Consider the following 110,512-nt stretch of genomic DNA (forward strand, 5'->3'; position numbering starts at 1 on the left):
CCCTGAGCCCGGAGCAGCAGGCGCGCTACCGTGATCCCACAGCTCGCGAATACCAAACCCTTTGCGCGTCGGCCGACCCGGGCGATGATGGGTTCTGCGCAGGGGTCATGTTCTCACAGTTTCAAGCTGACGGTCTGTGTCTGCCAGCAGATCTGGACCGTGGGTCCGAGAGCGTGCGGCGCGCCGCGCTGGGTGCCCTGGTCGCCCGCGGCAAGGCCGAGATAGCCCGCGCCTCAATCCGGCCCGACGACAGGCCCAGGGACGTAGCGCGCTCGGCCCTCGCGCGAGCCTATCCCTGCGATGCAGCCGACGCGACGCCGGTCAGCCAGCTCGGGGCCCTCGATTCAGGAACCCGGGCCGCACCGGCTGAAGCGGCGGAACCACGTGAAAGCGAATTCCTCGCCGAACGCCGAGCTGAGCGGGCGGCGACGCGTGAGGCTTGGCCAAACGAGCGCGGGCTGAGGCTTCCAGGTTGGCCTCGGGCCGACCATCCTGCCCGCCGAGCGCCATTCGCCAACGAGCGGCGGGCGGCCGACCCCCAAAACAGGGGTGTGCCGCGCACCTAAACCCTCAGCGCCCCGTAAACACCGGTTTCCGCTTCTCGACAAAGGCGGCCATGCCTTCCTTCTGGTCCTCGAAGGCGAACAGGCTGTGGAACAGGCGGCGTTCGAACTGGACGCCCTGGGTCAGGGTGGTCTCCAGCGCGGCGTTGACCATTTCCTTGTTGGCCATGACGGCGAGCGGGCTTTGCGAGGCGATCCTGGCGGCGATCTTGCGGACCTCGTCCGCCAACGTGTCGTGGGGGAAGACGCGGCTGGCCAGGCCGGCGCGTTCGGCCTCGGCGGCATCCATCATGCGGGCGGTCAGGACCATGTCCATGGCCTTGGACTTGCCGACCAGGCGGGTCAGTCGCTGGGAGCCGCCGATGCCGGGGGCGACGCCGAGGTTGATCTCGGGCTGGCCGAACTTCGCCTTGTCACTGGCGACGATGAAGTCGCACAGCATGGCCAGTTCGCAGCCGCCGCCCAAGGCAAAGCCGTTGACTGCCGCGATGATCGGCTTGCGGAAGCGGGTGATGCGGTCGTGGCCCAGGGCGAAATAGTTGCCGGTGTACATCTGGGCATAGGACTGATCCGCCATCTCCTTGATGTCGGCACCGGCGGCGAAGGCCTTTTCCCCGCTGCCGGTCAGGATCAGGCAGCGGACGCTGTCGTCATGCTCGACGGCATCCAGAAAGTCCGCCAGATCCTTGAACAGGGCCGAGTTGAGGGCATTCAGCGCCTCGGGCCGGTTCAGGGTGACCACCGCATAGCCGTCGGCGTGGCGTTCGATCAGAAGGTTGGCATAGGTGTCGGTCGTGGGGGTGTCGGTCATCGGGGTGTCGGTCATGGGGGGGCAGGCTCCGCGTTTGGCCCGGTTTAGCGCGACCTCGGTCCGGGCCGAAACCCCCGGCGTCGGAACTCTTGCCTCAGCTTGGCCATTAGGGTGGGCATGGGGGCAAGCGCGATGGACCAGCCGGATGTGATCGTGGTCGGGGCGGGGCCAGCGGGCCTGACGGCCGCGCTGTATCTGGCGCGGTATCATCGGCGCGTGCTGGTGCTGCACGACGCGACCAGCCGGGCGCTGCGCGGGCCGATGGCGCACAATGTGCCGGGCTTTCCCGACGGGATTGCAGGCAAGGCGCTGGTGCAGATCATGGAACGCCAGGCGATGGAGTATGGCGCGGTCGTCGCCGAGGCACGGGTCGAGGATATCCAGCGATCGAACGACGGGTTCTTGCTGAGCGGCGCGGGTCAGTCCTGGCGGACGCGGGCCCTGATCATGGCGACGGGGGTGTCGATGAACGAGGTCGATCTGCCCGATGCGGTGCACGAGAAGGCCATCGCCGACGGGGTGCTGCGCTACTGTCCGATCTGCGACGGCTATGAGGGGACGGACCGCAAGATGGGCGTGATCGGGGCCGACACCAATGGCGCGGCCGAGGCGCTGTTCCTGCGTCAGTATACGAACGATGTGACGCTGATGCCGCTGGCCCACTCCGAGCTGACGGCGGACGAGACGGCGCAGCTGGATCAGGCGGGGGTGACGGTGCTGCACGGGGCGCTGGACCGGCTGGAGCCCACACCGGATGCCATGACCGTGCATCTGACCACGGGCCGGACGGTCACCGTGGACATTCTCTACCCGGCGCTGGGCCTGCGCCCCCGCAGCGAACTGGCGCTCAGTCTGGGGGCACGCCGGGGCGAGGGCGACTGCCTGGCCGAGGACAGTCCGTTCGGCGCAGGCGTCGAGGGGCTGTGGGCCGCCGGTGACGTGGTTCAGGGTCTGGATCAGATCACGGTCGCCATGGGTCATGGCGCGATCGCGGCGACCAAGGCCCACAACTGGCTGCGCGAACAGGACGGCCACGCCCTGCGAAAATAGGGCGTCAGCGGCGCGGGATGAGGGCCAGGGTCAGGGCCGCGCGGGACAGTTCGGCCACCACCACCATAGCCAGCAGGGCATTGGCGGCCAGAACCTGGGTGCGCGCAGCGGACAGGTCGATGGTCCAGCCGAACAGACTGGCTGCGGCGAGGCCGGCCGCCGCGATCAGGACCAGGGCGACCAGGATCATCAGGGCCACATGGCTGGCCTTGAGCGCGGCTTGAAGCGTGGGTCCTTCGTCCAGAACCCGTGCCCGCCTGCGGAACAGCCAGGCGATCAGTCCGGTGGCGACCGTCTCGGCCAGAATGATGACGGCCAGGGCCCCCAGGAACCACAGCGCCAGATTGCCGGGATCCCCACGCCGGAACGACTGGATCACATGGCCGAAATAGACGCTCCATACGGCCAGGCCAACGATCAGGCTGATCCAGAGATGGGTCTTGCGATGGGTCATCTCAGCGCCTCTGGCAGGACGGGCAGTAGAAGGTGGAGCGTCCAGCCTGGACGATGCGCCTGACCGTACCGGTGCAGCCTTCGCCCAGACAGGGCTGGCCCTCGCGGCCATAGACGTCGAAGCGGTGCTGGAAATAGCCCTGGCCACCATCCGCATTGGCGAAGTCGCGCAAGGTGGAGCCGCCCGCGGCGATGGCGTCGTTCAGCACGTCGCGGATGACGGCGGCCAGAACTTCCAGCCGGGGCCGCGAGACCTTGCCCGCCGCGACCAGGGGCGAGATGCGGGCGCGGTACAGGGCCTCGCACACATAGATATTGCCCAGACCCGCGACGATCCGCTGGTCCAGCAGGCTGACCTTGATGTTCTGGGACTTGTTTCGGAACGCCTCGGCCAGGTGCGCGCCGGAGAAATGATTGCCGAAAGGTTCGGGGCCCATGCGGTCGAACCAGGGATGCGCCTCGACCGCGTCGCTGGAAATCAGGCCCATGAAGCCGAAACGGCGGGCGTCGGCGAAGCCGATGCGGGTGCCGGTGGTGCCGGAGACGGCGCACAGGCTGACGTGCTCATGTTTGCCGCTGATGGGGGCCGGTTCCTCGAACTCGCCCAGCTGGGTGCCGTCCAGAGTGAAGCGACCGGTCATGCCCAGATGGGTGACCCAGGTTTCGCCCGTCGACAGCGGCATCAGCAGATATTTGGCGCGGCGGTCGATGCGCTGGACCGTCGCCCCTTCCAGCCGGTCGACGAACCGCTCGGGAAACGGAAAGCGCAGGTCGGGCCGGTTCTGGCGCACATGGGTCAGGCGCGCACCGGCCAGCACGGGTTCCAGGCCACGGCGGACAGTCTCGACCTCGGGGAGTTCAGGCATGGGGGTTCGTAACGCGTCTCTCCTGACGGGAGAAGGGAGATTGCTCCCTTGGCCATTCTCGGTTTACGTCGCCGTTCGGAGAGGGACGACCACATGACCGACACGCCTTCGAGCGCGCCCGCGACGGGCATCAAACGTATCGAACTGACCCTGCGGGCCCTGGTCCTGGGCTGTCTGCTGGCCGTCGTGTTCACGGCGGCAAATACCTATCTGGGCCTGAAGGTGGGGTTGACCTTCGCCTCGGCCATTCCGGCGGCGGTCATTTCGATGGCCATCCTGCGGATGTTCAAGACCTCGACCATCTGGGAAAACATGACGGTCCAGACCGTGGCCTCGGTCGGCGGGGCCATGAGCTCGATCATCTTCGTGCTGCCGGGTCTGGTCATGGTCGGCTGGTGGCTGGAGTTTCCGTTCTGGGAATCGGTGCTGATCTGCGTTTTCGGCGGTGTGCTGGGCGTCACCTTCTCCATTCCCCTGCGCCGGGCGCTGGTTGTCGAGGCGGGGCTTCCCTATCCCGAAGGCGTCGCGGCGGCCGAAGTGCTGACCGTCGGGTCGCGCGGGGCTGAACAGACCGAGAGCGCGGTGCGCGAGAATGCGGCCGGTCTGTGGGTTGTGGTCACCGGAGCCCTCGTGTCGGCGGGCTATGCCCTGCTGGTCGCGGGGCGGGTTTTTGCCGGCGAGACGGCGCGGTTCCTCAAACTGCCGGCGGCTCTGGGTGGTGGAGCGACGGGCATCGGCTTCGGTATGCAGTTCGCGCTTCTAGGGGCCGGTCACCTGATCGGGCTCAGCGTGGGCCTGGCGCAACTGTTCGGCCTGATCCTGGCCTGGGTGATCGCAGTGCCGATCCTGACCAGCCCGGACACCATCGCCTGGCTGACCGCCAACGGCATTCCGTCCATCGCCACGACCCTGCCGACGGGTGCCCCGGCCGAAGAACTGGCCATGACGGTCTGGAGCCGCGAAGTGCGTTTCATGGGGGCGGGCGTCATCGGCGTGGCCGCGATCTGGACGCTGATCAAGCTGGCCGGACCGCTGATCGGCGGGCTGACCTCGGCGCTCGCCGCCAATCGCCGTCGCCAGGGCGGCGAGGTTCTGGACCGGACCGAGCAGGACATTCCGATCAATATTGTGGCCGGTCTGTCGGTCGCCTGCCTGATCGGTATCGGCTTCATCCTGGCCTTCTTCGCCCAGAGCAATCCGACACTGGCCGGATCGACCTGGCTGCTGGTCGGGGGCGGTCTGATCTATGTCATCCTGATCGGCTTCGCGGTCGCCGCCATCTGCGGCTACATGGCCGGGCTGATCGGCTCGTCCAACAGCCCCGTGTCGGGCGTGGGCATCCTGGCCATCGTCATTGCATCGCTGCTGATGCTGGGCGTGCTGGCCATCGCCGGCCTGCCCGCCGATCCGTCGGTGGTGGCCTTCGCCCTCATCGTAACAGCCATCGTCTTTGCCGTCGCGGTCATCGCCAACGACAACCTTCAGGACCTGAAGACCGGCCAGCTGGTCGGGGCTACGCCCTGGCGTCAGCAGGCGGCGCTGATCGTCGGCGTGATCGCGGGGGCCATCGTCATTCCCCTGATCCTGAACCTGCTGAACGCGGCCTTCGGTTTCGAAGGCGGGCCCCGGGGTATCGCGGACGAGCCACTGGCTGCTCCGCAGGCAACACTGATCTCGGCCCTGGCGCGCGGCGTCATCGGCGGAGACCTGCGCTGGGACCTGATCGGACTGGGCGCTGTGATCGGCGCAGTGATCATCGTGCTGGACATCATTCTGAACAGTGCCACCAAGGGCCGGATGAAGCTGCCGCCGCTGGCTGTCGGGATCGGCTTTTACCTGCCTGCTGCGGTCACGACGATGCTGGTTATCGGGGCGGTGTGCGGCTGGATCTACGATCGGGCGATCAAGACGACTCGCTTCGCCGACGTCGGTCGTCGCATGGGCGTGCTTCTGGCCAGTGGCCTGATCGTGGGCGAGAGCCTGTTCCTGGTCATGACGGCGGGCGTCATCGTCGGCACCGGCAATGACGCACCGTTCGCCATGCTGCCCGAGGGCTCGGCCTGGCCCGCCATGATTGCGGGTCTGGTGGTCTTCGCCGGTCTGGCCTTCGCCCTCTATGCCTGGGTCCGCAGACAGTCGGCCAAGGTCTAGAACGATATCCGGGGCCTTCAATCCGCCCCAACCGGGCAATAGGGTGGCTTTTCGGCGCGCGCTTCGGTAAGAGGCGCGCGCCTTCCCGCAATTATGCCTCTGCCAGCGGCCCCTCCGTTCCGGCCGCCTATTCGTGATACTCAAATGAACCTGCGCAACGTCGCCATCATCGCCCACGTCGACCACGGCAAGACCACGCTGGTGGACCAGCTTCTGGCCCAGTCCGGCGTCTTCCGAGCCAATGAGGCGACGACCGAACGCGCCATGGACTCCAACGATCAGGAGCGCGAACGCGGCATCACCATCCTGGCAAAGGCCACATCGGTGCTGTGGAACGGCGAGGCGGGCGAGACCCGCATCAACATCATCGACACCCCCGGCCACGCCGACTTCGGCGGCGAGGTGGAGCGGATCCTGGGCATGGTTGACGGCTGCGTCCTGCTGGTCGACGCCGAAGAGGGCGTCATGCCCCAGACCAAGTTCGTGCTGACCAAGGCGCTGAAGATGGGCCTGAAGCCGATCCTGTGCATCAACAAGGTTGACCGCGCCCACGCCGATCCGGACCGCGTTCACAATGCGGCCTTCGATCTGTTCGCCGCCATCGGCGCGACGGACGAGCAGCTGGACTTCCCCCACATCTATGCTTCGGGCCGCGCCGGCTGGGCCACGCTGGACCTGAACCAGCCGTCCGACAATCTGGGCCCGCTGTTCGACCTGATCGTGCGCCACGTGCCGCCGCCCAAACAGGTCGAGAACAAGGACAAGCCGTTCCAGATCCTGAACGTCCTGATCGAGAGCGATCCCTTCCTGGGCCGCCTGCTGACCGGCCGTATCGAAAGCGGCAAGGCCTATCCCGGTCTGGCCATCAAGGCGCTGGACCGCGACGGCAAGACCATCGAACAGGGCCGGATCACCAAGGTGCTGGCCTTCCGCGGCCTGAAGCGTCAGCCGGTCGAAGAGGGTGCAGAGGCCGGTGACATCGTCGCCATCGCCGGCATGTCCAAGGCCACCGTGGCCGATACTCTGTGTGCCCTGGAAGTGACCGAGGCCCTGCCCGCACAGCCGATCGATCCGCCCACCATCTCCATGACCGTGTCGGTCAACGACAGCCCCTTGGCCGGCCGTGAAGGCGACAAGGTCCAGTCGCGCGTGATCCGCGACCGCCTGCTCAAGGAGGCGGAGGCCAATGTCGCCATCCGCGTCACCGAGACGGGCGGCAAGGACGCTTTCGAGGTTGCCGGTCGCGGCGAACTGCAGCTGGGCGTGCTGATCGAGAACATGCGCCGCGAAGGTTTCGAGCTGTCGATCAGCCGTCCACGCGTGGTCTATCAGACCGGCGAGAACGGCGAAAAGATGGAGCCGATCGAGGACGTCATGATCGACGTCGACGATGAATACTCCGGCGTCGTCATCGAGAAGCTTTCGGCCCGCAAGGCCGAGCTGAAGGATATGGGTCCGTCGGGTGCCGGCAAGACGCGCATCCAGCTGTCCTGCCCGTCGCGCTCGCTGATCGGCTATCAGGGCGAGTTCCTGACCGATACGCGCGGTTCGGGCGTGCTGAACCGCGTGTTCAGCCACTATGAGCCGCACAAGGGTCGGATCGAGGGTCGCCTGAAGGGCGTGTTGATCTCCAACTCGGACGGCGAGACGGCGGCCTTCGCCCTGTGGAACCTGGAGGATCGCGGCGTGATGTTCGTCGGCGGTGGCGAGAAGACCTATCAGGGCATGATCATCGGCGAGAACGCGCGCTGGGATGACCTGGACGTCAATCCGATGAAGGCCAAGCAACTGAACAACATCCGTGCCGCCGGCAAGGACGAGGCCGTTCGCCTGACCCCGCCGCGCCGCCCGTCGCTGGAACAGGCCATCGCCTATATCGAGGAAGACGAACTGGTCGAGGTCACGCCCAAGTCGATCCGCCTGCGCAAGGCCGTGCTGAACCCCAGCTTCCGCAAGAAGCGCGTTCGCGAAGACTGATCCTTCGGCATCAAGGCAGACATCAAGGGCGGCGGGCACAGCCTTGCCGCCCTTTTTCGTTTCTGCGCTGACGGTCCCGCATCGAGCGGGGGAGTCACACTCATGGCCCACTTAGACCCGGAATCGGTCAAACCGGGCGAGGAGAAGGTCATTTCGGGGCAGGTGAAACAATCCGCAATGGAGTGTGTTTTTATCTCGTGGCGAGCCTCCCTGCTCGCGTAACAAGGAAAATATCATGCGTAAGACCGCGCTGCTAAGTGGCGTTGCCGGCCTGCTCCTCATGACCGCTCCTGCGTTCGCCCAGGACAGCACGGCTCCGCAAACGCCCCCCGCCCCTCCTGCCCCGGCAACCATGCCGCAGGAGCCGATGGCTCCGGCTGAACCCGCCACTCCGGCTCAGCCGCAGACCCTGACCCTGACCCCCGGCGCACCCGTTGCTGGTGTTGACGGGACCCCGCTGGGCACGCTCGAAGGCGCTCGCTCAACCCCTGCCGGTCAGGAACTGACCGTCCGCGGAACCGATGGCCAGCTGCGCGGCGTTCCCGTTTCGGGCGGTGTCGAGCAGAATGGACCCGGCGTGACTGTCGGCTGGAACAGTGAACAGTTCCAAGCGGCCCCGGCGATCGAAGGCGCAGCGCCGGCCCCGGCCGAGGCGACTCCGCCCGCTCCGAGCTCGGAGCCCATGACGCCGCCGGACGCCAGCGCACCGACGCTGCCGACCGAGCCGACGGATCCGGCGTCCCCGCCGACCACGGACGGCGACGACGACATGACCTCGCCCGAGTAAGCGACGTCTCGAAAACTGACGAGGGCGGCTCCTGACGGGGCCGCCCTTTTCTGTGTCCGTCATCGACCGGTCGATCGCCGGCCGGAGACGCTGCCGGTGGTCGATATATGGGGCCAGATGCGCTGTGATGACCTGTGAGAAGCGGTCACCGGACGTGTTGAACAAGGAGCGGCCAGGACGAGGACCGATAGGAGCATTCCTCTCCACCCGGAGGCATCTCTGTTACCGCAGCGGCGCATCCGACCTCGCCATAGGTAATGGCTTTTGCCGGACGCAAAGCCAGGCCCAGGCAAGAAAAAAGGCGGCTCCGAAAGGAGCCGCCTTCTTCACGTTACCGATCCGAAGATCAGGCGCGACGCTTGACCAGTCCCAGCAGGAACAGCAGCAGGCAGGCACCCAAGAACGCGACGATCAGCGTCACGATGTTGAAACCGCCGACGGCGACGCCGAGGAAGGTGCCCGAGATCCAGCCACCCAGAATAGCGCCGACAATACCGACGATAAGGTTTGTGATCAGGCCGTGGCTGCGGCCCATGACTTTTTCAGCCAACCAACCGGCGACGATGCCGATGATGATCCATCCAATGATACCCATAGTGTAGTCCTCTCTTCCAAAGCAAAGCTCGGGCAGTAAATGCGCATGCGACAATGCGGTTGCGTCCTGCACCAAACTCTGTGGTGACAGCTCCGTTCCCGGCCGCTCATTCCCTCAGGGCGCGAGCCCGGCATGCCCCTTGCGCCGTCACAGGCGAGTTGTCCCGCTTCGGGACAGTTGCAGGGAATGGGCAAATGGCTACGGACATCGATCTTCACCTCGGCCGCCGTCTTCGTCGTCGACGTCGCCTGCTGGGACTGACCCAGCAACAGCTGGCCACCCAGGTGGGCATCCGCTTTCAGCAGATCCAGAAATACGAATGCGGGGCCAACCGCATCTCGGCCGCACGTCTGTGGCAACTCGCAGAGGCGCTGGAATCGCCCGTCAGCTATTTCTACGATGGTCTGGAAGACGCCATCGAGCGCGGCGGGAGCGGTCAGGGCGGCGAGATGTTTTCTCGCAAAGAAACCCTGGACCTGATCCAGGCCTACTATCAACTGGACGAACGCCCCCGCCGCCGCCTGCTTGATCTGGCCAAGTCGCTGCACGACGGCGAAGCAGCCTGACGACAAGGAGTGGTGACTCCGTCGGGACGGTTGTCTATCCGGAGCCCCATGACCGAGTTTGAACTGTTCGCCATCGATCTGGCCCGCGAGGCTGCGCGTGTCAGCCTGCCCTTCTTCAGGGGCGAGTATGAGCAGATCGACAAGGGTGGGCCCGGTGCGTTCGATCCGGTCACCCAGGCCGACCGCGAAGCCGAGCAGGCCCTGCGCCGCATGATTGCCGAACGCTATCCCGAGCACGGCGTCATTGGCGAGGAGTACGGCGAGGACCGGCCGGACGCCGAGCACGTCTGGGTGCTGGACCCCATCGATGGCACGCGCGCCTTCATTGCCGGCCTGCCGCTGTGGACCAATCTGATCGGTCTTCGTGTCGGCGAACGGCCGACCGTGGGGATTATCGGACAGCCCTATCTGGACGAAATCTTCATCGGCGGGCCTTCGGGCGCGAAACTGTTGAAGGGTGGCGACGCAAGGCCGCTGGCGGTACGTCCCTGCGCCCGTCTCACGGAGGCTGTGATCGCCACGACCGACACTGACATCTTCACCGGTGCCGAACTGGGAGCCTGGACACAGGTGCGGGCGGCAGCGCGGCTCGCCCGGTTGGGCTGCGACGCCTATGCCTATGCCATGATCGCGGCGGGACGGATCGATCTGGTGGCCGAGACCAGTCTGAAGGTCTGGGACTGGTCGGCCCTGGTGCCTGTGGTTGAAGCCGCAGGCGGAGCCGTCACCAACTGGCGGGGCGAAGTGCCGGACGGCAACGGCCAGATCCTGGCCGTGGGCGACGTGTCGATCCGGGAGCAGGCACTGGTAACGCTCAGACGGGCCGCCCTCTAGGCGGTTTCGAACGCCGCCGCGGATTCGGGCAAGCGAGACACCGGAGCGACCTCGGCCGCCATGGCATCAAACTCTTCCAGAAAGACCGCGCGCTTGTCGTCGGTCTCCATGATGACCTCGTGTCTGGCCCCCGGCACCTCGACATATCGACCGCGCGGGATGCGTCTGGCGGCCCATTGGCTGCTCTGCTTCCAGACCCTGTCATCGTCCGCAGCCTGAACGATACAGACCGGGATGCGGACCGATTTCAGTGCGCCAGTCTTCAGCGCCCGCTGGCCGACATCCAGGCCGAAGGCCAGCCACCCCCAGGTCGGCCCACCGACGGCCAGATGCGGACAGGCATACAGTTGTTGCCGCCATTGATCATAGCGGGCCTCGTCCGTGGTCAGGGCGTCCTTCTCGAATGTGTGGTCGAACGGGTCGTCGGCGTCGCCCAGCACATAGTCCCCGGCCCGGCCGTGCCGCAGGTTCCAGCGCACGGCCAGCTTGACCGACCACATGGCCCGCTTGCCGGTCTTGATGCGCAGCATGGGGCCGGACAGGATGGCTCCGGCGAAGCGGGTCTCGCCCTGTTCCAGGCTCATCAGGTTCAGCACGCCGCCCATGGAATGGCCGACCATGATCCAGGGCTTGGGCGCACGATCGTCGAAGGCGTCCAGCAGACGGTCATAGTCGTCCAGAAATTCCTCGACCGCGCGGGCGTGACCCTTCAGCCGGTCGGGCAGCAGGCGGGCAGACAGTCCCTGGCCGCGCCAGTCATGGGCCAGGACGCACCAGCCCCGCGCCAGGAAGTTGCCGATGACCTCATAGTATTTTTCGATGGGTTCGGTGCGACCAGGACTGATCACCACCGTGCCATGCGGCCGGGCCGCAACCAGTGTGGAAGGCGTCCAGAAGGCGGCACGAAGGCGAAGACGGCCCGCTCCGCGAAACCACTCGCCCTTGCCGCCGGGCGGTGGCGCAGCCCCCGGAACCCCCATCAACGGGGCGTCGGCGGTAAAAGCGGACGTGTCGGTCACTCTGGTTTCCTGAACTTCAGCGTCATGCGGTCGCTCTCGCCGATCGCATCATACTCGGTGCGGTCGAACTCCGGATCGGCCGGTTCTCCGCGCGGCGCAGTCAGCCGGAGCGGAGCCAGGGTTTCGACACCGAACGGATGGTCGGTGTCGTCGTCCGGATTGGCATTGATCTCCGATGCGGCGACGAAAACAAACCCGGCCTCGGCGGCCAGTTGTTTGACGAAGGCCTCCTGGACGTAGCCGCTGGCAGCGGCCGGGTCCTGATCCTTGTCCGGAGCCAGGCGGTGCTGCTCAATGCCCAGAATACCGCCGGGGCGCAGCGCCGCGAAGGCGTCGGCAAAGGCCTTCTCCGCTATGCCCGCTGCCATCCAGGCGTGGATGAACCGCATGAACAGGACCATGTCGGCGGTACCTGCCTCTGCCACAGGCCCCGACGTGGGACCGAAGGCGCTGAGGACGATCTCACCGTACAGATCCTTATCGGCGGTGAACCGCTGTTCGAACGCCGCCATCAGGGCGCTCTGGGCCGGGTCCGTCAGAGGCCCGGTCTGGAAGCCGGCGGCGACATAGGTGCCCCGCCCTTCCGCCAGATAGGGAGCCAGAATCTCGGTGTACCAGCCGCTGCCGGGCCAGAAGTCCACGACCGTCATGGCGGGTTGCAGGCCGAAGAACCGCAGCGTCTCCATCGGATGGCGATCGGCGTCGCGGGCCCGGTCAGAGACCGACCGCCAGGGCCCGGCCACGGCCCATTCCAGCGACCCCTCGGGCGGGCCCTGCGGCGCAGGGATTTCAGCCTCTGGAGCCGCCGCCTTGTCGTCGCCGCGACCGCAGCCGGAAACCATCACAAGGCCCAGCGCCGCTGTTCCGGCCAGCCATGACCGGCGCGAGGCGAAAAGACTGCCGTCCGTCGTCCGCTGCGCCATCAAACCTCCCCGTCGGTCGTCGTGCCGCCGGGAGTAAACATGTTCACCGTCAGGGTCAAAACCGAAGCCTACTCGGGTTTACGGAAACGCAGGGTCATGCGGTCGCTTTCGCCGATGGCGTCAAAGGCGGCGCGCTCCTCGGCCGTCAGGGTGCGGCCGTCCTGTTCGGACCGGCGCACTGGCGGCAGTGTCCAGACGCCGAACGGATGATCCCGGTCGTCGGCGGCGTTGGCGTTCAGCTCGCTGCGGGCGTCCAGCACGAAACCGGCGGTCTGGGCCGCGCGGATGACCCAGCTTTCGGGCATGTAGCCGGTCGGTGCCGTGTCGTCGGCATTGAGGCCGTCCACGCTGCGGTGCTGCTCGACGGCCAGGACCCCGCCGGGCTTCAGCGCCTTGAAGAAGGCGGCCAGATAGGGGCCGGTGCGCTGAGGGTTCGAGCGGTGCCAGTTGTGAAAGGCGCGGGCAACGATGATCATGTCGGCCTGGCCGTCCTCGACCACCATGGATTCCAGCGGGCGATTGACGGCGACATAGCGCCCGCCCGTGGCCTCGGCATAGGGTTGCAGAATCTGGCTCCACCAGCCTGCGCGACCGGGCTCGATCTCGACCACGGTCAGGCCGGGCTGCAGGCCCCAGAAGGTCAGTGTCTCGAACGGATGGCGATAGGCGTCGCGGGCGATGTCGGCGGCGGGCCGGGTGTCGGAGCCGATCGCCGCCTGCAGCGCGGCATCTTCCTGAAACACCGGTGGGGTCATGGCGGCGCGGCGCTCGGCACGCTGGGACGGGGTTTCGTCCAGGGTCGGCATGGCGGGCAGGGTCTGGGCCAGCGCCATCGTGGGCAGGACGAAGGCCGACAGGGCGGCTAGGGTGAGCAGGCGCATGAGGAGGTTCCGGATGCGGTGAACGGGCGAAGGACACCCTGACCAACCCCTTCCTGCGGGGCAAGTCCGTATCCGACACTCAAGACAGTTGGCCGCAACGTTCCGGAGCTCTTGACGCCGGAAAACCGCTTCCCACATCGTGGTCTGAGGATGCCGATTCCGGGTCCTCCAGACCGGACGGGGCCGAACATCGGGCCGTGCGGACTGATCCCCAACCGCCGTTCCGGGCAATAAAAACGCGGGAACGGTTCAACCTTGCTGATCCTCAGGAGGATGACATGCGTACTGTCGACTTTACTCCCCTTTACCGCTCCGCCGTGGGCTTCGACCGTCTGGCCGGCCTGCTGGAAAGCGCCGCGCGCTCCAGCCAGGAGAACGGCTGGCCGCCCTATAACATCGAGACAACGGGCGAGAACGCCTACCGGATCGAGATCGCCGTGGCCGGCTTCAAGCCCGACGAGCTGAACCTCGAGGTCAAGGAAAACCTTCTGACCGTAACGGGCCGCAAGACCGCCAATGACGATGTCGAGCAGCGCACCTATCTGCACCGCGGTCTGGCCGAGCGCGACTTCGAGCGCCGGTTCCAGCTGGCCGACTATGTGATCGTCAAGGGCGCGGACCTGGTCAACGGCCTGCTGTCCATCGAACTGGCCCGCGAACTGCCCGAGGCGCTGAAGCCCCGCCGCATCGAGATCGGTTCGGGCAAGGCTCTGATCGAAGGCAAGAAGACCAAGGCGGCCTGAGCCTGAATGCCCTCAAGCCGCGCAGCCGCGCGACCGGGCAAATGTGATGAGGGGGTGGCGTCCGCGCCGCCCCCTTTTTTGCATCAGGCGCTCAGCGCCGCTTCCAGCCCGTGGGAGCCATGCGTGTCCGCGTCGGTCAGCTCGGCCTGACGCAGGCAGGCCCCGTGCAGGCGGGCTCGGCTGAGGTCGGCGCCGGTCAGCACCGCCCGCTTCATGTCGGCCCCTGACAGATCGACCCCGCGCAGGGTCGCCCCGGTCAGGTCCGCCGGCAGAAGGCGATCGGCCGCGATCATCAGTGGCCCCAACTGGGCACCCCGCATGTCCGAACCGTTCAGCCGGGCATTCTTCAGACGCGCACCCCGCAGGTCGGCCCCCTTCAGGTTGACCGAGCGCAGATCGGCCCCCTCCAGATGCGCGCCCTGAAGCTGGACGCCTTCCATGTCCAGGCCATAGAAGACGGCACCCTTGGCAGACAGGGCGGTCAGATTGTAGCCGGTGATGGACCGCAGAGCCCGCAGATCGACACCGTCGAACACCGACGGCTGGCCCGACGCGCCGCCGGTCTCGCACCACTGGGCATGCTCCGCCAGCATATGGGCCGCCGGCATGCGCGACACCGGCTCGCCCGCAGACTTGGTATCGGTTAGAGCCCCGGACATGTCGGCACCGTCGGTGCGCCACATGGCCGATTTCACACCCACCAGAATGGCGTCGCGCAGATCGGCACCGGACAGGTCCGCCCCGGACAGATCGGCACCGGCCAGATCAGCACCGCGGAAACTGGCCTGTTTCAGATTGGCCCGGACCAGCTTGCAGTCCTTCATGATGGCGTCGGAGAAGTCGGCGGCGACGGCGACCACGCCCGTCAGCTTGGACCGCTCCAGATTGGCCCCGGCCAGGCAGGCCCCCTGCGCCTGGGTTTCGTTGCGCGAGCGCGCCTCGATGACCCGGTAACCCATCTTGGCGTCGGCGGAGGCGATAGTACCCTCGCGCAGGTCAGCCTCGAACAGATCGGCCCCTGTCAGATCGGCGCCGCGCAGGCAGGCCCCGCGCAAATCTGCCCGACGCAGGCTGGCTTCGGCCAGATTGCAGTCCTGCATGTCGGTGCCGAAGAAGACAGCATTGTCCAGCCGCGAGCCGGACAGGTTCGCTCCGATCATGCAGGCGGCGGAAAAATCTGCATCGGCGAGGTGTCGGCCACTGAGGTCCAGACCCGACAGGTCCATCCAGGCGAAGACGGCGCGGGCCCCGCCCGGCTTGGCCTGCCACAGGCGGTCGTGCCGGGCGCAGATGGCGTCCAGTTCGGCCTGTTCGATGCGCCTTCTGGCGACCGTGTTCGCGGTTTCCCCCGTCATGGCGTTCATCCTTAACGGCGAGGCTTTAAGGAAGCCTTGCGGGAGACGAAGATCAGGCGGTCAGCAGTCCTTGCTCGGCCAGGGCCTCGGCCAGCTCGCCGGGGCCGACCCACACGCGGGTGTATCCAGCCTCGCCCAGACGTTTCAGCTCGGTGTTCAGGTCCGCCTTTGCCGAGGCGGCGAAGCGGGCGTCGAAACCCTCGCCATCAGCGCTGATGCGGACCATGGGCCGCCCTGTCTCGACCCGGTGCAGATAGCCTTCGTAAAGAACCGCTGCCTGATCGGCCAGCAGGCCGGTCTCGACCTCCAGCCCCGCCTTCTTCAGCCGCTCGACGCCGCGACCCGAAGCAAAGGGCGACGGATCGACGGCCGCGATGACGACCCGTGCGACGCCCGCGTCGATCAGGAAATGCGAGCATGACGTCCGACCCGACGATCGGGCACCGCAGGGCTCCATGGTGACATAGGCCGTGGCACCGCGCGCCTTGTCGCCTGCCGCGGGGACAGCCTGTTCCTCGGCATGGGGCCGTCCGCCCGACGCGGTTGCAGCTTCCGACACCACTTCGCCATCCTTGACGATGACGCAGCCGACCGACGGATTGGGCCAGGTCTGGCCCATATTGCCCCGCGCCAGGGCAATGGCCCGGCCCATGAAGCGGATATCGTCGGACGCAGCCTGGGCGTCGGTCATGATGCGCTTTCCGGCAGGGGCGGCAGGTCGGTGGCTCGCGCCGCGTCCAGATAGCGCGCGGCGGTCGGGCTCAGACCGGCGTCCAGATCGATCTCCAGCGGATTGCCGGTCGGAATCTCGACCCCGACAATCCGGTCGTCCGGCACGGCAAACAGATGTTTGACGATCGCCCGCAGCGAGTTGCCGTGCGCCGCGATCAGCACATCCTCGCCCGCCTTCAGTCGCGGCGCGATCGCCTCGTTCCAGTAGGGCAGGACGCGATCCAGGGTCGTCTTCAGGCTCTCGGTATCGGGGATGGCCTTGCCGACATAGCGGGGGTCGCCCGCGAAATCCCACTCGCCGCCAGGAGCCAGTGGCGGCGGCGGAATATCGTAGCTGCGCCGCCAGATTTTCACCTGATCCTCGCCGTGCTTGGCCGCTGTCTCGGCCTTGTCCAGCCCGGTCAGGCCGCCATAGTGACGCTCGTTCAGACGCCAGTCCTCGACGACAGGAATATCCTTCAGTCCAGCGGAGTCCATTGCCAAGGCTCCGGTTCGCGTCGCGCGCTTGAGCACCGAGGTGAACATCACCGCAGGACGAAACCCGGCCTGTGCGATCAGGTCGCCGCCCTTGCGGGCCTGGGCCTCGCCCTCGGCGGTCAGGTCGACGTCGACCCATCCGGTGAAGCGGTTTTCCAGGTTCCACTGGCTCTGGCCGTGACGCAGCAGGATCAGGCGGGGCATTCAACTCTCCAAACAGGTCCTTTTTCGGTAGGCCGGGGCCACTGACCGGTCAAGGTTTGCAGCACTTGTGCCGCTCTCGCGTTGTGACGGTCCCGACGCCCGGTCTATACGATGGGCGAAACGCATCAGGATCGAACCATGATCAAGCCCCGCCAGGATCTGAAACCCAATACCGCCGACTACGAGACAACGCCCCTGGTCAAGCCGACGGGGTTCCGCGAGTACGATGCCCGCTGGATCCTGGAAAAGGAGATCAATCTTCTGGGCATCCAGGCGCTGGGCCTGGGCCTTGCCACCTATGTGCATGAGATTGGCCAGACGCCCCGGATCGTGGTGGGCCACGACTACCGCTCCTATTCGCTGTCGGTGAAACAGGCGCTGATCCTGGGTCTGCTGGAAGGCGGGATGGAGGTGCTGGACATCGGCCTGGCCCTGTCGCCGACGGCCTATTTCGCCCAGTTCGAGCTGGAGGCACCCTGCGTGGCCATGGTCACCGCCAGCCACAACGAGAATGGCTGGACCGGGGTCAAGATGGGGGCCCAGCCGCCGCTGACCTTCGGCCCTGACGAGATCGGGCGGTTGAAGGACATCGTGCTGAACGGCGAAGGCGTGGACCGGAAAGGCGGCTCGCTGACCCGCGTCGAGGGCTTCCGCGAGGCCTATCTGGCCGACATCGTGTCCAAGGTGACACTGACGCGCCCGATCAAGGTCGTTGCGGCCTGCGGCAACGGCACGGCCGGGGCGTTTGCGCCCGAGGCCCTGCGCCGGATGGGGGCCGAGGTGATCGAGATGGACACCGAGCTGGACTACACCTTCCCCAAATACAATCCGAACCCCGAAGATCACGCCATGCTGATGCAGATGGCAGCGAAGGTGCGCGAGACGGGCGCCGACCTGGCTCTGGGCTTCGACGGTGACGGCGACCGCTGCGGCGTGGTCGATGACACAGGCGAGGAAATCTATGCCGACAAGATCGGCCTGATGCTGGGCCGCGATCTGAGCGCCCTGCATCCCAACGCCACCTTCGTCGTCGATGTGAAATCGACCGGCCTGTACAAGACCGATGAGGTGCTGAAAGCCAATGGTGCCGAGACCGTCTACTGGAAGACGGGCCACAGCTACATCAAGCGCAAGACCGCCGAACTGGGGGCCCTGGCCGGGTTCGAGAAGTCGGGGCATTTCTTCTTCAATGCGCCCCTGGGCCACGGTTATGACGATGGCATTGTCGCGGCGGGCGCCGTTCTGGCCATGCTGGACCGCAATCCCGGGAAAAAACTGTCCGAGCTGAAGGCCGCCCTGCCCGACGCCTGGACCAGCCTGACCATGTCGCCGCATTGCGACGACGAGCTGAAATACGAGGTTCTGGAGCGGGTCGTGGCCGAATATCAGGCCCTGGCCGATGCGGGCGGATCGATCCTGGGGCGCAAGATCGTGGAGGCCATCACCGTCAACGGCGTGCGCGTGCATCTGGAAGACGGATCCTGGGTGCTGGTCCGCGCCTCATCCAACAAGCCGGAACTGGTGGTGGTAGTCGAGAGCATGCGCTCGGCCGACGACATGCGGGCGCTGTTCCATGACGAGGTGAAGCCGCGACTGGCCAAGTACTCCGAGATCGGCGAGTACAACCAGGAAATCTGAGCCAGACAGGCTCGGGTTCGGGGGAGCCATGACAGGCAGACACATCGCCATTGTCGGCGGCGGCTTTTCCGGGGCCATGCTGGCAGCACGGCTGGCCGAAAGCGGGATCACATCGACGGTCATCGACCGCGACGCCGACATCGGCCTCGGCGTGGCCTATTCGACGCCGTTCGACGGGCACCTGCTGAACGTCCGCTCCAATCGGATGAGCGCGGTCGAGGGGCGGCCTGACGACTTCGTGCAGTGGCTTCAGGCTCATCAGCCCGACCAGGCCGCGCCCGAGGGCTTCGCGCCCCGGAGGCTCTACGGCCTCTATGTGCAGGACCGGCTGGCGGGCGTCGAGGCGGCGCATCCTGGCCTGATCACGCGCGTCGTTGGACAAGCCGTAGCGGTCGAGGACGCCGCCGTGCGATTGGCAGACGGTCGTTTGATCGAGGCTGACGCTGTCGTGCTGGCCACCGGCAACCCGGCCCCGAAGACGGCAGCGCCGGGCGAGGTTGCAGGGCGGATCATCGGCGATCCCTGGGCCGCCGGGGCGCTGGACCGGATTGGTGACGAAGACGACGTGATCATCGTCGGTACCGGCCTGACCATGGTCGACATGGTGCAGTGGCTGGTCGCACGGGGATGGCGGGGCAAGGCCTTGGCCCTGTCGCGGCGCGGGCTGAAGCCCCGGGCGCATGAGGTGACGCCCGACACCCCGGCGACACCCACCGGCATGCTGAAACTGGCCCCCGCCTCGCGTCGTCTGGCCGAGGCCCGGCGCATGGCAGGCGAGAGCGGCTGGCGCTCGGTCATGGAGGGTCTGAGGCCGGTCACCGCCGATCTGTGGGCGGCGGCGGACAGCGATCTGAGGGCACGCTTCGTGCGCCACCTGCGCCCCTGGTGGGACGTGCACCGGCACCGCATCGCCGACCGTATCGCCGCCGCGCTGGAGGCGCTGGAGGCCGAGGGTCGGCTGACGATCATGGCGGGACGGGTCAAGCGGATCGATCAGGACGAAACGGGCGTGACCCTGGACTGGCGACCCCGGCGCGGACCGGAACTCCCGCCGATCACCGGCCACTGGCTGATCGACTGCACCGGGCCGGGGCATGATCCCGCGAAGGCTTCTCTGACCGGACCGCTGATCGCCGCAGGTCGGGCGCGACTGGATGCGTTGCGGCTGGGGCTGGATCTGGATGCGCAGGGGCGCGTGCTGAACGCCGACGGCGTGCCGGACGAGCGGCTGATGGTCCTGGGTCCGCCGGCAAGAGCCGCCTTCTGGGAAACCATCGCCGTGCCCGATATCCGCAAGCGGATCGAAGATGTGGCGGCGACATTGAAGGCAACGACGACGGAGACGGCGTGATGGAACGCCTGGGGTTGATCAGCCTGCTGATACTCGGCGGCACCTTGCTGGCGTCGTGCGAGGCGCGACTGAGTCCGGCTTCGGACACGCTCGTGACGTCAGCGGCAGGTCCCGGGACCTGCATCCTGCCGACAAGTCTTCCCCCACCCGAGATGGAGCGGGTAAGGCCGGACGAGGTCGTGGCCGGACGGACCATCCTGTACCATATGCTGGCCGTCACCTGGATGCCCGAGACCTGCAAGGGCGGCGGCGATGGAAAGGGCGGCCTGGCCTGCGGGAGCAGCAACCGCTTCGGCTGGACCCTGCACGGACTGTGGCCCAATGCGGACGGGCGGCCTTATCCGCGCTACTGCCGCCCGGCGACCCAGGTGCCGGAGGCCACCATCCGCGCCAACCTGTGCCGCACGCCCTCGGTCGATCTGGTCCAGCACGAATGGGCCGCGCACGGCACCTGTGGCTGGGACACACCGGAGGCCTATTTCGCCGATGCGGCGCGGTTGTACGACGGCCTGAACCGGCCTGACCCCACGACTCTGGCCCCCGGCGCGCGCGGCCCCACCGCAGGCCAACTGCGCGACGCCTTCGTGGCCGCCAACCCCGACCTGCCCCGTGATGCGATCTATGTCGCCGTCGCCTCCGGCAACCGCCTGCGCGAGGTCCGCATCTGCCACGATCTGGAGTTCAAGGCGGCGCGGTGCCCGGTCGGCGGGCTGGGGACGCCGGACAATGTGGTGCTGACGGTGGAACCGGTGGCGGGAGAAAGTTGATGACCAATCCGATCATTCGCGGTTTTCGCAGTCTGACACGCTTTTCCGGCCGTGACCGGCGCAGCCAGTTCTGGCCCTATGCGGGCGTTGCGGTGGCGCTGACCTTTGTAGTGATGGGCGCCGCCATGGTCTGGGTCATGTCGAGCTTCTGGGCCGAAGCCATGCAGATTGCGCAGGCTCATCCCGAAACGGTCACCGTGGAAAGCGGGCCGGGCTACTATTCCACGAGCGTGGATGTCTCGGACTATGGGGTGATGCCGGACTTCACGGCTTTCTTCACCGTCATGGGCGTCAGTGTGGTCGCCTACATCGCCTTGCTGGCCGCCGCCGTCAGTCGCCGCATCCACGACCTGGGAAAGTCCGCCTTTTGGGGGCTGATGCCCGTGCCGTTTCTGCTTTTCGGCGTTGGCGTTTTCCCGATCATGATGAACGACATGATGCAGTCACCGGAACCGAACCTGGCCCTGTTCTTTCTGCTGTTCTTCAACAACATGGCCTACATCATCGGCCTGATCAGCCTGATCGTCATGCTGTGTCTGAAGGGAACATCCGGACCCAACCGCTTCGGGGCGGAAGTGGCCTAGGCTGCTACCCCACCGCCTTCACCGCCGCGACCACGTCCGCCACCACCGCCCTGACCAGGGCTTCGTCGTCGCCCTCGGCCATGACGCGGATCAGTTTTTCGGTGCCGGAGGGGCGGACCAGGAGGCGCCCCTGGCCTTTGAGGCGGGCCTCGGCGTCGGCGATGGCGGCCTTGACGGCGGCGTCTTCCAGAGGCTTTCCGCCGGTGAAGCGGACGTTTTCCAGAAGCTGGGGCACAGGGTCGAACTGGCGAGCCAGTTCGCTCATGGGGCGGCCGGATTCGATCAGCACGGCCAGCACCTGAAGCGCGCTCATCAGGCCGTCACCGGTCGTGGCGTGGTCATGCAGGATGATGTGGCCGGACTGTTCCCCGCCGATGTTGAAACCGCCCTGGCGCATCCGCTCCATGACGTAGCGGTCGCCGACGCCCGTGCGCTCCAGCGTCAGGCCCTCGGCGGCCAGGGCCCGCTCCAGCCCCAGGTTGGACATGACCGTGGCGACCAGTCCGCCGCCGGTCAGCAGGCCGCGCCGGGCCCAGTCGATGGCGACCATGGCCATGATCTGGTCGCCGTCCACGACCTGGCCCTTCTCATCGCAGATGATCAGTCGGTCGGCGTCGCCGTCCAGGGCGATGCCGATGTGGGCCTTGTGTTCCAGCACGGCCTTGGCCAGCGTCTGTGGGTGGGTCGAGCCGCAGTTTTCGTTGATGTTCAGGCCATTGGGCTCGACCCCGACGCAGAAGACCTCGGCCCCCAGTTCGTAAAGCGTGGTCGGTGCGACCTTGTAGCCAGCCCCATTGGCGCAATCGACGGCGATGCGCAGGCCTTGCAGGCTAAGCCCCTTGGGGAAGCTGGCCTTGGCGATCTCGACATAGCGGGCCTGGGCGTCGTCGATGCGTTTGACGCGGCCCAGCTTGTCCGGCGGGGCCAGACCGGAATCCAGCGCCTCGTCCATCATGGATTCGATCTTCAGCTCGACCTGATCCGACAGCTTGTAACCGTCCGGCCCGAACAGCTTGATGCCATTGTCCAGATAGGCGTTGTGCGAGGCGGAGATCATTACCCCGATGTCGGCACGCATGGACCGGGTCATCATGGCCACGCCAGGCGTCGGCAGCGGCCCGAACGTCAGCACGTCCATGCCGGCCGAGGAGAAGCCCGCCACCAGCGCCGGCTCGATCATATATCCCGACAGGCGCGTGTCCTTGCCGATCACCACCAGGTGGCGACGGTCGTCGGACGACATGAACATCCGCCCCGCCGCCAGGCCGACACGCAGCGCCACCTCGGGCGTCATGGGGTGAGTGTTGGCGCGGCCACGAATGCCGTCGGTCCCGAAATAGCGTCTGTCGGCCAAGCTTGGTCTTCCCTGATCGGCGTCGCAGAAATCTTGCGAAACCGCTTTTTAGATGCGAACCCCGTCCCTGTCGCCTAAGCGAGTTGTGACAGTTCAGGGTCGGATTAGACCCTCACGCGCCCGCACGCAAAGCGGGCCCCATCCGTTTCCTCAAGGACGATTTCTCATGTGCGGCATCATCGGCGTGACCGGGACCGGCCCGGCGGTTCCCCGTCTGATCGACAGCCTGAAGCGGCTGGAATACCGGGGCTATGACTCCGCCGGGGTTGCGGCCCTCGTGGAGGGCCGCATCGAGCGCCGCCGCGCCAAAGGCAAGATTCGCGAGCTGGAAGCTGTGCTGGCCGCCGAGCCGCTGGAGGCTACTGTCGGGATCGGCCATACCCGCTGGGCCACGCACGGCGCGCCGACCACAGCCAACGCCCATCCGCACAAGGCGGGGCGGGTCGTACTGGTTCACAACGGCATCATCGAGAACTTCGCCGAACTGAAGGCCGATCTGGCCGCCGAGGGCCACGTCTTCGAAAGCCAGACCGACACCGAGGTGGTCGCCCATCTTCTGGATCGCGAACTGACCAAGGGCAATGATCCGCTGGTGGCCTTCAAGTCCGTGCTGGACCGCCTGACCGGAGCCTATGCCCTGGCCGTGCTGATCGAGGGCGAGGACGGGCTTATACTTGGCGCGCGGCGCGGCAGCCCGCTGGTCGTCGGTTGGGGCGAAGGCGAGATGTATCTGGGCTCTGACGCCCTGGCGGTGGGGCCGTTCACCCAGAAGATCAGCTATCTGGACGAAGGCGATTTCGTCGCCCTGAACCGCGACGGTGCACGCATGTTCGACGTGTCGGGCCAGCCTGCCGAGCGTCCGATCGTCACCGTTTCCGCCTCCTCGGCCCTGGTCGAGAAGGGCGAGTATCGGCACTTCATGGAGAAGGAAATCCATGAACAGCCCGACAGCGTCCAGCACACGCTGAGCCACTACCTCGACTTCGTAAATGCCAAGGCCAGTGTCGGTGACACCGACTTTGCCGCCGTCGAGCGCATCCAGATCGTAGCCTGCGGCACCGCCTTCTATGCGGGTCAGATCGGGCGCTATGCGTTCGAGAAGCTGGCCGGCCTGCCCTGCGACGTCGAGATCGCGTCGGAGTTTCGGTATCGCAGCCCGGCTCTGTCGAAGGGCACCCTGGCCGTCGCCGTCAGCCAGTCGGGCGAAACCGCCGACACCCTGGCCAGCCTGTCCTGGTGCAAGGCCAAGGGACTGAAGACCGCCGCCCTGGTCAATGTGCACTCGTCATCGATGGCCCGCGAGGCCGATCATCTGTGGCCCACGCATGCGGGCCCCGAGATTGGCGTCGCCTCCACCAAGGCCTTCACCGCCCAGGTCGCGGCCCTGCTGGCCCTGGCCGTGGCGGCGGGCGTCCAGCGCGGCACCATCGACGCGACCCGCGAGACCGAGCTGGTCAAGGCCCTGTTCGAGGCCCCACGCCTGATTGCCGAAGCCATGCTGATGGAGGATGCGCTGAAGGCCGTGGCCCATGATCTAGCCCGGGCGACCGACGTGCTGTTTCTGGGTCGTGGGGCGATGTTCCCCCTGGCCATGGAAGGGGCGCTGAAGCTGAAGGAGATCAGCTATATCCACGCCGAGGGCTATGCCGCCGGCGAGCTGAAGCACGGCCCCATCGCCCTGATCGACGAGGAGACGCCGACCGTCGCCCTGGCCCCGCTGGACGATGTGTTCGAAAAGACAGCCTCCAATCTGCAGGAAATTGCGGCACGTGGTGGTCCGGTCATCATGATCGCGCCCCAGTCTGCGCCCGACCTGCACGGCACCGGAATTCGCCGCGTCGACGCTCCCGACTGTCACCCCCTGATCGCCCCGCTGGTCTATGCCGTGCCGGTGCAGTTGCTGGCCTACTATACGGCCGTCCAGAAAGGCACGGACGTGGACCAGCCGCGCAACCTGGCCAAGTCCGTGACAGTTGAGTGATCGCAACTGGCTGCGAATGCGTTAGGCTGCTTCGAGCCGTTTCTCAGGAACATCCATGACCGACCATTCCCGCCGTCTCCGCAAGGCCGTCCTGCCCGTCGCGGGCCTGGGCACACGTGTCCTGCCCGGGACCAAGACAACGCCCAAGGAGCTGCTGAACGTCGTCGACAGGCCGATCCTGAGTTACATCGTGGAGGAGGCACGCGAGGCCGGGATCGAGCACATCGTCTTCGTTACGGGGCGATCGAAGGGGGCGATCGAGGACTATTTCGATCACCAGATCGAACTGGAGGCCCAGCTGCTGGCCAAGGGCAAGACCGAGATTCTGGAGGCCATGATCGCCGAGCTGGCGACCGCCGGCGAGATGAGCTTCACCCGCCAGATGCAGCCCCTGGGCCTGGGCCACGCCGTCTGGTGCGCCCGCGACATCATCGGTGACGAGCCTTTTGCCGTGTTGCTGCCCGATGTCATCGTGGATTCGCAGCCAGGAGCGCTGAAGCAGCTTGCCGAGGTCTATGCCCAGGTGGGCGGCAATGTCATCGGCGTCGAGGCCGTGCCCGAGAGCGAGACCCACAAGTACGGAATCGTCGATCCCCTGGACGGGCCCGAGGGGCGCAACGGCGCACACATCCGCATGAAGGGCATGGTCGAAAAGCCGCCACGGGGCGAAGCACCGTCCAACCTTTCCATATCCGGGCGCTACATCCTGCAGCCGGAGATATTCGGCATACTGGAAAACCAGCCACGTGGTGCAGGCGGCGAAATCCAGCTGACCGACGGCATGGCCCGGCTCATGAAGGACCAGACTTTCACGGCGGTCGAATACGAGGGGATCACCCACGACTGCGGCGACAAGATCGGACTGTTGCGAGCCAATGTCGCCCTCGCGCTGAAACGCCCCGATCTGGGCGATGCGGCAAGGGCTGCGATCAGCGCCCTCCTCTAGAGCCGTCTAACGGTTCGGGATCCGCCCGCCGCCGTTGCGGAGTTCACAGACATTGTCAGTCTGCGGACGACCGGTCTGCCGTCCAATGGGTGCGAGAATGCCGCCTCGCGCCTCACAGTCGGCGGCAAGCCGGTTGAACTCACTGGTGTAGCGGTCCTGTCCGGGAGACGAGGCGCAAGCGGCCAATGACAGGGCCAGCGCGGTGGAAGCCAGGGCGATACGCATGGGTCATGTTTCCTTTGGTCTGAATAAGGAATGTGAACGCCGATCAGCGGTTCCGCGCAACCGTTTCGACCATCCTCTTCAGATCTACCTGTGACGACAGACGGTGATCGCCGCCGGTGATGAGGTCCAGAGACACGTCGCCACCGGACAGACGCGCGATCAGCTCTACCTGATGCCTCCAAGGAACAGTCGTATCGTCGCGCCCCTGAAGGATATGAATCGGGGCCGCTACAGGGATGATGCCGTCCAGCAACAGCCAGTCACGCGCCTCCTCGAACATGGTGCGGGTCAGGACGTATTCACCCAGCCCGTCCTCGACTATGGTCGTCTCGCCATCGCGCAGAATGGTCTGACGTTCATGATCGGCAAGGCCGGGCCACATCAGGCGCTCGGTAAAGTCCTGAGCCGGATTGATCAGGATCAGAGCCTTGATCCGCGCCGGCCGAGCCAGTGCGGCCAGCAAGGCGATCCAGCCGCCCATGGACGAGCCCACCGGGATGACCGGCCCTTCAAGACTGTCAATCAGAGCGATCGCATCCTCGCGCCAGCGGCCTATGGTGGCCTGACGCCAATCGCCGGATGACTGGCCGTGGGCGAAGTGGTCGTAGCGGACGAAGTTCCAGCCCCGCTCGCGCGCCGCCGCATCGAGCGCCAGGGCCTTGGTCCCCTCCATGTCAGAGCGGAAGCCGCCGATCCAGAGGACGGTCGGGCCCGAGCCATCGACGCGCTTGAAGGCCAGGGTTTCGCCGTCGGGGCGACGCAAGGTCTGGATGTCGCTCATGGTGTCTTTTGCCGCCTCCTGTGCGGTTCGTCACTCGGTGTCGATCAAAGCCGGACTTGACCCCGTTACGCGATGACGGAACACAGGCGCATGTCTACCGCGCCACAGGTTCTGTTCGTCACCTCCAACCGCATCGGCGACTGCGTAATTTCGTCGGGCGTCATCCGCGAGATTCTGCGCCAGATGCCAGGAGCCGAGATCACCGTCGCCTGTGGTCGCCCGCCCGCCCCCTTCTTTCGCTCGGCCCCGGGCGTGACGCGGACGATCATCCTGGACAAGAAGAAGCTGGCCGGACACTGGGTCGATCTATGGAAACAGGTCGTCGGCACCCGCTGGGACCTGGTGATCGACATCCGTGGATCAGCACTCAGCTATCTGGTCACGGCCAAGCGTCGCACCGTCTACAACCGCTCCTGGGAGACGGGCCTGCGCAAGGTCGAGATGGTGTCGCGCCTGATGGGGTCGGCGGTGCCGCTGGACCCCGAGATTTGGCTGGACGAACAGGCGCGGGTTGAGGCTGCCGCCGTCATCGACCCTCAACTGTCTGCCGGCTCCGGACCGGGTCGCATCATCGCCCTTGCTCCGATCGCGCATCAGCCGGGGAAGAGTTGGCCCGCCGACCGCTGGGGCGCACTGGTCGAAAGGCTGAAGGTTGAGCCACGCTTCGATGGCTGGCGCTTTATGCCTGTCGGCGGGCCGGGCGACCGGCCACCCGCGACACCCGCGCTGGAGGCTGCCGGAGCGCGCGGCATCGACTTCGTGGGCAAGGGAGACATCCTGGCCTCGGCCGCCGCCATTGATCGGGCGGACCTGTTCGTCGGCAACGATTCCGGCCTGATGCATGTATCGGCGGCGCTGGGCGGCCCGACGCTGGGGCTGTTCGGGCCGACTGAATGGTGGCTGTACGGTCCGTGGGGACCCAAGACCCGCACGGTCGCCTCCAACGAGACGCGCGGTCAGTTCGCTCCCATCGAGGACCTCAGCGTCGATCATGTGTTTCAGGCGGTTCTGGCCTTGCACGACGACTTCATCCGCTAGGCGATCCACGCGCCGAACCTTGTGAAATGGCGCATTCGCGGTCATATAGAAGCCCGCAGGGTGAAGAGAGCGATCCGTCGCGCCCTTCGCCTCGCCGTCACACGACCCCCATTCACGCAAGGAAACGACGCCCATTCGCCGTCCGATGAACCAGCCGCCCGTCAAGGACGGCCCCCCCATGAACCAGGATATCCGCGCGCCGCGCGTTCTGCTGATCGATCAGAACGGCGAGAAACAGGGCGTCATGCCCACATCCGCCGCGCTGGAAGCCGCCGAAGAGGCGGGCATGGACCTGGTTCAGATCGTCTCCACCTCGGAACCGCCGGTGGTGAAGATCCTCGACTACGGCAAATTCCGTTTCCAGGAGCAGAAGAAGAAGGCCGAGGCCCGCAAGCGCCAGAAGGTCGTCGAGCTCAAGGAAATCAAGCTGCGGCCCAATATCGACACCCACGATTATGAGGTGAAGGCCAAGGCCATGCACCGCTTCTTCGACGAGGGCGACAAGGTCAAGGTGACGCTGCGCTTCCGTGGCCGCGAAATGGCTCACCCCGAACTGGGCATGAAGCTGCTGAACAAGGTCCAGGAAGACTTCGACGAAGTCGCCAAGGTCGAATATGCCCCGCGCATGGAAGGCCGCCAAATGATCATGATCCTGGCTCCGAAATAGGACGCCGATTTCACCACATCGCAACGCCCCACCTGGAAACGGCTGGGGCGTTTCTTTTTGGTGCCTGCCCCTTGAAGAGGGGATCTCGCAAGCTCACCGGGCCCCTTGCCCACCAGCAGAGTTCAGCGTTAGCCTCCGCGCAGCGCCCCGTGGCGCACGGGGGAAGCTGGTGTCAAATCATTTCAAGGGCGCCGTGCTGGCGGTCATGTTTCTGTTCGCCACGGCTCAGCCTGGTCGCGCGCAGAGTGTTCCGCTGGACGTTTACGGGGCCCTGCCGGCATTGGAACTGGTCGAGCCGTCACCCGATGGGGACCGGGTCGCCCTGGTGACAGTCACAGGTACCGGTCGGGCCCTGGTCGTTATCGATCTACGGACCTCCCAGCTTCTGGGTAGGGTGGAGGTTGGTCTGGCGAAAGTCCGGGATCTCAGCTGGATCGGCGGTGGCGATCTTTTGATCACAACGACGACCACCCAGTCGGTTTGGGGCGACGGTGGGCCCCGAGGTGAACTGGCCCTTGGACAAATCTACAACATCGAACGCCGCCGGCTCGTGTCCGTTCTGAATAATGCACCCGGGGTGGTGCCGATTCTGGCTGGTCCGGCCTTTGTGCGCGACACACCCGACGGTCCAACCGCCTTCGTAAGGGCCTACAGTTTTCGCGATCGGCACCTGAACCTCTACCGCCTGGACAGCTCAACAGGCCGGGGCCGTGAGGCTGCGAACCTCGACCGAAATGTGGAGGACGTGGTTCTTGACGCGGCGGGCGGCCTGGTCGCCCGATCAACCTATGACGAGGGTAGTGGGAAATGGGGCCTGACCTTCCCCGACGCTCGCCAGAGCCGTGAGGTCTGGAGCACTAACGCCTTGTTGGACCCACCCGCCCTGTTGGGGCTCGGTCGCGACGGACGCTCTGTCGTAGTGTCAGCCTCGCGCGCCGAGAGAGAAGAATCCACAGAAGAGGACGAAGGCGTCGCTCTGTTCGAAGTCGACCGTTCCGGCGTCCGCACGCCTCTGCCATTCGAGCGGCATCCGACGTTTCTGCTTTTCCACCCCGCGACGCGTGTGCTGATAGGCGGAGCCTCTGTGCAGGATACCGGGACGAGCTACGTCTTTTTCGATCCTGCCGCCGCCGAGGCCTGGGCCAAGGTTTCCAGCGCATTTCCCGACCGTCATCCGCAGTTGGTGTCATGGTCTGCAGACCTGCAGACGGTGCTGGTCCTCACCGAAGGGCCCGGCGATGCCGGGTCCTATCATGTCGTCGATCTCGATAGACGCGCCGTGAACGCCCTTGGCGAAACCTACCCGGCTCTCTCGGCGGATCAAGTGGCACCAGTTCGGCCGATCAGCTATTCGGCCGACGATGGGCTTGAGATCCACGGCTACCTTACCACGCCCCCTGGCCTGACTGACCCACGCGCACTGCCCCTGGTGGTTCTGCCTCACGGCGGCCCCGCTGCACGCGACGGAATGGGATTTGACTGGTGGGCCCAGGCGTTGGCTTCACGCGGATATGCAGTTCTCCAGGCCAATTTCCGCGGCTCGACAGGCTACGGCAAAAGCTTTCTTGAAGCCGGCTATGGAGAGTGGGGTCTGAAAATGCAGACCGATCTTTCGGACGGCGTGCGCTGGCTGACTGAACAGGGGCTGGTCGATCCCGAAAAGGTCTGCATCGTGGGTGCCAGCTATGGCGGCTATGCCGCCCTCGCCGGTCCGACGCTGGATCAGGGCATCTACCGCTGCGCCGTTTCTGTCGCCGGGGTCTCGGACCTGCGCCGGATGATTGACCAGGAGGCCCGTGACGGACGTCGCAGGAACAACGAATCCGTGCGTTACTGGAACCGCTTCATTGGGGCGGACGGGCCGGGCGACCGTTCGCTGGACGTCCGATCACCGGCGCGGTTGGCGGCTCAGGCCGACGCGCCGATTCTATTGATCCACGGCCGCGACGATACGGTGGTGCCGATTAGACAGAGCCAACTGATGGCGGAGGCTCTTCGGAGCGCTGGAAAGCCGGTGGAGTTCGTGGAGCTTGAAGGCGAAGATCACTGGTTGTCGCGCGGCGAAACCCGGCTCCGCATGCTGACAGAGACCGTGCGGTTCCTGGAGTTGCACAACCCGCCCCGTTGACGTCCCGGCTTGCGTTATAGCGGTCCTTGGATTAGAGACCGCGCCTTCGCGTACCGAACCGCCGGGCTAACAGGCATGCCTGGGCGGTTCTTAATCAGGGATATTCCTGTGGGCTCAAGTAGCCGACAGGCGATAGCCCACTCATTAAAGAGAACTGAAATGCCCAAACTGAAGACGAAGTCGGGCGCCAAGAAGCGCTTCAAATTCACGGCGACTGGCAAGGTCAAGGCCGGCGTAGCAGGCAAGCGTCACCGCTTGATCAGCCACAACAGCAAATACATCCGCCAGAACCGCGGCACCTCGGTCATGGCCGATGCCGACGCCAAGAAGATCAAATCCTACATGCCCTACGCCTGAGGCGCAGAGCACATACCGATCTGACTTCACCGCATTGAATTTGAACTGATCCCCTCAAGCAGCAAGCCGCCGCGCGGCGCGCGATAGGGGTCTCCGAAGGAAAAACAAAATGGCTCGCGTCAAAAGGGGCGTAACGTCCCACGCCAAACACAAGAAGGTTCTGGAACAGGCCAAGGGCTTCCGGGGCCGTCGCAAGAACACCATCCGCACGGCCAAGGCCGCCGTGGACCGCGCCGGGCAATATGCCTATCGCGACCGCCGCACCAAGAAGCGCAACTTCCGCGCCCTGTGGATCCAGCGCATCAACGCCGCCGCCCGGATCGAAGGCTTCACCTACAGCCAGTTCATCCACGGCCTGGGCCAGGCCGGCATCGAACTGGACCGCAAGGTCCTGGCCGCGATGGCTGCCGACGAAGGCGCGTTCAAGGCCATCGCCGACAAGGTCCGCGACGCCCTGAAGGCCGCCTGATTTTCCGGTAACGGATGCTGAAAAGCCCCCCGGTTCGCGCCGGGGGGCTTTTTGCTTTGAGCCCCAGCGGCTAGACGAAACTCACAATGACCGATCTCGCCCAACTTGAACTCGACCTGATCAATGCCATTGGTGCGGCCGACAGCGTCGCCGCCGTCGAAGACATCCGCATCTCGGCCCTGGGCAAGACCGGCGTCATCTCTGGCCTGCTCAAGGGCATGGGGGCCATGAGTCCTGATGAGCGGCGCGAGCAGGGGCCTGTGATCAATGGCCTGCGCGACCGTGTCGCCGCCGGACTGGCGGCCCGCAAGGCCGAGCTGGAAGCCGCTGAGTTGGACGCCCGGCTTCTGAGCGAGCGCATCGACCTGACGCTGCCGTCACGGTCGCGCCGGGCGGGCAGCGTCCATCCGACCATGCAGGTGATGGACGAGATGATCGCCCTGTTCGCCGACATGGGCTTCGCCGTCGCCGAAGGTCCGGACATCGAGGACGACTTCCACAACTTCACGGCCCTGAATTTCCCGCCCAAACACCCGGCGCGGGAAATGCACGACACCTTCTTCCTGAAGCCCGATCCGGAGACCGGCGAACGCAAGGTCCTGAGGACGCACACCAGCCCGGTTCAGGTGCGCACAATGATGTCGCAACAGCCGCCGATCCGCATCATCGCCCCCGGCCGGACGTTCCGTAAGGACTCGGACGCCACCCACACGCCGATGTTCCATCAGGTCGAAGGTCTGGTGATCGACAAGAACATCCATATGGGCCATTTGAAGTGGACGCTGGAAACCTTCGTCGCGCGCTTCTTCGAGCTTGATCAGGTCGACGCGCGGTTCAGGCCGCACCACTTCCCCTTCACCGAGCCCTCGGCCGAGATGGACATCCGCTGCGACCGTTCGGGCGGGGAGCTGAAGCTGAACACCGGCGACAGCTGGATGGAGATCCTGGGCTGCGGCATGGTTCACCCCAATGTGCTGGAAAACTGCGGCATCGACCCGGACGAGTATCAGGGCTTTGCCTTCGGCATGGGCGTGGATCGCCTGGCGATGCTGAAATACGGCATTCCCGACCTGCGCCCCATGTTCGACGCCGACACCCGCTGGCTGGCCCACTACGGGTTCTCCGCCTTTGCTGCCCCCAACCCGGCCTCGGGCCTGAGCTAAGGATCATCATGACCGACCAAACCACCCCGATGTCAGCCGAAGAGGCCGCCGGCCGTGCTCTGGTGGCCCGCACTACCTTTGAGAAGGAAGCGGTATGGCTGCCCATGCTGGCAGTCCAGCACTGGAATGCGGGTGAAATGTCGATCAAGGACAAGACGTTTACGGATTGTGTAATCGAAGGCCCTGCAGTCATGGCCGTGATGAACGGCACCTTTTTCGATAGCTGCGCGATGGGCACGACGACCGACGTGAAAGCACTGCTTTATCGCCCTGTCAGCGATGTGAAGATGGCTGGCGTGGTCGGCGTTTCGAACTGCCGGTTCGTGCGTTGCCGCTTCGTGCAGGTAGGCTTCACCGGCTCGGACCAGCTGCTGGATGAGATGGCATCCGGGATTCGCAGTCAGGCGAGCGCGTCGTCATGAGCCGGCTGCCGATCACCCGTGAGATTCGCATCGCGTCAGACCTTCGCGCGACGGTTTTCGAAGACGTCGATCTGAACCTCTTCGACCTGCATGTCGACAACAACGGCCCGGGGCTGGGCGTTATCGTCGGTCGCACATTTCGCGGATGCCGCCTTCAGGGGCCGGCCATCATGCTGGTCTCCATGGGTGTCCGTTTCAACGACTGCAACTTCGGCGATCCCGACGGCGACATGCGAAACCTGGTGCTCAGGGCCGAAGGCAAGCGAGCCTTGGGCACCATCCCCTTCCGCGATACCCTGTTCGACGGCTGCGAGTTCCTCAACGTCGGCTTCACCGGGCCGTCCGAAATTCTGGACCAGCTTCTTCTCGTTTCCGGAACCGCCCCAAAGACATGAAATTCACCCTCTCCTGGCTGAAGTCCCACCTGAACACAGAGGCTGATGCCGCCACGGTGGCCGAAGCCATGACCATGGCCGGTCTGGAGGTCGAGGACGTCCACGATCCCATAGCGACCCTGGCTCCGTTCACAGTGGCGAAGATCGTCTCGGCGGAACAGCATCCCAATGCCGATCGGCTGCGCGTCTGTCAGGTCGAGACCGTCGACGGAATGAAGGAGATCGTCTGCGGTGCGCCCAACGCGCGGGCGGGCCTGACCACCATCTATGCGCCCATCGGGGCCTATGTCCCGGGGCTAGGCGTCACCCTGGTCGAAAAGCCGGTGCGGGGCGTGATCTCCAACGGCATGCTGTGCTCCGCGTCGGAACTGGAACAACCCGGCGATAGCGACGGTATTCTGGACCTGCCCGGCCAGCTTCAGGTCGGCACGCCCGCCGCCGCTGTTTTCGGGGCCGAGCCGGTCATTGATTTCGAGGTCACCCCCAACCGCCCCGACTGGCTGGGCGTTGCCGGCATCGCGCGCGACCTGGCCGCAACCGGCATGGGCACCCTGATCGACTATGAGATCGCCACAGTGCGCGGCGGCTTTGCCTGCCCCATCACCGTCCGGATCGAGACGCCCGAGCTGTGCCTCGTATTCGCCGGGCGACTGATCCGGGGCGTGAAGAACGGGCCATCGCCCGCCTGGCTGCAGCATCGCCTCAGCGCGATCGGCCTGCGTTCGATCAACCGTCTGGTGGATGTGACCAATCTGATCGCCTACGACCGCGCCCGGCCCCTGCATGTCTATGATGCCGCCAAGCTGGTGGGGTCCCAGATCGTCGTGCGTGGTGGTCAGGTCGCGTCGGATACGGGAGAGCCCGAACATCTGATCGCCTTGGACGGCAAGACCTATGCGCTTGGCATCGACATGTGCGTCATCGCCGATGCAGCGGGCGAGCGTCCCATCGGCCTGGGCGGCGTCATGGGCGGCGAGAGCACCGGCTGTTCCGAGGACACCACCGACGTCTTCCTCGAGAGCGCCTGGTTCGATCCGATCACCACGGCCCAGACCGGCCGCACCCTGAGCATCAGCTCCGACGCCCAATACCGGTTCGCGCGGGGCGTGGACACGGCCTCGGTCGTGCCGGGCCTGGAACTGGCCACGCGGCTGATCCTGGACCTGTGCGGGGGCGAGCCATCCGACGTCATCGTCGCCGGACAGGCCCCGGCCCTGCCCGCGCCCGTCACCTTCGATCCCGCGCGGGTGGAGCGGTTGACGGGTCTGAGCCTGAGCGACGACCGCATCGCTGAAATCCTGAGTGCCTTGGGCTTCGAGATCGCACGTGGCTCGACCTGGACCGTCACCCCACCCTCGTGGCGGCGCGATGTCGAAGGCGCGGCTGACCTGATCGAGGAAGTCGCGCGGATCGAGGGCTACGGTGCCCTGCCCTCAACCCCCTTGCCCGATCAGGGCGCACCGTCGCGCGGTGTGCTGAACCCGCGTCAGGCCCGCGTGCGGCTGGCACGACGCGCCTTGGCCGCCATGGGCTATGCCGAGGCCGTCACCTGGTCCTTCACCAAACAGTCGACCGCGACCCTGTTCGGCGGCGGTGACGACCGCCTGCTGGTCGAGAACCCCATCGCGGCGGACCTCGACTGCATGCGGCCCTCCGCCCTGCCCAACCTGATCCAGGCGGCCGCCCGCAATGCTGCGCGCGGCCATGCCGATGCGGCCCTGTTCGAGATTGGCCCCATCTATCTGGACGATCAGCCGACCGGTCAGCGCACCGTCATCGCCGGCCTGATCGCGCCTCATGCCGCCCGTCACTGGAGCGGAAACGGCGAAGAGGCTCTGTTCGGCCTGAAGGGTGATCTGATGGCCCTGCTGAGCCAGCTCGGCGCACCCGTCGCCTCGCTGCAGCTGGTTCAGGGCCAGAACCGCGACTGGTGGCATCCAGGCCGGTCCGCACGCCTGCAACTGGGCCCCAAGACCGTGATCGCAGAGTTCGGAGCCCTGCACCCCCGCGTGCTCAAGGCGCTGGACGCAGACGGTCCCATGCTGGCGTTCGAGATCGTGCTGGATTCCGTGCCCGAACCACGCGGGGCCAAAGCCAAGACCCGCGGTCCGGCCCAACTGGCCAACCTGATGCCGCTCAGCCGCGACTTCGCCTTTGTGGTCGAGGACGGCAAGGCAGCCGGAGAACTGGTCCGCGCCGTGGCCGGGGCGGACAAGGCCCTGATCACTGATGTGCGGGTCTTCGACCTGTATCGCGGCCAGGGCGTGGCCGAAGGCCATGCCTCGGTCGGGCTGGAAGTCATGATTCAGCCGCGCGAGGCCACCCTGACCGAGCCCGAAATCGAGGCCTTGTCGGCGAAGATCGTCGCGGCGGCGGCCAAGACAGGCGCAGTTCTGCGGGCCTAATCCGGCGCGCGGCAAGGTTCCGTTAACCTTGCCGCCGCAAGGCTGACTCAAAGAGCGGCGACGGTGTCGTCAGCGCCCGCGCCAGTCGGGCGGACCGTCTCGCCTTCGGAGCCAAAAGTCATGCATCGCCGCCAGTTGATCCTCTCGGGCCTCGCCGCCACCGCCGGAACCGTCGGCCTGTCCGCCTGCGCCACCACCAACAACGGCCAGCCGTCCGACCCCAACTATCCGATCCGCTCCGACCAGAACGCCCAGGCCTATACGGCCGACGAGCTGGTCGCCGCCGGTTCGCGCGAACTGGGCATCGCCGCCGAGGCCATCGGCGGCGCGATCGAGCGCATCTTTGCCGACAACGGTGACCGTCCAACAGCCTATATCGCGGGCGAGGAAGCCGCCGGGGCCGCCGCCATAGGCCTGCGCTACGGACGCGGGGCCCTGCACATGAAGGACCTGTCCGCTTCGCAGGAAGTCTTCTGGCAGGGGATTTCGATCGGCTGGGACATCGGCGGCAATGCCAGCCGGGTCTTCACCCTGGTCTACGGCCTGTACCACCCCGACATGATCTATCGCCGTTACCCTGGCGTGGAAGGTACAGCCTATCTGATCGGGGGCCTTGGCGTGAACTATCAGCGCGCGGACGGCATCGTCCTGGCCCCGATCCGCACGGGCGTGGGCCTGCGCGCCGGTGCCAACGTCGGCAGCATGGCCTACAGCCGCCAGCGGAACATTCTTCCTTTCTAGTGAGGGAAGAGCGCTAACACTCGCGAGCCGGTCGCTCGCTGCTTGAGCAACATTCTTTGGCGCTAGCGCTCGCCGCGCGGCGGCTCGCTGCTTGAGCGCTGAAGTCAGAATTGAAAAGGGGCGAGGCCGCTGCGGCCTCGCCCCTTTTTCTTATCAGGCGGCGCTGGCGGCCTTGCCCTCGGCCTTTTGCTTGGCGTCATGCGCCCGCATGCCGTCGGCGATCAGTTCGGCGGCCTTGCCGGCGTCGCCCCAGCCCTTGACCGTCACCGACTTGTTCTTCTCCAGATCCTTGTAGCGGGTGAAGAAGTGCTCGATCTGCTCGACCAGGATGGCAGGCAGCTGACGGTAGCTGGCGATGTCGGTGTAATAGGGGTTCAGCTTGTCGACCGGCACGGCCAGGATCTTGTCGTCGCCACCGGCCTCGTCTTCCATCATCAGCACGCCGATCGGGCGGCAGCGGATGACACAGCCCGGCACCACCGGCGCAGGGTTCAGCACCATGACGTCGCAAGGGTCACCGTCGTCGGCCAAGGTGTGCGGCACGAAGCCGTAGTTGCCCGGATAATACATGGCCGTGTGCAGGAAGCGGTCCACGAACAGGGCACCGCTATCCTTGTCCATCTCGTACTTCACCGGCAGGCCACCCTGCGGGATCTCGATAATGACATTCAGGTCCCAGGGGGGATTGGGGCCGACGGGGATGGCGTCGATGTTCATGACGGGCTCAACTGTTGTGCACTGCAAGACGGGGAGGCGCGCGTGATAGGCTCCGGATGGCTTCTAGGCAAGCATTGCGGCCCCGCACCCTTGCCCCCACCGTCCGCTGACGGCAGGAAGAGACAGACCGAAGGAGCACGACGATGACCCTGCTGGATGGACTGGCCCTGTCGCTCTTTGTCGTGTGCTGGCTGGGCTACGGACCGTTCCTGACCCTGCTGGCGCGCAGCAGCGGCTCGCTGAACGACGACATGACCGTGATCCGCCGTGTCTGGATGACGGCCATGACCCACCGCGAGGTCAGGCTGATCGACAGCCATCTGATGGGCAACTCCATCAACACCGCCAGCTTCTTCGCCTCGACCAACCTGCTGCTGATCGCGGCGGTCGCCAGCGTTCTGTTCGGCGGCGAGGCGGCCTTGCAAGGCTTTGCCGTGGTTGGAGCAGAACAGGTGCCGCTGAAACTCATGGAAGCCAAGATGGCGCTGGTGCTGGTCTGTCTGGCGCGCGGTTTCCTGGATTTCATCTGGTCGATCCGGCAGCTGAACTACGCCCTGGCCCTGATCGGAGCGGCACCGGAAGCCCATACAGAGGCGGACCGCGTGGCTTTGGGCGAGGCAGCGACGGGCGTGATGAATCCGGCCTTGGGGGCCTTCAGTCAGGGAGTGCGCGGCTATTACTTCTCGCTGGCGGCGGCCGCCTGGCTGTTCGGACCGATCTGGCTGGCGCTGGGTGTGGCCCTGACGACCGGGCTTCTGGTCTGGCGACAGGCCGGATCGCCTGCGGCGAGGGCCTTGCGGAGCGCCCGACGGCTGTTGGATCCCAAATAGCGGTCGGTCGTTCGCAGCAGCGGCACCCTGGGGGCGAAACTTGCCGCTGAAACCGGTTACGACAATCCCCTGAAGGCCAAACACCCCGTTACACAGCGTTACCGCAGGTGCGAAATACCCGCTTGACGGATTGTGCACCGCACACTAGCTTGATTTTCGACGCTTCGGCGTCATGCCCTTCCTGGGCGTTTCCTCCCTATAGACTTTTCAAGCCGCGCCTTCGGGCGCGGCCTTTTTTCTGTCTGCTACTCGGGTTGATCAGCCGTCGGACAGCAAGGCGGCGATGACCCGCGACACCCCTTTTTCACACCGTGACCACCCCGGCCCCGGCAGCCGCGTCGCCTCGTCCAAATACAGCGCGCGGTTCAGCTCGATCTGGATAGCCTGATAACCCTCAGCCGGTCGCCCCCAGACCTGCGTCGTCCAGCCGCCTGCATAGGGATGGTTCAGCGCCACCCGCCAGCCCAGACCCTCGAACAGAGCCTTCAGCCGCCGCGTCAGGGCCGGGTCGCACGCCGTCCCATGCCGGTCGCCCAGCACGACGTCGACGCCCCGCACACCAGCCCCTGTCCGTGTCACCCGCGACGGCATCGAATGCCAGTCGATCAGCACAGCCAAACCTTCACGCGCCCATGTCTCCTGCATCAGGTCCGACAGGGCCGTATGATAGGGGCGATGGACTCGATCGATCCGCCCCACCACCTCGGACATCGATAGCGTCCGATCATATAGCGGGTACCCGTCCCCCGACAGCCGGGCCACGACGCCGTATCCGGCTGAAGTGCGCAATGTCGCCGCTCCGGCCGCCACCCCCTCGATGAGCACTGGATCCAGCTCTTCGGGATCACGGTTCAGGTCCAGATAGGCCCGCCCCACCGTGGCCGCGATCACCCCGGCCCCCTGCGAAGGCCCCGAGGCGATCAACCGATCGATCAGCGCATCTTCGGCACTGCGTAGCCCCCCCTCGTCCAGATGCGGCGACGCCGCCATGTCATCGGGGTAGAGTGTGCCGGAATGCGGGGAAGCGAAGACGAACCGGCCAGGGCGTGAGGCAGACGTAACAACATAAGGCGCGCCCCTTCCCTTGCCGTCAGCCTGCTCGTCGCCACCCTGATCCATGGTCGAGCCATATCCTGTTTCGGTGTGAGGAAAACAGGCTCCGTCCACAGCTTCACCACTCGCGCAAACGGTGATTTTCATGGCCGGTTTACCGTTCCGGGCGTAGCGTCACCGCTGTAACGACGGGACGAAATCTACATATGGCGCGTATTCTTCTGGCCGAGGACGACAGTTCGCTGCGCGGCTTCCTGACACGCGCCCTGGAAAGGGCCGGCCATTCCGTGGTCGACTGCGAAAACGGCGACGACGCCATCGACGCCCTGGACCAGGGGCCGTGGGACCTGCTGCTGACCGACATCGTCATGCCCGGGGCCGACGGCATAGAGGTGGCCCGCGTCGCCGCCGCCCGACAGCCCGGCATTCGCATCATGTTCATCACCGGCTTCGCCGCCGTCGCCCTGACGGCCGCCCAGGCCAGTCCTCAGGCCAAGGTCCTGTCCAAACCCGTCCACCTGCGCGATCTGGTCGGCGAGGTCGAGAAGATGGTCGCCGCCGCATAAGCCGGCATCAGGGCGACCGATATTCGGCGCCAAACAGCCTGCGTTTCGCCCTTGCGGTCCGCGCGAAGGGTGGGGTATAGACGCCTCCTTCCCGTTCCGGGGTTTCCTCGGAACCGTCTTGGCGGATGCGTAGCTCAGCGGGAGAGCACCTCGTTGACATCGAGGGGGTCACAGGTTCAATCCCTGTCGCGTCCACCATTCCTTTCAATGACTCAGCAGCTGCACCCTAGGGTACGCTGGCCATAAACTGGCCAGAAACCCGGACGTGGGGCCCTTAGTCATAAGGTTTTGCCCCCGAGAACTGCCCTGGCATCTGAGCCAGCGAGTTCGTTTAGGAGGTTCCGGCTAGCGCCAGGAGCGGTCATTCTTCGAGCGACGACTTCGTGACATTCGGGTGGGAAGCGCAGCTATCTACACGCCCGGCAACCGGCGAGCTGCTTACCACCGTCGCCGATCGCTAGCCGGCGCGCCAGTCTGGAGCGTCAGAGGCGGGATCACAGCCGCTCAACAGACATCAGTCTGATCCCCGCGTGCCGCACGAGCCTGAGCGACATTTTCGCGGTCGGTGACTGTGCCCTCCATGAGAGCGGATTTGCCCAAGGCGCTGAAATCCGGCTGGAGTCGGTGCAGAACGCCGCCGATATGGCGGGCGTCGTGGTCAAGACGCTGATGGGCGAAACGGCATCCTATGATGCCGTCCCCTGGTTCTGGTCCAACCAGTACGACCTGAAGCTGCAGACTGTGGGATTGGCCTCAGGTTACGATGAGACCGTGGTTCGTGGTCATCCTTCGGAGGGCGGCTTTAGCGTCATCTATCTGCGGGACGGTCAGGTGATCGCATTGGACTGCGTGAACGCTGTTCGGGATTATGTTCAGGGTCGGGCGCTGGTGGCGAGCCAGATCGGCATCAGTCGAGATCTGCTTGCAGATGTTTCGATCCCTCTCAAGTCGCATGCGATCATGCAGGGCGGCTGAACGGCTGGAAGGCGAACAGGTCGAATGCGTCATAGACGGGACGAACAGGAAGGCTTGAAGCTGCCAGGACAATGATCTGGTGGGCCTCTCCGTTGATGTGTCGCCAACGTGTGTGTGCAAGCCGCTCGAAACGCTTGTACTCTGCTTCGAAGGCTCGCTCTGTGTTGACTTAGATGTCCAAGAAATGGGTGGAGAGTGTGGGTAAGGGTATAGAGGCCGATCACCCCGACAGGGTCAGGCGCGCGCTCAGTGACGGCGCCGCCGCCCGCTCGGCGCTGCAGGCTTCGTGGTGCCGCTCCATGGACCTGCATGGCCTTGACCCCGCCGAGCAAGGCCGTACCGCGACACTGACGGACATCGAGATGCGCGAGGTTTGTCAGGCCATGGAGCCCTTGACCTGTGCAGCACAGAGCGCGCTTGACCGTCTGTATCTGGCTGTCGGCGGCGCGGGGTGCTGCGTCCTGTTGACCAACGGCCAGGGCGTCGCCGTCGATCGGCGAAGTGCCGACGTTGACGATGAAACTTTTCGACGCTGGGGACTGTGGCAGGGCGCAGTCTGGTCCGAGGCTGTCGAGGGCACCAATGGTATCGGCACCTGCTTGGCCGAGCATCGTCCATTGACCATCCATAAAGACCAACATTTTCACACACGCAATATTCGCCTGTCGTGCTCCACCGCGCCGGTTCACGACCATCTCGGACGCCTTGCGGGCGCGCTAGACGTGTCGACGGCACGCGCTGATCTGACCGAAGGATTCGTCGGGCTGATCGCTGCCGCCGTGACTGAAGCGGCCCGCTCGATCGAGGCTCAGGCTTTTCGGCAAGCGTTCCCGCGGGCGCGGATTGTCCTGGCCGGAGATCCGGAACGGAGCGCCTCGGCTCTGCTGGCTGTCGATCGGCACGATCTGGTCGTCGGCGCGACGCATGCCGCTCGAATGGCCCTTGGAATCACTGACGCTCGCATAGCCGGTCAGCTTCCGGCTGAAGATGCCCTGGGCCTTGCTCCCAGCGGTGCCGAGGCCGAACTGATTGATGCCGAAAGAGGCGTGGTACGTCGGGCCCTGGCCCGTTCAAGCGGCAATGTCTCCGCCGCAGCGCGATCTCTCGGGGTCAGCCGCGCCACCCTCCACCGCAAGCTGATCCGTCTGAACCCTCACAGCTGAGTTCTGTCGCAGAGCTGCGACAGATGTGCGCCGCACCATCCAGCACCCGTCTTCCCCCGCGGGTTCTCTCGGCGTTTTCTGGTCCCAACGACGACGCCACCAACCGGCGCGCCTGGAAACAACGGAGATTCGAGATGACCAAGCCCGAGTTCATTCGCGCTGTGACGCCCAAGTTCAAGCCCCGCTACGAGAACTTCATCGGCGGCGAGTGGGTCGCGCCCGTCGCGGGCCGCTATTTCGAGAACACCTCCCCGGTCAACGGTCGCGTCCTCTGCGAAGTCGCCCAGTCGGACGCCGCCGATGTCGAACTGGCCCTCAACGCCGCCCACAAGGCGAAGGACGCCTGGGGTCGCACCAGCGTCACCGAACGCGCCATCATGCTGAACCGCATCGCCGACCGCATGGAAGAAAACCTGCAGGCCATCGCCGAGGCCGAGACCTGGGAGAACGGCAAGCCCGTCCGCGAGACGCTTGCCGCCGACATCCCCTTGGCCATCGACCATTTCCGCTATTTCGCCGGCTGCATCCGCGCCCAGGAAGGCGGCATCTCGCAGCTCGACAACGACACCGTCGCCTATCACTTCCACGAACCGCTGGGCGTCGTGGGCCAGATCATCCCCTGGAACTTCCCCATCCTGATGGCCGCCTGGAAGCTGGCCCCCGCGCTGGCCGCAGGCAACTGCGTCGTCCTCAAGCCCGCCGAACAGACGCCCGCCTCGATCCTGCTGGTCATCGAACTGATCCAGGACCTGATCCCCGCCGGCGTCCTCAACGTCGTCTCGGGCACCGGCAAGGCCGTCGGCGAACCCCTGGCCACAAACCCGCGCATCGCCAAGATCGCCTTCACGGGCTCCACCGTCGTGGGCCAGAAGATCATGGAGTACGCGACCCAGAACATCATCCCGGTCACGCTCGAACTTGGCGGCAAGTCGCCCAACGTCTTCTTCAAGGACGTGATGGATCACGACGACGCCTTCCTCGACAAAGCGCTGGAAGGCTTCGCCATGTTCGCGCTGAACCAGGGCGAGGTCTGCACCTGCCCGAGCCGGGCCCTGATCCACGAGGACATCTACGACGCCTTCATGGAGAAGGCGATCGCACGCGTCGAGGCGATCGTCGCCGGCGATCCGCTGGATCCCAATACGATGGTCGGCGCCCAGGCGTCGGACGTGCAGCTGAAGAAAATCCTCGGCTATCTCGACATCGGCCGTGCCGAGGGTGCCGAGGTCCTGACCGGCGGCGATCAGCCCGCACTCTCCGGTGACCTGGCCGGTGGCTATTACGTCAAGCCGACCATCTTCAAGGGCACCAACGACATGCGGGTATTCCAGGAAGAGATTTTCGGTCCGGTCCTGTCGGTGACCACCTTCAAGACGCTGGAAGAGGCCATCGAGATCGCCAACGACACCGAGTACGGCCTGGGCGCCGGTGTCTGGTCTCGCGACATGAACACCGCCTACCGCGCCGGTCGCGGCATCCAGGCGGGCCGGGTCTGGACCAACTGTTACCACGCCTATCCGGCCCACGCGGCGTTCGGCGGCTACAAGAAGTCCGGCATCGGGCGAGAGAACCATCGGATGATGCTGGACCACTACCAGCAGACCAAGAACCTGCTGGTCAGCTACAGCCCCGACAAGCTCGGCTTCTTCTGACGAGCGGCTTGAATCCCTGATGAGAAGGCCCCGCCGTTTCCGGCGGGGCCTCGATCTATTCAGCGGTGAGGCCGAAACTTGCTCACGCAGTCTTGGTCACGACGCCAACGGCTCCGACAGGGGTCTATGCGGCTGCCTCTAGGTTTGCGCCACCGCTGCCGCTGCCGCCGCTGCCGGTGGTTTCGGTTGCGTGAGTGGCGTGCCGACCGAAATCCTCGACTGATTGACGCAAAAGCGCTGCTGTATCGCCATCCCGGGCCTGATCAGAAAGCCCCCGAGCAAAAATCGTGACGACCGCTGCCGTTGCGCTGGCCTTTTTAAGTGGAAGCCAAGTCTCTAGTGCCACCGACAGCGCTGCTTGGTAGGCTCGACGCCGCGCCCTCAAATGGAGCACGAGATGGCGTTGGCCAGGAACGTCTGCGATCTGTCCTCCGAGGATCATGCAGCCTTTCGGCGATCCTGACTTGGTGATCCGCCTCACCAAGTCGTCCAGCATACGATCCAATCCTTTGGATAGGCTCGAAGCTGTCGTGACAGCGGACATGTCCAAGAAGGCGACTTCCTCCTCGAAGGCGCCGACTACTTGGACATACAGCGCCGCCTTGCTGCCAAAGCATGCGTAGAGACTCGGTTGGGAGATCGCCATGGCCTCGGCGAGGTGACGCATAGACGTAGCGTCGAAGCCCAAGAGCCAAAACCGCTTCATCGCTTTGGCCAGCGCCTGATCGCGGTCGAATTCGCGAGGCCGACCACGAAAACGTTCCGTTACCATAACGATCGCTCTAGAATGCTGACGACAGGGCGGCATTTTTAATGATCGATCGCTACATAATGGTTACCATAGCTCGACAATAAAATGTAGCGACTGTTATAGATTTCCCAAATCAGCGATCGACGCGCTTGACCAAGATCTGGTGCGACTTGAACTCGATGAAGCTTGGAGCGGGATAACCGGCGTGAGCGCTGCGAAGTGCGCCGTAGGCAGCGAGCTCGCCCTGCCCGTTGAACAGAGCCATGCCCCGGACCATAGGTTGGCCGGGGATCTCAAAGCGCACTGGGCGGTGGATAGTCAGGTGCGACGAACTACGCGGTGATAGGGCCACCGCCTGACGCGTGTAGCCGTCGTCGTCCAGCACCACGGCACCGTATCCATCCGGATCCGGCAGATCCAGCAGTAGGGCCAGATAGACAGAAGCTGGATACGCGCGATCCTGCTTAACGCGGAGTGATGGTGCGAGCTCGGCGGTGAACGGGCTCTGCATATAGAGCCTGGCCCGACCGGGGCGCGCAGTGAACATGGTCATCGTGGTGTGGTCCTGATTGAGATGGCGGTGGACTTGGTTTCATCCGGGCGTTGGCGACCGGACTAGTGGGCGGCGGTGCTCGGTAGTTCGGCCCAGCCGCAGAACCGTTGGACGCCACGACAACCGATCCGGAACTGGGCGAAGTCATCGGCTTGCACGGCGCTGACGACACCCTTCAACCCGATTTGCCGCGCGATTGGATCGGACAGACCCATCAAGATAGAGACGAGATCGAACAGGTCGTCGGCGTCAATTTCGATCGCCGGATTGGTTCGCAGCGACGCCAAACCGCCCTGCTGACGGGAGCGCTCGGTGATCACAGCGTCAAGGATGGTCAGGCTATCACGCACGCGCGCATCGATATTGCCCCGGACCGCTGCGGCGGCGATCTCGGCTGTCAGGGCGGCTTGTCCCGTCCGGCTCCCGATGTTTGAAGACATAGCTCGCTCCTCCCGCACTAGGCGACCACAGCCGCGATCAGCTCGGCGTTGCTGACCGGTTCGTGCATACCGCGAGGATAATCGAGCGCGTCCAAGCCGACGCCCGTGCGCCGCATCACGGCAGCCGCTGCCCGCAGCTCGGTCAGTTCGTTCCTGCCTTGTTGGATCAGGCAGAGGCACGCCGCTTCCAGCAGCACGATCCGGTGGGTCGGGTCGCCCAATAGGGCGACATCGCGGGAAAACTCAGCGAGGGGCACACGCCCGAGCTGCAGCTTGTCGAGAATGAGGTCGATGACCTCGCCCCCGGGGTTGCGGATGATCGGAACCTCGAGCGTCGATGGGTCCTCGTTCAGCGCGATATCTTCAGCAGTTTCGATCGCGATCAAGATGCCGTCAGGGTCGTTCTGGAGCGTGAGGGCGCACAACATGTGGACGCACATCCAGAAACGGTAGCCAGCGCACGGGTGGCCTGCCGCCAGCTCGGTCGCCTTCGCGAGGTGGTTCAAAATGCCGTCGTTCATGGCGGGTGTTCCTTTGTAATTGGGCGGACGTGGGGAAGGGATGGGCACGCGCTGTCGCACGGTCAGCGCAGTCGGACTTTTGTGAGCCGGCGTGCGACGGCTAGCGTCAGGCTGCGTCAGGGCGTCTCGGGTCGCTTCTCCTAACCTGTTGTTTTTGCTCGAACTGAGCGGATAAAAAACCCACGACCCATGAGTTCGAATCGCCCCCCGGCGGTGGGGCAAGCGATTGAAGTTGCGAGGTTTTGGGCGACGTCCCGGCCAGGCGACGGACTCGGCAGCGGACTCGACAGCGGACTCGCGACGGACTCGACGCGAACGGCCTGTTCCGGGGACTGGCGGTCTGCCCGCCAGCAGAAGAATCACAAGGAGTCGGACGTGCACCCGCAAAGCCGCCGATCCGGCAGGACCCGATCAGTCAGCAGATGCGGGGCCAAGCGCGCCAGGCCCCGGATCGGTCCGCAGACCGGCGTTCTTCAGCTTTGGCGTATCCGAAGACCCGGCCCGTCTGAATCGGCGTCGAGGAAGCGCACGCCCAGCTGTGCGAACGTCTCGATCAGGCGTTGAGCGTTGGCCGGCGTCAGGGCCTCAAGCCCATCTTTTTCAGCCCGCTGCACCGTGCTGACGCCCAGCGTGGCCTCGGCCGCCAGGGCCTGGAGACTCAACCCCAAACCCGCCCGCGCGGCGCGCATCTGGGCGCGCGTGGGTGAATTCAGGTCATGTGAACGACTATTGACCATGGGGATCGGGCATGATAGCGGCTGGACTGTGAACAAAAATCGTTCATATGAACAAAATGAGTTGTCCCATGACGTTCCTGTCTTCCTACATGATTCAGCCGGTCAGCGCGATGCGCCAGCACCCCGAACTGATCCCTGACGCGCCGGGGCTGTACGCCCTGATCCTTGACCATCCCGAGGCGTTGGAGCCGGCGCTGGAGCGCGCCAGCTTGCGGCTCGAACATGTCCGCTTGGGCCGCCGCTGCGTCCTCTACATCGGAGCCACCGACGACAGCCTGCGCCGGCGCGTCAAATGCCACCTGTCCAACGACACCGGCCGCTCGACGTTTCGCATGTCGCTGGGCGCTGTGCTGGCCGAGGAGCTCGGTCTCGTCGCCCGGCCCATCCCCGGCGAATCCTACTTCTGCTTCGAGCCCTCCAGCGAGGCGGTGTTGAGCGCCTGGATCGGGGCCCACGTCTCCGTCGCGGTCAAGCCGGCGCTCGAGGCGCGCGCCAAGGAGCCGGCCCTGATCCGCACCCAGCAACCGCCCCTCAACATCTCCAGCCGCGGCGCCTCGTTCGAGACCGGAGTGATGTTGATGCTGCGCCGTCGCTGCCAGGGTCTGGCGTTCGATCCCGGGAGCCTGAACTGATGGGCGGGCCCCATGACCCCGGACCGCCTTCCGCGCGCATGACAACTGCGGAAGTGTGCGCGCGTGCGCGGATCTCGCGCGCATCGCTGTGGCGCCGTGTCGCCGACGGCCGGCTGCCGGCGCCGATCGATCATGCCCGTCAGGCCCTCTTTTGCTCGGCCGCGGTCGAGCGGGCGCTGGGCCTGCACGCGGCCCCGGAACCGTCGGCCCTAGAGCGGGCCATCGCCGAGAAAATCGCGCGGCGCCGCCTGACGCACGATGCGGGTTGATTTGTGACCAGCGGTCAGATATAGGCCGCGCCCTGCGGCTAATTCTGACTAATGGTCAGTGAAACGGAGATCTTTAATTCTGACCATTGGTCAGCCGGGGACGTCGCCCGGTCGATAGGGAGGTGAAGGAAGATGGGTAATTCGATCGGCTACTATGTGGAGAAGCGAGCCCTCGCGAATGGTCGCGTGCGGCTGCGCTTCGTTGTGCCGGAGCGTTTGCGGCCCGCTGGCTACCCGGCGACGCGGCCGATCTTCCTCGACGGCGAGGAGGGGGTGGATCTCGAGAATCTGACCCCGGCTCAGCACGCAGAGCTGCGGCGCCAGGCCGAGGCCTACTACGCGGATTTCCGCAAAGCCCGCGCGGGCGTGCAGGAGGTCAGCGCCGTGGCGCTGACCTCCACGCCGATGCAGACCTGGCGGCGGATCATCGGCGTTCGGCGCTGCTCCGAACACTGGCTGGGCTTGAAGGAGCGCACGGTCGAGGGCTACAGCGATCACCAGCAGAACATCTTGAAGATCGCGCTCAAACACGGGCTCGACATCGCCTCAACCCCGCAGCCGGGATTCGAAGCGGCGTTCCGGGCCGAGAACAGCAGCCTGTGGCAGCGCAAGGCCTTCTATAAGGAACTCCGGAAACTCTGCGAAATCGCCATCCAGGACGGCACGCGGCCAGCGCACATGACGATCACGTCGTGCACGAAGCCTGAAGCCAGGCCCATCCAGCTGTGGACGCCCGATGACGTCTACGCGCTGGTGACGGAATGCCTGCGCGAACACGAAGCTGGATTGGCCAAGCTCATTCTGGCGCAGTGGGAGATTGGTCAGCGGCTGACGAGCGCACGCAACCTGCGCTACGGCCACAACTACAAGGACGGCTGCTTTTTCTTCAAATGCCGCAAAACGGGCGCGCCCATCCGCCTGTGGGTTACCAACCCCTCGGCCCGACAGCTCCTGGATCGCGACTTCCGCCACGGCGAATACATGTTCGTTAGCGGCAAAACCGGCAAGCCCTTCAGCGAAGGACAGCTCGCAGGCCGTTTCGGCTACATCCGACTGAAGGCCGTCGGCTACAAGAAAAGCCGGCTTCAGCTGCGTTGGCTCAGGCATTCCCTGCTGGTCGTGTTGGGGCGCGCCGGCGCCACGATCCCGGAGATCGCCGCCGTCACGGGCCACACGCTGGCTCACTGCTACAGAACGCTGGAGCATTATCTGAGCCGCGACGAACGCACCGCCGCGGTCGCCATGGCCAAGCGCGAGAAGCTTCGCCTCGACGGGATCGAGGGCGAGCACCTGGTCAACGCCGCGCGGCGTTTGTGGATCGGCGACCAGTTCCGCACGGAGCTGCCGCTCACCCCCCGCGAGCTGAAGCTTTATGGCCCGGTTTAACGCCGAGAAACTCGCGTTCGTTCTGGAACAGCACGTCGTACGCGGCCCGGAACACCTGTCCTGTGATTCGGGTGACCGTCTCCACAGCAGGGAGCTCTCTCGATCCGCGGGGACCGTCGAACATGACGTTAATCTCTTCCTTGTCCCAGATGTCCCCTTTGCGATCGCGTCGTGCCAAGCGGAGCTCGACACTGGGGTTGGGCCGGTGAAACAGCAGGTGGACCGCGTATCCGACTTCGGGAGCCATGGGCCCCATGTGTCCGCTATCTATCGGAGCCTCACCCAGGCCGATCGAGGGCCCGATCAGCGGCGCCAGTTCGATCAACGCAGCGATCGTGTGTACCAGGTCAGGGGCCGTTTTGAGGGCGCGCAGTTCCGTCGGCTTGATACCCATCCAGAAGCCCTTCAACGTCGACAGCTCCCGGGCCGCCGCCTTCGCCTCACCCGGGGTGGCGGCGCCGTACAGTCCGATGATCAGATAGGCGGCGTCCAAGGGCGTCATGTGGGCTGCCGCCCGGCCTCGGCCCGAGGTCTGGATCAGACCATCCTCGCGAACCTCGCGCGCGACGTGGTCGACGGCCTTGCGAGGCCGACCATCCACGGCCGTCAGGGCATCCACCAAGGCAGGAAGTCGAGCCATCGCGCGTTCTCAGTCGCCCAGACCATGCGCCGGGGATTTCTGACCTATAATCAGAAAACGCTCGTCGGTCCACTTCTCGGACCACACCGCCCACAGAGCTGGAGCCGGTGAGTGATGAACCCCGCCCTGGCCGAGAAGCCTGCGGGCTTGCCCGCGTTCGACGCCGCCCTGATCCGGACGATTGGGGCGACGACGACCCCATCACGCTCGTTGAGGCCGTGGCGATCTTCTTCCCTGACGGCCCGCTCACCGTATCGTCGCTGCGTACCGAAATCCGCAAAGGCAATCTGCGCGCCGCCAAGGTCACTGGCCGGTTGTTCGTCACGCCAGCGGCGCTGCGCGGTCTGTTCGAGTTGCGCACATGGGTAGACCAGCAAAGGGTGCTCGCCTCTACCTGCGCGCCGGGCGCACCGACCCCAAGACCCGCCGCCCGGTCGCCCCAATCTACTTCATCAGGGACGGCGCTAAAAACATCAGCACCGGTTGCGGCCCGGAGCGCCTTGAAGAAGCTGAAATCGCGCTCGCCGAGTACGTGACGGCGCGCCGGGCGGCTTGCCGGCCGCAAGGGCGGGCCCAGGATCCTGAAGAGGTTTTGATCGACGAAGTCGTGGCGCTCTACGCGCTCGAGAAGGGGCCGAAATCCGCCGACCCGGTCTCATTGGCGTCGAGGCTCAGCGCCGTGCTGGATTGGTGGTCGGGAAAGACGCTGGGCGACATTCGCCGAAGCAGCTGCCAGGCGTTCGTGGAGCATCGTTGTCGCCAGCCGGTGAAGACGTTCAAGGATCCCGCCCTGGCGCGAAGGGTCAGTCCGGCCGGCGCCCGGCGTGAGTTGGAGGACCTGTCGGCGGCTACAACCTACTGGGCCGCCGAGCACCCGCTGTCCCGCAAGGTCATCTTCACCTACCCCGAGACAAGCCGCGAGAGCGCGCGCGACGCCCTGAGCAGAGACCAGGTGGCCGCCTTGCTGCGCGCCGCTCGCGGCAGTCGCTTGCACAACGGGCGCTGGCAGCCCACGGTGGCTTCTACGCGGTCAAACCGGGCCCACCTGCGCCGGTTCGTCCTGCTTGGCGTCTACAGCGGCAGCCGCCCCGGCGTGTTGCCCAAGCTTCGGTGGGAGCCGTCGGACGACAGCGCCTGGGTCGACCTCGAACGGGGCTGGATTTTCCGGCGAGGGCGCAAGGAGAAGGACCAGCCGAACAAGCGCCGCCCGATGCACCGCATTCCAAAGCGCCTGCTCGAACACCTGAAACGCTGGCGCCGGCAGGACGAGGCGCTGAACGTTGCTCGCGTGGAACGGGGGCTGGCGCCCGTCGAGACCGTTCTGCACCACGGCGGCAGGAGCCTGCGTGGCCGGATACGCACCGGATACGAGGGCATCGTGAAGGATGCCGGCCTGCCCGAGGCGGTTACGCCGCACTGGCAACGCCACACCTGCGCGACGTGGTTGATGGAAGCCGATGTGCCGATCCGGCGGGCCGCACAGTATCTGGGCATGACGCCGCGAACCCTTGAGCGGGTCTATGGGCATCTGCGTCCCGACCATCAGAGCGACGTCAGCGCGGCCCTGAGTTCCGCCAGTGGTCGCGCCCGCGCTAAGGGATGACGGCGTTCAGGTCGTCTGGGCCGAAGTAGGTGACGTCGACGCCCTTGGCTCGAGCGGTAAGACGTAGCAGGCCGCTGTGGTTCTCGTTCAGGTCGCCGAACAGCGTGCCGACTACTTCGTAGTCCTTGTTCATCAGACGATCCGAAGACCCTGGCATCAACCGTAAAGGCGTCCCGTCAGGTAAGTCGTCCTCGCTCCATACGACGTGGCCGTGATGGTCCTGACGCGCCCAAGCGTCGATCTGATCGGGCCTCACCCCGCCGATGAATTCCAGCCACAGATCCCGGGTCTCCGGGGTCGGCCAGGCCGGGTTGGCGTTTAGCGCCAGAACCTCCGGGGTGCGCAACCAGGCCTTCAGCTCGCCGAGAGTCTCAAACTCGCCCTCGCCGTCGGCCACCGCCTTCTGCGCGCCTGAGCGCGACGCGAAGCCGGATTGGATGAGCACCATGGCGCTGCGGTTGAGCACGCCCGTTTCGCAGACGCCCGGCGCCAAACCTTGCTCAAAATCGTCGAGTCCGAGGCCATGGGCGGTCCTGTAGTCGCGCGCCAGGCCATGAACCCGAACTGATTCAAGCGCCCAGGGGAGCCGGTACAGGAAGGCGTCTTCGATGAAGCGCAGGACCTCGCTGTCGCCAGCAACGAAAGCGCTCATCGGTTTGCCTTCGAGCCAGGCCCGTAGCAGGTCGCGCCAATCCGCGGGGAGGTCATTGGGTTGGAATGGGGCGATGTCGAAAACGATCTCGGCGAAGGCCGTAAGCGCTTCGATGGCGGCTTCAGGATCCTTGGTCGACACACCACCATTGGCGCGAAGCAGCAGTTCAATCAGCTCGTCAGAGCGCAGGTCGAGTTGCTGACCGGTCTCGAAGCCCAGGCCTGCAAGGAAGTAGCCGCGACGCTGAACAGCAGTGGTGTGACCCCAGATGAACTTCGCCCGCTGGACAAGAAGCTGCCGATAGAAGGGCTGGACCGCGACGTCGGTGCGCGCGATCCGTCGGCTCCAAAGCGAACTTGCCAAGGCGGTGTCGAGCGCGGCTTCGATGTCGGCGTCGGCGACATCTTCTTCGCCGAGCATGCCGAGTACGGCTGTGTCCAGATAGGTGATGTAGGCGCCCCAGTTGCGAGCTTCGAACGCTACTGCATCGGCGTCCTCACCCGGCAGACCCGAGAAGGTCCAGTCCGGCATGCCCAGGATGTAGTCCATGAACGGCTTCAGATCGTCGGTGCCGAGCTTGCGTTGCATCCGGGCCAACAGAGATGCCACCAGGCGCAGCAGCCCGCTTTCCATGTTCAACTTGCCGGCTTCGCCCACCAGCTTGGTCCATGCGACCCGCCGCGTACCGGGATTGTCGAACATCGGATAGAGGACAAGTCCCTGAACATCGACGAACGCCCGGCCCGCGCGGCCGACGATGTTCTTGAAATCCGACGCGGCCATCACGTCCCGATCCCGGTACAGGCCGTGGAACAGCAGAGTGGTGGCGGCGAGGTTGAGACCCTGCGCCAGGGTCGGCGAGGAAATTGTCAGCTTGAGAACTCCGTCGCGCAGCAAAGCCTCGACCTCGCGGCGATACGGGGTAGGCAGCGCCCCATGGTGGACGGCTACGCCCAGACGCAGCGCCTGTAGCAGGACGTGGTCATCGCCTAACCATTCGGCGCCGATCGCCAAGGCCTTGTCGAGGCGAGGATCGTCTTCCTGGATCAGAGGCTCGATTAACCCCCACCGGTGCAAATCGACCACGGCCTTGGCAAACGGTTCGACCGACTTGCGTCGGGGGCAATAGACCAGAACACTTTGGCCGTCGTCGATCAGTGTCCAGGCCGTGGCCAGCACGAACTCGCGCTGATCCGCCGGAAAGAGCTTTTTGCGTTTGCCCTTCGTCGGCGCTTTGGCGTCGAAGAAGCGCGGTACGAACGGCGTTTCGTCGCCCATGGTAATGGACAGCCGGGCCCGATCGCCTCGCCATTCCACATCGCCGAACCGCAGGCGCGTCGGGCGCCAGTCCTTCTGGACCAGCCCCTGACCTACGTCGCCGGCTACCCAGCCGACGAAGTCCTCAAGCTGGTCGCCGTCCGGCAGGATGGCAGACAGGCATACGATCCGACGCTGCGCTGCATCGGCCCGCCGCAGCAGGCGTTGAATCTGCACCTCATAGCGCACTTCCCGCTCGCTCAACCCGATCATGTGCCCCTCATCGAGGATGACCAAGCCGACGTCGTCCAAAAGCGTGGGGTCGTTGCGCAAGGCGAAGTCGAGCTTCTCGGGCGTCGCCACGACGATGTCGCGCGACGTCATCAGGCTCTGGTCGGCGTCACTGACGCCGATGCTGCCATAGAGTCCTGAAACGGTTTTGCCCAGGGGTCGGAAGGTGCGGTTCAGGGCGACCTCCGTCTGGGCCGACAGGGCGCGCAATGGCGTGATGAACATCACCCTCTTGCCAGCCGCCAGACAGGCCAGGATGCACAACTCGCCGATGCGGGTCTTGCCTGCGCTCGTCGGCAGCGAGACGACCAGATTCTGCTCGATCCGCATCGCCCGTTTCGCCGCGTCAATCTGGGAGGGCCACAGATCAATCTCTGCGCGGGAGCGGCTGTGCAATGAGGCGACGAACAGTTCACGCAAGCCCTGCCAGTTCGGCAGTCCCGGTCCACCGTCCGTAGGCAGCACCGCGTGGAAGCTACAGTCCCACAGTTCGCCGAACAGATGGCGGGCCATCCGATGCGCCCACCATTGCGGCACCATGTTCAGTGCGGTGGCGTCGCGAAGTCCCTCGTCGAAACGCTCCAGCGCTTCGTCCAGCAAGGTGCGTTCACCCCGCTCGAACGCCAGCAGCGCCGTTGCGGAAGCAGTCATAAATCCGGAGGTCAGCGCGATGTCGGCGATGTCGCCCAGTTCGTCGTTGGCTTCGTCATCGGGAGCCGGCTGCGGCTCTTCGGGCAGGATGGCGGAGAGACGCGCAAACAGGCGATCGTCATCAGCCCGCTCCCCCATACACCAGTCTGACACCAAGGCTTGAAGCCGGTCGATCCGGCGCAGCATGAGCAGAGCCAGAACTTGCTCAATGGGCGAGACATTGCTGTTGTCGAGCGCCTCGGCGTCGAACGGCGAAAGCAATGAGTAAGCCCGGGCCGAGTACCGGCCTACGTGATAGGCGCCGGCGGCCATGACGCGATGGAACGCGCGGTCGGGGCTATCGGCGGCGTTGGTGATCGCCGCCTCAAGGGCCTCGGCGGCGCCGGCGCAGGCCGTGCGAGCCACGTCGAGTTGCTCGCCCTGCTCAAGCAGACGCAATCCCTGTGTCAGAAGGGCGTAGCCGTAGGCCAGCAGATCGTAACTGAGGCTCGGCGAGAAGCGCGGCGCCCCATCGGGAACGGCGCCGTCGCGCTGGATCATTGCTCGCGCCTGACCACGCGCCAGCAGCCGACCCCGAAAGCCGGGTTCGGTCGCCCGACGGATGGCGTCAGCGATGGCTTCAGGGCTGGCGGGCATTGATGATCACCGTGGCGTAGACCTCATTGATGAAGGCCTGGTGGGTCGGAATATGGAAGTTCACGGCGATCTGTCCGACTTCGCCTGCGTAGTTCTGCAGCTCGGTCGTCAGCAGGCCGGTCGCGTCGTTGCCGGTGAAGGTGAACAGAAGGTGCGTGACTTGTTCGAGCTCGATGTTCTCGTCGAGCGCAGCGTCGGTGATCCGGTCGGACAGATCCTCCTCCCCAATGCCGAGATATTTCTCCGCCAGGAACAGCAAGGCGTGGGGGCTCGGCCTTTCGTCGAACGTACCGAGGCCCGCGCGCGCCTTGGTGATGGTCGCCGCCGTCATATTGGTGCCGCTCTTGGCCTCGCCCTTGAGGAACCTCAGTTCGTCGTCGACGATGCGAAAGCCGATCAGATCGTCGCCCCGCATGGCCATGTTGCGGTGGTCGCGCCACTGCAGACGGTTCACTCCGATATTGTAGTCGGTCAGCTCATTCACGAAGGCCGTGCCGAGGATCTCGCCCAGGTCACCGGACCTGAGCCGCGCGGTCTGGGGCAGCCGCTGCTCGATCAGGCCCGCGGATTTCACCTTGCCGCGCCGACGCAGGACGTGCGCGAGCTCTCGCGCCGTGACGTAATGGGATGGCATGATCCCGGCGACTTCGTCCCGACCAGTGGAAAGCTGGTTCGGTTTGCCGGTGATGGCGTGCAGTTGATGGGCGCCAACGTCACTGACGGCCGCATCGCACCATAGGTTCAGTTTCGCCACGCCCCCTCCTTCATTTCGCTGCCGCAGTCTGAGCCGCGTGCTTATTTGTCATATCCCCGTGAGGCCAGCGTGGCACCTGCCGCAACTGCGAGCGGACGTTGGATGGCCAGCCAGAAGCAGACCTTCGTGTGCATCGGATCTGAGAACTGCTGCCGCTCGGAGCGCTTTTTAGTCTTGGCGGGATATCGTTACCTGTTTCGCACCGACTTACATGTAACCGCTGAAACGGCCGCGTCACGCGAGGGCGGCTACGCTCGCCATTCTCGACTGGTCGCGGATCCATTTCTTCGCCATCGCCAGGCTCTGGCGATAGTCGTCGGCCGCCATCGACAGGGACTCAGGCGAGGTTGCGCGTTCGAGATCTTCCGGGGACCAATCGTCCAGAACGCGCTTTGCCAGCGCAAAACAGGTCGCCTTGCCGACACGATAGGCCAAGGTGCGACGGGCCGCTCCGAGCGCCATCGCCCGAACCTGTTCCGGATCATCCCCGTCGGTCAGGTCATTTGAAAGCTCCTGAGCCATCCGCTCGACGATCGGATAGAGGCCGTTGACGAAGAGCGTCTGGACGTCGGGATCCTGCGCGAGCAGGAGGCCGGTGTTCCGGTGGCGGATCTGTGCAGGAAGCACGGGCTGAGCTCGCCGACCTTCTACAAGTGGAAGGCCAAGTATGGCGGCATGGACGTGTCGGAGGCCCGGCGTCTGAAGGCGCTGGAAGAGGAGAACGCCAAGCTGAAGCGGATGCTGGCGGACTCGATGCTGGACAACGTCGCGCTGAAGGATCTGCTGGGAAAAAAGTGGTGACGCCCGCTGCGCATCGAGCGGCGGCGGCGCACCTGCAGTCGGCTTACGGGATGAGCGAACGGCGGGCCTGCCGGGTGCTGGGCGTGGACCGGACGAGCGTCCGCTACCAGGCGATACGACCGGACGATGGCGCGCTGCGCGATCGGCTGAAGGCTCTGGCTCAGGAGCGCCGGCGGTTCGGCTATCGCCGCCTGCACGTGATGCTTCGGCGCGAGGGGCATGCGGTCAACAAGAAGCGGGTCCAGCGGATCTATCGCGAGGAGAAGCTGACGGTGCGCCGGCGCGGCGGGCGTAAACGGGCCATGGGCACGCGGCGTCCGCTGGAGATCCCATTGGTCGCGAACCAGCGCTGGTCGCTCGACTTCGTGTCCGATCAGATGACCGATGGGCGGCGCTTCCGCATCCTGACGGTGATCGACAACTGCACGCGGGAATGCCTCGGCCTCGTTGCCGACACCTCGCTGTCGGGCCGGCGAGTGGCGCGCGAGCTGGACGCCATCATCCTGCGACGTGGGCGACCCGAGACGATCGTCAGCGACAACGGCACGGAATACACATCCAACGCCATCCTGGCCTGGGCCGACGACGCCGGTGTGGGCTGGCATTACATCGCGCCGGGCAAGCCCCAGCAGAACGGCTTCAACGAGAGCTTCAATGGTCGCCTGCGCGACGAGCTGCTGAACGAGACGTTGTTCCGATCGCTGCCGCACGCCCGTGTCGTGCTCGAAACCTGGCGGCGCGACTACAACGAAACCCGGCCGCATTCGAAGCTTGGCTGGCTGACGCCCAAGGCCTACGCCGAGGCGCTCACCGGACACATCGGCCGGCCTGCTGCGCTAGTTGATGGCTGCGCAGACCGGCCTCTTGCCACCCCAGCCAATCACGGCTCAGATCACCAAAGGACTCTCGTTATGGCTGGATGAGAAACGGGGGTCACGTCAGTTCGCCCATCTTCCAGGTGCCTTGACCCATTGAAGGAACGACTTCCCCGCCTGGCAGCGTCACGCGTTTCATGTGCTTTCATCCTATCAGATGTGTTCGGATATTCGTTCGAGCGAGGCGGATAGGTAGATCCCCGCCACGCACAAATAAATATCGATACTTGGTGTCACAACTTTCCGCGGCTGCTCAAAAATCCTGTCGAACGCTGCGGTCTCCCGGAACGGGATGATGATTTGGGCATGCGGACTTCGGTCGGAGTGGGCATTGCTGCAGATCGACAGAGGCTTGTTGCAAGAACACCGAGGACGAGCTCGCTTCGACCATCACACCGCAGCCGGCCATCGATCGAGTGCCATTTTGGCGATGGAGAGCAGTTCGTTGATCGTAGCGCCGTCGCGCGCCTGAACGGACATGCCTTCCATGACCGTATTGAAGAATTTGCCTAGGACGGCCGGATCGGCATCGGCCGCAAGCTCGCCGTGCGCGGCGCCGCGTTGCAGACGCTCGATCAGGAGGGCCTCCGCCGCGATACGCTTGTCGCGCAGCAGGCATTCGATGGCGGCGGACGCCGGCGACACGGCTGCCGCTGCCGAATACATGAAGCAGCCGGCCGGCGTTCCAGGTTCGGAGAACGTTGACGCCGCTCGTTCCAGCAGGCCCGTGACAGCCTCGAAGGTGGACAACGCCGGATCGTTGATGGGTGCATAGAGGTGGACGCTGAACGTGGCGGAATAGCGCTCGATCACCGCCGCGAACAGCCCCGCCTTGTTGTCAAACGCCGCATAGAGACTGGCGGCGGCGACGCCAGTCTCCGCCACCAGATCGGCCATCGACGTCGCCTCGTAGCCGCGCTGCCAGAAAAGCCGTACCGCCTTGTCGAGCGCAGCGTCAGTGTTGAACTCTCGAGGGCGGCCTGCGCCACGACGGGCTTTCGTGTCTGTCATGTCTGGTGCCCGATATGGAATGATCGATAAATAATAGCTTGAACCTTGTCGCTGACATCGATACAGAACGATCGTTCAATAATCAAGGAGTGTCCCATGAGCCGCATCGTCCGTATCCACGAATATGGCGACGCCAGCGTCCTCAGGATTGAAGATGTGGCAGTGCCCGCGCCCGCGGCCGACGAAGTGCAGATTGCGGTGAAGGCGATAGGCATAAACCGCGCCGAGGTGATGTTCCGCAACCATGCCTACCTTCAGGAAGCCGAGTTCCCTAGCCGACTCGGCTACGAGGCTGCCGGCACTGTCGTTACGGTCGGGGCGGACGTGACCGGGTTTGCGGAAGGCGAAGCCGTCAGCGTCATCCCCCCGCTCGATATCGCGCGCTGGGGCACCTATGGCGAGGTCGCCAACGTGCCCGCCCGCCTCGTCGTCAAGCATCCGGCGGCGCTGTCGTTCGAGGAAGCGGCGGCCGTGTGGATGCAGTATGTCACCGCTTGGGGCGCGCTGGTGGAGCAGGCGAAGCTCGGCAAGGGCGATTTCGTCATCGTCACCGCTGCTTCCAGCAGCGTCGGGCTTGCTGCCTTCCAGATTGCGCGGATGGTCGGCGCGACGGTGATCGCGACGACGCGTACCGGCGCCAAGCGCCAGGCCCTGCTTGATGCCGGTGCACATCATGTCGTCGCGACCGGGGAAGAGGATCTGGTAGCAAAGGTGATGGAGATAACCGATGGTGCAGGTGCGCGCGTGGTGCTCGATCCGGTCGGAGGCCCGTCGTTCGAGCAGCTGACCGCGAGCATGGCGCGCGGCGGCATCCTGCTCGAATATGGCGCGCTCAGCGGCGAGCCAACGCCGTTCCCGTTGTTCTCCGTGCTGGGCAAGAGCCTCACGCTCAAGGGTTATCTCTACAGCGAGATCGTCTCGGACGACGCCGCCCTTGATCGCGCCAAGGCGTTCATCGTGGCGGGTCTGGAATCGGGCGCGCTCAAGCCGCGGATCGCGCGCACTTTCCCGCTCGACGCCATCCAGGACGCGCACCGCTTCCTCGAATCGAACGACCAGATCGGCAAGGTCGTCGTTACGGTCTGACCGGCAAACCCGGGGGAGCGAGCGATGGCTCCCCCCTCCCAGACACAGGATCGGACCCTAAGCGCGCATGCCGTCGTTGCTTGTGGCGCAGGCTTGAGAGCATGATGCTCCTCGTCCGCGTGCCAGACCTGTCTCAGGGTAACATGGCGGCTATGCCTGCCCGATCTGGGGGCGAATTTGGAGATTGGCCAGGGAACCTCGCCTGATTACAGAAGCGCCAGTCTCTGGACAGGATTGAAACTCCCCCCCTGTATAGTATGCTGAAGCGATTTCTCGGGAAAACGCGATGCCACATTCATCAGAGGACAAAAAGCGAGCCATCACACGCTTGCGGCGTATCAAGGGCCAGGCGGACGCTCTGGAACGCGCGATCGAAGCCGGGGCCGATTGCGCTCCCCTGCTGCAGCAAATTGTCGCCATGCGTGGCGCGACAAACGGGCTGATGGCAGAAGTGATGGAGAGTCACCTCAGGGAAACATTCGGTTCCGGCGCAGATCCGGCCCTCAAAAGCGAGGGTGGCGAACACGATGACGGCGTGGAGGGCGTAATGAAGATCCTGCGTACATATCTCAAGTAGCGATTTCAGGCTCATTTTCTTGCCCGTGTTCTCCCGCAGTTGGAAGCCAGCCCCTGCTGCCTTCTCTGGTTTGAGATCCTCATCAGGACACCTCTTGTATACTGGCAGGGAGTATCTTAAAGATACTCCCTGCCAGTATGAGAGCGACGACGAATTTGCGATGACGCAACGGCCTCGCGCCGGCAATCAATTTCAATCAACTAGGGTATCCCAACATGAAATCTCGCGCCGCTGTAGCCTTCGAGGCGGGCAAGCCACTCCAAATCGTCGAGATTGATGTCGCCCCACCCCGGAAGGGCGAAGTGCTCATCCGGGTAACCCACACCGGCGTATGCCACACCGATGCGTACACGCTGGCGGGCAGTGATCCGGAGGGTGTTTTCCCGGTGGTTCTGGGCCACGAGGGGGCGGGCATCGTTGTCGAGGTCGGTGAAGGCGTCACCAGCGTCGGGCCGGGCGATCACGTGATCCCGCTCTACACCGCCGAGTGCCGCAAGTGCGACTTCTGCCTGTCGGGCAAGACCAACCTGTGCGTCGCTGTCCGCGAAACGCAGGGTAAGGGCTTGATGCCCGATGGGACCACCCGCTTTTCGTACAATGGTCAGCCCCTCTATCATTACATGGGTTGTTCAACCTTCAGTGAATATACTGTCGTCGCCGAAGTCTCGCTCGCCAAGATCAATCCCGAGGCAAACCCCGAACATGTCTGCCTGCTCGGCTGCGGCGTCACGACCGGCATCGGCGCAGTCCACAATACCGCCAAGGTCCAGCCCGGAGACTCGGTCGCCGTGTTCGGCCTCGGCGGCATCGGCCTCGCGGCAATTCAGGGTGCGCGCCAGGCGAAGGCGGGTCGCATCATCGCCATCGACACCAATCCGTCCAAGTTCGAGCTGGCACGCCAGTTCGGTGCGACCGAGTGCATCAACCCCAAGGACCATGACAAACCCATCCAGCAAGTGCTGATCGAGATGACGGGCTGGGGCATTGATCATACCTTCGAGTGCATCGGCAACGTCCACGTCATGCGCGCCGCGCTTGAATCAGCGCACCGTGGCTGGGGTCAGTCGATCGTGATTGGCGTTGCCGGCGCGGGCGAGGAAATCTCCACCCGCCCGTTCCAGCTCGTCACGGGCCGCGTATGGAAGGGGTCCGCTTTCGGTGGCGTCAAGGGACGGACACAGCTCCCCGGCATGGTCGAGGACGCGATGAGAGGCGATATCGATCTGGCCCCGTTCGTTACCCACACCATGGGTTTGGAGGAGATCAACGAGGCGTTCGACCTGATGCACGAAGGCAAGTCGATCCGCACGGTCATTCACTACTGACCCGCCGATCCGAAGCGGCGCGAGGCGCTCGGATCGACAACTCGGCCTTCATCATGGCCCGACCCCGGCCATGATGAAGCGCGCTCTGGCAACTGGGCAACGTGTCGCGATGCGGTAACAACCGCCGAAGTGCAATCGTTACATGCCGATAGCGGCACGGACCAGGGCCGCCTGGCCCAGGCGCTTACCAGCGGAGTGTGTGTGGCCTCGTCGCGCGACCCAACGGGAAAAATGGTTTTGTCGTAACCTTTGTCTAATGCTGGAAAAATATTTCAAAGGTTCCGAACATCGGGCCAGCCTGGCCGTTGGATGTATTGAGTCGGAAATGCATTCATCTTTTACCCCGACCGTAATGAACCACAGGCCGCACGGGCGGATATGGCGGGAAGACTGAATTGAAGGACAAGGATATACACGCGACGACGCCGGCCACCGATCATGGGCATGCGGGACCTCCCGCTTGCGTGCAGGTTCGTGGCGCGCGCCAGAATAACCTAAAAAATGTGGACGTCGATGTACCGCGTGACGCCTTCGTGGTGTTCACCGGCATATCGGGTTCGGGCAAGTCATCGCTTGCGTTCGGCACCCTTTATGCCGAAGCGCAGCGGCGTTATCTGGAATCGGTTGCGCCCTATGCCCGTCGCCTTATCGACCAGGCCGGCGTGCCAGAGGTCGACACGATCGACGGATTGCCGCCTGCGGTCGCGTTGCAGCAGCAGCGCGGCTCGGCCAACGCGCGATCCTCGGTCGGCAGCGTGACGACGCTCTCCAGCCTGGTGCGGATGCTCTATTCCCGCGTCGGCGAATATCCGCGCCATCAGCCCATGCTCTATGCGGAGGATTTCTCCCCCAACACGGTCGCGGGGGCTTGCGCGACCTGCCACGGCATCGGGCGCGTATATGACGCGACCGAAGAGACGATGGTTCCTGACGACAGCCTCACCATTCGCGATCGGGCGATCGCCGCCTGGCCGACCGCCTGGCATGGCCAGAACCTGAGGGATATCCTCGTTTCGCTCGGCTATGACGTCGACACGCCGTGGCGCGACCTGCCGAAAAAGGATCGCGACTGGATTCTCTTCACGGAAGAGGCGCCGACGGTGCCGGTCTATGCGGGTCTGACGCCCGAACAGACCCGGACGGCGCTCAAGCGCCGCATGGAGCCGAGCTACCAGGGCACCTTCACCGGCGCGCGCCGCTATGTGCTGGAAACCTTCGCCAACACTAAAAGCGCGCTGATGAAGAAGCGCGTCTCGCAATATATCATCGGCCGCGATTGCCCGACCTGCGACGGCAAGCGCCTGAAGCGCGAAGCCCTGTCGGTTAAATTCGCCGGCCTCGACATTGCCGAGTTCGGCGACCTGACGGTGCTCAAGCTGAAGGACTTGCTGATGCCCGTCGCGCATGGCGAATATGGGGCAGTCTCCGCCCCCTCAAAGGGCCATGTTCTGGAAAAAGCGGCCCGCGATGCAGCGGTCGAACAACGGGTTGCGGCGGGCGGCTCTGCGCACAAGAGCGCGCCCGACGTACGCCGCACGCCCAATCTCTCCGAAGAGAAGCGGATCGCCGCCCAACGCCTTGCCTGCGAATTGATCGAGCGGCTAGAGCCGCTGATCGATCTTGGCCTTGGCTACATTTCGCTCGACCGCAGCACGCCGACGCTCTCCTCCGGAGAGCTGCAGCGCTTGCGGCTTGCTACGCAATTGTCGTCACAGCTTTTCGGCGTGGTCTATGTGCTTGACGAGCCTTCGGCAGGGTTGCACCCGGCAGATGGCGAAGCCTTGCTCACCATTCTCGAGCGTCTCAAGGCGGCGGGCAACTCCCTGTTCGTCGTCGAACATGATCTCGACGTGATCCGCCGCGCGGAATGGCTCGTCGATGTCGGGCCAGGAGCCGGGGAAAAGGGCGGTGAAGTCCTCTACAGCGGGCCGATAGAGGGGCTTGCCGACGTCGAGACTTCGATCACCCGCCGCTACCTGTTTGCAGAGCCGCTCCGCAGTGAGCGCACACCGCGCGATCCTAAGGCATGGCTACGCCTGGAAGGGATCAGGCGGAACAATCTCCATGGTCTCGACGTCGAGTTTCCCATCGGCTGCTTCACCGCTGTCACCGGCGTTTCGGGATCGGGCAAATCCAGTCTTGTCAGTCAGGCGCTGCCCGAGCTCGTCACGGAACACTTCGGCGGCTCCGCCGTGGCCGAGGAGGCGGATATCGATCCGCTGCTCGATCGTGCTCAGAACGATACTGAAGGACGCATTATCGCAGGCATGGAGCATGTTCGCAGGCTGGTGCGGGTCGATCAGAAACCGATCGGCCGCACGCCGCGCTCGAACCTATCCACCTACAGCGGCATGTTCGATCATGTGCGAAGGATCTTCGCTGATACGCCGCTCGCCCGCCGGCGGCACTATAGCCCGGGAAGGTTCTCGTTCAACGTCGCGCAAGGCCGCTGCCCTGTGTGCGAGGGCGAGGGATACGTTATGGTGGAGCTGCTATTCCTGCCGAGCGTTTTTGCGCCGTGCTCGACCTGTCATGGCTCTCGCTACAACCCGCAAACGCTCGAAGTCGAATGGAACGGGCGCAATATTGCCCAGGTGCTCGAACTGACGGTCGACGATGCGTGCGATTTCTTCGCTGGCGAGGCATCCGTGATGCGCTCCCTCGATGTAATGCGGGAGATCGGTCTTGGCTATCTGAGGCTCGGACAGCCGGCGACCGAGCTGTCTGGCGGGGAAGCGCAGCGCATCAAGCTGGCGGCTGAACTGCAACGCGCTCAACGCGGCAACACGATCTACATCCTCGACGAGCCAACTTCGGGGCTTCACCCCTCCGATGCGGACCGGCTGATGCAACATCTGCAGGGCCTCGTCGACGCCGGCAATACGGTTGTAGTCGTAGAACATGACATGCGCGCCATCACACAGGCGGACTGGATCATCGATCTGGGACCGGGGGCCGGGGAAGACGGTGGCCGTATCGTTGCCAGCGGCGTCCCTGGCGTCGTTGCGGAAGCGGAAGGCAGTCTCACCGCTCCCTATCTTAAAGCGGCGCTGTAGGTCTTGAACCTAGTCGGTATCCAGGTCGCAAGAACAGCAGAGCTAGTGTGGTGGCGGTCGGTCGGCTGGGACCGCCCGGTAACGGTCGGGAGGCCACGAGGGGACCGAACCCGGAGTCGACTATGTGAAAGAACCCGGACCCTACAATGGGTCAAGCCTAGAAGCCTATCAGAGCCGCCGAGAAGTTCACCGCGGTTGACGCGACTTAACATTTGACTGCTCGTCCGGCGCGCCGTGGTCGTCTGATACGCGGCGTAGCGGATGACCATCATCAGCGGCCATCCGCTACGCCTGTCTCGCGTGGACCTTCTTCCGTGAGCGGGCCTCAAATGGTTTGCCGAGGCCGCCCCGTCTTTACTTGCCGGCTGCGAGCCCAGCGCTCACGCCTGCCGCGACTTCCTCTATGAATTTGGCACAGAAGGCGGGTAAATCATTGGGGTCGCGGCTTGTGACAAGGCCGTTGTCGACTACGACTTCGTCATTGACCCATGTACCGCCGGCGTTCTCGATATCGACCTTCAGCGTTGGGTAGGACGTCAAGGAACGCCCTTAAGCACGTCAGCCTCAATCAATGTCCAAGGTGCATGGCATATAGCCGCGACCGGTTTTTTTTGATCGAAGAAAGCCCGGATGAAACCAATTGCCTCGCCGCTGCCGCGAAGCTTGTCGGCGCCGACAGTCCCTCCGGGCACAACAAGGCCGTCGAAATCGTCGGCTTTGACCTCGGCAAACGTCTTGTCGATAGTATAGCTGCCGCCCTCGTCAAGGTCGCTATTGACTGTGCGAGCCACGCCCGCTTCAAAACTGACCACGGTCACTTTGCCGCCAGCCTCCTCGATAGCTTGCTTGGGCTTCGAGAATTCTGGCTCTTCCGTCCCGCGGGGCGCGATCAGAACGGCAACTGATTTGCCCTCTAACGTCATAACTTATTCCCTATTCCGTAGAAGACTAAGGTCAGGCGGTCGGCTTAAGCGCGACCTTTGTCCATCCATCATCGCGCGCATCGAAATGCTTGTAGGCGTCTGGTGCCTGATCGAGCGGCAGTCGGTGCGAGATGATTTGGCCAGGATTGGCCCGGTCTTGCTCGATAAGCTTCATCAGTCGCCGGTTGTAGTGCTTTACATTGCACTGGCCGGTGCCGATCTTCTGGCCCTTGAACCAGAAGTTGCCGAAGTCGAACGCCATCTTGCCTTCCTTCTGGAGATCGTCGGGCGCGTTCGGGTCTTCCGGAATGAACACGCCGACGACGCCGATTCCGCCGGTGGCCTTCGTGCTTTTGACGAGGCAGTTCATCGTGTAATTGCTGCGCTCCTTGCCGTGGCGATCGCAACACTGATACCCGACCGCCTCGACCCCCCGGTCGGTCCCGAGGCCGCCGGTCGCGTCAAGGATCTGCTGGGCGGGATCGCCCTTACGCATGTCGATCGGAATAGCGCCCATCGCCTCGGCCAGTTTCAGGCGGTCATCGTGAGAATCGACCACGAAAATCTGAGCGGCACCGCGGATTTCGGCTGAGTGCGCGGCCATTAAACCGACCGGACCGGCGCCGTAGATCGCGATGCTTTCGCCAGGCAGGAACCCTGACAGTTCGACGCCATGCCAACCCGTCGGGAAGATGTCGGAGAGCATGACATAGTCATCCTCCTTCTCCTCAGCGTCCTCAGGCAGTTTCAGGCAATTGAAGTCCGCATAAGGAACGCGCATGAACTCGGCCTGACCACCTTGCCACGGACCCATCTCGGCAAAGCCATACGCTGCGCCGGCGGTTCCAGGGTTGGTCGTGAGACAAAAACCCGTCAAACCGCGTTCGCAATTTTCGCAGAAACCGCAACCGACGTTGAACGGCATGCACACGCGATCGCCCTTCTTGATACGATCCACGGCAGCGCCGACTTCGACGACCTCGCCAAGGTTTTCGTGACCGAAGACCTTGCCCTTCTCAAAGCTGGTGCGGCCCTCATACATGTGAAGGTCCGACCCGCAGATATTGGTCGTGGTCAGCCGGATGATAACATCGGTATGCTTTTCGATCTTGGGATCATCGATGGTGTTGACAGAAACATCTTTGGGCCCGTTGTACACGACAGCTTTCACGGATCTTTCCTTTCACAGCTCTTCTCAACGCGTCATCAAATCGAGAGCTTGGTGATGATCCGGTCCATCGCAACGGCGGACGACATCGCCTCCTTCCAAGTGATCTCAGTTTCCTGAACCTTCTGCTACCTGAGAGGTTCCTTCCCGTAGGGCCGTCCTGGGATCGATTCACGGCGGTTTTCTGAATGACTGGGCTAGAACGGCCGAATAACGCGCCGAATTGATGTGCTTAAGAATCTCCCGCGAACCAATGGTGCCCTTACGTCGGGACACATCAACGGCACCTTCTCAGTAAATTCAGAAGTGTGATAAGCGCAAAAGAAAAGGCCATCCACTTTCGCGGATGACCTGTCGTATTCATTTATTCATTTCCCGATCCGACCGGGCCATCCATTCCGGATGGAGACGCGAGCCTTACCCTGCAGTCAGACGGCAGCTTAGGGTGCCGACCGCTCCGCTATTTCGCGGCCAGCAGGGTGAACTTGTGAATCTGCGGCGGTTCAGAAAACAGTTCTTCTGCCTTGTCCATCAGTGCGGCGGCAACCTTGCCGTCAAGATGGGCCTGCCGATCCTCCTCTGTGTCGAACGTATCGAAGATCGCGTACGCACCGGGACCTTCCTCGATCGCATACCAGGTCAGAGTGCCCGGCTCAGCTTGAACGAGCGGCAATGCCGAGGTCAGGAAATTGGCGACATCGCGCTCTTTTCCGGGCTTGGCCTTCAGTGGCACATACAGCGCGAGTTTAGGCATCATCGACTCCTCAAATTAAACGGACAGATATCATTTGGCAAAGTAACGGACAAGCGGGCCGGAACGTTCCTAGGAGGCGGAGCACACGCGGCCCTGCCTCCTCGTCGAAATCAGAACTGCTGTGCGGTCGGCCGGATGACGATCGCGTTGACGTCGACGTCATCAGGTTGTTCTACAGCGAACGCGATAGCACGCGCCACCGATGCCGCCGGGATGGCCTGCTTGTAGAAGTCGAGCACCGTCTCGGCAGCCGTGCCAGACGTCGTGAACTTCAAATCGCTTTCGACAGCTCCAGGCTCGATTGACGTGACACGGACCTTTTCCCCCACCTCGTGGCGCAAGCCCTCGCTGATCGCGCTGACGGCGAACTTGGTGCCGGAGTAGACCGTGCCGCCCGGTGCGAAGACCTTGATGCCCGCAACCGAGCTCAAGTTGATGATGTGACCGCTGCCCTGCTCGAGAAAACCGGGAAGGGCCGCCGCGATGCCGTAGAGCGTACCCTTCAGATTGACGTCGATCATCTGGTCCCACTCGTCGGTGTTGACCTCGGCCATCGGACGGATCGGCATCAGCCCGGCGTTGTTGATCAGCACGTCGAGGCGGCCGAAGTCGGCAATGATTGCGGCGACGACGGACTGGACCGCCGATTTGTCGGTCACATCCAGCGCGTAGCTACGTGCCGTGCCGCCAGTTGCGGCGATGTCCGCGACGACCTCGTCGAGCCGGTCCTTGCGCCGCGCGGCGATGGCCACCTTCGCGCCGCGTTCCGCGAGAAGACGCGCGGTTTCTGCGCCGATGCCGGTGCTGCCGCCGGTAATGAGAACGACCTTGCCTTCGATACCCTTGGTCATGACTGTATCCCTTCAAGTCAGTTGTTGATTTTTCGCCGGATCGCGGCTCCGCCTCAGCGGTAGCCGCGTGGATCAATGAGGCCCAAAAGGCACCACGCGAAGCGCAGGTGCCAACCGGCCGATCATCCGCAACTCGTCTGTGTCGAAAGCCTGTACAAGCCGTGCCGAACCCACCCATTCTTCAGGCTTGTCCATTGGCACCATCCTCAGATCGCCGAGACAGGGTTGAGGAGAAACGCGGTGCGCTCGGCCAGATCGTCGATCTGAGAGAGGTAGTTCTGGAAGTGTGGCGTCGCGCGGTGGGCGGCGACTGCATCAGCGTCCGCGTACAGCTCGTCGAGCACGAAACGGTTCGGATAGCTCTGGTCCTGCCAGAGATCGTAGCGCAAATTGCCCGGTTCGGCACGGCTCGGCTTTAGCATGGCGTCGAGCAGAGCGCGCAGGCGGTCGACGGTATCCGCACGGGCGGTGAGGACGGCGACGATCTTCACGTTGGCGGACATGGCACCGTTCCTTGTCTTGGTTATATCCGTGGGCGGGCGCACCCTCAGCGCCCCGCCGGTCATCCTGGTACTCACGCAGCGGCGCGATCGAGGGCTTCGATCAACGCGTCGGCCATGGCCCGGTCCGACGCCGGATTCTGACCCGTGATCAGCTCCCGGTCCACGACGACATTCGAAGCGAAGTTCTTGTCGGTGACCGAGACGTCACCACTGGCCGACCGCAGCGCCTTTTCCATGTCGAACAATAGCTCGCCCTTTAGCACTTGCTCCTCAGCGATCTTCTCCTCGTTCGCCGAGAAGACGGTCATGCGGTAGCCCGCGTAGATCCAGTCTCGCGCGAGGTCGGCCGCCCCGGCGTCATCGCCTTCCTCCAGCGCCTTGCGGAAGGCCGAAGCATCCTCGAGCGCGGCGACAACGACCACCGGTCCGTGGCAGAGGAGCGCGGTCGGCTTGGCCGCTGCGTGGAAGTGACGGAGGATCGTGCCCACATCGCGGTCCACCATGAGGTCGACGATGGGCGCGTGACCTCCCGGCACGAACACGCCAGCGAAGCCGTCCAGACCCTCCTCGACGACCGATTTAAGCGTACGCACGTCGTTCATCGCCGGATGGCGGGCAAAAAAATCCTTGGCGCGCTGGAATGCAGTCTCATCGCCGCCAAAATGATCAGCCGAAACGGAGACGGCGTCGATGTGCGGCTTGGCCCCGTTGGGCGTGGCGAGAACAATGTCATAGCCGGCGTCGAGCAGAGCCAGCGCAGGGACCGCCGTCTCGTTGAGATACTGACCGACCGTCGCGGTACCGCCGCCACGCAGACCGAGTTGTGTCGCGTTCGACCCAAGAACGAGAACCTGACCCTTGCTCATCTGAACCTCCATGTGCGCGGTGTCCGTCGCCGATGGACGGGAAATGGGCCTCGTTGACATATTCCAGAAGTTTATCTTTCTAATGTCAGATATACGTCTAACAGGATGACTGGATGCGCTACGATCTGAACCTGCTGCCGATCTTCGTCGCGTTGATGGAGGAGCGCAGCGTTACCCGGGCTGCCGAGCGCATGGGCATGACGCAGCCCGCCCTGTCTAACGCCCTGTCGCGTCTGCGACAGATGCTTCAGGACCAGCTGTTCGTCCGCGAACGCTATGGCGTCCAGCCGACCCCGATCGCGCTTGAACTTTCGCCGCTGATCGCCGAGGCACTCGCGCAGCTCGACGACGCGGTCCTCGGTCAGCAGGCCTTCGACCCCGCACAGGCCGAACGGCTGTTCACGATCGCGCCGAACGGCTATGTCGAGTTCGTCATCGTCCCCGCTATCTTGGCGCGCCTGGAGAAGGTCGCGCCCGGCATAAAGCTCCGCCTGACGCCCTTCGGCAACGATCTTGCGGAAACAGGCGTCGTGTCGGGCACGACGGCGCTCGTGCTGGGCCGCATCGTCGACCCGCCCGACAACCTCGTCGTCCAGCATCTGATGGACGAAGGGCTCGCCTGCGCCGTCCGCGCCGACCATCCGGCCATCGGCGATGCCATGACGCGCGAGCAGTTCGAGACGATGAAGCATGTCAACATCGTGCCGCCCGGACGGATGCGCGCCGGGCTGTTCCAGGCGCTGGCGCAGCAGCAGCTGAAGCGCGACGTCGCGATCTCCGTGACAAACTTCTTCGCGGTAGCCGAGATGGTGGCGGTGACCGACTATTGCGCCACCTTGCCCTCGCTCATCTGCAGGCGGCTGATGCACGACCCCCGGCTGAAGATCCTGCCGGCTCCGGTCGACCTCGGCAGCTTTCCCGTGGAAATGGCCTGGCACGTCCGTTACCGGCACGATCCCGCACACCGCTGGCTACGGGCGCTGATCGGCGAGGTCATCACCGACTTCAAGGGCAAGACGGTAGCGACAGCCATGCCGTCGCAAGCGTGATGGACGTCTGTCGGCCGCGCGACGCCGGTTGACTTCCGTAAGCGCCCTTAAAGGCTGAGGTTCCGCTTGCGCATTTCCACCGACGCCATCTCACGAAGCGGCATCGGCTCACCGCGGGCGAAGAGATGGACGCGTGAGCGGACGTTGGCCTTGGCCACCGTCACGGGTTCGCTCAGGAAGGTGAACGGCGCCTACGCGCCGATACCGTTGAAAAAGTCGCCTGACTGATCGGCTTGAAGAGCGACATGGTCAGGCGGTGACGAAGTTCGTGACGCTTCAGGCCTTTAGGCGTGCGCCGGAGCGGCTTGAAGCGGGATCATGCGGGCCATTTTGCGCAGGTTCTGGGCGGTGGCGGCGAGGAGGAACTCGTCGCGGGCGCCGCAGGGACCGCGAAGGCGCAGCCGGTCCAACCTGAGGATGCGCTTGAGGTGGGCGAACAGCATCTCGACCTTCTTCCGCTCGCGCCGGGAGGTGACGTAGGCGTCGGTCCTGGCGATGTCGCGGGCGACGTCCCTGGCGTCGTCGTGGATGGAACGGGTCACCTTCCGAGCCGGCCCGTTGGGGCAGCAGTTGGGTTTGAGCGCGCAGGCGTCGCAGTCGATCTTGGAGGCGCGATACCGATAGGTGTCATCCGGCGGTGTATCGGGGTGATCGGCGCGGAAGGCTCGCCGATATTGCTTCAGCTCCTTCCCGCCTGGACAGCGATAAAGGTCGGCGGCACGGTCGTAGGTGAAGTCGGCCCGGGAGAAGGTCCCGTCCGTCCGGCCAGACTTGTCGATGATCGGGATGTGCGGGGCGATCCCGTGGTCGTTGATCAGCCATTCCAGCATCTCGGCCGAGCCATATGCGGTGTCGGCGGCAAGGCGATCAGGGTGGAGGTCATGCCGCTCCCGGACCCGCTCGATCATGGTGCGGGCCGCAGTCAGCTCGGCCGGCTGCACGGCGGTGGAGGCTTCGACATCGACGATGACGGCGTGTTCCAGATCGATCAGGTAGTTGGTGGCATAGGCTTGAGCGAATCTCCCGGCCCACCTGGTCCAGGTTCCAGCCCAGCCGCTCTCTCGGGCACAGACCGGACCTTCAAGGGGGAAGTCGGGAGCGAGATCGGGCTGCAAGGGATGATGGTTTCAGTGCACCTGAAAGCGGACCTTCCGAACTTCACCTAGGAGTCAAAACTCGGCCTTGCGCAGGAAGTCGCTCACGCGCTTCGCTGACCATAAACTAGCCAGCAACAGACTGAAAATGATGAAATCAGTATGCACGAGAATGAAAGCCGGCAACTCTGGGCATTCGAATCGCAGCGCGCGAGCTGCCTTCTCTCGACCGGCCAAGGCCGAAGCGCGGCGTTAGCCGCCTCTGTCGCATGCCGTTGATAATATGCAGCCTTTGAGCGTAGCGGCTGCTGCGAAACCAAGTCATAAACCTCGTGTTCCTGCCTCTTCTGTCGGCGAGAACCGCAAGCGCAGCTTGGCGTGAGAGCACCTCGTTGACATCGAGGGGGTCACAGGTTCAATCCCTGTCGCGTCCACCATTCCTTCTCTTTCCATATCGACCTGACCGGTTCATGGGATCAGAATGACCATGTCCGCTCCCTTGCGCCGATTGATCGACCTGCCGGGCGTCAACGACCTCGAGCTCAAGGCGCTGATGAAGCCACGCTATGCCGACGAGGCGTATCGGTCAGAGTTTCCCGACATCGACGACTGCGCCCGCGCCGCCTTCGGCCTGAGCGTGGACGAGGCCGAGGCCATCGCCCTGCCCGCCGACTGGGACGGCATCGACCGGCTGGAAGGGCAAGACCGTATCGAGGCGTTCGAGGCCGAGGGCTGGGACGTGACCAGTGACCGGCGCAAGCCCCTGCGCATGCTGGACCAGTTCGCCCTGCCGCTGGCTCTGGCCATGCGCGGCGTGGCGGGCGAACTGCCGTTCCAGCCTGATGACGATACGCCCGAGCCCTGGGGCGCAGGCATGGCCGCCGAGGCCGCGCGGTTCAGGAAGCGCTGAGCCCCCTCGCTTCCGCCGGACTGGACCGGGCGCGCATCCGGGGGCAATGAAGCGCCATGGCGAACCTGTTCGATACCCCCTCCCCCAGCCAATGGCGCGAACTGGCCCAGAAGGCGCTGAAGGACCGGCCTCTGGAAAGTCTGGTCCATCTGGATGCGGACCAGCTGGCGGTTCGGCCGCTTTACGCAGAGGCGACGACGGTCGAGCCCATCTTCGCACCCCGCCCGACGGATGCGGAGGGGCGGGCCTGGGACCTGCGGACGCTTGTCGAGGGCGACGCGCCCGACGCCGTCAATTCGGCGGTGCTGGCCGATCTGACCGGTGGGGCGGCCTCCGTAATCCTGAAGGGCGCGATCCTGAACGACAGCGAGCCGCTGGCGCGGGCGCTGGACGGCGTCGCACTTGAGCTGGCAGCGGTCGGGCTGGATGCGGGTCTGGACGGGCCGGATGCGGCCAATGCCCTGGCGGTCGTGGGCAAGGGCTCGCCGCGCGCAAAGCTGATGTTCCACCTGGACCCCCTGTCCGCCTTTGCCGAGGCGGGCACATCGCCGCGTCCGATCGAGGCGCATCTGGAACTGGCGGCCAACACAGCCGCCCGGCATGCCGGGGCCTATCCGGACGCCAGCCTGTTCATGGCCGGCGGGCGGGTCGTGCACGAGGCGGGCGGTTCGATCGCCCAGGAGCTGGCCTTCATCCTGGCCAATGCGGTGGCCCTGGCCAGGGCAGCGACCGACGCGGGCATGTCGGCCGAGGCGGCCCTGAGGGCGACCGTTCTGGGGGTGTCGGTCGATGCCGAATATTTTGACGGCCTGGCCAAGGTGCGGGCCCTGCGCATGTTGTGGAAGACGCTGACGGGGGCCTTCGGCTTCGAGGCTCCCGCCATGATCGAGGCGCGGTCGTCGCGGCGGATGCTGAGCCGTATCGATCCCTGGCCCAATCTTCTGCGGCTGACAGCGGCGGGCTTCGCGGGCGCGGTCGGCGGGGCCGATGCGGTGGTGGTCGATGGCTTTTCGCGCGCCGCCGGACGGCCCGACGCCTTTGCCCGGCGACAGGCGCGCAACACACAACTGGTGCTGATGGAGGAGGCCAATCTGGGTCGGGTGGATGATCCGGCCTCCGGCTCCTGGTACCTCGACGCCCGCACCCGCGATCTGGCCGAAGCGGCCTGGGCCGAGTTCCAGATCATCCAGGCGGAGGGCGGTCTGATCGACGCTCTGAAGGGCGGACTGATCCAGCCGCGCGTCGCGCGGGCCCGGGCCCTGCGCGAACAGGCGCTGGCCAATGGCGCGGCACAGATCGTGGGGGTAACCAAATACGTCGATGCAGAGCCGCGTCCGGCCCCCGTCGAAGATGAGCCGATGATGGTGGCTCATGGGGGCGGCGACACCTGCGAACCCCTGACGCCCATCCGCTTTGCCGCTGCCTTCGAGACGAATGACCAGGGAGAGACGCAATGAGCTTTCCCGACTTCTCCCGCGTCCTTCTCGACACATCGGCCACGGGCACCGGACCGGAGCGCGACGCCTGGCGCACGCCCGAGGGGCTGACCGTCGCCACAGCCTATGACGCCGGGGCCGTACAAGGGTTGGACTTCATCCACGGCCTGCCCGGCATCGCGCCTTATGTGCGCGGCCCCTATCCGACCATGTATGCGGGCAATCCGTGGACGATCCGCCAGTACGCGGGCTTCTCCACCGCCGAGGCGTCCAATGCCTTCTATCGCCGCAATCTGGCGGCGGGTCAGAAGGGGCTGTCGATCGCCTTCGACCTGGCCACGCACCGGGGCTATGATTCCGACCATCCGCGCGTCGCCGGCGACGTCGGCATGGCGGGGGTGGCGATCGATTCCATCCTGGACATGCGCACCCTGTTCGACGGCATCCCGCTGGACCAGATGTCGGTGTCGATGACCATGAACGGCGCGGTCCTGCCGATCCTGGCGCTCTATGTAGTGGCGGCGGAGGAGCAGGGCGTGCCCCATGCGGCCCTGACCGGCACCATCCAGAACGATGTCCTCAAGGAGTTCATGGTCCGGAACACCTACATCTATCCGCCCGCGCCCTCGATGCGGATCATCGCCGACATCTTCGCCTGGACGGCGCAGGAGACGCCCAAGTTCAATTCCATCTCCATCTCCGGCTATCATATGCAGGAGGCGGGGGCGTCTGCGGATATCGAGCTGGCCTACACCCTGGCCGACGGGCTGGAATACATCCGGGCGGGCGTCGATGCGGGCATGGCGGTGGACCGGTTCGCGCCGCGTCTCAGCTTCTTCTGGGCCATCGGCATGAACTACTTCATGGAAGTGGCCAAGATGCGGGCGGGCCGCCTGCTGTGGGCCGAGGCGGTCAAGGCCGAGTTCGGTGCGACCGACCCGCGGTCGCTGTCCCTGCGCGCCCACTGCCAGACCTCGGGCTGGTCGCTCGCGGCGCAGGACGTGTTCAACAATGTGCCGCGCACCATGGTCGAGGCCATGGCGGCGGCGGGCGGTCAGACGCAGAGCCTGCATACCAATGCCCTGGACGAGGCCCTGGCCCTGCCGACGGACTTCTCGGCCCGGATCGCGCGCAACACCCAGATCCTGCTGCAGATGGAGACCGGGCTGACCCGCGTCATCGATCCTTGGGGCGGCAGCTACTATGTCGAGCGGCTTACCCACGAATTGGCCGAGCGGGCACGGGCCCACATGGCCGAAGTGCGTGAACTGGGCGGCATGGCCAAGGCCATCGAGGCGGGCATCCCCAAGCTGCGGATCGAGGAGTCGGCGGCAAAGACTCAGGCCCGGATCGACACGGGGCAGCAGACGGTCGTGGGCGTGAACCGCTATCTGAACGACACCCTCGACGACATCCCCATGTTGAAGGTCGACAATGCCGAGGTCCGCGCCCGCCAGATCGAGAAGCTGCAGAAACTGCGGGCCGAACGCGACGAGGCGAAGACGCAGGCCGCTTTGAATGCCCTGACCGAAGGCGCTCGAGGCAAGGCCAATCTGATGGAGCTGTCTGTGCAGGCCGCGCGCGCGCACGCCACGGTCGGCGAAATCTCCGACGCGCTGGAAGCCGCCTTCGGACGCCATGTCGCCAGGGTCCAGACTGTCCAGGGTGTCTATGCGAAAGAGGCCGGGGAAAATCCAAGGATATCCAGGGCCCGCGACATGGTCGCCGCCTTCGTCGAGAACGACGGCGGGCCGCCCCGCATCCTGATCGCCAAACTGGGCCAGGACGGGCACGACCGGGGTCAGAAGGTGGTCGCCACCGCCTATGGCGACCTGGGGCTGGAGGCCGTCGCCGGGCCCTTGTTCCAGACTCCGGCCGAGGCCGCGCGCGACGCCGTGGCCAACAACGTCCATGTCGTGGGGGCCTCGTCCCTGGCCGCCGGCCACCTGACGCTGGTGCCCGAACTGAAGGCTGAACTGGCCAAGCTGGGGCGGCCCGACATCATGATCACCGTCGGCGGGGTGATCCCGCCGGGCGATGTCCAGACCCTGATCGACATGGGGGCCGCCGCCGTCTATCCGCCCGGCTCCGTCATCGCCGACACGGCCATCGACCTGATCGAAAAGCTGAACCAGCGGCTCGGCTACGCCCAGAAGGCTTAGGGCTTATAGGATGACGGCAGGGCCGCGACCTCTTCGGTCGTCAGCCGCTCACTGATCCGCACGCGACAGACGCTGGCCGGCGTGGTCGAACCCGGCACGACCAGACGTGCCCAGTCGTCCGTGCACAGACGGCTGCCGCTCAGCCCTGCGCCATCCGGCAGGATGGCCAGGCGATGGGCGAAATCCAGATCGTTGCAGCCACCCGCCGCATCCAGCCGATAGACGTCGCTGCGGCCCACCTTCAGATAGACCTCTGTGGCGCGCCCCTGACGGAAGTTGTTGACCTGGCCGACGTTGAAACACTGGCGCTCGGGTCGGACTGCGGACGCCGTCTGTGTCGGATCGCCCGACATGGGCGCACAGGCCGCAAGGACGGATGGGATCATCAGGGCGATGAGGGTGGTGACGCTACGCATGGCTGGCTCCACGACAGCCCCCGCTGTCGATCAAGGGTCCGCCGTTTTCGCCGTTTCCGCAAGGGCCGACGCCCTGCCACGCCCCGGATAGAGGCGAGCGGCCAGGTCGTTTGGCAGCGGTGGCGGCGTTCCGGTCGCCAGGGCGGCGACATGCTCGGCCAGCAGCGGCGCGACGCAGAAGCCGCGCGACCCAAGACCGCCCAGAACGTAGAGACCCGGTCTATCGGGGACCGCGCCCGCGAGCGGCAGGCGGTCCGGCGTCGTGGCACGTATGGCCGCGCGGCTGTGCATCGTCCCGGGCATCAGAACGGCTGTCTCGAGCAGGCGGGCCGAGAGCGTGGCAAGGTTGCGGGCCGTATCCTCAGTTGAGGCCGCCGTATCGACACGACCCCGATCATGGGTCGCGCCAAACAGAAAGCCCTCGCCCGTCGGCACGCGATAGCCGCCCCAGGCGACCGGAGCGACGAGCGCGTCGCCCTCGACATCGACCCAATCCGCCTGGCCCCGGACCGGCGACAGAGGCAGATCATCCGCCAGCGCCGCCGTGCCCCAGCCCGCCGCCACGACCACGACGTCCGCTGTCAGAATGAGGTCGCCCTTCTCCGACAACAGCCGCCACCCTTTGGCGGTCTGCTCGATACGTTCGACGCTGGCCGTCACCCGATTTGCCTCGGCCAGCCAGGCCTCCAGTACGGGCGCGGGCCGAACAGCAAGGGCGGAAGCCATCATCAGCCCTCCGGTCTCGACGCCCTCCCCCAGATGAGCCGAGGCGGTCGCGGCATCGACGACGGTCATGGTCCCCGCTGGCCAGAGGTCCTGATCGGCGATCTTGCGGTACCGACCGGCATCGCGCGCTGCCTGTTCCAGTTGCAGCACACCATGCGCGACCACCGCCTCTGGCACAGCGGCATACAGCGCCCCCGCACGCACCAGAGCCTGGGCGTGAAGGGCCGCGATCTCGCCGTCTCCCGCATCCAGTCGCGGGGTGACCAGGGCCGCCGGAAAGCCGGAGCCGCCCGCACCGGCCTGTTCGGCCTCCACCACCGTGATGCGATGGCCCAGGGCGGCGAATGCCCGCGCCAGGGAGGCCCCCGCTATGCCTGCGCCGATGACGGCGACCGTCGCAGGTAAGGCCTCCTGCATCGTACCTGGCAGCCGCGCCTCCAGCCGCTCGCGCTTGCGACCATGGCCCGGGCGTTTGTCCACCTGAAAGCCGCGCTCGCTCAAACCGCGCCGCACGGCCCCGGCGACGGTGAAGGTGGCAACCCGTGCCCCCGGTGCCGACCGGGCGGCAATGGCGTCCATCACCGCGTCCGACCACATGCCGGGATTTGTCGAGGGGGCGAACCCGTCCAGGAACCAGGCATCGGCCTGTCCCGACCATTCCGTCAGGGCCCATTGCACATCGCCGACCGCCAGATCCAGCGTCGCCCCTAACTTCGGCAGGCTAACGCGGTGAAAGCCCGGCGTGCCGGCAGGCCAGCGGTCGAGCAGCGCCTGAGCGACCGCCTCCATCTCCGGCCACGCCGATAGAGCGCGCGCGGCCTCATCCCTGCCGAGGGGGAAGCCTTCCATGGAGAAGACATGCAGATGGCCATCGGCCGGTCGTTCTTGCCGCCACAGATCCAGCAGGGCGACGATGTTCAGCCCCGTACCGAATCCCAGTTCGGCCACGGTGAAATGCCGCCGTCCCGCCCAGGCGTTGGGCAGGTCGCAGCCGGTCAGGAAGACTGCCCGGCTCTCGGCCAGACCGTCTTCCTTTGAAAAATAGACATCGTCGAATCGGCCCGAGCGCGGCGCGCCGTCATCGGCCCACAGCAGACGCGGCGAGCGGGCGCTCAATGGCCCGACGCGTGTTCGGCAGTGGCGGCAGGCGCGGCTTCAGCCGATGCCGCATGATCGCCCGACGCCGCATCGTGACCTTCGGCAGCCGGAGTTCCATTGGCGGGCGCAGTCGCGGTGGGTGTCGCGGCGGCCGGCGCTTCGGCTGCGGCGCGGGCATCCTCGACCGCCTGCTCCATTGTGACGACCTCTTCGGTCGCAGCCTCGGCATGGTCGCCATCCGCCGCCTCGGCGGCGTGCGCCTCAGGTGCCGCCTCTTCGGCGGGCTTGCTGCACGCCGCAATCGTCAGCACGGACAAGAGCGAGAGGGTCAGGGCGGCGCGGGGAAAGCGCATGAGGGGGCCTTGGGTCGGGGGCGATGACGACTTTGCCTAACAGACATTGGCACCGGTCGCACCCGATGCCCTCACCCTTCAGCCATGAAAAAGGGCCGCCCTTGCGGGCGACCCTTCTCTCGCACAGCCGAAAGGCTGAGACGTTCGTCTTATTGTGCCGGGGCCATTGCGCCGTCGGCGGCAGGAGCCATTGCACCGTCAGCGGCAGGAGCCGGAGCCATTGCGCCTTCGGCGGTGGCGGCAGCGGCGTCGGCCGTGGCAGCAGCGGCTTCAGTGGTGGCTTCGGCAGCCTGCGACGTGGCGTCGGCAGCGGCCTGGGTCGCGTCGGCGGCGGCTTCGTTGGCGTCAGCGGCGTTGTCTTCAGCGGCAGGGGTGCAGGCGGCCAGGGCCAGAGCGGCGACCGAGGCAGCGACCAGAGCGGTGATGCGCATGAGTGTTTCCTTCAGAAGGTTATGCGGGATCAGACGCCCCCGCGAGGCGGAGTGAACGCCAAGGCGAGGCGTCAGGCAAGCGAAATTATCACGCGTTCGTGAACGCTGATCACGCCGCCGCGGGGGCTGCCGACAGGGTTTCTTCCATCTCGGCGAACGACGGCTGGGCCGAGGACGGAATATCGCCGCGACCGATCTCGATCGAAATCTGGGCCGCATTGCCGTGCAGGTGGGCGACCAGAACCGAACGGATGATCTTGTAGTAGGAGCCGTCGTCGTCGACGATCTGTTGCAGGCGCGCAGCCAGTGGCCCGACCAGACCGTAGGCCAGGAAGACGCCCAGGAATGTGCCGACCAGGGCCCCGCCGATCATGCCACCCAGAACCTCGGGCGGTTCGGTGATGGCGGCCATCGTCTTGATCACCCCCAGAACGGCGGCGACGATCCCCAGAGCCGGCAGGGCATCGGCCATCTGTTGCAGGGCATGTGCCGGTCCCAATGCCTCGTGGTGATGCTTCTCCAGCTGCTTTTCCATGGCGTCCTCGATCTGGTGAGGATCTTCCAGGTTCATCGTCATCATCCGCAGGGTGTCGCAGATGAAGTCGGTGGCGAAATGGTCCTTCAGCACCTTGGGATACTGCTGGAAGATGGTGCTTTCGCCCGGCTTCTCGATGTGGCTTTCCAGGGCGATCACGCCCTTGGACTTCATCGTCTTGGTCAGCTGGAACAGCAGGGAAAGCAGGTCCTTGTAGTCCTGCTTCTTCCATTTCGGTCCGCCGAAGATGCGGCCGAAGCTGCCGAGCACGCCCTTCAGGGTGCTGGGCGAGTTGGACATCAGCAGGGCCGCGATCGCCGCCCCGCCGATCATCATCATCTCATAGGGCAGGGAATGGAGGATGACCCCCATCTTGCCGCCGGCGATCGTATAGCCGCCGAAGACCATGCCGAAGAGCACGACGATACCGATGATCTGAAACATGGGGCGGGCGCGTCCTGGCAGGAGAGACGCGCATGATCGCCGTTAATGATTAAGGGGCGGTTGCGAACCGCGGTCGATCAGAGACGCGTCTCGCCACTCAGGATCGCCGTCCGTGCCGCCGCCGTCAGCTTGGTATAGCCGCTCTTGCCACCCCGGACGTACAGGGCACCGTCGACCTTGTCCGGATCGAAGCCGTCCGTGACCAGGTCGATCTTGCGGTATTTGAACGTGCCGGTGGTGTCCGCCGCCTTGATCACCCGCACGAAACAGGGTTGCGCATAGGACGGCAGCTCAGCCTCGACCCACTGGGCGAAGGCGGCGGCCTCGAACTTTCCGTCCAGCACCAATGCGACCATGCCCGCCTTGCCCTCCTGACCGGGGATGGGCACGCCGTAGGCGATGACCTCCTTGACGCCCGGCGCATCGGCCAGACGCTGCTCGACCTCGGCGGTCGAGACGTTCTCGCCCTTCCAGCGATAGGTGTCGCCGATCCGGTCGATGAAATAGACATAGCCTTCGGAATCCTGACGCATCAGGTCACCGGTACGGAACCAGCGATCGCCGCGCACGAAGACGTCGCGCAGGATCTTCTTTTCCGACGCGGCCTTGTCGGCATAGCCGGAAAAGCTGTGACGCAGGTCGTCGCTGATCTTGCCCAGGGCCTCGCCCACCTCGCCCGGTCCGGTCAACTGGCACAGGCCGTCGTTGCCGCGCAGGGGCTCTTCGGTATCGATGTCGAACTTTACCAGCTTGAAGTTGATCTTGTTCTTCACAAAGCCGGGCACGCGGCCGATGGCCCCCGGCTTGCCGTCGAAGTTGAACAGAGAAACATTGCCCTCGGTCGAGCCGTAGAACTCCAGAATGTCGGGGATGCGGAACCGCTTCTGGAAATCGTCCCAGACATCGGGGCGCAGGCCGTTGCCGAAGGCCAGCCGCAACTTGTGCGACCGCTCATCCGGCTGCTCCGGGCAGTTGACCAGATAGCGGCACAGCTCCCCGATATAGACGAACAGGGTTGCCCCGGTCGCCTTGGCATCGGGCCAGAAGCTGGAGGCGGAAAATCGCCGGCGCAGAACCAGCTTGCCACCGTTCAGCAGGGCCGGGCCGATGCCGACCAGGCCACCTGTCGAGTGATAAAGCGGCAGGACGTTGAACGTTACATCCTTGTCGGTCGCCGCCGTCGCTCCGGCAAAGGCGCGCATGTAGGTGCGGGCCCGGGCGTGGGTGATCTTGGCCGCCTTGGGCATGCCGGTCGTGCCGGAGGTGTAGATATACAGGGCCGTGTCGCGATTGGTCAGGCCCGACCGCAACGAGCGGTTGGGACGCACGGACGATCCGCTGCGCACCGGCTTGTCCAGACCCCGGCGGCTGTCGGCCTCATCGGTATCGCCCAGCCCCAGAACCCAGAGCATCAGGTTTCGCCCCGACAGCAGGCGCGCATCGTCCACACTGCGCCAGCATTCCAGATCCGTGACGACCTGGGAGGCATTGGAGATCGACAGGCAGTGAGCCAGAGCGTGGCCGGTCAGATTGGTGTTGATCAGGGCCGTCCCGACCCCGACCTTGGCGAAGCCCATCCAGGCGGCGATGTATTCGGCGCGGTTCAGCATGACCAGGGCGACGGTATCGCCCCGCTTCAGCCGACGGCTCTGGGCCCAGTGGCCGAAGCGGTTGGCCATGGCGTCCAGCTCGCGATAGGTCAGGCTGCGCTGATCGTCCTGAATGGCGACATTGTCGCCGAACTTGTCGACCGCCTCTTCCCAGTCGTCGCAGACCAGGACCGGGCTATCCAGTTCGATGGGCTTGATGCGCTTGAACAGGCGGTTCAGCCCCTTGGCGAATCGGATATCGCGCTTGATGTTCGCCACCAGACCCATCTGCCTACCCGTGCCTCCATCAAAATTCAGCCGTCCCAAGGTGATGGACAAGCCATCCGCCCCGGTCAACCGGCGAGCGAACCTTCGGTGCGTTTATCGGTATCCATGCTTGCCTTGGTCACCGGGCGTGGCATCGATGCAGCGGTGACCTTGGGTAAGGCTTGAGAGTCCGTCGACCCGCGTCGCTGTCGATCGTGATCGAGACAAGCTGTATTCAGACCCGGGCAAGTCGTTCGCCCGGTCACGCGGGCACGAAACCCATAGTACGATCCTCCGTAGAACACAGTTCGATCTTTAATCGACCTCAAATGCGGCAGCTTCGGTGTTTCTTCACGGCAAAGCTGATTTTCAGGAACTTCGTTCTTTCGAACCGGTTTTTCTGACCTCACTAATGGAGGTGAACGACATGTCCGTAACCTACACCGACAATGACACCATTCTGGACCGCCCGCTGGACAGCGAGGCTCCCTACGTCCCCGCCTACGCCCGCAGCCGTCAGGCCCGCAAGAACAAGGGCGGCCTCAAGACCTGGATGATCCTGGCTCCGATCGGCGTCCTGACCATTGGGGGCATCGGCGCAGTCATGATGATGGGCGGCGGTGAGGCGAGCCAGATGGCCGAGGCTGAGGTGGCGACCCCTGCGCCTCTGACCAGCCAGCCGCTGCAGCCTGATGTAGCTACCGCGCCCCTAACGGCAGCGGCGACCCCCGCCCCTGTGGACGTCGCTCCGGCCCCGGTTCCTGTGGCGCGTCCGGTTGAACCTGTTCGTCAGACCACCCCGGTTCGCCGCTCTGCCCCGCGTACCGCAGCCCCGGCCACACCGCGCGTTGAAGCGACGCCAGAGCCTGTCCTGACCGGTCCGCAGCCGTACAATGCGACGCTGCCGGCTCCGGTTTCCAGCGCCTCCCCGTCGCCGACCTCCACGCTGAACCGCGCCCCGGTCGTCGTGACGCCAGCACCGACCGCCCCGGCCCCAACGCCGGCCACGGTCATCGTGGTTCCGCCCGCCGGTTAAGCTGAGGTACCAGACAAAAGAAGGCCCCGACGGATCGCTCCGTCGGGGCCTTTCCGATTGCTGCCGATCTCAAGAGGTCGGCGACACCCGCCAGATAACATTGCCCACATCGTCGGCGACCAGGAGGGCTCCGGTTCCATCGAACTCAACACCGACCGGACGCCCCATGGCCTGTTCGTTCTCATTGAGAAAGCCGGTCAGAATGTCCTGCGGCCCGCCGTTGGGCACACCGTTGGCGAAGGGCACGAAGATGACCTTGTAGCCGCTGCGGGGCTTGCGGTTCCACGATCCATGCTGACCGATGAAGGCACCGCCGCGATACTGTGCCGGGAAACTGTCGCCCTCGCCGAACGTCAGGCCCAGGGATGCGGTGTGAGCCCCCAACGCATAGTCGGGGCGCAGCGCCGCCGCTACCTTGTCGGGCCGCGCGGGCTCGACGCGCGTATCGACCGTCTGCCCGTAATAGCTCCACGGCCAGCCATAGAAGCCCCCCGGCGTGACCGAGGTCATGTAGTCGGGCACCAGGTCGTTGCCCAGTTCGTCCCGCTCGTTGACCGCGACCCACAGCTTGCCGCTATCCGGCTGCCAGTCCATGCCGACGGGATTACGCAGGCCGGAAGCAAAGATGCGATTTGCCCCGGTCGCCGGATCGATCTCCCAGATGGCGGCGCGGCCCTCTTCCTCGTCCAGGCCATTCTCGCCGATGTTGGAGTTGGAGCCGACCCCGACATACAGCCGCGATCCGTCAGGCGAGGCGACCAGGCTCTTGGTCCAGTGATGGTTGCGCCCGGCAGGCAGGGCCACGACCGTGCGCGGCGCGGCGTCGATCCGCGTCTGGCCCGGCTGATAGGGAAAGGCCACCACCGCATCGGCATTGGCGACGTAGAGAGTATCGCCGACCAGGACCATGCCGAAGGGCGACATCAGGTTTTCGAGGAAGGCCGTCTTTGTCTCGGCCACGCCGTCGCCGTCGGCGTCACGCAACATGCTGATGCGATTGGCGCTGGGCACCGTCGCCCCGGCCCGGCCCATGATCAGCCCCTGGACCCAGCCGCGCAGACCGCCCTTCTTGTCGTCCGGCTTGGGCGGCGCATTGCTCTCGGCCACCAAGATGTCGCCATTGGGCAGGCGATACAGCCAGCGCGGATGGTCTAGCCCCGACGCAAAGGCCTGAACCCGAAACCCCGGCGCGGCGACCGGCATGCGCCCTTCGGGCCAGCCGACAGCATCGGCGATGTTCACCCGCGGCACCAGCGACGAAGTCGGCTCCGGCAATGTCGGATTGGGTCCGAACCCGACCAAAGGATCAAGAGCCGCAGGTCCGGCGCAGGCGGCAAGTGTCAGACAGGCGACCGCCGCCAGGAGGCGGGGTCGGCCAATGGATCGTGTCATGGTGGCTCCGGACGTCAGAACTCAGGGAACTCGAGGCGGCTGACATCATACCCAAGAGCCGCGGCGCGGGCGACAAGCCGCTCACGCTCGGCGGCGTCGGGCACCTCGCGGGTATAGATCCACAGCTTGTCGAAGGTCGGGTCGGCCGAGATGAACCAGCTGTAGTCGTCGGCCCGATCCAGAACCCAGTAGTCCCAGGTCACGAACCCGGCCAGATAACGCGCCCTCAGCTTGGCATTGGTGCCGGGATCCAGGATTTCGCCGCGTGCGCCAATGGCCTTCTCTCGCCCCTGGGGCGTGCCGGACTGACAGGTGTCGCGAACGTCCACACGAGTCGGATTGACGATCACATAGTTGGTGGCCCCGGCGACGCAGCCGTCGGTGATCCGCATGGGCAGGCGGGCGATCTCCAGCCAGCGCCCGGAATAGAACCGCTCCAGATCGACCGGCTTCAACGGCTGGGGCGCGCGCACCTGATCCGGCGAGGGGGCGGTCACGCAGGCCCCCAGGCTAAGCGCAACGACAATGGCGGCAGCGAGGCTTCGGACAGACATGATGCGGCTCCGGCAGGTGATGATAACCATCGATATACGACGCACCTTGCATCCGGACGCAGGCCGCGACGCCATGCCCTCTATTTCAACGGGTTCAGGTCCTTCGGTGCCCGTATCCGGCGATACCGTGCCTCCACGAAGGCGAAGGCTCCAAATGCCATCAGGCCGATGGCGGTCAGCGACAGGATGATTGACCCGCCCGGCTGGCGTTCCAGTGCATCGAGCCCGGCCCCGAAACTGGAGACCTCTGCCGCGCTGGCCCGGAACCCCGCGATAATGACGAACAGGGCGAGGGGCAGCAGGGCAAACCCCCGCGCCACATAGCCCGCCCGCGCCACCGGCACGACCCGGCGACAGATGTCGGCAGAACAGGCCAGATCGCTGGAAAAGTCCGACCGGAAGCCCCGGATCATGTTTCCGATCGCCACCCCGCCGACGGTCAGTCCCACGCCGATCAGCAGCCAGTGGCCGAACGGCATTTCCAGCAGGGCCGCTGCCTTCTGCTGGTTCTCGGCGATATCCTCGGCAGCGGGATTGGCCTTGACCTCATCCAGCAGCTCGAAAACGCCGGCGGCCAGCAAGCCATAGACCAGACCACTGATCGCCTGCCCCCCGCGCATGCCCCAGGCCTTCAGCGAAGTACCCTCCCGGTCGGCATCGAAGACGGACTGCAGCACCCGCCACAGCACAAAGGCCCAGAGGCCAACGCCCAGCAGCACCAGCCAGACCCGCCCGAACGGCTGCTGCGCCAGCCAGCCCGCGGCCCCGCTGGTGCCCACTGCATCGGCCATCCAGTCCATCGCCGCCATCAGGGCGATCAGGCCCACGGACAGATAGACGAAGCCGCGTGCGCCATAGCCGACGCGCGCCGCCCCTTCCAGCAGACTGTCCGTGGACGGCAGGTTCCGGATCAGGCGACGGGGTCTGGATGGGGACAGAATGGACACGAGGCTGCAAATGCGCGGCAGGCGATAAGGCTCCGCTTGGTCGAAATCAACCGGATCGTCGGCTTGTGGTCGCGCGGCCTCAGGCTTATCTGCGCATCGCTCACGGGAGGGCGCACATGCATCCGGTCATCCAGATCGACGGTCTGACCAAGACCTACAAGTCGGGCCTTCAGGCGTTGAAACGCGTGGACCTGACCATCGGCAAGGGCGAAATCTTTGCCCTGCTGGGCCCCAACGGGGCGGGCAAGACGACCCTGATCTCCATCGTCTGCGGCATCGTCACACCCTCGACCGGCACGGTCATCGCCGACGGTCACGACATCCAGAAGGACTACCGCGCCGCCCGCTCGCGGATCGGCCTGGTGCCGCAGGAGCTGACCACCGACGCCTTCGAGACGGTCTGGGCCACGGTGAACTTCAGCCGGCGTCTGTTCGGCAAGGCCCCCAACCCCGCCCATGTCGAAAAGGTCCTGCGCGACCTCAGCCTGTGGGACAAGAAGGACGCCAAGATCATGACGCTGTCCGGCGGCATGAAGCGCCGCGTCATGATCGCCAAGGCGCTCAGCCACGAGCCGGACATCCTGTTCCTCGACGAACCGACGGCGGGCGTGGACGTCGAACTGCGCCGCGACATGTGGAACCTGGTCCGCCAGCTGCGCGAGAGCGGCGTCACCATCATCCTGACCACCCACTATATCGAGGAGGCCGAGGAGATGGCCGACCGCGTGGGCGTCATCCTGAAGGGGGAGCTGATCCTGGTCGAGGAGAAGGCGGCCCTGATGAAAAAGCTGGGCAAGAAGACGCTGACGCTCAATCTGCAGGAACCCCTGACCGCCGTCCCTGCCCCCCTCGCCGAATGGAACCTGACGCTGAAGGCCGAGGGCAATGAGCTGGAATATGTCTTCGATTCCAACGCCGAACGCACCGGCGTGCCGTCGCTGATGCGGGCGCTCTCCGAGAACGGCATCGCCTTCAAGGACCTGAACACCCGCCAGAGTTCGCTGGAGGACATCTTCGTCAGCCTGGTGCACCAGGACCGTCCCGCAGGAGCCGCCGCATGAGCGCGATCAGTTTCAACGGTCATGGCGTCTGGGCCATCTATCGCTTCGAGATGGCGCGGGCGCTGCGCACCATCTGGCAGTCGATCGTGACCCCGGTGATCACCACCGCCCTGTATTTCGTGGTCTTCGGCTCGGCCATCGGCTCGCGCATGACCGAGGTCGACGGCGTGCCCTACGGGGCCTTCATCGTGCCCGGCCTGATCATGCTGAGCCTGTTCACCCAGTCGATCTTCAACGCGTCGTTCGGCATCTACTTCCCGAAATTCACCGGCACCATCTACGAGATCCTGTCGGCCCCCGTCTCCTCTCTGGAGATCGTGCTGGCCTACGTCGGGGCGGCGGCGACCAAGTCGGCGGTGCTGGGCCTGATCATCCTGGCCACGGCGGCCCTGTTCGTGCCGCTGGAGATCCTGCACCCGGTCTGGATGCTGCTGTTCCTGATCCTGATCTCGACAACCTTCAGCCTGTTCGGCTTCATCATCGGCATATGGGCCGACGGGTTCGAGCAGCTGCAGATGATCCCCATGCTGGTGGTCACGCCTCTGACCTTCCTGGGCGGGTCCTTCTATTCGATTGACATGTTGCCACCGATGTGGCGCACGATCACCCTGTTCAATCCGGTGGTCTATCTGATCTCCGGCTTCCGCTGGACCTTCTATGGCCAGGGGGATGTCGGCATAGGGATCAGCGTCCTGGCCACCCTGGCCTTCTTTGCTGTCTGCCTGGGCATTGTGGTTTGGATGTTCCGGACCGGCTATCGTCTGAAGAACTAGAGCCAAATCGTTCGAGCTGGACGCCGTCCGGCTCGGCTCAGATTTCGCTCCAGCATGTTTGTCACGAAACGGGCCAGATCGGCCCGCACCCTTGACCGTTAAAGTCTGCCAGACGCGCCCGATCCGGCGCGGGAGTTCCAATGCCCTCCGACAACAATCCCAAGTCCACGCCCCCCGCAGAGCCGTTCCGCAAGCCGGCGATCTGGGGCCGTCCGCCACAGACGACCTTCCGCGCCGGTCCCTTGCCGCGCGGCGAACGCCTGCCGCCCCTGCCCGAGCTGCCCCGACGTGAGCCGCCGCGCAGCCAGCCACCCGTGATCGCCACGCCGCACGCCGCCGTACCTCAGCAGCAGCCGCCTCAGCTGATGGGAACGCGCCCGGACATCTTCTCCGGCTCCATGATCCCCCGGCCAGCCTACAAGCCGTCGCCGGCCCTGCCGACACAGCAGCAGGTCAAGACCGAGACACCCGCCGTCGAGACATCCCCGGACGCATCGCCAGTCACGCCCGCGCCCGATCTGACGGTCCGACCGTTGCCGACGCCCGCTACGGCTCAGGCGCCAGCAGCGACCGCGCCGACGCCCGTGGCTGCGCAGAAGACCCCGGTGCCTGCGTCCGACCAGCCACGACCAGACGCAGCACGGCCGGTCGCGGCAGTCGCCGGGACGTCTCCGATCTCCACTCCGATCACCCAGACGCGCGCGCGCACCTCTCGGAAGACAAGCCGCATGCCCCTGATCGCCGGGGGAGCCGTTGCGGTTCTGGCTGTCGCCGCTGCCGGTGTGTGGTGGGTCAACCGCGCCCCGGTCGCCCCTGCGGCGGCTTCTGTCGCACCGGCGACCTCCTTGCCCGCTTCGACCGAGGCCGTGCCTGCGGCCGCGCCCGTGGCCGATGCCACTCCCGCCACGGCGACGTCGGACGCGACGACCACGGCTTCGACACCTACGACCGCGCCCGTCGCTTCTCCTCCGAACCGTGCCGAAACAACACCGTCGCCTCGAACGACGACACCCGCCGCGCCCCGTCCGGCTCCGGCCAGCACGCCTGCGCCGACGCCGGCCCCCACGGTTCAGTCACCGCCGCCCGTCGTGATCGAGATCGCTCCGACGCAACCGGTGGGGCCGCCCCCGACGATCGCCGCGCCGCCGACCAGCGATCCGGACGCGCCCGTGGTTACTCGCCCTCAGCCGCTGGACTAGGGTTCAGGACCGATCGTCAGGCCGGTGGCGACTTGATCGCGACATAGCCGCGCTCGACCATGCGGCGCAGGCCCTCATAGGCCTCGCCCAGTTCTTCATAGGCGGTGCGGGCTGACGTGAGCCGGGCGACCTGATCCGGCGTGGCCGGCGCCCCGGATTCCGACAGGCGCAACGCCTCTGCCACCCATTTCGCCCGCGACGTCGCCGTCAGCACGGCCAGGCGCTGGAATACGGCAGGATCCAGCGGCGGCAGCATCTGGCTGACCACTTCCCGATTGGCGACGAAGGCGGAATAGTCGATCTGCTCCAGCAGGCCGCGAATCCGTCGCTGCTCCTGGGGATCATTGTCCTCGGGCTCGAAATGATCTCTCGGGCGACGATAGCTGTTGGTCTGGATGGTCGACACCGCGTCTTCTCCCGGCTGGAAACCGCAGGGTGCGCCGCGTCGATTAACGAGCCGTTTCAGCCTCTCGGCTGCAAGACCATCAATGTCGATGTTCCGTGCGCCAGCAGACGCCCCGCCGCATCCTTGACCGTTCCCTCTGCGGTGATGATCTGGCGGCCCGGATTGATCACCCGGCCCTCGCAACGGACACGGCCCGTATCGATGGCGATGGGGCGCACGAAGTTGACCTTGGTCTCCAGGGTCGAATAGCCGACCCCTGCGGGCAGGGTGGAGTGGGCCGCGCAGCCCGCCGCGCTGTCGATCAGCGTCAGGGCCCAGCCACCATGCACCATGCCGGCGGGATTGAGCAGATGCGGACCCGTGTCGCCCTCGAAGGCCACGAAGCCCTCTCCGACCTCGACCAGTTCGAACGTCAGGCTGTCGGCGATGCTCGCGCCCTTCAGTTGCCCATCGATCACGGCCTGAAGCAGGTCGCGTCCTGTCATGGTGGCAAAGGCGGCAGCGGTGGAGGAGGGCGCGGCGGTCATGTGCCGACTATCGCACTACCGTTTTCAAAAGCAACCCTCTTGGGATCGCCGTATCAGTGAGCTTCGGGCGGCCGTGCCGCAGGATCCAGATATTCGCTCTCGGCGTGCGGCTTGTCGCTCAGAACGAAGCGGCGGTCGCAGTAGCCGCATTCGACGAAGTCGTCCTCGCCCATGTCCATATAGACCAGCGGGTGGCCCAGCGCCCCGCCGCCACCATCGCAAGCCACGCGCTTGGTCGACACGACCAGTTGCTCGGGCGGGGGAACGAGAACGTCGGGATGGCGCGGCGGCATGTCGACCTGACAGGGCTGGATACGGGCTCGGAGTGAACGCGGCGAGTCCTATGCGGACCCGCCGCCAAGGTCAAACCTGCTCGCGAACATCCGGGCCCGTTGTGACCACGGGGGCAGGCTTTCGGCCCATCAGACGGTCCAGCATGGCCTTGCGCTTCTTGAACAGCGTCAGTCCCAGACAGGCTGCGCCGACCCACAGGCCGATCTCGCCGATCACGGCCGCGATACCCGCGATGATCAGGGACTGGGGGGTCGTGAGGGCCTCGGTCTTGCCCAGGATCAGCGCGACGGCCATGTCGCCATAACCGAGGACACAGACGCCCATGGCGGCAAAGCCGATGATGCGGGTGCGGTTGAGAGGCTTCATCATTCGTCTCCGTCAAGGATGCGCTACACAATGACAAGGAAGCTAGACACTTCAGCGGGCGATGTCAAGCGTCATTTACACACCCTCCGGACCTACTCTTTTCGCTCGAGACTTGGCGTGCGGCCGGACAGCCCATACCTATGCCGTCCCGCGCCTCCGCGAGCCTTCCGACAAAGCCGACTTGATGACCGAGACCGACACCCTGCCCGTCAATGCCATCGAGGCGCGCGGGCTGGAAAAGACCTATGCCGGCAACAAGAAGTCGCCGCCCAAGACCGCGCTGAACGGCGTCGATCTGGTCATTCCGCGCGGGTCGATGTTCGGCCTGCTGGGCCCCAACGGCGCGGGAAAGTCCACCCTGATCAACATCCTGGCCGGGATCGTCAACAAGACCGGGGGCACCGCCGCCATCTGGGGCCGCGACATAGACAGCCAGCCGCGCGACGCCCGCGCCGCCCTGGGGGTCGTGCCGCAGGAGATCGTGGCCGACGTCTTCTTCACCCCGCGCGAGGCGCTGGAGGTTCAGGCCGGCTTCTATGGCGTGCCCGCCAATGAACGCCGCAGCGACGAACTGCTGGCTGCGCTCGGCCTGTCGGACAAGGCCCACGCCTATGTGCGGGCGCTGTCGGGCGGGATGAAGCGTCGCCTGATGGTCGCCAAGGCCCTGGTCCACAATCCGCCCATCCTGATCCTGGACGAGCCGACCGCCGGGGTGGACGTCGAGCTGCGCCGCCAGCTCTGGGAATACGTCCGCCGCATCAATGCCGAGGGCGTGACCATCCTTCTGACCACCCACTATCTGGAGGAGGCCCAGGAGCTGTGCGACACCATCGCCATCATGAACCGCGGCTCGGTCGTGGCCTGCGAACCGACGCCGCAGCTTCTGCGACGTCTCGACACCCGCAATGTGGTAGTGACGCCTGAAAACCCGCTGGAAAACCTGCCGGCACTGGACGGGTTCGAGGCTGTCGCTCGGCCCAACGGGTCGTTCTCGGTCAGCTACAAGAAGGGCCAGTCCTCGGTCGAACACGTCCTGGCCGCCGTCCGCGCCGCCGGCGTGACCATCGCCGACATCACCACCGAGGATCCCGATCTGGAAGACGTCTTCCTGGCCCTGACCTATGGCGACGACAACCAGGCCGATCCGACGAGGGACTAGGTTTTAGGTTTTAGGTTCCAGGGAAGAAAGACGGGCCGGACCCCTCCCGGGAACCTGCCCTAAAACCTAGACCCTAGTCCCTAAACCACCATCACCGTGCCGATGAGCAGCCGCGCGCCCGACCGGCCCAAGGTCGCATTGGTCGCGGCCTGAAGCTGGGCGACCAGACGTTCGACGTCCGGGGCCATGCCCGGCAGGGTCGTGGAGGCGACACGCTGGACCACCGTGGCATAGGCGGCGCGCAGGCGCGGCGCGGACTGGGTAGCACGGGTGCGCAGGGCCGCGTCAGATACGTCCAGCCCCAGCTCCACCGACATGATGGCGCGACGCCCGTTCGAGCCGGTGACATTGCCCGTCACAGTCGGCAGGCGAGTGAAGGTGGCTTGGGGGGCGGCCGTATCCTTGCCTCCAGCCGCCGAGGCGGATGGGACAGAGGCAGACACGGCAACGGCTGCTAGGCCGAGAAGGGCGCGACGATCCATGCCCGAACCCTCGCACAGCGCGCTTAAGGTCCGGTTACGCGGCCTGCGTCTGTGATGGGGCGATCTGCGGGGCCATCGGCTTCAGGTCCAGCAGGGCGAACAGCTGAGCATCCTCGTCCTGCTCCGGATTGGGCGTGGTCAGCAGCTTGCCGCCGACGAAGATGGAGTTGGCTCCGGCCAGGAAGCACAGCGCCTGCATCTCCGGGCTCATCGTCTCGCGCCCGGCCGACAGACGGACCATGGCGCGGGGACAGACCAGCCTCGCCACTGCGACGGTGCGCACGAACTCGATCGGATCGATCTCTCCCTCACGCCTGACCCGATCGCCCAGCGGCGTGCCCGTCACCGGCACCAGGGCATTGACCGGCAGGCTGTCGGGATGCACCGGCAGGGTCGCCAGCGCATGCAGCAGGCCCGCCCGATCTCGGCGGCTCTCGCCCATACCCACGATGCCGCCGCAACAGGTCGACATGCCCGCATCGCGCACATGCTTCAGCGTATCCAGCCGGTCGTCATAGGTCCGGGTCGTCACCACCTCGGCGTAATACTCCGGGCCGGTGTCCAGGTTGTGATTGTAGTAGTCCAGCCCGGCGTCCTTCAGCTGGCGCGCCTGATCCGCCGTCAGCATGCCCAGGGTGGCGCAGGTTTCCAGCCCCAGGGCCTTCACGCCCGAGATCATCGCTGCCAGTTTCGGCGTGTCGCGATCCTTCAGCTCGCGCCAGGCCGCTCCCATGCAGAAGCGCGAGGCCCCGCCCGCCTTGGCCGCCATCGCCTCGGCCAGGACGCTGGTCGTGTCCATCAGCTTTTCGGCCTTCAGCCCTGTCTGGAAACTGGCGGACTGGGAGCAGTAGCCGCAGTTCTCGGCACAGCCGCCGGTCTTGATCGACAGCAGCTGCGACTTCTGCACCTCGGATGGATCGAACCAGGCGCGGTGAACCGTCGCGGCCTCAAACACCAGTTCCATGAAGGGCCGGGCGAACAGCGCCTCGACCTCCTCCAGCGTCCAGTCGTTGCGGGGCGTGGCCATAGTGGTCGCAGTCGCTTGGGTCATGGCCGCTGATTAGCGCCGCCTGTCCGTGCCGCCAAGCTGTTACACAGGCCGCACCATCGCCAAACACATAAAGACATCCTTATGTGTTTCTTGCCGCGAGAGGGTGGGCAGTCTATATGCGCCGCAACTCTTATCGACCGGACCCCGCCCATGACCGACTACATCGTACGCGACATCTCCCTGGCCCCCTTCGGCAACAAGGAGATCGCGATCGCGGAAACCGAAATGCCCGGCCTGATGGCCCTGCGCGAAGAGTTCGGTCCGTCGCAGATCCTGAAGGGCGCACGCATCGCCGGCAGCCTGCACATGACCATCCAGACCGCCGTGCTGATCCAGACACTGGAAGCGCTGGGCGCCGAGGTTCGCTGGGCGTCTTGCAACATCTATTCGACCCAGGATCACGCCGCCGCCGCCATCGCCGCCAACGGCACGCCGGTGTTCGCCACCAAGGGCGAGACGCTGGAAGAGTACTGGGACTATGCCCACAAGATCTTCGAATGGGCCGACGGCGGCTATCCGAACCTGATCCTGGACGACGGCGGCGACGCGACCCTGCTGTGCGTTCTGGGCCCGAAGGCCGAGCAGGACATCAGCGTTCTGGACAACCCGCAGAACGAGGAAGAGGAAGCCCTGTTCGCCGTCATGAAGCGGTACCTGAAGGAGAAGCCCGGCTTCTATTCGGCCATTCGCGACGCCATCGGCGGCGTGTCCGAAGAGACCACCACCGGCGTCCACCGCCTGTATGAAATGGCCAAGAAGGGCGACCTGCCGTTCCCCGCCATCAACGTCAACGACAGCGTTACCAAGTCCAAGTTCGACAACCTGTACGGCTGCCGCGAAAGCCTGGTCGACGCCATCCGTCGCGGCACCGACGTCATGCTGTCGGGCAAGGTCGCCGTGGTCTGCGGCTACGGCGACGTGGGCAAGGGCTCGGCGGCCTCGCTGCGCCAGGGCGGTGCCCGCGTGATCGTGACAGAGATCGACCCCATCTGCGCCCTGCAGGCCGCGATGGAAGGCTATGATGTCCAGACCCTCGACGACGTCGCCGACAAGGCCGACATCTTCGTGACCGCCACGGGCAACAAGGATGTCATCACCGTCGATCACATGCGGGCGATGCGTCACAACGCCATCGTCTGCAACATCGGCCACTTCGACAGCGAGATTCAGGTCGCCGGCCTGAAGAACATGAAGTGGGACGAGATCAAGCCCCAGGTCGACCACGTCGAATTCCCGGACGGCAAGAAGATCATCCTGCTGTCCAAGGGCCGTCTGGTGAACCTGGGTAATGCCACGGGCCACCCGTCGTTCGTGATGAGCGCCAGCTTCACCAACCAGACCCTGGCCCAGATCGAGCTGTGGACCAACAAGGCCAAGTACGACAACCAGGTCTATGTCCTGCCCAAACACCTGGATGAGAAGGTCGCCATGCTGCACCTGGGCAAGCTGGGGGCCAAGCTGACGACCCTGTCCAAGGAACAGGCCGACTATATCTCGGTCCCGACCGAGGGTCCGTTCAAGCCGGATCACTATCGGTACTAAGGGAGCTACCGCTCGACATTCCTTGAGCGCGGTTTGAATAGAAGATTTGGGCCGGGAGCTATGCTTCCGGCCCTTGCCGTATCAGGCGGCCATGATCGACTGGCCCAGGTCCTGATTGCGATCTGCCAGACCGTTCTCGAAGTCCATGAAGATGTCGATCAACTCCTCGACGCTGACCGGGTTGGCATTGGGCCCGAAGCGGAAGCGCCAGAAGCTGACGACATGCTGGACCGCGCCCAGCTGATCGCCCAGCCTCGCGAACAGGTTCGGAGCCGACAGAAGGAAGTCACGGAACGCATTGGCCCCGCCCTCGACCGAAAGGCCAACATAGGCATCGTCGTAGATTTTCAGCGTGCGGGATACGTCCTCGCAGGTCTTGGAAATCCGTTCGCTGAGAACTTCACGGCCCCGGTCCAGATACTCCTTGGCCGCACGATCGACCTTGCCGATCGGCTTGACCGTGCGCACGGCCTTGGCCACGCCGTCGATCTCGCCGCGCAGGCTGTTCAGCACCCATTTGTAATAGAGGAAGCCCTTCCAGCAGAAGATGCCCTCCTGATAGTCCTCGGGCTCCAGACGCAGGGTGTGACGCAGGGCTTCCATGCGGTCGCCCGGCTCATTGGACAGGATCTTGCCGGCCAGACGTCGCGAGGAGGCGGAGTTGGCGTTCTCTCCGCCCAGGCTGAGCGTCACCAGCGGGCGGATTTCCTCCTCCACGAAATGGATCATCCGCGCCATGTCGGATTCGCTGATGGCCAGATAGCAGGGGGCGGGTTCCACGCCGTTTCGCTTCAACTGCTCGCGCAGCAGGAACGGGTCCAGCGAGGGCAAACGGTCCAGCAGACGCAGCACAGCAATGTCCGGATGATCGTGCTCCATGCCGAAGGCTTCCTTCAGCAGGCGCTCGAAATGGCGCTGGCCCACGAACAGGAAGCGTCCGCCGGTCCGCAGGTCGTTGGTGTCGATCGGTATGACGATCTTGGTCGCCACCTGCCGCTTGATCGGAAAGGCGTCCAGTTCATCACGCCGCAAACGGTGCTTGATGATCATCGACCGGTTCAGGGCAGGCGTCCGGAACATGGGCTTTTCAGCCCATTCCTCGGTGTCGCCGTGCTCCTTGTAGACGTTCAGCAGATTCAGCACGCGCGCCGTCGACGCCGAGGAGCGCAGGTGAACCAGATTGCGGACAGAGCGGTCGGTCATAGGATTCCTTGGAAGAACCCCGTTTCTCAGAAAAAGATGACCATGCCCTTAGCGAAGCGTCACCATTCGCATTGACCCGTGCGTCAAAACGTCATGGCCACCGACATCCACAGGCGGCGCGGCTCCTGATTATTGGCATACTCCGGCGTGTAAACGACCGGCGTGCCATAGGGCAGCAGGCTGACGAAATCGGTGTCGAACAGGTTGTAGATCGCCGCATTGACCGTGACGCGGTCCGTCACGTCATACGATCCGCCCAGGTGGAACAGGCTGTAGGCCTCATAGTCGCCCCAGGCGTCCCGCGCCGCGCCGACGCCCCGGAACCGCTCGGACCGGTACTCGCCGCGCAGCCAAAGGCCCAGCCGGTCTGTCGCGGCCCAGCGCAGATTGGCGTTCAGCATATGCTCGGGCGTGTCGGTCAGGGGCAGGCCTGCGGCCGACCCCGATTTCTGCTCGCTGTAGGTATAGGTATAGTTGCCTTGCAAGCTCCAGTCGGTGGCGAACCGCCAGCGGGCGGAGACTTCCAGCCCTCGCGTCTCCGCCTCGTCGATATTCACGCTCTGACCGAAGGTGGCGAAGGTCGGCCAGAAGCCGACATCGACACAGCCCGTGGTCGGATAACCGCCCGCCGCATACTGGGCCGCCGTCAGGCCGAAGGTGCAGTTGGCCACCGGCGTGCCGGTCGCGATCTTGTCGTCGAACTGGTTGTGGAACAGGGTCGCACTGGCCCGCAGCGCCCCGCCGTTGTCATAGAAGACCGCGACTTCGGTCGAGGTGGACGTCTCCGGCATCAGGCCGGGCGAACCCAGCAGCGGCAGCCGACCCTGCTGGCCAAAGCCGTTGATGCCGCTGGCCAGCTGCTCCAGCCGCGGCGTCTTGAACCCCTGGCTGACCCCGCCCTTGATCGTCCACTCGGGTGTGGCGTTCCAGACCAGATAGGCGCGCGGGCTGAAGTGCGCGCCGAAGACCGAATGGTCGTCGTGCCGCGCGCCCAGGGTCAGGGCCAGGGTGTCGCTGAACCGCCATTCGTCTTCGGCGAACAGGGCCCACTGCTGATGCTCGAAGGTGTCGGGCGCGACGCCGTCCACCATCTGGGCGTCCCAGTACTGACCCCCGACGGTGAAGGTGTGGTTGCGCCACTGGGAATACAGCTTGGTGTCAAAAATGGTATTCTCCGACTCCAGCGTGCGCGGGCCACCGGCCCCGGCTACGCCATTGGGAATGATCCGCCCGATCGTCTCGGTCCGCCCATAGGACAGGTTGGACGACAGCTGGCCGAACGGCAGGCGCCAGTCGTGCGCCAGCGAAGCCTGATCGCGGTTGAACTCCAGGGCATTGGCGTATCCTCCGGCCGTGGTGTTGGTACCCAACTGGCCATTGGTGTTGTCGTACCACTGCCGCGCCACATCGACGTCCAGCCAAAGGTCATGGTCAGGATGCGGCGTCAGGCTCAGCCGCCCGCCCAAGGACCAAATCTCGTTCTCCGTCGAACTGCGTCCAAAGCCCGTGACGGGCGTCTCGACCCCACCCACATTCTCGAACGTCAGGGCCGATTGCTCGCGTGCCGAATAGTTTCCGCGCAGGGACAGGCCCAGCAGATCGGGGACCAGCGGCCCGCTCAGATAGACGTCGCCGCCAAACAGGTCGCCGAAGGCATCGTCACCCTGAAGCGTATAGTTGGCCGTGACTGCACCGCCCCAGACATCGCCGACCTTGCGCGTGATGATGTTGACCACCCCGCCCATAGCGTCCGACCCGTACAGGGTCGAGACCGGCCCGCGCACCACCTCGATCCGGTCGATGGCCGAGACGGGCGGCAGGAAGCTGGTCGAGGTCTCGCCAAAGCCGTTGGGTGTCACGCTGCCCGCCGTATTCTGGCGGCGGCCGTCGATCAGGATCAGGGTGTAGTCCGATCCCATGCCCCGGATGTTGATGGTCTGGCCGCCTGTCTTGCCGACAGGGGCCCCCACGTCCACGCCTTCGACACTCGTCAGGATTTCGGCGATCGAGGTGGCGCGCGTTTCTTCGATCTCGGCCCGGGGAATGACGCTGATCGAGGCCGGGGCCTGGGTGATGCGCTGCTCGAAGCCTGAGGCCGTAACGACCACGTCCTCCAGCCGAGTCGGCTCGTCAGTCGCCACGATCATGCGATCTTGAGCCAGCGCCGGACCTGCCGTCACCAGCAGGGCCGCGGAGCAAAGCCAGACGGAACGCGTGGCGCGGAGAGAGGAAGCAGACATTCGAAACAGCCCTGTTGATACTTGAGATCGCTTCTCAATATCGAGTCAGCCAGGAATGCAAGAAGTAATTGCGAACCTGTCGCAATTCGTCACATGGCGCGCGCCTCTGTCCTATGGCGTCGTGGTCTGGTCCGGCCTAGGTTGCGTGCATGGGCAACGTATTCGACATCCTCATTCTGGCGGCCATCGGTGCCGTGGCGATCACCCTGGGGTTCGGCATCTATTCGCTGTACCGGGGCGGCGACTATGCGCGATCCAACTCCAACAAGCTGATGCGGCTGCGCGTGGCCTTGCAGGCCCTGGCCGTCGTGCTTCTGGTCACCGGCATGTGGTGGAAATCCACCTACGGGGCCTGAGCCCATGGTCGTTCTGAACCGCATCTACACCCGGACCGGCGACGAAGGGCAGACCGGGCTGGCCTCCGGCGCGCGGGTTTCCAAGAGCGACGCCCGGGTCGAGGCCTATGGCTGTGTCGACGAACTGAATGCCGTCATCGGTGTCGCTCGTCTGCATTCGGGCCAGAACGATCGCATCGACGCCATGCTGGCGCGCATCCAGAATGAACTGTTCGACCTGGGGGCCGATCTGGCTACCCCCCTGGACCCGCCTCCGAAATGGGAGGCCCTGCGGATCATCGACAGCCAGGTCGAGCGGCTGGAAGCCGAGATCGACTGGATGAACGAAAGCCTGAAAGCCCTGGACAGCTTCATCCTGCCGGGCGGCGCGCCCCTGTCGGCGCACCTGCATATGGCCCGCACCGTGGCCCGCCGGGCCGAGCGCGAGGCCATCCGCCTAGTCGAGGCCGGAGAGGCCGTCACCCCCGCTGCCATCCGCTATCTGAACCGCCTGTCCGACCACCTCTTCTGTGCCGCCCGCCGCGCCAATGCCAACGGGGCCGAAGACGTCAAATGGAAGCCGGGCGCGACGCGCTGAGGCGGATCAGTTCTCCAGCGCCTGGCGCTGACGGGCCGTGTCGGCGGCGGCGGCGCGACGTTGGGCCGCAAGCGCGTCCTCGATCTCGACCAGTTCGCGATTCTTCTGGGCCGAGGCGTCGGCGCGGCTCTGATCGATTGGTCGGCCGGTGATGTCGGGCAGGAAGATGGGGGTGACGCATTCGCCGCCCTCCGGATCCCACCACTGACCCTGGGCCTGGCAGCGCTCGTTGGGCTCGGTGACCAGCGCCTTGTAGCCCATCAGGCCGCCCACCCCCACGACGAACAGAACCGCGAACAGGATGCTGAGGCGCTTCATGGTCAGAAGGCGGTTCATGCGCACTTTCCTCATCTTGCGCACGGACTGTTGAGAGCCCTTGACGCTGCGTTACGTTGACAGGCCGTGACAGCCGTTCCATTCCCTGCCCCCATATTCCGGCGAACATATGGACAGCGCAATGAAGGTACTCGTCCCCGTCAAACGGGTGATCGACTATAACGTCAAGGCCCGTGTGAAAGCGGACCAGACCGGCGTCGATCTGGCCAACGTCAAGATGAGCATGAATCCGTTCGACGAAATCGCCGTCGAAGAGGCCGTGCGCATGAAGGAAGGCAAGGAGCATCACGCGGCCGGAACGGTGACCGAGATCGTCGTCGTCTCCATCGGCGTGCAGCAGGCCCAGGAAACCATCCGCACCGCCCTGGCCATGGGCGCGGATCGCGGCATCCTGATCCAGTCCGATGCCGACCTGGAGCCTCTGGCCGTCGCCAAGCTGCTGAAAGCCGTGGTCGAGGAAGAAAAGCCGGATCTGGTCCTGCTGGGCAAGCAGTCGATCGACGGCGACAACAATGCGGTGGGCCAGATGCTGGCCGCCCTGCTGGACTGGCCCCAGGCCACTTTCGCCAGCAAGATTGTCATCGCCGACAACACCGCCACCGTGACTCGTGAAGTCGACGGCGGCCTGCAGACCCTGGCGGCCCCATTGCCCGCCGTCGTGTCGGTGGACCTGCGCCTGAACACGCCGCGCTACGCCAGCCTGCCCAACATCATGAAGGCCAAGAAGAAGGAGATCGCCATGAAGGCGGTCGCCGACTACGGCGTCGACACCGCGCCGCGCCTGAAGGTGGTCAAGGTCACCGCCCCGGCCCAGCGCAGCGCCGGCATCAAGGTGGCCGACGCCGCCGAACTGGTTTCCAAGCTCAAGACTGCGGGGGTCCTGTAAATGGCCGTTCTCGTCATCGCCGATCACGACGGTACCGCCGTGCGTGACACCACCCACAAGACCGTGACCGCCGCCCTCGCCCTGGGCGGCGACGTCGACATCCTGGTCGTCGGCCAGGGCGCGAAAGCCGCCGCCGACAGCGCCGCCGCCATCGCGGGCGTCCGCAAGGTCCTGCTGGCCGAAAGCGCCGGCCTGGGCCATCAGCTAGCCGAGGCGGTCGAGGCCACGGTCGTCGGTCTGGCCGGCGGCTATGACGCCGTCCTGTCGCCCGCCACCACGGACGGCAAGAACTTCATGCCGCGCATCGCCGCCAAGCTGGACGTCGCCCCGATCTCCGACATCGTCGAGGTCGTCTCCGCCGACACCTTCGTGCGCCCCATTTATGCGGGCAATGCGCTGGAGACGATCCAGTCGTCCGACGCCAAGAAGGTCATCACCGTGCGCCCGACGGCCTTCACCGCCGCAGCCGAAGGCGGCTCCGCTTCGGTCGAGACCGCCTCCGGCTCCGACGTGACCAAGGCCAGCTTCGTCTCCGAGGAAATGGTCAAGTCCGACCGTCCGGACCTGGGTGCCGCCAAGATCGTCGTCTCCGGCGGCCGCGCCCTGGGCTCCGCCGAAGAGTTCCACGCCGTCATGGACCCCCTGGCCGACAAGCTGGGTGCCGCTGTCGGAGCCTCGCGCGCCGCCGTCGACGCCGGCTACGCCCCCAACGACTATCAGGTCGGCCAGACCGGCAAGGTCGTCGCGCCTGCCCTCTACATCGCCATCGGCATCTCGGGCGCCATCCAGCATCTGGCCGGCATGAAGGACTCCAAGGTGATCGTCGCCATCAACAAGGACGCCGACGCCCCGATCTTCCAGGTCGCCGACTATGGCCTAGTCGCCGACTACAAGACCGCCGTGCCGGAGCTGATGACGGCGCTGGGCTGACCGGATTTCCTCGCGCCTTCGGATGATTTCCCGATTGCGCGAGGAATGATGACGCGGGGGCTTTACGACGGCCCCCGCAGTGTCTTCTATGCGCCCCGTTCAGCGCCTCCAAGGGGTGGCGCGCGGGGAGCGTTCCGAATGAAGATCGATCGCATGCGGGGCGTCAGCCTTGCGGTACTGGCTGCCATCGGCCTGGGCCTTTCGGCCTGCGCCACCACCGGTGACGACAGCACGGACACCAACGGCTCGTCCGACCGTGCCGAGCGGGCCCCGCTGGCCACCGGGCTGGATGTCTCGGCCAATCGCGATCCCTTCCCCTCGACCTATCGCGGCCTGCCGCGCGAGAACATGGCCATCGTCGGCGGCACGGTCTTTGACGGGGCCGGACGCCGGTTCGAGAACGGCGTCGTGGTCATCACGGACGGCCGCGTGGTCGCCGTCGGTGACGCCTCCACCGCCATCCCGGCCGGACACCGCAGCGTGGATGCGCGCGGCCGCTTCGTGACCCCCGGCATCATCGACACCCACAGCCACCTGGGCGTTTATCCCTCGCCCGGCGTGCAGGGCATGAGCGACGGCAACGAGGCGACCAGCCCCAATACCGCACAGGTCTGGGCCGAACACTCCCTGTGGCCCCAGGACCCCGGCTTCAACCATGCACGGGCGGGCGGCATCACCACGCTCCAGATTCTGCCCGGCTCGGCCAATCTGTTCGGCGGGCGGGGCGTGACGGTGCGCAACATCCCCTCGGTCACCATGCAGGGCATGAAGATGCCGGGCGCGCCCTATGGTCTGAAGATGGCCTGCGGTGAAAACCCCAGCCGCGTCTACGGCAGCCGCAACCAGTCGCCCGCCACCGGCATGGGCAATATGGCCGGCTATCGCGCCGCCTTCATCGCGGCCCGCGACTACAAGGCCAAATGGGACAAGTGGCGCGAGGACGGCGAGGGTTCGCCCCCGACCCGCAACCTTCAGAACGAGACCCTGGTCGGCGTTCTGGACGGCTCCATCCTGGTCCAGAACCACTGCTACCGGGCCGATGAAATGGCCCAGATGGTGGACCTGTCGCGCGAGTTCGGCTTCCGCATCACCGCCTTCCACCACGCCATCGAGGCCTACAAGGTCGCGCCCATGCTGGCCCGCGAAGGCATCTGCGCCGACATGTGGACCGGCTGGTGGGGCTTCAAGATGGAAAGCCTGGACGGGATCGAGGCCAATGCCGCCCTGGTCGATGCGCCCGAGAACGGCTGTGCCGTCATCCACTCCGACGACGCCGAACTGACCCAGCGCCTCAATCAGGAAGCCGCCGCCTCACTGGCCGCCGGCCGCCGCATCGGCATGGACATCTCCGAGGAGCGGGCCATCCGCTGGATCACCCTGAACGCTGCCCGCTCGCTGGGCATCGCCGACCAGACCGGATCGCTGGAGGCGGGCAAGCGCGCCGACGTCGTGATCTGGAGCGCCAATCCGTTCAGCGTCTACGCCCGCGCCGATCAGGTCTTCGTCGACGGCGGTCTGGCCTTCGACCGCATGAACCCGGCCTATCAGCCGGTCTCCGACTATGAACTGGGCCAGCCCGGCTTCGGCCTCTCCGCCGCCAACGTCACGCAGGGAGCCCGCTGATGCGCCTCAGGACCCTCATCCTCGCCGCCGCTTCGGCTGTGGCCATCGCCTCTCCCGCCCTGGCCCAGGAACTGACCGCCATCACCGGCGGCCGCGTCCTGACCGGTTCCTCGGTCATCGAGAACGGCACCGTCGTCATCCAGAACGGCCGGGTCGTTTCGGTCGGCAGCGGAGCCGCCCCCTCGGGTGCCCGCGTCATCGATGCGCGCGGCAAGGTCGTTTCGCCCGGCTTTGTTGCGGTCGATAGCGGCCTGGGCGGCTCGGAAGTGTCCTCGGTCGGCGGCTCGGACGATCTGAGAAACAGCGCCAACTCCATCAGCGCCTCCTTCGACGTCTCCTATGGTCTGGACCCCTGGTCGTTCACCCTGCCGGTCGCCCGTCTGGGCGGTATCACCCGCGCCATCGTCATGCCCAGCCATGCCGGCGGCGGGGGCGGGGGTCACAGCCATGACGACAGCGACTTCGCGGGCGTCGGCCATGCCGGCCTGCAATCGCCCGGCCTGTTCGCCGGCCAGGCCGCGATCATCCACCTGGCGGAAGGCACTGACATTCTGGTCAAGCCGCGCGTGGCCATGGTCGCGCCGTTCGGAGAGGCGGGAGCCGGCATCGTCGGCGGCGCACGCGGGGCCCAGTTCACACAGTTCAAGGAAACCCTGGCCGAGGTTCGCCTCTATGCCCGCAACAAGGCCGCCTATGACCGGGCGGGCCTGCGCGAGCTATCGTTATCCCGCGCCGATCTGGAGGCCCTGATCCCGGTCGCCAATGGCGACATGCCGCTGATCGTCACGGTGCGCCGCGCCGCCGACATCCAGCAGGTCCTGCGTCTGGCCCGCGAAGAGGGCGTCAAGGTCATTCTGGACGGAGCCGAGGAAGCGTGGCTGGTCGCCGACCAGATCGCGTCCGCTGGCGTGCCCGTTCTGCTGAACCCCATCTCCAACCTGCCCGGCAATCTGGAGACGCGCGCCGCGCGGATGCAGAATGCCGCCGCCCTGAACGCCGCGGGCGTGGTCATCGCCATCAAGGGCAATGAGGGCTCGATCCACCGCGCGCGCGAGGCCCGCTACAACGCCGGCAACGCCGTCTCCCACGGCCTGCCTTATGAGGCGGCGATCGCGGCCCTGACGGTCAATCCGGCCCGCATCTTCGGCATGACCGGCCAGTTCGGCGAACTCCGCGCGGGGGCCGCCGCCGATGTCGTCGTCTGGTCCGGCGACCCGCTGGAACCGCTCAGCCTGGCCGAGACCATCTTCGTCAACGGTCAGGAACAGGCGCCGACCAGCCGCCAGTTCCTGCTGCGGGATCGGTATCGGGATGGTGGCGAAGGCGCGATGCCGCCAGCTTACACGCGTTAAGGGCGCTACCTCTCGCGACGCGGTCGCTCGCTGCTTGAGCGCGGAGTGCGCTTGAGCCGCCAGGCCGCGTCGGGTCGGGAGGTCCCGAAGGGCCGACGATCGCAGCCCGACAGGAATGGCAGTAGGCGCGACCTTCGCGCCTACTGGGCGAGCATGCCGCCGTCGATCTTGAACTCGGAACCTGTCACGAACTTGCTCTCGTCCGACGCCAGATACAGCACGCAATAGGCCACATCGTCCGGCTCGCCGATCCGCTTCAGCGGAATGCCCCGCGCCAGCCGCTCGTGCGCCTTGCCCTCGTCGCCACCGGCCATGGCGATGAAGGGATCCAGGATCGGCGTCTTGATGAAGACCGGGTGAACCGAGTTGCAGCGCACGTTCCATTCGGCCTTGGCGGCCTCTAGGGCGATGGTCTTGGAATACATCCACACCGCCGCCTTGGTCGCATTATAGGCCCCCATGCCCGGTGCCGCCGCCAGCCCCGCCACAGACGAGATGTTGACGATCGAGGCCGCGCCCGACGCCCTCAAATGCGGCATGGCATGTTTGCAGCCCAGCATGATGGACTCGATGTTCACGGACTGAACCTTGCGCCAGTTCTCCAGCGTGTCCTGCTCCGACCAGACGAAGGCCCCGCCGATCCCGGCATTGTTGATCAGGATCGACAGCCCGCCCATGTCGGCGACCGCGCGCTCGATGACCGAGACCCAGTCCGTCTCATCGGTCACATCCTGGGCATAGGCGAAGGCCGCGCCTGGCACCTCGCCATTGATCGCCTCGGCCAGCAGCTGGACGCCGTCCAGATTGACGTCGGTCAGGGCGACCTTGGACCCCTCGCGCGCCAGCATCCAGGCCATGGCCGCGCCCAGGCCGCCTGCGGCCCCCGTGATCAGGGCCGCCTTGCCCTCGACCCGGCCCTTGCGTTCAACAGCCATCTATTTCCCTCCCAGGGCGGCGGCGGCTTCGTCGATGAAGCGGGCCATGTCGATGTCGCGCTGGGTCACCCCGCCGGCGTCATGCGTGGTCAGAAGCACGCTCACCCGATTGTAGACATTGGACCATTCAGGATGATGATCGACCTTGTCGGCCAGCAGGGCGACGCGGGTCATGAAGCCGAAGGCCGCGTTGAAGTCGGCGAAGGTCAGCGACCGCGCAATGGCCTCGCGCTCACCCTCGTCCACGCGCCAGAGGGGCAGGCCTTTCAAGGCTTCCGCAGGGTCAATCCGGTTGGTCATGGGCGCTCCTGTTTGGATCAGCCGTATCGCGCCGGACCCGTTGCCACAAGCGGACTTGATACGCGACCACACGGACCGGTGACGCCGCCCTCGCCAGCGGCTACACCGCCTGAATGACCGACGATACCGCCACTGCCCGCAAGACATCCTCATTCGGCTTCCGCGACGTGGACGCGACCGAGAAGGTGCAGATGGTGCGGGGTGTGTTCGACAGCGTCGCCTCAAACTACGACCTGATGAACGACCTGATGAGCGGCGGCGTCCACCGGCTGTGGAAGGACGCAGCCGCGGCCAAGCTGAATCCCCGCCCCGGCGAGGTCATCCTGGACGTCGCGGGCGGCACTGGCGACATGGCGCGGCGTTATTCGAAGATGGCCCGTGCGGCCCAGCAGCGACGCGGTGGCGAGGATGCCCGCGTTATCGTGCTGGACTACAATGCCGAAATGATCATGGCGGGCGTGCACAAGGGCGGCGAGCCCGAGATGTCCTGGTCCGTCGGCGATGCCATGAACCTGCCTTTGCCCGACGCCTCGGTGGATGCCTATTCGATCAGCTTCGGCATCCGCAACGTCGCCGACATCGATCAGGCCCTGCGCGAGGCGCGGCGAGTTCTGAAGCCGGGCGGGCGGTTCCTATGCCTGGAGTTTTCGCGCCCGACGGCCTCGGCGATCCGCAAGGCCTATGACGCCTGGTCCTTCAACGCCATTCCGCGCATCGGCGGCTGGATCGCCAAGGATCGCGACAGCTATCAGTATCTGGTCGAAAGCATCCGTCGCTTCCCCGATCAGGCGACCTTCAAGGCCATGATCGAGACGGCAGGCTTCAGCCGGGTCACCTTGACCAATCTGTCGGGCGGGGTCGCCGCCATTCATCACGGGTGGGCGATCTGACCCGCCGCATCGACGCCGCCACCCCGCCGCCCGCCCCGACCACTCAGCCGGTGCGTCATCCGGTCGAGTCGTCCTTCCGTCTGCTGGGCTGGCTGGCGGTTCTGATCCGCCATGACGCCCTGGTGCCGCGCGAGATCACGCCGCTGCTTCCGCCCTGGGTGCGCTGGATTGCCCATCTTCTGCACATCTTCGCCGGACGCGAAGGCCGCGATGGACGCCCCGGCCAGCGCCTGGGTCGCACCTTCGAACATCTGGGGCCGGTCGCCATCAAACTGGGACAGGTGCTGGCCACGCGCGCCGACATCTTCGGTGTGGAGTTCGCACGCGACCTGGGTCGGCTGAAGGACAATCTGCCGCCCTTTCCGCTGGATCAGGCCCGCCGCGAGGTCGAGCGCTCGCTGGGTCGGCCGGTCGAGAGCCTGTTCACCGACTTCGGCCCTGCCGTCGCCGCCGCCTCCCTGGCCCAGGCCCACCCCGCCTGGCTGGCCGACGGGCGCAAGGTCGCGGTCAAGATCCTGCGTCCCGGCGTGGAGCGCAAGGTCGCCCAGGGTCTGGACGCCATGCGCCTGGCGGCCCGTCTGGCCCACCGGTTCGTGCCGCTGTCGCGCCGCCTGCAGCCCGAAGCCTTCGTCGAGATCATCGCCCGTGCGCTCCAGCTGGAGCTGGACATGCGGCTGGAGGCGGCCGCCGCCTCCGAGATCAAGGAGGTCCTGGCCAAGGATCGCGGCACCGAACTGGGCGGTCATATGGATGCGCCCGCCGTGGTCTGGGACGGCGTCGGCAAGCGCGTCCTGACCATGGAATGGGCACCCGGCAAGGCCATGACCGACCCGACCGCCGTCGAGCAACCGGGCCTGGACATCAATGCCCTGGCGGACAATGTCGTGCGCTCCTTCCTGATCCAGGCGCTGGACCACGGGGCCTTCCACGCCGATCTGCACGAGGGCAACCTGTTCTGCCACGCGCCGGCCGAGCTGACCGCCATCGACTTCGGCATCGTAGGGCGGCTGGGTCCGGCCGAGCGGCGCTACCTGGCCGAAATCCTGTGGGGCTTCATCTCCAGAGACTACGACCGCATCAGCCGCGTGCATTTCGAGGCCGGCTATGTGCCCCCCGAACACTCCGTCGAGGCTTTTGCCCAGGCCCTGCGGGCGGTGGGCGAGCCCGTCATCGGCAAGGCCGCGTCGCAGGTGTCCATGGGCCGCTTGCTGGGCCAGTTGTTCGAGATCACCGACCTGTTCGACATGCGCCTGCGCCCCGAACTGATCCTGCTGCAGAAGACGATGGTGTCGGTCGAGGGCGTCGCCCGTCGCCTGAATCCCGACCACGACCTGTGGGCCGCCGCCCAGCCCGTGGTCGAACGATGGATCCGCCGCGAGCTGGGGCCGCAGGCTCAGGTGCGCGATGCCGTCACCGAAATCCGCGCCACCCTGAAGGCGGCGTCGCGTCTGGTGCAGAGCCCGCCCGCCCCCCAGACGATCGTCGTCCGCGAGGCCTACACCCCCGCCTGGCTGATCGTCGGCGTAACCCTGGCTCTGGCGATTTCGGCTGCCGCCCTCGTTCTGTCGCTTTGGCCCGACATCCTTTGAGCCAGATCGAACCTGATCGGGTCGGACGCCGTTCATCCTGAGCAGGATATGGTTCCGGCATAGTTCTGGAGTTCCAATGCCCATGAAGCGTTTTCTGACCATCGCCACCCCGGCCGCTCTCGCCGTAGCCCTGACCCTGCCGTCTGTCGCTGCGGCCCAGGTCGCCGCCGGTACCATGCCCAACACCTTCGACCGCCCCGCAACCGCTGCGCCCCCGTCGCGCCCCGCGCCTCAACCGGCGCAGGCCGCTGCTCCGGCCGCCGCCCCGGCGATGTCGCCGACACCGGCCAATGCGGCGTCCGAAGAGACGCTGCGCACCATTATCGCCAGCCTCCAGGCCGGGACACCGGACTACAGCCTGCTGACTGACGATCTGGCCACCCAGATGCGCACTCAGGCAGAGACTATCGTGCCGATCATACAGGGTTTTGGAGCTATCCAGGCGCTGGATTTCGTCGGCAGCCGCAGTGGCGCGGACCTGTTCGTGGTCAACTTCGCCCAGGCCGAAACCGAATGGATCGTCGGTATTAACGAGAGCGGCAAGGTTGCCGCCCTGCTGTTCCGGCCAGCCGAGGGCTCGGCCACGCCTTCGACGACGCCTCCGTCTGCCCAGTAAGGCGAGACTTCACCGGCTTCGGACTGGCGCTCAGTCGTCAGCGCCCGGACGACCACGCCCGCTTTTGATCGTCGATCGCTTGGCCTTGCCGTCCAGCCTTCGCTCCTTTGAAGCGCGCGTCGGGCGCGTCGGCACGCGATAGGTCGGGGCGACCGACGCCTGATCCACCATCGCCTGCAAGCGGGCGATGGCGTCGGCCCGGTTGCGCTCCTGCGTCCGGAACCGCACGGCGCTGATCAGGATGACCCCGTCCAGCGTCAGCCGACTGCCCGCCAGCTTCATCAGCCGCGCCCGTACCGGCTCGCTCAGCGAGGGCGAGTTGCGGGCGTCGAACCGCATCTGCACGGCGGTCGAGACCTTGTTGACGTTCTGACCGCCCGGTCCGCCGGAGCGGAAGAAGCGGAACTCCAGCTCGCTTTCTGGAATGGTCGTCATCGCGCCACGCGCCGTGCCATGACCACCGCCCGGTCCAGCGCTTGAAGAAAGGCCGAGCGGTCCTTTGGTCCGAACGGCGGCGGCCCACTGGTCGCTACGCCCATGGACCGCAGATGCTCGCCGATCTCCCGCCCTGCCAGGGCCGAGCCGATGGAGTCCGCCGTGAACGGCTGGCCATTCGACTTCAGCGCCTGCGCCCCCGCCTTCAGACAACGATCGGCCAGGGGGATGTCGGAGGTCACCACGATATCGCCCGGTCCGGCGCGTTCGGCGATCCAGTCGTCCGCCACGTCTGGCCCCGCATCGACCATCACCCGCTCGATCCAGCTTTCGCGTGGCGTGTTCACAAACGCATTGGAGACGACGAAGACATGCAGGCCATAGCGGGCCGCGACCCGATACACCTCGTCCTTCACCGGACAGGCATCGGCGTCGATGAAGATGCGCGGATCGCTCATGTTTCGGGGATCAAGTCCACGGGCAAGATCTGGCTGGACAGCAAGGTCTCCATGCCGTGCCAGCGATCCGGACCCTGCTGCTCTACCCACGCCTGAACCACGTCCCGGCCCAGGCCATAGTTGATGATATAGCTGCGATAGGTGTCGATGAAGCGCAGGCGCTGGGCCGCCTTGGCGGGCTCCGTCAGCGTATATTTCACCAGCCGCGCGATCGTCTCCTCACGCCCGACCCGCCCGGCCAGATAGTCGTCGGCGATGGTGTATTCCGCCCGCGCCAGCTGCCGCGTCAGGGCCATCAGCTCGGCCTTGGCCTCGACCGTCGAGGGATCCAACCCGGCAAGCGGGAACAGTACATCGCGCTCGAATGCAGTCGCCTCCTCACCCGGAAACGCCAGGTCGATTCCATAGTTGGCGCTGCCCTCTGCCACGAAGGACATGGGGCTGAACAGCGGATAGACGCTCATCTCCGCCCAGCCCTTCTCGCGCACGAAGGTCCGCTCCAGCAGCGCGTTGTAGACGTGGTGCCCGGGGTAGCCCTCGTGACATCCCAGATCGATCGCCCGCTCCGTATAGATCGGGAAGTCGGCATTGATCTCGATCCGGCTGGCCGCGTCACCGAGATAGTAGTTGTAGCCGGACCAGGGCTTGTCGCCGACGAAGCTCAGGGTGAACCGCTCATTGGCGGGCAGGGCGATATGCTGGACCGTGCGGCGGCGGCACTCGGCGATGGCCGTGTCCATCACGACCTGCAGCCTGTCCTTCGGGATCTGATACTGCGCCTTGAAGGCCGTGACCCGGTCGGTCAGGTCACCCTGCCCCGGCACCAAGGCGTCGATCCGCGCCAGGATCGGGTCGAAGCTGGCCAGCGGTCGCAGTTCGGGCCGGATGCCGAACAGCGCCTCGGCCTCATCGGCGAAACCCAGCTTTTCGCCCGACAGCATGCGGATGCGGGCCGCGGCGGCCCTGGTGTGGGCGATCAGATAGGCCTTCCGTTGGATCACCTCCGGGTCGGTCGGTCGCACGGCCTCCAGATCCGAGACCATCCTGTTCGCCAGCGCCAACAGTTCCGGCAGCGCACGCTTGCCCGCCTTGGCCTCGGCCTGCCATTCCGCCGGTCCATAATAGGCGTCGACATAGCCCGGCTCATGCTCGCCGATCTCGAGGATCAGCCCCACATAGTCCCGCGCCAGCGCACTCATCGTCACCTGTTCGACCAGGGCGGCGCTCATGGGCCCGCCCTCGCCGCCGATGCGCACGCCGGGGCGTTCCGCCTCCGGTGCTGGCGGCAGGATCGAGGCGCAGGCTCCCAGCAGAAGAGCAAAGGCAGGAATCAGACGGCGCATGGCGCTCTCCGGACAGAAATGGCAACGTCGATGGGCCGCACGCTAGGCGTGGCCGTCATGACGCTCAACCCACGGCGAGCCCCACCGTCACGCATTCGGGATTGAGGGCCGCCGCATCCTGCTGTAAGGCCCTTCGTCCGCGCATCGCCGCAAAGACGCACCCGTAGCTCAGCTGGATAGAGCGTTGCCCTCCGAAGGCAAAGGTCACACGTTCGAATCG

General features: G+C 65.3%; 110 protein-coding genes, 2 tRNA genes and 2 pseudogenes (2 of these 114 cut by a window edge). 60 read left to right on the forward strand and 54 right to left on the reverse strand.

All coding sequences use genetic code 11. The features are described 5' to 3' along the window. A protein-coding gene (locus AC4PRM_RS04110; protein WP_492038893.1) for a M56 family metallopeptidase crosses the window boundary here: on the forward strand, window positions 1-566 show its final stretch. Its footprint begins 1,489 nt before the window's first position; 566 of the gene's 2,055 nt are visible here — the last part of the coding sequence; the start codon falls outside the window, past its left edge; the stop codon is at window positions 564-566. A gap of 4 nt (window positions 567-570) precedes the next feature. Here AC4PRM_RS04110 and AC4PRM_RS04115 read toward each other — a convergent pair whose 3' ends face one another. Next, window positions 571-1,389: an enoyl-CoA hydratase-related protein gene (locus AC4PRM_RS04115; protein WP_492038894.1), complete on the reverse strand. Its 819-nt coding sequence runs from the start codon at window positions 1,387-1,389 to the stop codon at window positions 571-573. Between the two features lie 117 nt (window positions 1,390-1,506). On the opposite strand from AC4PRM_RS04115, the gene AC4PRM_RS04120 reads away from it, so the two are divergent. Beyond that, complete coding sequence (locus AC4PRM_RS04120; protein ID WP_492038895.1) at window positions 1,507-2,424, forward strand: NAD(P)/FAD-dependent oxidoreductase; 918 nt, start codon at window positions 1,507-1,509, stop codon at window positions 2,422-2,424. Window positions 2,425-2,428: 4 nt separating this feature from the next. Here the strand turns inward: AC4PRM_RS04120 and AC4PRM_RS04125 are convergent, their stop codons facing one another. Then, on the reverse strand, window positions 2,429-2,878 hold the full coding sequence (locus tag AC4PRM_RS04125; RefSeq protein ID WP_492038896.1) for a hypothetical protein: 450 nt from the start codon (window positions 2,876-2,878) through the stop codon (window positions 2,429-2,431). Window position 2,879: 1 nt separating this feature from the next. Then, a complete protein-coding gene (mutM, locus tag AC4PRM_RS04130; RefSeq protein ID WP_492038897.1) occupies window positions 2,880-3,743 on the reverse strand; it encodes a bifunctional DNA-formamidopyrimidine glycosylase/DNA-(apurinic or apyrimidinic site) lyase in 864 nt (287 codons plus the stop codon). Window positions 3,744-3,836: 93 nt separating this feature from the next. Between mutM and AC4PRM_RS04135 the strand changes: the two genes are divergently transcribed. The 3 genes from AC4PRM_RS04135 (at window position 3,837) to AC4PRM_RS04145 (ending at window position 8,658) form a co-directional block, all read left to right on the forward strand. Next, window positions 3,837-5,894: an OPT family oligopeptide transporter gene (locus AC4PRM_RS04135; protein WP_492038898.1), complete on the forward strand. Its 2,058-nt coding sequence runs from the start codon at window positions 3,837-3,839 to the stop codon at window positions 5,892-5,894. 144 nt (window positions 5,895-6,038) lie between these two features. Beyond that, window positions 6,039-7,871 carry a translational GTPase TypA gene (gene typA / locus AC4PRM_RS04140; protein ID WP_373256983.1) on the forward strand — a complete coding sequence of 611 codons (1,833 nt, stop codon included), beginning with the start codon at window positions 6,039-6,041 and terminating at the stop codon, window positions 7,869-7,871. 235 nt (window positions 7,872-8,106) lie between these two features. After that, entirely contained in the window at window positions 8,107-8,658 is a 552-nt protein-coding gene (locus tag AC4PRM_RS04145) for a superoxide dismutase (protein WP_373256982.1), read from the forward strand. A gap of 346 nt (window positions 8,659-9,004) precedes the next feature. On the opposite strand, the gene AC4PRM_RS04150 is transcribed toward AC4PRM_RS04145, so the two are convergent. Continuing rightward, window positions 9,005-9,325 (reverse strand): GlsB/YeaQ/YmgE family stress response membrane protein, encoded by a 321-nt coding sequence (locus AC4PRM_RS04150; protein ID WP_492038899.1) that lies wholly within the window; start codon window positions 9,323-9,325, stop codon window positions 9,005-9,007. Window positions 9,326-9,447: 122 nt separating this feature from the next. On the opposite strand from AC4PRM_RS04150, the gene AC4PRM_RS04155 reads away from it, so the two are divergent. Both AC4PRM_RS04155 and hisN read left to right on the forward strand, forming a co-directional pair. Next, window positions 9,448-9,819 carry a helix-turn-helix domain-containing protein gene (locus AC4PRM_RS04155; protein ID WP_373256981.1) on the forward strand — a complete coding sequence of 124 codons (372 nt, stop codon included), beginning with the start codon at window positions 9,448-9,450 and terminating at the stop codon, window positions 9,817-9,819. A gap of 48 nt (window positions 9,820-9,867) precedes the next feature. After that, complete coding sequence (hisN, locus tag AC4PRM_RS04160; protein WP_492038900.1) at window positions 9,868-10,653, forward strand: histidinol-phosphatase; 786 nt, start codon at window positions 9,868-9,870, stop codon at window positions 10,651-10,653. Here the strand turns inward: hisN and AC4PRM_RS04165 are convergent. The 3 genes from AC4PRM_RS04165 to AC4PRM_RS04175 form a co-directional block, all read right to left on the reverse strand. Continuing rightward, window positions 10,650-11,672, reverse strand: coding sequence for an alpha/beta fold hydrolase (locus AC4PRM_RS04165; protein ID WP_492038901.1), 1,023 nt, complete (start codon window positions 11,670-11,672; stop codon window positions 10,650-10,652). The two genes, hisN and AC4PRM_RS04165, sit on opposite strands and share 4 nt — an antisense overlap. Continuing rightward, window positions 11,669-12,595 (reverse strand): class I SAM-dependent methyltransferase, encoded by a 927-nt coding sequence (locus AC4PRM_RS04170; protein WP_373256978.1) that lies wholly within the window; start codon window positions 12,593-12,595, stop codon window positions 11,669-11,671. Before AC4PRM_RS04170 ends, AC4PRM_RS04165 begins: the two co-directional genes overlap by 4 nt. A 68-nt stretch (window positions 12,596-12,663) precedes the next feature. Then, on the reverse strand, window positions 12,664-13,476 hold the full coding sequence (locus tag AC4PRM_RS04175; RefSeq protein WP_492038902.1) for a class I SAM-dependent methyltransferase: 813 nt from the start codon (window positions 13,474-13,476) through the stop codon (window positions 12,664-12,666). A gap of 278 nt (window positions 13,477-13,754) precedes the next feature. Between AC4PRM_RS04175 and AC4PRM_RS04180 the strand changes: the two genes are divergently transcribed. Continuing rightward, a complete protein-coding gene (locus tag AC4PRM_RS04180) occupies window positions 13,755-14,219 on the forward strand; it encodes an Hsp20 family protein (RefSeq protein WP_492038903.1) in 465 nt (154 codons plus the stop codon). Window positions 14,220-14,302: 83 nt separating this feature from the next. Here the strand turns inward: AC4PRM_RS04180 and AC4PRM_RS04185 are convergent, their stop codons facing one another. Genes AC4PRM_RS04185 through gpmA form a run of 3 tightly spaced genes read right to left on the reverse strand, consistent with a single transcriptional unit; the run spans window position 14,303 to window position 16,987 of the window. Next, entirely contained in the window at window positions 14,303-15,574 is a 1,272-nt protein-coding gene (locus AC4PRM_RS04185; RefSeq protein ID WP_487921136.1) for a pentapeptide repeat-containing protein, read from the reverse strand. Window positions 15,575-15,626: 52 nt separating this feature from the next. Then, complete coding sequence (gene ribD, locus AC4PRM_RS04190) at window positions 15,627-16,265, reverse strand: bifunctional diaminohydroxyphosphoribosylaminopyrimidine deaminase/5-amino-6-(5-phosphoribosylamino)uracil reductase RibD (RefSeq protein WP_373256974.1); 639 nt, start codon at window positions 16,263-16,265, stop codon at window positions 15,627-15,629. Continuing rightward, window positions 16,262-16,987, reverse strand: a complete 726-nt coding sequence (gene gpmA / locus AC4PRM_RS04195) for a 2,3-diphosphoglycerate-dependent phosphoglycerate mutase (protein WP_487921137.1) — start codon at window positions 16,985-16,987, stop codon at window positions 16,262-16,264. The genes ribD and gpmA overlap by 4 nt, the downstream gene beginning before the upstream one ends. Window positions 16,988-17,125: 138 nt before the next feature. Between gpmA and AC4PRM_RS04200 the strand changes: the two genes are divergently transcribed. From AC4PRM_RS04200 to AC4PRM_RS04215, 4 genes are read left to right on the forward strand one after another with little or no spacing between them, the layout of a single operon-like run. After that, entirely contained in the window at window positions 17,126-18,625 is a 1,500-nt protein-coding gene (locus AC4PRM_RS04200) for a phosphomannomutase/phosphoglucomutase (RefSeq protein WP_492038904.1), read from the forward strand. Between the two features lie 28 nt (window positions 18,626-18,653). Beyond that, window positions 18,654-19,976, forward strand: coding sequence for an FAD/NAD(P)-binding protein (locus tag AC4PRM_RS04205; RefSeq protein ID WP_492038905.1), 1,323 nt, complete (start codon window positions 18,654-18,656; stop codon window positions 19,974-19,976). After that, window positions 19,976-20,743 (forward strand): ribonuclease T2 family protein, encoded by a 768-nt coding sequence (locus AC4PRM_RS04210; RefSeq protein WP_492038906.1) that lies wholly within the window; start codon window positions 19,976-19,978, stop codon window positions 20,741-20,743. The genes AC4PRM_RS04205 and AC4PRM_RS04210 overlap by 1 nt, the downstream gene beginning before the upstream one ends. Continuing rightward, on the forward strand, window positions 20,743-21,327 hold the full coding sequence (locus AC4PRM_RS04215; RefSeq protein ID WP_492038907.1) for a DUF805 domain-containing protein: 585 nt from the start codon (window positions 20,743-20,745) through the stop codon (window positions 21,325-21,327). The genes AC4PRM_RS04210 and AC4PRM_RS04215 overlap by 1 nt, the downstream gene beginning before the upstream one ends. 4 nt (window positions 21,328-21,331) lie before the next feature. On the opposite strand, the gene glmM is transcribed toward AC4PRM_RS04215, so the two are convergent. Continuing rightward, entirely contained in the window at window positions 21,332-22,681 is a 1,350-nt protein-coding gene (gene glmM, locus AC4PRM_RS04220) for a phosphoglucosamine mutase (protein ID WP_492038908.1), read from the reverse strand. Between the two features lie 166 nt (window positions 22,682-22,847). Between glmM and glmS the strand changes: the two genes are divergently transcribed. Together glmS and AC4PRM_RS04230 are read left to right on the forward strand one after the other, a co-directional pair. Then, complete coding sequence (glmS, locus tag AC4PRM_RS04225; protein WP_492038909.1) at window positions 22,848-24,662, forward strand: glutamine--fructose-6-phosphate transaminase (isomerizing); 1,815 nt, start codon at window positions 22,848-22,850, stop codon at window positions 24,660-24,662. 55 nt (window positions 24,663-24,717) lie between these two features. Continuing rightward, window positions 24,718-25,608: a UTP--glucose-1-phosphate uridylyltransferase gene (locus tag AC4PRM_RS04230; protein ID WP_373256966.1), complete on the forward strand. Its 891-nt coding sequence runs from the start codon at window positions 24,718-24,720 to the stop codon at window positions 25,606-25,608. Window positions 25,609-25,614: 6 nt separating this feature from the next. Here AC4PRM_RS04230 and AC4PRM_RS04235 read toward each other — a convergent pair whose 3' ends face one another. Further along, window positions 25,615-25,833, reverse strand: a complete 219-nt coding sequence (locus AC4PRM_RS04235) for a hypothetical protein (protein WP_492038910.1) — start codon at window positions 25,831-25,833, stop codon at window positions 25,615-25,617. Between the two features lie 43 nt (window positions 25,834-25,876). After that, entirely contained in the window at window positions 25,877-26,614 is a 738-nt protein-coding gene (locus AC4PRM_RS04240) for an alpha/beta fold hydrolase (RefSeq protein WP_492038911.1), read from the reverse strand. Window positions 26,615-26,704: 90 nt separating this feature from the next. Between AC4PRM_RS04240 and AC4PRM_RS04245 the strand changes: the two genes are divergently transcribed. The 10 genes from AC4PRM_RS04245 to AC4PRM_RS04290 all read left to right on the forward strand — a co-directional run bounded on the left by AC4PRM_RS04245 (window position 26,705) and on the right by AC4PRM_RS04290 (window position 36,399). Next, complete coding sequence (locus AC4PRM_RS04245; protein WP_492038912.1) at window positions 26,705-27,652, forward strand: glycosyltransferase family 9 protein; 948 nt, start codon at window positions 26,705-26,707, stop codon at window positions 27,650-27,652. A gap of 145 nt (window positions 27,653-27,797) precedes the next feature. After that, a complete protein-coding gene (gene infC, locus AC4PRM_RS04250; RefSeq protein WP_373256962.1) occupies window positions 27,798-28,319 on the forward strand; it encodes a translation initiation factor IF-3 in 522 nt (173 codons plus the stop codon). Between the two features lie 169 nt (window positions 28,320-28,488). Beyond that, window positions 28,489-30,447 carry an alpha/beta hydrolase family protein gene (locus tag AC4PRM_RS04255; protein WP_492038913.1) on the forward strand — a complete coding sequence of 653 codons (1,959 nt, stop codon included), beginning with the start codon at window positions 28,489-28,491 and terminating at the stop codon, window positions 30,445-30,447. 159 nt (window positions 30,448-30,606) lie between these two features. Next, the gene (rpmI, locus tag AC4PRM_RS04260) at window positions 30,607-30,804 is read left to right on the forward strand and encodes a 50S ribosomal protein L35 (RefSeq protein WP_003166435.1); all 198 of its coding nucleotides are present in this window, start codon (window positions 30,607-30,609) and stop codon (window positions 30,802-30,804) included. A 109-nt stretch (window positions 30,805-30,913) separates the two neighbouring features. Then, a complete protein-coding gene (gene rplT / locus AC4PRM_RS04265; RefSeq protein ID WP_292173351.1) occupies window positions 30,914-31,273 on the forward strand; it encodes a 50S ribosomal protein L20 in 360 nt (119 codons plus the stop codon). 86 nt (window positions 31,274-31,359) lie between these two features. Beyond that, window positions 31,360-32,436, forward strand: coding sequence for a phenylalanine--tRNA ligase subunit alpha (gene pheS / locus AC4PRM_RS04270; protein ID WP_492038914.1), 1,077 nt, complete (start codon window positions 31,360-31,362; stop codon window positions 32,434-32,436). Window positions 32,437-32,444: 8 nt separating this feature from the next. After that, window positions 32,445-32,858, forward strand: a complete 414-nt coding sequence (locus tag AC4PRM_RS04275; RefSeq protein ID WP_373256960.1) for a hypothetical protein — start codon at window positions 32,445-32,447, stop codon at window positions 32,856-32,858. Next, a complete protein-coding gene (locus AC4PRM_RS04280; RefSeq protein ID WP_492038915.1) occupies window positions 32,855-33,253 on the forward strand; it encodes a hypothetical protein in 399 nt (132 codons plus the stop codon). Before AC4PRM_RS04275 ends, AC4PRM_RS04280 begins: the two co-directional genes overlap by 4 nt. Continuing rightward, entirely contained in the window at window positions 33,250-35,658 is a 2,409-nt protein-coding gene (gene pheT / locus AC4PRM_RS04285) for a phenylalanine--tRNA ligase subunit beta (protein WP_492038916.1), read from the forward strand. Before AC4PRM_RS04280 ends, pheT begins: the two co-directional genes overlap by 4 nt. A 120-nt stretch (window positions 35,659-35,778) precedes the next feature. After that, window positions 35,779-36,399: an EipA family protein gene (locus tag AC4PRM_RS04290; protein ID WP_292173338.1), complete on the forward strand. Its 621-nt coding sequence runs from the start codon at window positions 35,779-35,781 to the stop codon at window positions 36,397-36,399. Window positions 36,400-36,552: 153 nt separating this feature from the next. Here AC4PRM_RS04290 and ppa read toward each other — a convergent pair whose 3' ends face one another. Then, complete coding sequence (ppa, locus tag AC4PRM_RS04295) at window positions 36,553-37,116, reverse strand: inorganic diphosphatase (protein ID WP_492038917.1); 564 nt, start codon at window positions 37,114-37,116, stop codon at window positions 36,553-36,555. Between the two features lie 143 nt (window positions 37,117-37,259). Between ppa and AC4PRM_RS04300 the strand changes: the two genes are divergently transcribed. Then, window positions 37,260-37,946, forward strand: a complete 687-nt coding sequence (locus AC4PRM_RS04300; RefSeq protein ID WP_373256956.1) for a DUF599 domain-containing protein — start codon at window positions 37,260-37,262, stop codon at window positions 37,944-37,946. Between the two features lie 258 nt (window positions 37,947-38,204). Here the strand turns inward: AC4PRM_RS04300 and AC4PRM_RS04305 are convergent, their stop codons facing one another. Continuing rightward, window positions 38,205-39,146 (reverse strand): N-formylglutamate amidohydrolase, encoded by a 942-nt coding sequence (locus tag AC4PRM_RS04305; RefSeq protein WP_492038918.1) that lies wholly within the window; start codon window positions 39,144-39,146, stop codon window positions 38,205-38,207. A 59-nt stretch (window positions 39,147-39,205) separates the two neighbouring features. Here AC4PRM_RS04305 and cpdR point away from each other — a divergent pair, with 59 nt between their 5' ends. The 5 genes from cpdR (at window position 39,206) to exaC (ending at window position 43,355) form a co-directional block, all read left to right on the forward strand. Beyond that, on the forward strand, window positions 39,206-39,565 hold the full coding sequence (cpdR, locus tag AC4PRM_RS04310) for a cell cycle two-component system response regulator CpdR (RefSeq protein ID WP_296170203.1): 360 nt from the start codon (window positions 39,206-39,208) through the stop codon (window positions 39,563-39,565). A 123-nt stretch (window positions 39,566-39,688) separates the two neighbouring features. After that, window positions 39,689-39,763: transfer RNA gene (locus AC4PRM_RS04315), tRNA-Val, on the forward strand. A 426-nt stretch (window positions 39,764-40,189) separates the two neighbouring features. Beyond that, the gene (locus AC4PRM_RS04320; protein WP_444591195.1) at window positions 40,190-40,540 is read left to right on the forward strand and encodes an oxidoreductase C-terminal domain-containing protein; all 351 of its coding nucleotides are present in this window, start codon (window positions 40,190-40,192) and stop codon (window positions 40,538-40,540) included. A gap of 173 nt (window positions 40,541-40,713) precedes the next feature. After that, on the forward strand, window positions 40,714-41,703 hold the full coding sequence (locus AC4PRM_RS04325; protein WP_444591196.1) for a GAF domain-containing protein: 990 nt from the start codon (window positions 40,714-40,716) through the stop codon (window positions 41,701-41,703). A gap of 134 nt (window positions 41,704-41,837) precedes the next feature. Next, window positions 41,838-43,355 carry an acetaldehyde dehydrogenase ExaC gene (gene exaC, locus AC4PRM_RS04330; RefSeq protein WP_305639897.1) on the forward strand — a complete coding sequence of 506 codons (1,518 nt, stop codon included), beginning with the start codon at window positions 41,838-41,840 and terminating at the stop codon, window positions 43,353-43,355. Between the two features lie 124 nt (window positions 43,356-43,479). Here exaC and AC4PRM_RS04335 read toward each other — a convergent pair whose 3' ends face one another. Together AC4PRM_RS04335 and AC4PRM_RS04340 are read right to left on the reverse strand one after the other, a co-directional pair. Continuing rightward, window positions 43,480-44,127: a TetR/AcrR family transcriptional regulator gene (locus tag AC4PRM_RS04335; RefSeq protein ID WP_373259221.1), complete on the reverse strand. Its 648-nt coding sequence runs from the start codon at window positions 44,125-44,127 to the stop codon at window positions 43,480-43,482. Window positions 44,128-44,239: 112 nt separating this feature from the next. After that, a complete protein-coding gene (locus AC4PRM_RS04340) occupies window positions 44,240-44,659 on the reverse strand; it encodes a hypothetical protein (RefSeq protein WP_373259222.1) in 420 nt (139 codons plus the stop codon). A gap of 107 nt (window positions 44,660-44,766) precedes the next feature. Between AC4PRM_RS04340 and AC4PRM_RS04345 the strand changes: the two genes are divergently transcribed. Next, window positions 44,767-45,093, forward strand: coding sequence for a hypothetical protein (locus AC4PRM_RS04345; RefSeq protein ID WP_492038919.1), 327 nt, complete (start codon window positions 44,767-44,769; stop codon window positions 45,091-45,093). 23 nt (window positions 45,094-45,116) lie between these two features. Here the strand turns inward: AC4PRM_RS04345 and AC4PRM_RS04350 are convergent, their stop codons facing one another. Both AC4PRM_RS04350 and AC4PRM_RS04355 read right to left on the reverse strand, forming a co-directional pair. Continuing rightward, the gene (locus AC4PRM_RS04350) at window positions 45,117-45,620 is read right to left on the reverse strand and encodes a hypothetical protein (RefSeq protein WP_492038920.1); all 504 of its coding nucleotides are present in this window, start codon (window positions 45,618-45,620) and stop codon (window positions 45,117-45,119) included. A 473-nt stretch (window positions 45,621-46,093) separates the two neighbouring features. Beyond that, on the reverse strand, window positions 46,094-46,282 hold the full coding sequence (locus AC4PRM_RS04355; RefSeq protein ID WP_492038921.1) for a hypothetical protein: 189 nt from the start codon (window positions 46,280-46,282) through the stop codon (window positions 46,094-46,096). A 143-nt stretch (window positions 46,283-46,425) separates the two neighbouring features. Between AC4PRM_RS04355 and AC4PRM_RS04360 the strand changes: the two genes are divergently transcribed. The 3 genes from AC4PRM_RS04360 (at window position 46,426) to AC4PRM_RS04370 (ending at window position 48,644) form a co-directional block, all read left to right on the forward strand. Then, the gene (locus AC4PRM_RS04360) at window positions 46,426-46,989 is read left to right on the forward strand and encodes a GIY-YIG nuclease family protein (protein WP_492038922.1); all 564 of its coding nucleotides are present in this window, start codon (window positions 46,426-46,428) and stop codon (window positions 46,987-46,989) included. Next, window positions 46,989-47,258, forward strand: a complete 270-nt coding sequence (locus AC4PRM_RS04365; RefSeq protein WP_492038923.1) for a helix-turn-helix transcriptional regulator — start codon at window positions 46,989-46,991, stop codon at window positions 47,256-47,258. Before AC4PRM_RS04360 ends, AC4PRM_RS04365 begins: the two co-directional genes overlap by 1 nt. 132 nt (window positions 47,259-47,390) lie before the next feature. After that, window positions 47,391-48,644, forward strand: a complete 1,254-nt coding sequence (locus AC4PRM_RS04370) for a site-specific integrase (RefSeq protein ID WP_492038924.1) — start codon at window positions 47,391-47,393, stop codon at window positions 48,642-48,644. On the opposite strand, the gene AC4PRM_RS04375 is transcribed toward AC4PRM_RS04370, so the two are convergent. Then, complete coding sequence (locus AC4PRM_RS04375; protein WP_492038925.1) at window positions 48,607-49,284, reverse strand: hypothetical protein; 678 nt, start codon at window positions 49,282-49,284, stop codon at window positions 48,607-48,609. The two genes, AC4PRM_RS04370 and AC4PRM_RS04375, sit on opposite strands and share 38 nt — an antisense overlap. 361 nt (window positions 49,285-49,645) lie before the next feature. On the opposite strand from AC4PRM_RS04375, the gene AC4PRM_RS04380 reads away from it, so the two are divergent. Beyond that, the gene (locus AC4PRM_RS04380; protein WP_492038926.1) at window positions 49,646-50,887 is read left to right on the forward strand and encodes a tyrosine-type recombinase/integrase; all 1,242 of its coding nucleotides are present in this window, start codon (window positions 49,646-49,648) and stop codon (window positions 50,885-50,887) included. On the opposite strand, the gene AC4PRM_RS04385 is transcribed toward AC4PRM_RS04380, so the two are convergent. The 3 genes from AC4PRM_RS04385 to AC4PRM_RS04395 all read right to left on the reverse strand — a co-directional run bounded on the left by AC4PRM_RS04385 (window position 50,877) and on the right by AC4PRM_RS04395 (window position 55,755). Further along, window positions 50,877-54,278: a DEAD/DEAH box helicase gene (locus AC4PRM_RS04385; protein ID WP_492038927.1), complete on the reverse strand. Its 3,402-nt coding sequence runs from the start codon at window positions 54,276-54,278 to the stop codon at window positions 50,877-50,879. The genes AC4PRM_RS04380 and AC4PRM_RS04385 overlap by 11 nt on opposite strands. Window positions 54,279-54,357: 79 nt before the next feature. Next, entirely contained in the window at window positions 54,358-55,128 is a 771-nt protein-coding gene (locus AC4PRM_RS04390) for a Hachiman antiphage defense system protein HamA (protein WP_492038928.1), read from the reverse strand. A 234-nt stretch (window positions 55,129-55,362) separates the two neighbouring features. Beyond that, window positions 55,363-55,755, reverse strand: coding sequence for a hypothetical protein (locus AC4PRM_RS04395; protein WP_492038929.1), 393 nt, complete (start codon window positions 55,753-55,755; stop codon window positions 55,363-55,365). On the opposite strand from AC4PRM_RS04395, the gene AC4PRM_RS04400 reads away from it, so the two are divergent. Further along, a protein-coding gene (locus AC4PRM_RS04400; protein ID WP_492039185.1) for an IS3 family transposase occupies window positions 55,666-56,852 on the forward strand; the annotation gives its coding sequence in 2 pieces (ribosomal slippage) (window positions 55,666-55,921 and window positions 55,921-56,852; 1,188 coding nt in all). The genes AC4PRM_RS04395 and AC4PRM_RS04400 overlap by 90 nt on opposite strands. A gap of 342 nt (window positions 56,853-57,194) precedes the next feature. Here the strand turns inward: AC4PRM_RS04400 and AC4PRM_RS04405 are convergent. Beyond that, entirely contained in the window at window positions 57,195-57,815 is a 621-nt protein-coding gene (locus tag AC4PRM_RS04405) for a TetR/AcrR family transcriptional regulator (protein WP_492038930.1), read from the reverse strand. 96 nt (window positions 57,816-57,911) lie between these two features. Here AC4PRM_RS04405 and AC4PRM_RS04410 point away from each other — a divergent pair, with 96 nt between their 5' ends. The 4 genes from AC4PRM_RS04410 to AC4PRM_RS04425 all read left to right on the forward strand — a co-directional run bounded on the left by AC4PRM_RS04410 (window position 57,912) and on the right by AC4PRM_RS04425 (window position 63,859). Next, window positions 57,912-58,901 (forward strand): zinc-dependent alcohol dehydrogenase family protein, encoded by a 990-nt coding sequence (locus tag AC4PRM_RS04410; protein ID WP_373258544.1) that lies wholly within the window; start codon window positions 57,912-57,914, stop codon window positions 58,899-58,901. 286 nt (window positions 58,902-59,187) lie between these two features. Then, window positions 59,188-59,478 (forward strand): metal/formaldehyde-sensitive transcriptional repressor, encoded by a 291-nt coding sequence (locus AC4PRM_RS04415; RefSeq protein WP_492038931.1) that lies wholly within the window; start codon window positions 59,188-59,190, stop codon window positions 59,476-59,478. 215 nt (window positions 59,479-59,693) lie between these two features. Further along, the gene (locus AC4PRM_RS04420) at window positions 59,694-60,803 is read left to right on the forward strand and encodes an S-(hydroxymethyl)glutathione dehydrogenase/class III alcohol dehydrogenase (RefSeq protein WP_492038932.1); all 1,110 of its coding nucleotides are present in this window, start codon (window positions 59,694-59,696) and stop codon (window positions 60,801-60,803) included. Window positions 60,804-61,198: 395 nt separating this feature from the next. After that, entirely contained in the window at window positions 61,199-63,859 is a 2,661-nt protein-coding gene (locus tag AC4PRM_RS04425) for an excinuclease ABC subunit UvrA (RefSeq protein ID WP_492038933.1), read from the forward strand. 354 nt (window positions 63,860-64,213) lie between these two features. Here AC4PRM_RS04425 and AC4PRM_RS04430 read toward each other — a convergent pair. The 6 genes and pseudogenes from AC4PRM_RS04430 to AC4PRM_RS04455 form a co-directional block, all read right to left on the reverse strand. Beyond that, window positions 64,214-64,782: pseudogene (locus AC4PRM_RS04430) on the reverse strand (type 1 glutamine amidotransferase domain-containing protein). Between the two features lie 31 nt (window positions 64,783-64,813). Beyond that, window positions 64,814-65,953 carry a glutathione-independent formaldehyde dehydrogenase gene (locus AC4PRM_RS04435; RefSeq protein ID WP_492038934.1) on the reverse strand — a complete coding sequence of 380 codons (1,140 nt, stop codon included), beginning with the start codon at window positions 65,951-65,953 and terminating at the stop codon, window positions 64,814-64,816. Between the two features lie 457 nt (window positions 65,954-66,410). Next, window positions 66,411-66,707: a putative quinol monooxygenase gene (locus AC4PRM_RS04440; protein ID WP_228518583.1), complete on the reverse strand. Its 297-nt coding sequence runs from the start codon at window positions 66,705-66,707 to the stop codon at window positions 66,411-66,413. A gap of 107 nt (window positions 66,708-66,814) precedes the next feature. Continuing rightward, window positions 66,815-67,555, reverse strand: a complete 741-nt coding sequence (locus tag AC4PRM_RS04445; protein ID WP_095687338.1) for an SDR family oxidoreductase — start codon at window positions 67,553-67,555, stop codon at window positions 66,815-66,817. Between the two features lie 206 nt (window positions 67,556-67,761). Beyond that, window positions 67,762-68,058: a putative quinol monooxygenase gene (locus tag AC4PRM_RS04450; protein WP_492038935.1), complete on the reverse strand. Its 297-nt coding sequence runs from the start codon at window positions 68,056-68,058 to the stop codon at window positions 67,762-67,764. A gap of 71 nt (window positions 68,059-68,129) precedes the next feature. Next, a complete protein-coding gene (locus AC4PRM_RS04455; RefSeq protein WP_492038936.1) occupies window positions 68,130-68,924 on the reverse strand; it encodes a type 1 glutamine amidotransferase domain-containing protein in 795 nt (264 codons plus the stop codon). Between the two features lie 113 nt (window positions 68,925-69,037). On the opposite strand from AC4PRM_RS04455, the gene AC4PRM_RS04460 reads away from it, so the two are divergent. Beyond that, entirely contained in the window at window positions 69,038-69,973 is a 936-nt protein-coding gene (locus tag AC4PRM_RS04460) for a LysR family transcriptional regulator (protein ID WP_492038937.1), read from the forward strand. A gap of 284 nt (window positions 69,974-70,257) precedes the next feature. On the opposite strand, the pseudogene AC4PRM_RS04465 reads toward AC4PRM_RS04460, so the two are convergent. Further along, window positions 70,258-71,049: pseudogene (locus AC4PRM_RS04465) on the reverse strand (transposase); the annotation flags it as partial. A gap of 499 nt (window positions 71,050-71,548) precedes the next feature. Between AC4PRM_RS04465 and AC4PRM_RS04470 the strand changes: the two are divergent. Genes AC4PRM_RS04470 through scpA form a run of 3 tightly spaced genes read left to right on the forward strand, consistent with a single transcriptional unit; the run spans window position 71,549 to window position 75,575 of the window. Further along, window positions 71,549-71,977: a hypothetical protein gene (locus AC4PRM_RS04470; protein ID WP_492038938.1), complete on the forward strand. Its 429-nt coding sequence runs from the start codon at window positions 71,549-71,551 to the stop codon at window positions 71,975-71,977. Window positions 71,978-72,033: 56 nt separating this feature from the next. Continuing rightward, window positions 72,034-73,434: a methylmalonyl-CoA mutase family protein gene (locus AC4PRM_RS04475; protein ID WP_492038939.1), complete on the forward strand. Its 1,401-nt coding sequence runs from the start codon at window positions 72,034-72,036 to the stop codon at window positions 73,432-73,434. Beyond that, window positions 73,431-75,575, forward strand: a complete 2,145-nt coding sequence (gene scpA, locus AC4PRM_RS04480) for a methylmalonyl-CoA mutase (protein WP_492038940.1) — start codon at window positions 73,431-73,433, stop codon at window positions 75,573-75,575. Before AC4PRM_RS04475 ends, scpA begins: the two co-directional genes overlap by 4 nt. Here scpA and AC4PRM_RS04485 read toward each other — a convergent pair. The 6 genes from AC4PRM_RS04485 to AC4PRM_RS04510 all read right to left on the reverse strand — a co-directional run bounded on the left by AC4PRM_RS04485 (window position 75,572) and on the right by AC4PRM_RS04510 (window position 81,455). Then, on the reverse strand, window positions 75,572-75,991 hold the full coding sequence (locus tag AC4PRM_RS04485) for a DUF6491 family protein (protein ID WP_373256951.1): 420 nt from the start codon (window positions 75,989-75,991) through the stop codon (window positions 75,572-75,574). The two genes, scpA and AC4PRM_RS04485, sit on opposite strands and share 4 nt — an antisense overlap. 30 nt (window positions 75,992-76,021) lie before the next feature. Further along, complete coding sequence (gene mnmC, locus AC4PRM_RS04490; RefSeq protein ID WP_492038941.1) at window positions 76,022-77,833, reverse strand: bifunctional tRNA (5-methylaminomethyl-2-thiouridine)(34)-methyltransferase MnmC2/FAD-dependent 5-carboxymethylaminomethyl-2-thiouridine(34) oxidoreductase MnmC1; 1,812 nt, start codon at window positions 77,831-77,833, stop codon at window positions 76,022-76,024. Next, window positions 77,830-78,168 carry a hypothetical protein gene (locus AC4PRM_RS04495; RefSeq protein WP_373256949.1) on the reverse strand — a complete coding sequence of 113 codons (339 nt, stop codon included), beginning with the start codon at window positions 78,166-78,168 and terminating at the stop codon, window positions 77,830-77,832. Before AC4PRM_RS04495 ends, mnmC begins: the two co-directional genes overlap by 4 nt. A gap of 149 nt (window positions 78,169-78,317) precedes the next feature. After that, window positions 78,318-78,599: a hypothetical protein gene (locus AC4PRM_RS04500; protein WP_492038942.1), complete on the reverse strand. Its 282-nt coding sequence runs from the start codon at window positions 78,597-78,599 to the stop codon at window positions 78,318-78,320. 109 nt (window positions 78,600-78,708) lie between these two features. Further along, complete coding sequence (gene motA, locus AC4PRM_RS04505) at window positions 78,709-79,578, reverse strand: flagellar motor stator protein MotA (protein ID WP_492038943.1); 870 nt, start codon at window positions 79,576-79,578, stop codon at window positions 78,709-78,711. A 77-nt stretch (window positions 79,579-79,655) separates the two neighbouring features. Beyond that, window positions 79,656-81,455, reverse strand: coding sequence for a long-chain-acyl-CoA synthetase (locus tag AC4PRM_RS04510; protein WP_492039186.1), 1,800 nt, complete (start codon window positions 81,453-81,455; stop codon window positions 79,656-79,658). Window positions 81,456-81,861: 406 nt separating this feature from the next. Here AC4PRM_RS04510 and AC4PRM_RS04515 point away from each other — a divergent pair, with 406 nt between their 5' ends. Next, window positions 81,862-82,470: a hypothetical protein gene (locus AC4PRM_RS04515; RefSeq protein ID WP_492038944.1), complete on the forward strand. Its 609-nt coding sequence runs from the start codon at window positions 81,862-81,864 to the stop codon at window positions 82,468-82,470. Between the two features lie 69 nt (window positions 82,471-82,539). Here AC4PRM_RS04515 and AC4PRM_RS04520 read toward each other — a convergent pair whose 3' ends face one another. The 3 genes from AC4PRM_RS04520 to AC4PRM_RS04530 all read right to left on the reverse strand — a co-directional run bounded on the left by AC4PRM_RS04520 (window position 82,540) and on the right by AC4PRM_RS04530 (window position 85,363). Continuing rightward, entirely contained in the window at window positions 82,540-83,862 is a 1,323-nt protein-coding gene (locus AC4PRM_RS04520; RefSeq protein WP_492038945.1) for a DUF7133 domain-containing protein, read from the reverse strand. Between the two features lie 14 nt (window positions 83,863-83,876). After that, window positions 83,877-84,416, reverse strand: a complete 540-nt coding sequence (locus tag AC4PRM_RS04525; protein WP_487921162.1) for a lipocalin family protein — start codon at window positions 84,414-84,416, stop codon at window positions 83,877-83,879. Window positions 84,417-84,496: 80 nt separating this feature from the next. Then, window positions 84,497-85,363 carry a DUF1206 domain-containing protein gene (locus AC4PRM_RS04530; RefSeq protein ID WP_492038946.1) on the reverse strand — a complete coding sequence of 289 codons (867 nt, stop codon included), beginning with the start codon at window positions 85,361-85,363 and terminating at the stop codon, window positions 84,497-84,499. Window positions 85,364-85,479: 116 nt separating this feature from the next. On the opposite strand from AC4PRM_RS04530, the gene AC4PRM_RS04535 reads away from it, so the two are divergent. From AC4PRM_RS04535 to AC4PRM_RS04545, 3 genes are all read left to right on the forward strand, one after another. Further along, window positions 85,480-86,424: an ABC transporter ATP-binding protein gene (locus AC4PRM_RS04535; protein WP_487921164.1), complete on the forward strand. Its 945-nt coding sequence runs from the start codon at window positions 85,480-85,482 to the stop codon at window positions 86,422-86,424. 5 nt (window positions 86,425-86,429) lie between these two features. Further along, window positions 86,430-87,197 carry an ABC transporter permease gene (locus AC4PRM_RS04540; RefSeq protein ID WP_373257189.1) on the forward strand — a complete coding sequence of 256 codons (768 nt, stop codon included), beginning with the start codon at window positions 86,430-86,432 and terminating at the stop codon, window positions 87,195-87,197. Between the two features lie 140 nt (window positions 87,198-87,337). Beyond that, the gene (locus AC4PRM_RS04545; protein WP_492038947.1) at window positions 87,338-88,396 is read left to right on the forward strand and encodes a hypothetical protein; all 1,059 of its coding nucleotides are present in this window, start codon (window positions 87,338-87,340) and stop codon (window positions 88,394-88,396) included. Window positions 88,397-88,412: 16 nt separating this feature from the next. Here AC4PRM_RS04545 and AC4PRM_RS04550 read toward each other — a convergent pair whose 3' ends face one another. The 4 genes from AC4PRM_RS04550 to AC4PRM_RS04565 form a co-directional block, all read right to left on the reverse strand. After that, entirely contained in the window at window positions 88,413-88,802 is a 390-nt protein-coding gene (locus AC4PRM_RS04550) for a hypothetical protein (protein ID WP_373256940.1), read from the reverse strand. Window positions 88,803-88,858: 56 nt separating this feature from the next. After that, on the reverse strand, window positions 88,859-89,329 hold the full coding sequence (locus AC4PRM_RS04555; protein WP_492038948.1) for a PaaI family thioesterase: 471 nt from the start codon (window positions 89,327-89,329) through the stop codon (window positions 88,859-88,861). Window positions 89,330-89,382: 53 nt separating this feature from the next. Further along, window positions 89,383-89,622, reverse strand: a complete 240-nt coding sequence (locus AC4PRM_RS04560) for a zinc-finger domain-containing protein (protein ID WP_373256938.1) — start codon at window positions 89,620-89,622, stop codon at window positions 89,383-89,385. 70 nt (window positions 89,623-89,692) lie between these two features. Then, the gene (locus AC4PRM_RS04565) at window positions 89,693-89,992 is read right to left on the reverse strand and encodes a hypothetical protein (protein WP_492038949.1); all 300 of its coding nucleotides are present in this window, start codon (window positions 89,990-89,992) and stop codon (window positions 89,693-89,695) included. Between the two features lie 181 nt (window positions 89,993-90,173). On the opposite strand from AC4PRM_RS04565, the gene AC4PRM_RS04570 reads away from it, so the two are divergent. Then, window positions 90,174-91,148 (forward strand): ATP-binding cassette domain-containing protein, encoded by a 975-nt coding sequence (locus AC4PRM_RS04570; RefSeq protein ID WP_492038950.1) that lies wholly within the window; start codon window positions 90,174-90,176, stop codon window positions 91,146-91,148. An 80-nt stretch (window positions 91,149-91,228) separates the two neighbouring features. Here AC4PRM_RS04570 and AC4PRM_RS04575 read toward each other — a convergent pair whose 3' ends face one another. Together AC4PRM_RS04575 and bioB are read right to left on the reverse strand one after the other, a co-directional pair. Continuing rightward, on the reverse strand, window positions 91,229-91,630 hold the full coding sequence (locus AC4PRM_RS04575) for a Tat pathway signal protein (RefSeq protein ID WP_492038951.1): 402 nt from the start codon (window positions 91,628-91,630) through the stop codon (window positions 91,229-91,231). Between the two features lie 34 nt (window positions 91,631-91,664). Beyond that, a complete protein-coding gene (gene bioB / locus AC4PRM_RS04580) occupies window positions 91,665-92,657 on the reverse strand; it encodes a biotin synthase BioB (protein WP_492039187.1) in 993 nt (330 codons plus the stop codon). Between the two features lie 174 nt (window positions 92,658-92,831). Here bioB and ahcY point away from each other — a divergent pair, with 174 nt between their 5' ends. Then, entirely contained in the window at window positions 92,832-94,223 is a 1,392-nt protein-coding gene (ahcY, locus tag AC4PRM_RS04585) for an adenosylhomocysteinase (RefSeq protein WP_487921167.1), read from the forward strand. An 81-nt stretch (window positions 94,224-94,304) separates the two neighbouring features. Here the strand turns inward: ahcY and AC4PRM_RS04590 are convergent, their stop codons facing one another. Together AC4PRM_RS04590 and AC4PRM_RS04595 are read right to left on the reverse strand one after the other, a co-directional pair. Further along, window positions 94,305-95,426, reverse strand: a complete 1,122-nt coding sequence (locus AC4PRM_RS04590; protein ID WP_373256933.1) for a hypothetical protein — start codon at window positions 95,424-95,426, stop codon at window positions 94,305-94,307. Window positions 95,427-95,509: 83 nt separating this feature from the next. Further along, the gene (locus tag AC4PRM_RS04595) at window positions 95,510-97,666 is read right to left on the reverse strand and encodes a TonB-dependent receptor domain-containing protein (RefSeq protein ID WP_492038952.1); all 2,157 of its coding nucleotides are present in this window, start codon (window positions 97,664-97,666) and stop codon (window positions 95,510-95,512) included. Window positions 97,667-97,815: 149 nt separating this feature from the next. Between AC4PRM_RS04595 and AC4PRM_RS04600 the strand changes: the two genes are divergently transcribed. Next, on the forward strand, window positions 97,816-98,022 hold the full coding sequence (locus tag AC4PRM_RS04600; protein WP_373256931.1) for a twin transmembrane helix small protein: 207 nt from the start codon (window positions 97,816-97,818) through the stop codon (window positions 98,020-98,022). Window positions 98,023-98,026: 4 nt separating this feature from the next. After that, window positions 98,027-98,599, forward strand: coding sequence for a cob(I)yrinic acid a,c-diamide adenosyltransferase (locus AC4PRM_RS04605; protein ID WP_487921170.1), 573 nt, complete (start codon window positions 98,027-98,029; stop codon window positions 98,597-98,599). Between the two features lie 6 nt (window positions 98,600-98,605). Here the strand turns inward: AC4PRM_RS04605 and AC4PRM_RS04610 are convergent, their stop codons facing one another. Continuing rightward, window positions 98,606-98,935, reverse strand: a complete 330-nt coding sequence (locus AC4PRM_RS04610) for a hypothetical protein (RefSeq protein ID WP_487921171.1) — start codon at window positions 98,933-98,935, stop codon at window positions 98,606-98,608. A 121-nt stretch (window positions 98,936-99,056) separates the two neighbouring features. Between AC4PRM_RS04610 and AC4PRM_RS04615 the strand changes: the two genes are divergently transcribed. The 4 genes from AC4PRM_RS04615 (at window position 99,057) to AC4PRM_RS04630 (ending at window position 103,726) form a co-directional block, all read left to right on the forward strand. Beyond that, the gene (locus tag AC4PRM_RS04615; RefSeq protein ID WP_492038953.1) at window positions 99,057-99,821 is read left to right on the forward strand and encodes an electron transfer flavoprotein subunit beta/FixA family protein; all 765 of its coding nucleotides are present in this window, start codon (window positions 99,057-99,059) and stop codon (window positions 99,819-99,821) included. Then, a complete protein-coding gene (locus tag AC4PRM_RS04620; RefSeq protein WP_373256927.1) occupies window positions 99,822-100,751 on the forward strand; it encodes an electron transfer flavoprotein subunit alpha/FixB family protein in 930 nt (309 codons plus the stop codon). Window positions 100,752-100,889: 138 nt separating this feature from the next. Beyond that, the gene (locus AC4PRM_RS04625) at window positions 100,890-102,374 is read left to right on the forward strand and encodes an amidohydrolase (protein ID WP_492038954.1); all 1,485 of its coding nucleotides are present in this window, start codon (window positions 100,890-100,892) and stop codon (window positions 102,372-102,374) included. Beyond that, complete coding sequence (locus AC4PRM_RS04630) at window positions 102,374-103,726, forward strand: amidohydrolase family protein (RefSeq protein ID WP_492038955.1); 1,353 nt, start codon at window positions 102,374-102,376, stop codon at window positions 103,724-103,726. The genes AC4PRM_RS04625 and AC4PRM_RS04630 overlap by 1 nt, the downstream gene beginning before the upstream one ends. A gap of 140 nt (window positions 103,727-103,866) precedes the next feature. Here the strand turns inward: AC4PRM_RS04630 and AC4PRM_RS04635 are convergent, their stop codons facing one another. Both AC4PRM_RS04635 and AC4PRM_RS04640 read right to left on the reverse strand, forming a co-directional pair. Further along, window positions 103,867-104,661, reverse strand: a complete 795-nt coding sequence (locus AC4PRM_RS04635) for an SDR family oxidoreductase (protein ID WP_492038956.1) — start codon at window positions 104,659-104,661, stop codon at window positions 103,867-103,869. Next, window positions 104,662-104,961: a 4a-hydroxytetrahydrobiopterin dehydratase gene (locus AC4PRM_RS04640; protein WP_292172440.1), complete on the reverse strand. Its 300-nt coding sequence runs from the start codon at window positions 104,959-104,961 to the stop codon at window positions 104,662-104,664. A gap of 113 nt (window positions 104,962-105,074) precedes the next feature. Between AC4PRM_RS04640 and AC4PRM_RS04645 the strand changes: the two genes are divergently transcribed. The 3 genes from AC4PRM_RS04645 (at window position 105,075) to AC4PRM_RS04655 (ending at window position 108,056) form a co-directional block, all read left to right on the forward strand. Beyond that, entirely contained in the window at window positions 105,075-105,851 is a 777-nt protein-coding gene (locus AC4PRM_RS04645; protein ID WP_492038957.1) for a class I SAM-dependent methyltransferase, read from the forward strand. Further along, window positions 105,839-107,440, forward strand: a complete 1,602-nt coding sequence (gene ubiB, locus AC4PRM_RS04650; protein ID WP_492038958.1) for a 2-polyprenylphenol 6-hydroxylase — start codon at window positions 105,839-105,841, stop codon at window positions 107,438-107,440. The genes AC4PRM_RS04645 and ubiB overlap by 13 nt, the downstream gene beginning before the upstream one ends. Window positions 107,441-107,522: 82 nt before the next feature. Next, window positions 107,523-108,056: a hypothetical protein gene (locus tag AC4PRM_RS04655; RefSeq protein WP_492038959.1), complete on the forward strand. Its 534-nt coding sequence runs from the start codon at window positions 107,523-107,525 to the stop codon at window positions 108,054-108,056. Window positions 108,057-108,086: 30 nt separating this feature from the next. Here AC4PRM_RS04655 and arfB read toward each other — a convergent pair whose 3' ends face one another. From arfB to AC4PRM_RS04670, 3 genes are read right to left on the reverse strand one after another with little or no spacing between them, the layout of a single operon-like run. Next, complete coding sequence (gene arfB, locus AC4PRM_RS04660; protein ID WP_492038960.1) at window positions 108,087-108,491, reverse strand: alternative ribosome rescue aminoacyl-tRNA hydrolase ArfB; 405 nt, start codon at window positions 108,489-108,491, stop codon at window positions 108,087-108,089. Beyond that, a complete protein-coding gene (locus AC4PRM_RS04665; RefSeq protein ID WP_492038961.1) occupies window positions 108,488-108,949 on the reverse strand; it encodes a YaiI/YqxD family protein in 462 nt (153 codons plus the stop codon). The genes arfB and AC4PRM_RS04665 overlap by 4 nt, the downstream gene beginning before the upstream one ends. Continuing rightward, a complete protein-coding gene (locus tag AC4PRM_RS04670) occupies window positions 108,946-110,292 on the reverse strand; it encodes a hypothetical protein (protein ID WP_492038962.1) in 1,347 nt (448 codons plus the stop codon). Before AC4PRM_RS04670 ends, AC4PRM_RS04665 begins: the two co-directional genes overlap by 4 nt. A gap of 157 nt (window positions 110,293-110,449) precedes the next feature. Between AC4PRM_RS04670 and AC4PRM_RS04675 the strand changes: the two genes are divergently transcribed. After that, window positions 110,450-110,512 (forward strand) — tRNA-Arg (locus AC4PRM_RS04675) (it continues 14 nt past the right edge of the window).

This window comes from Brevundimonas sp. DW-iso22, from assembly GCF_058725425.1.

Coding starts and splice junctions, on each gene's coding strand:
- AC4PRM_RS04115 (WP_492038894.1), bottom strand. CDS start 1,389: ATGACCGACACCCCGATGACCGACACCCCCACGACCGACACCTATGCC.
- AC4PRM_RS04120 (WP_492038895.1), top strand. CDS start 1,507: ATGGACCAGCCGGATGTGATCGTGGTCGGGGCGGGGCCAGCGGGCCTG.
- AC4PRM_RS04125 (WP_492038896.1), bottom strand. CDS start 2,878: ATGACCCATCGCAAGACCCATCTCTGGATCAGCCTGATCGTTGGCCTG.
- mutM (WP_492038897.1), bottom strand. CDS start 3,743: ATGCCTGAACTCCCCGAGGTCGAGACTGTCCGCCGTGGCCTGGAACCC.
- AC4PRM_RS04135 (WP_492038898.1), top strand. CDS start 3,837: ATGACCGACACGCCTTCGAGCGCGCCCGCGACGGGCATCAAACGTATC.
- typA (WP_373256983.1), top strand. CDS start 6,039: ATGAACCTGCGCAACGTCGCCATCATCGCCCACGTCGACCACGGCAAG.
- AC4PRM_RS04145 (WP_373256982.1), top strand. CDS start 8,107: ATGCGTAAGACCGCGCTGCTAAGTGGCGTTGCCGGCCTGCTCCTCATG.
- AC4PRM_RS04155 (WP_373256981.1), top strand. CDS start 9,448: ATGGCTACGGACATCGATCTTCACCTCGGCCGCCGTCTTCGTCGTCGA.
- hisN (WP_492038900.1), top strand. CDS start 9,868: ATGACCGAGTTTGAACTGTTCGCCATCGATCTGGCCCGCGAGGCTGCG.
- AC4PRM_RS04170 (WP_373256978.1), bottom strand. CDS start 12,595: ATGGCGCAGCGGACGACGGACGGCAGTCTTTTCGCCTCGCGCCGGTCA.
- AC4PRM_RS04175 (WP_492038902.1), bottom strand. CDS start 13,476: ATGCGCCTGCTCACCCTAGCCGCCCTGTCGGCCTTCGTCCTGCCCACG.
- AC4PRM_RS04180 (WP_492038903.1), top strand. CDS start 13,755: ATGCGTACTGTCGACTTTACTCCCCTTTACCGCTCCGCCGTGGGCTTC.
- AC4PRM_RS04185 (WP_487921136.1), bottom strand. CDS start 15,574: ATGACGGGGGAAACCGCGAACACGGTCGCCAGAAGGCGCATCGAACAG.
- ribD (WP_373256974.1), bottom strand. CDS start 16,265: ATGACCGACGCCCAGGCTGCGTCCGACGATATCCGCTTCATGGGCCGG.
- gpmA (WP_487921137.1), bottom strand. CDS start 16,987: ATGCCCCGCCTGATCCTGCTGCGTCACGGCCAGAGCCAGTGGAACCTG.
- AC4PRM_RS04200 (WP_492038904.1), top strand. CDS start 17,126: ATGATCAAGCCCCGCCAGGATCTGAAACCCAATACCGCCGACTACGAG.
- AC4PRM_RS04205 (WP_492038905.1), top strand. CDS start 18,654: ATGACAGGCAGACACATCGCCATTGTCGGCGGCGGCTTTTCCGGGGCC.
- AC4PRM_RS04210 (WP_492038906.1), top strand. CDS start 19,976: ATGGAACGCCTGGGGTTGATCAGCCTGCTGATACTCGGCGGCACCTTG.
- AC4PRM_RS04215 (WP_492038907.1), top strand. CDS start 20,743: ATGACCAATCCGATCATTCGCGGTTTTCGCAGTCTGACACGCTTTTCC.
- glmS (WP_492038909.1), top strand. CDS start 22,848: ATGTGCGGCATCATCGGCGTGACCGGGACCGGCCCGGCGGTTCCCCGT.
- AC4PRM_RS04230 (WP_373256966.1), top strand. CDS start 24,718: ATGACCGACCATTCCCGCCGTCTCCGCAAGGCCGTCCTGCCCGTCGCG.
- AC4PRM_RS04235 (WP_492038910.1), bottom strand. CDS start 25,833: ATGCGTATCGCCCTGGCTTCCACCGCGCTGGCCCTGTCATTGGCCGCT.
- AC4PRM_RS04240 (WP_492038911.1), bottom strand. CDS start 26,614: ATGAGCGACATCCAGACCTTGCGTCGCCCCGACGGCGAAACCCTGGCC.
- AC4PRM_RS04245 (WP_492038912.1), top strand. CDS start 26,705: ATGTCTACCGCGCCACAGGTTCTGTTCGTCACCTCCAACCGCATCGGC.
- infC (WP_373256962.1), top strand. CDS start 27,798: ATGAACCAGCCGCCCGTCAAGGACGGCCCCCCCATGAACCAGGATATC.
- rpmI (WP_003166435.1), top strand. CDS start 30,607: ATGCCCAAACTGAAGACGAAGTCGGGCGCCAAGAAGCGCTTCAAATTC.
- rplT (WP_292173351.1), top strand. CDS start 30,914: ATGGCTCGCGTCAAAAGGGGCGTAACGTCCCACGCCAAACACAAGAAG.
- pheS (WP_492038914.1), top strand. CDS start 31,360: ATGACCGATCTCGCCCAACTTGAACTCGACCTGATCAATGCCATTGGT.
- AC4PRM_RS04275 (WP_373256960.1), top strand. CDS start 32,445: ATGACCGACCAAACCACCCCGATGTCAGCCGAAGAGGCCGCCGGCCGT.
- AC4PRM_RS04280 (WP_492038915.1), top strand. CDS start 32,855: ATGAGCCGGCTGCCGATCACCCGTGAGATTCGCATCGCGTCAGACCTT.
- pheT (WP_492038916.1), top strand. CDS start 33,250: ATGAAATTCACCCTCTCCTGGCTGAAGTCCCACCTGAACACAGAGGCT.
- AC4PRM_RS04290 (WP_292173338.1), top strand. CDS start 35,779: ATGCATCGCCGCCAGTTGATCCTCTCGGGCCTCGCCGCCACCGCCGGA.
- ppa (WP_492038917.1), bottom strand. CDS start 37,116: ATGAACATCGACGCCATCCCCGTCGGCCCCAATCCCCCCTGGGACCTG.
- AC4PRM_RS04300 (WP_373256956.1), top strand. CDS start 37,260: ATGACCCTGCTGGATGGACTGGCCCTGTCGCTCTTTGTCGTGTGCTGG.
- AC4PRM_RS04305 (WP_492038918.1), bottom strand. CDS start 39,146: ATGAAAATCACCGTTTGCGCGAGTGGTGAAGCTGTGGACGGAGCCTGT.
- cpdR (WP_296170203.1), top strand. CDS start 39,206: ATGGCGCGTATTCTTCTGGCCGAGGACGACAGTTCGCTGCGCGGCTTC.
- AC4PRM_RS04325 (WP_444591196.1), top strand. CDS start 40,714: ATGTCCAAGAAATGGGTGGAGAGTGTGGGTAAGGGTATAGAGGCCGAT.
- exaC (WP_305639897.1), top strand. CDS start 41,838: ATGACCAAGCCCGAGTTCATTCGCGCTGTGACGCCCAAGTTCAAGCCC.
- AC4PRM_RS04335 (WP_373259221.1), bottom strand. CDS start 44,127: ATGGTAACGGAACGTTTTCGTGGTCGGCCTCGCGAATTCGACCGCGAT.
- AC4PRM_RS04340 (WP_373259222.1), bottom strand. CDS start 44,659: ATGACCATGTTCACTGCGCGCCCCGGTCGGGCCAGGCTCTATATGCAG.
- AC4PRM_RS04350 (WP_492038920.1), bottom strand. CDS start 45,620: ATGAACGACGGCATTTTGAACCACCTCGCGAAGGCGACCGAGCTGGCG.
- AC4PRM_RS04360 (WP_492038922.1), top strand. CDS start 46,426: ATGACGTTCCTGTCTTCCTACATGATTCAGCCGGTCAGCGCGATGCGC.
- AC4PRM_RS04365 (WP_492038923.1), top strand. CDS start 46,989: ATGGGCGGGCCCCATGACCCCGGACCGCCTTCCGCGCGCATGACAACT.
- AC4PRM_RS04370 (WP_492038924.1), top strand. CDS start 47,391: ATGGGTAATTCGATCGGCTACTATGTGGAGAAGCGAGCCCTCGCGAAT.
- AC4PRM_RS04375 (WP_492038925.1), bottom strand. CDS start 49,284: ATGGCTCGACTTCCTGCCTTGGTGGATGCCCTGACGGCCGTGGATGGT.
- AC4PRM_RS04380 (WP_492038926.1), top strand. CDS start 49,646: ATGGGTAGACCAGCAAAGGGTGCTCGCCTCTACCTGCGCGCCGGGCGC.
- AC4PRM_RS04385 (WP_492038927.1), bottom strand. CDS start 54,278: ATGATCCAGCGCGACGGCGCCGTTCCCGATGGGGCGCCGCGCTTCTCG.
- AC4PRM_RS04405 (WP_492038930.1), bottom strand. CDS start 57,815: ATGACAGACACGAAAGCCCGTCGTGGCGCAGGCCGCCCTCGAGAGTTC.
- AC4PRM_RS04410 (WP_373258544.1), top strand. CDS start 57,912: ATGAGCCGCATCGTCCGTATCCACGAATATGGCGACGCCAGCGTCCTC.
- AC4PRM_RS04415 (WP_492038931.1), top strand. CDS start 59,188: ATGCCACATTCATCAGAGGACAAAAAGCGAGCCATCACACGCTTGCGG.
- AC4PRM_RS04420 (WP_492038932.1), top strand. CDS start 59,694: ATGAAATCTCGCGCCGCTGTAGCCTTCGAGGCGGGCAAGCCACTCCAA.
- AC4PRM_RS04440 (WP_228518583.1), bottom strand. CDS start 66,707: ATGATGCCTAAACTCGCGCTGTATGTGCCACTGAAGGCCAAGCCCGGA.
- AC4PRM_RS04445 (WP_095687338.1), bottom strand. CDS start 67,555: ATGACCAAGGGTATCGAAGGCAAGGTCGTTCTCATTACCGGCGGCAGC.
- AC4PRM_RS04450 (WP_492038935.1), bottom strand. CDS start 68,058: ATGTCCGCCAACGTGAAGATCGTCGCCGTCCTCACCGCCCGTGCGGAT.
- AC4PRM_RS04455 (WP_492038936.1), bottom strand. CDS start 68,924: ATGAGCAAGGGTCAGGTTCTCGTTCTTGGGTCGAACGCGACACAACTC.
- AC4PRM_RS04460 (WP_492038937.1), top strand. CDS start 69,038: ATGCGCTACGATCTGAACCTGCTGCCGATCTTCGTCGCGTTGATGGAG.
- AC4PRM_RS04470 (WP_492038938.1), top strand. CDS start 71,549: ATGACCATGTCCGCTCCCTTGCGCCGATTGATCGACCTGCCGGGCGTC.
- AC4PRM_RS04475 (WP_492038939.1), top strand. CDS start 72,034: ATGGCGAACCTGTTCGATACCCCCTCCCCCAGCCAATGGCGCGAACTG.
- scpA (WP_492038940.1), top strand. CDS start 73,431: ATGAGCTTTCCCGACTTCTCCCGCGTCCTTCTCGACACATCGGCCACG.
- AC4PRM_RS04485 (WP_373256951.1), bottom strand. CDS start 75,991: ATGCGTAGCGTCACCACCCTCATCGCCCTGATGATCCCATCCGTCCTT.
- AC4PRM_RS04495 (WP_373256949.1), bottom strand. CDS start 78,168: ATGCGCTTTCCCCGCGCCGCCCTGACCCTCTCGCTCTTGTCCGTGCTG.
- AC4PRM_RS04500 (WP_492038942.1), bottom strand. CDS start 78,599: ATGCGCATCACCGCTCTGGTCGCTGCCTCGGTCGCCGCTCTGGCCCTG.
- motA (WP_492038943.1), bottom strand. CDS start 79,578: ATGTTTCAGATCATCGGTATCGTCGTGCTCTTCGGCATGGTCTTCGGC.
- AC4PRM_RS04510 (WP_492039186.1), bottom strand. CDS start 81,455: ATGGGTCTGGTGGCGAACATCAAGCGCGATATCCGATTCGCCAAGGGG.
- AC4PRM_RS04515 (WP_492038944.1), top strand. CDS start 81,862: ATGTCCGTAACCTACACCGACAATGACACCATTCTGGACCGCCCGCTG.
- AC4PRM_RS04520 (WP_492038945.1), bottom strand. CDS start 83,862: ATGACACGATCCATTGGCCGACCCCGCCTCCTGGCGGCGGTCGCCTGT.
- AC4PRM_RS04525 (WP_487921162.1), bottom strand. CDS start 84,416: ATGTCTGTCCGAAGCCTCGCTGCCGCCATTGTCGTTGCGCTTAGCCTG.
- AC4PRM_RS04535 (WP_487921164.1), top strand. CDS start 85,480: ATGCATCCGGTCATCCAGATCGACGGTCTGACCAAGACCTACAAGTCG.
- AC4PRM_RS04545 (WP_492038947.1), top strand. CDS start 87,338: ATGCCCTCCGACAACAATCCCAAGTCCACGCCCCCCGCAGAGCCGTTC.
- AC4PRM_RS04555 (WP_492038948.1), bottom strand. CDS start 89,329: ATGACCGCCGCGCCCTCCTCCACCGCTGCCGCCTTTGCCACCATGACA.
- AC4PRM_RS04560 (WP_373256938.1), bottom strand. CDS start 89,622: ATGCCGCCGCGCCATCCCGACGTTCTCGTTCCCCCGCCCGAGCAACTG.
- AC4PRM_RS04565 (WP_492038949.1), bottom strand. CDS start 89,992: ATGATGAAGCCTCTCAACCGCACCCGCATCATCGGCTTTGCCGCCATG.
- AC4PRM_RS04570 (WP_492038950.1), top strand. CDS start 90,174: ATGACCGAGACCGACACCCTGCCCGTCAATGCCATCGAGGCGCGCGGG.
- AC4PRM_RS04575 (WP_492038951.1), bottom strand. CDS start 91,630: ATGGATCGTCGCGCCCTTCTCGGCCTAGCAGCCGTTGCCGTGTCTGCC.
- bioB (WP_492039187.1), bottom strand. CDS start 92,657: ATGGCCACGCCCCGCAACGACTGGACGCTGGAGGAGGTCGAGGCGCTG.
- ahcY (WP_487921167.1), top strand. CDS start 92,832: ATGACCGACTACATCGTACGCGACATCTCCCTGGCCCCCTTCGGCAAC.
- AC4PRM_RS04590 (WP_373256933.1), bottom strand. CDS start 95,426: ATGACCGACCGCTCTGTCCGCAATCTGGTTCACCTGCGCTCCTCGGCG.
- AC4PRM_RS04595 (WP_492038952.1), bottom strand. CDS start 97,666: ATGTCTGCTTCCTCTCTCCGCGCCACGCGTTCCGTCTGGCTTTGCTCC.
- AC4PRM_RS04600 (WP_373256931.1), top strand. CDS start 97,816: ATGGGCAACGTATTCGACATCCTCATTCTGGCGGCCATCGGTGCCGTG.
- AC4PRM_RS04605 (WP_487921170.1), top strand. CDS start 98,027: ATGGTCGTTCTGAACCGCATCTACACCCGGACCGGCGACGAAGGGCAG.
- AC4PRM_RS04610 (WP_487921171.1), bottom strand. CDS start 98,935: ATGAACCGCCTTCTGACCATGAAGCGCCTCAGCATCCTGTTCGCGGTT.
- AC4PRM_RS04615 (WP_492038953.1), top strand. CDS start 99,057: ATGAAGGTACTCGTCCCCGTCAAACGGGTGATCGACTATAACGTCAAG.
- AC4PRM_RS04620 (WP_373256927.1), top strand. CDS start 99,822: ATGGCCGTTCTCGTCATCGCCGATCACGACGGTACCGCCGTGCGTGAC.
- AC4PRM_RS04625 (WP_492038954.1), top strand. CDS start 100,890: ATGAAGATCGATCGCATGCGGGGCGTCAGCCTTGCGGTACTGGCTGCC.
- AC4PRM_RS04630 (WP_492038955.1), top strand. CDS start 102,374: ATGCGCCTCAGGACCCTCATCCTCGCCGCCGCTTCGGCTGTGGCCATC.
- AC4PRM_RS04635 (WP_492038956.1), bottom strand. CDS start 104,661: ATGGCTGTTGAACGCAAGGGCCGGGTCGAGGGCAAGGCGGCCCTGATC.
- AC4PRM_RS04640 (WP_292172440.1), bottom strand. CDS start 104,961: ATGACCAACCGGATTGACCCTGCGGAAGCCTTGAAAGGCCTGCCCCTC.
- AC4PRM_RS04645 (WP_492038957.1), top strand. CDS start 105,075: ATGACCGACGATACCGCCACTGCCCGCAAGACATCCTCATTCGGCTTC.
- AC4PRM_RS04655 (WP_492038959.1), top strand. CDS start 107,523: ATGAAGCGTTTTCTGACCATCGCCACCCCGGCCGCTCTCGCCGTAGCC.
- arfB (WP_492038960.1), bottom strand. CDS start 108,491: ATGACGACCATTCCAGAAAGCGAGCTGGAGTTCCGCTTCTTCCGCTCC.
- AC4PRM_RS04665 (WP_492038961.1), bottom strand. CDS start 108,949: ATGAGCGATCCGCGCATCTTCATCGACGCCGATGCCTGTCCGGTGAAG.
- AC4PRM_RS04670 (WP_492038962.1), bottom strand. CDS start 110,292: ATGCGCCGTCTGATTCCTGCCTTTGCTCTTCTGCTGGGAGCCTGCGCC.